General features: G+C 71.1%; 91 protein-coding genes, 4 pseudogenes and 1 riboswitch (2 of these 96 cut by a window edge). Of the genes and pseudogenes, 46 read left to right on the forward strand and 49 right to left on the reverse strand.

Features of this window, described 5'->3' with window-relative positions; genetic code table 11:
- A protein-coding gene (locus ACFT32_RS00825) for an acyl-CoA dehydrogenase family protein (RefSeq protein WP_382484225.1) crosses the window boundary here: on the forward strand, positions 1 to 522 show its 3' portion. It extends 636 nt beyond the left edge of the window; 522 of the gene's 1158 nt are visible here — the last part of the coding sequence; the start codon falls outside the window, past its left edge; it ends in the stop codon at positions 520 to 522.
- Between the two features lie 73 nt (positions 523 to 595).
- Here the strand turns inward: ACFT32_RS00825 and ACFT32_RS00830 are convergent, their stop codons facing one another.
- Genes ACFT32_RS00830 through ACFT32_RS00860 form a run of 7 tightly spaced genes read right to left on the reverse strand, consistent with a single transcriptional unit; the run spans position 596 to position 7552 of the window.
- Complete coding sequence (locus ACFT32_RS00830; RefSeq protein WP_382484228.1) at positions 596 to 1711, reverse strand: acyl-CoA dehydrogenase family protein; 1116 nt, start codon at positions 1709 to 1711, stop codon at positions 596 to 598.
- Positions 1708 to 2955 carry an acyl-CoA dehydrogenase family protein gene (locus tag ACFT32_RS00835; RefSeq protein ID WP_382484230.1) on the reverse strand — a complete coding sequence of 416 codons (1248 nt, stop codon included), beginning with the start codon at positions 2953 to 2955 and terminating at the stop codon, positions 1708 to 1710. Before ACFT32_RS00835 ends, ACFT32_RS00830 begins: the two co-directional genes overlap by 4 nt.
- A 25-nt stretch (positions 2956 to 2980) precedes the next feature.
- A complete protein-coding gene (locus tag ACFT32_RS00840) occupies positions 2981 to 4129 on the reverse strand; it encodes a thiolase family protein (protein WP_382484232.1) in 1149 nt (382 codons plus the stop codon).
- Entirely contained in the window at positions 4126 to 4569 is a 444-nt protein-coding gene (locus ACFT32_RS00845; protein WP_382484234.1) for a Zn-ribbon domain-containing OB-fold protein, read from the reverse strand. The genes ACFT32_RS00840 and ACFT32_RS00845 overlap by 4 nt, the downstream gene beginning before the upstream one ends.
- Before the next feature lies 1 nt (position 4570).
- Entirely contained in the window at positions 4571 to 5482 is a 912-nt protein-coding gene (locus ACFT32_RS00850) for an SDR family oxidoreductase (RefSeq protein ID WP_382484236.1), read from the reverse strand.
- A 34-nt stretch (positions 5483 to 5516) separates the two neighbouring features.
- Positions 5517 to 6227, reverse strand: coding sequence for a hypothetical protein (locus tag ACFT32_RS00855; protein WP_382484237.1), 711 nt, complete (start codon positions 6225 to 6227; stop codon positions 5517 to 5519).
- A complete protein-coding gene (locus ACFT32_RS00860; RefSeq protein ID WP_382484240.1) occupies positions 6227 to 7552 on the reverse strand; it encodes a phenylacetate--CoA ligase family protein in 1326 nt (441 codons plus the stop codon). Before ACFT32_RS00860 ends, ACFT32_RS00855 begins: the two co-directional genes overlap by 1 nt.
- Before the next feature lie 173 nt (positions 7553 to 7725).
- Between ACFT32_RS00860 and ACFT32_RS00865 the strand changes: the two genes are divergently transcribed.
- From ACFT32_RS00865 to ACFT32_RS00890, 6 genes are all read left to right on the forward strand, one after another.
- The gene (locus ACFT32_RS00865) at positions 7726 to 8487 is read left to right on the forward strand and encodes an electron transfer flavoprotein subunit beta/FixA family protein (RefSeq protein ID WP_382484243.1); all 762 of its coding nucleotides are present in this window, start codon (positions 7726 to 7728) and stop codon (positions 8485 to 8487) included.
- A gap of 32 nt (positions 8488 to 8519) precedes the next feature.
- The gene (locus ACFT32_RS00870; RefSeq protein ID WP_382484245.1) at positions 8520 to 9482 is read left to right on the forward strand and encodes an electron transfer flavoprotein subunit alpha/FixB family protein; all 963 of its coding nucleotides are present in this window, start codon (positions 8520 to 8522) and stop codon (positions 9480 to 9482) included.
- A gap of 97 nt (positions 9483 to 9579) precedes the next feature.
- Complete coding sequence (locus ACFT32_RS00875; RefSeq protein ID WP_382484247.1) at positions 9580 to 10659, forward strand: amidohydrolase family protein; 1080 nt, start codon at positions 9580 to 9582, stop codon at positions 10657 to 10659.
- 23 nt (positions 10660 to 10682) lie between these two features.
- Positions 10683 to 13103 (forward strand): GNAT family N-acetyltransferase, encoded by a 2421-nt coding sequence (locus ACFT32_RS00880; RefSeq protein ID WP_382484250.1) that lies wholly within the window; start codon positions 10683 to 10685, stop codon positions 13101 to 13103.
- Entirely contained in the window at positions 13100 to 14074 is a 975-nt protein-coding gene (locus tag ACFT32_RS00885) for an LLM class flavin-dependent oxidoreductase (protein ID WP_382484252.1), read from the forward strand. Before ACFT32_RS00880 ends, ACFT32_RS00885 begins: the two co-directional genes overlap by 4 nt.
- Before the next feature lie 45 nt (positions 14075 to 14119).
- Positions 14120 to 14641 carry a PaaI family thioesterase gene (locus ACFT32_RS00890; protein ID WP_382484254.1) on the forward strand — a complete coding sequence of 174 codons (522 nt, stop codon included), beginning with the start codon at positions 14120 to 14122 and terminating at the stop codon, positions 14639 to 14641.
- On the opposite strand, the gene ACFT32_RS00895 is transcribed toward ACFT32_RS00890, so the two are convergent.
- A complete protein-coding gene (locus tag ACFT32_RS00895; RefSeq protein ID WP_382484257.1) occupies positions 14635 to 15786 on the reverse strand; it encodes an acyl-CoA dehydrogenase family protein in 1152 nt (383 codons plus the stop codon). The two genes, ACFT32_RS00890 and ACFT32_RS00895, sit on opposite strands and share 7 nt — an antisense overlap.
- Positions 15787 to 16409: 623 nt before the next feature.
- Here ACFT32_RS00895 and ACFT32_RS00900 point away from each other — a divergent pair.
- A pseudogene (locus ACFT32_RS00900) lies at positions 16410 to 16651 on the forward strand (short-chain dehydrogenase); the annotation flags it as partial.
- A 77-nt stretch (positions 16652 to 16728) separates the two neighbouring features.
- Here ACFT32_RS00900 and ACFT32_RS00905 read toward each other — a convergent pair.
- Positions 16729 to 17133 carry an STAS domain-containing protein gene (locus ACFT32_RS00905; RefSeq protein ID WP_382484260.1) on the reverse strand — a complete coding sequence of 135 codons (405 nt, stop codon included), beginning with the start codon at positions 17131 to 17133 and terminating at the stop codon, positions 16729 to 16731.
- A gap of 106 nt (positions 17134 to 17239) precedes the next feature.
- On the opposite strand from ACFT32_RS00905, the gene ACFT32_RS00910 reads away from it, so the two are divergent.
- The gene (locus tag ACFT32_RS00910; protein ID WP_382484262.1) at positions 17240 to 17572 is read left to right on the forward strand and encodes a MarR family transcriptional regulator; all 333 of its coding nucleotides are present in this window, start codon (positions 17240 to 17242) and stop codon (positions 17570 to 17572) included.
- An 88-nt stretch (positions 17573 to 17660) separates the two neighbouring features.
- On the opposite strand, the gene ACFT32_RS00915 is transcribed toward ACFT32_RS00910, so the two are convergent.
- The gene (locus tag ACFT32_RS00915; protein WP_382484264.1) at positions 17661 to 18050 is read right to left on the reverse strand and encodes an SDR family oxidoreductase; all 390 of its coding nucleotides are present in this window, start codon (positions 18048 to 18050) and stop codon (positions 17661 to 17663) included.
- A 152-nt stretch (positions 18051 to 18202) separates the two neighbouring features.
- On the opposite strand from ACFT32_RS00915, the pseudogene ACFT32_RS00920 reads away from it, so the two are divergent.
- Positions 18203 to 18686, forward strand: a pseudogene (locus ACFT32_RS00920) (flavodoxin family protein); the annotation flags it as partial.
- A 173-nt stretch (positions 18687 to 18859) separates the two neighbouring features.
- Here ACFT32_RS00920 and ACFT32_RS00925 read toward each other — a convergent pair.
- Positions 18860 to 20074: an esterase/lipase family protein gene (locus ACFT32_RS00925; protein WP_382484265.1), complete on the reverse strand. Its 1215-nt coding sequence runs from the start codon at positions 20072 to 20074 to the stop codon at positions 18860 to 18862.
- A gap of 699 nt (positions 20075 to 20773) precedes the next feature.
- Between ACFT32_RS00925 and ACFT32_RS00930 the strand changes: the two genes are divergently transcribed.
- Positions 20774 to 22537 carry an FAD-dependent oxidoreductase gene (locus ACFT32_RS00930; RefSeq protein WP_382484267.1) on the forward strand — a complete coding sequence of 588 codons (1764 nt, stop codon included), beginning with the start codon at positions 20774 to 20776 and terminating at the stop codon, positions 22535 to 22537.
- A gap of 43 nt (positions 22538 to 22580) precedes the next feature.
- Here ACFT32_RS00930 and ACFT32_RS00935 read toward each other — a convergent pair whose 3' ends face one another.
- The 17 genes and pseudogenes from ACFT32_RS00935 to ACFT32_RS01015 form a co-directional block, all read right to left on the reverse strand.
- Entirely contained in the window at positions 22581 to 23606 is a 1026-nt protein-coding gene (locus ACFT32_RS00935; RefSeq protein ID WP_382484269.1) for a magnesium and cobalt transport protein CorA, read from the reverse strand.
- A gap of 194 nt (positions 23607 to 23800) precedes the next feature.
- Positions 23801 to 24001, reverse strand: a pseudogene (locus tag ACFT32_RS00940) (diaminopimelate decarboxylase); the annotation flags it as partial.
- A gap of 23 nt (positions 24002 to 24024) precedes the next feature.
- On the reverse strand, positions 24025 to 24942 hold the full coding sequence (locus tag ACFT32_RS00945) for an ABC transporter ATP-binding protein (RefSeq protein WP_382484271.1): 918 nt from the start codon (positions 24940 to 24942) through the stop codon (positions 24025 to 24027).
- Positions 24939 to 25913: a FecCD family ABC transporter permease gene (locus tag ACFT32_RS00950; protein ID WP_382486989.1), complete on the reverse strand. Its 975-nt coding sequence runs from the start codon at positions 25911 to 25913 to the stop codon at positions 24939 to 24941. The genes ACFT32_RS00945 and ACFT32_RS00950 overlap by 4 nt, the downstream gene beginning before the upstream one ends.
- A 56-nt stretch (positions 25914 to 25969) precedes the next feature.
- Positions 25970 to 27007: an ABC transporter substrate-binding protein gene (locus ACFT32_RS00955; RefSeq protein ID WP_382484274.1), complete on the reverse strand. Its 1038-nt coding sequence runs from the start codon at positions 27005 to 27007 to the stop codon at positions 25970 to 25972.
- Between the two features lie 91 nt (positions 27008 to 27098).
- Complete coding sequence (locus tag ACFT32_RS00960) at positions 27099 to 31373, reverse strand: amino acid adenylation domain-containing protein (protein WP_382484276.1); 4275 nt, start codon at positions 31371 to 31373, stop codon at positions 27099 to 27101.
- Positions 31370 to 31615: a phosphopantetheine-binding protein gene (locus ACFT32_RS00965; protein WP_382484279.1), complete on the reverse strand. Its 246-nt coding sequence runs from the start codon at positions 31613 to 31615 to the stop codon at positions 31370 to 31372. Before ACFT32_RS00965 ends, ACFT32_RS00960 begins: the two co-directional genes overlap by 4 nt.
- Before the next feature lie 32 nt (positions 31616 to 31647).
- Positions 31648 to 33165 (reverse strand): long-chain-fatty-acid--CoA ligase, encoded by a 1518-nt coding sequence (locus ACFT32_RS00970; protein WP_382484282.1) that lies wholly within the window; start codon positions 33163 to 33165, stop codon positions 31648 to 31650.
- 18 nt (positions 33166 to 33183) lie between these two features.
- Positions 33184 to 33681 (reverse strand): FcoT family thioesterase, encoded by a 498-nt coding sequence (locus ACFT32_RS00975; protein ID WP_382484283.1) that lies wholly within the window; start codon positions 33679 to 33681, stop codon positions 33184 to 33186.
- The gene (locus tag ACFT32_RS00980) at positions 33678 to 34568 is read right to left on the reverse strand and encodes a TauD/TfdA dioxygenase family protein (protein WP_382484285.1); all 891 of its coding nucleotides are present in this window, start codon (positions 34566 to 34568) and stop codon (positions 33678 to 33680) included. The genes ACFT32_RS00975 and ACFT32_RS00980 overlap by 4 nt, the downstream gene beginning before the upstream one ends.
- Positions 34569 to 34591: 23 nt before the next feature.
- Complete coding sequence (locus ACFT32_RS00985) at positions 34592 to 36010, reverse strand: MFS transporter (protein ID WP_382484287.1); 1419 nt, start codon at positions 36008 to 36010, stop codon at positions 34592 to 34594.
- Positions 36007 to 36771: an aspartyl/asparaginyl beta-hydroxylase domain-containing protein gene (locus ACFT32_RS00990; protein WP_382484290.1), complete on the reverse strand. Its 765-nt coding sequence runs from the start codon at positions 36769 to 36771 to the stop codon at positions 36007 to 36009. Before ACFT32_RS00990 ends, ACFT32_RS00985 begins: the two co-directional genes overlap by 4 nt.
- 79 nt (positions 36772 to 36850) lie before the next feature.
- Positions 36851 to 37405, reverse strand: coding sequence for a sigma-70 family RNA polymerase sigma factor (locus ACFT32_RS00995; protein ID WP_382484292.1), 555 nt, complete (start codon positions 37403 to 37405; stop codon positions 36851 to 36853).
- A gap of 106 nt (positions 37406 to 37511) precedes the next feature.
- Positions 37512 to 38201, reverse strand: coding sequence for a hypothetical protein (locus tag ACFT32_RS01000; RefSeq protein ID WP_382484294.1), 690 nt, complete (start codon positions 38199 to 38201; stop codon positions 37512 to 37514).
- A gap of 9 nt (positions 38202 to 38210) precedes the next feature.
- Positions 38211 to 38738: a copper chaperone PCu(A)C gene (locus ACFT32_RS01005; RefSeq protein ID WP_382484296.1), complete on the reverse strand. Its 528-nt coding sequence runs from the start codon at positions 38736 to 38738 to the stop codon at positions 38211 to 38213.
- Positions 38735 to 41011, reverse strand: a complete 2277-nt coding sequence (locus ACFT32_RS01010) for a heavy metal translocating P-type ATPase (protein WP_382484298.1) — start codon at positions 41009 to 41011, stop codon at positions 38735 to 38737. The genes ACFT32_RS01005 and ACFT32_RS01010 overlap by 4 nt, the downstream gene beginning before the upstream one ends.
- Positions 41011 to 41259, reverse strand: coding sequence for a hypothetical protein (locus ACFT32_RS01015; protein ID WP_382486990.1), 249 nt, complete (start codon positions 41257 to 41259; stop codon positions 41011 to 41013). The genes ACFT32_RS01010 and ACFT32_RS01015 overlap by 1 nt, the downstream gene beginning before the upstream one ends.
- A gap of 227 nt (positions 41260 to 41486) precedes the next feature.
- Between ACFT32_RS01015 and ACFT32_RS01020 the strand changes: the two genes are divergently transcribed.
- On the forward strand, positions 41487 to 44480 hold the full coding sequence (locus ACFT32_RS01020) for a LodA/GoxA family CTQ-dependent oxidase (RefSeq protein WP_382484300.1): 2994 nt from the start codon (positions 41487 to 41489) through the stop codon (positions 44478 to 44480).
- The gene (locus ACFT32_RS01025; protein ID WP_382484302.1) at positions 44477 to 45592 is read left to right on the forward strand and encodes an NAD(P)/FAD-dependent oxidoreductase; all 1116 of its coding nucleotides are present in this window, start codon (positions 44477 to 44479) and stop codon (positions 45590 to 45592) included. The genes ACFT32_RS01020 and ACFT32_RS01025 overlap by 4 nt, the downstream gene beginning before the upstream one ends.
- Before the next feature lie 35 nt (positions 45593 to 45627).
- Here ACFT32_RS01025 and ACFT32_RS01030 read toward each other — a convergent pair whose 3' ends face one another.
- Together ACFT32_RS01030 and ACFT32_RS01035 are read right to left on the reverse strand one after the other, a co-directional pair.
- Complete coding sequence (locus ACFT32_RS01030) at positions 45628 to 48090, reverse strand: SpoIIE family protein phosphatase (RefSeq protein ID WP_382484304.1); 2463 nt, start codon at positions 48088 to 48090, stop codon at positions 45628 to 45630.
- 67 nt (positions 48091 to 48157) lie between these two features.
- A complete protein-coding gene (locus tag ACFT32_RS01035) occupies positions 48158 to 52435 on the reverse strand; it encodes a HAMP domain-containing protein (RefSeq protein ID WP_382484305.1) in 4278 nt (1425 codons plus the stop codon).
- A gap of 340 nt (positions 52436 to 52775) precedes the next feature.
- Here ACFT32_RS01035 and ACFT32_RS01040 point away from each other — a divergent pair, with 340 nt between their 5' ends.
- Entirely contained in the window at positions 52776 to 54746 is a 1971-nt protein-coding gene (locus tag ACFT32_RS01040; RefSeq protein ID WP_382484307.1) for a potassium transporter Kup, read from the forward strand.
- A gap of 96 nt (positions 54747 to 54842) precedes the next feature.
- Here the strand turns inward: ACFT32_RS01040 and cobN are convergent, their stop codons facing one another.
- Entirely contained in the window at positions 54843 to 58436 is a 3594-nt protein-coding gene (cobN, locus tag ACFT32_RS01045; protein WP_382484309.1) for a cobaltochelatase subunit CobN, read from the reverse strand.
- A gap of 92 nt (positions 58437 to 58528) precedes the next feature.
- Positions 58529 to 58604: riboswitch (cobalamin riboswitch) on the reverse strand.
- 100 nt (positions 58605 to 58704) lie between these two features.
- On the opposite strand from cobN, the gene cobG reads away from it, so the two are divergent.
- The 3 genes from cobG to ACFT32_RS01060 are packed head-to-tail and all read left to right on the forward strand — an operon-like array spanning position 58705 to position 62163.
- Positions 58705 to 59988: a precorrin-3B synthase gene (gene cobG / locus ACFT32_RS01050; protein ID WP_382486992.1), complete on the forward strand. Its 1284-nt coding sequence runs from the start codon at positions 58705 to 58707 to the stop codon at positions 59986 to 59988.
- Positions 59989 to 60004: 16 nt separating this feature from the next.
- Positions 60005 to 60676, forward strand: a complete 672-nt coding sequence (locus tag ACFT32_RS01055; protein WP_382484311.1) for a precorrin-8X methylmutase — start codon at positions 60005 to 60007, stop codon at positions 60674 to 60676.
- Complete coding sequence (locus tag ACFT32_RS01060) at positions 60673 to 62163, forward strand: precorrin-2 C(20)-methyltransferase (protein WP_382484312.1); 1491 nt, start codon at positions 60673 to 60675, stop codon at positions 62161 to 62163. Before ACFT32_RS01055 ends, ACFT32_RS01060 begins: the two co-directional genes overlap by 4 nt.
- A gap of 22 nt (positions 62164 to 62185) precedes the next feature.
- On the opposite strand, the gene ACFT32_RS01065 is transcribed toward ACFT32_RS01060, so the two are convergent.
- Both ACFT32_RS01065 and ACFT32_RS01070 read right to left on the reverse strand, forming a co-directional pair.
- A complete protein-coding gene (locus ACFT32_RS01065; RefSeq protein WP_382484314.1) occupies positions 62186 to 63343 on the reverse strand; it encodes a HoxN/HupN/NixA family nickel/cobalt transporter in 1158 nt (385 codons plus the stop codon).
- 110 nt (positions 63344 to 63453) lie between these two features.
- Positions 63454 to 64209 (reverse strand): cobalt-precorrin-6A reductase, encoded by a 756-nt coding sequence (locus tag ACFT32_RS01070; protein WP_382484317.1) that lies wholly within the window; start codon positions 64207 to 64209, stop codon positions 63454 to 63456.
- Positions 64210 to 64227: 18 nt separating this feature from the next.
- Here ACFT32_RS01070 and ACFT32_RS01075 point away from each other — a divergent pair, with 18 nt between their 5' ends.
- On the forward strand, positions 64228 to 65346 hold the full coding sequence (locus tag ACFT32_RS01075) for a cobalt-precorrin-5B (C(1))-methyltransferase (RefSeq protein WP_382484320.1): 1119 nt from the start codon (positions 64228 to 64230) through the stop codon (positions 65344 to 65346).
- A 34-nt stretch (positions 65347 to 65380) separates the two neighbouring features.
- On the opposite strand, the gene cobM is transcribed toward ACFT32_RS01075, so the two are convergent.
- The 4 genes and pseudogenes from cobM to ACFT32_RS01095 all read right to left on the reverse strand — a co-directional run.
- On the reverse strand, positions 65381 to 66130 hold the full coding sequence (gene cobM / locus ACFT32_RS01080; protein ID WP_382484323.1) for a precorrin-4 C(11)-methyltransferase: 750 nt from the start codon (positions 66128 to 66130) through the stop codon (positions 65381 to 65383).
- On the reverse strand, positions 66127 to 67398 hold the full coding sequence (cbiE, locus tag ACFT32_RS01085) for a precorrin-6y C5,15-methyltransferase (decarboxylating) subunit CbiE (RefSeq protein ID WP_382484326.1): 1272 nt from the start codon (positions 67396 to 67398) through the stop codon (positions 66127 to 66129). The genes cobM and cbiE overlap by 4 nt, the downstream gene beginning before the upstream one ends.
- 150 nt (positions 67399 to 67548) lie before the next feature.
- Positions 67549 to 68592, reverse strand: a complete 1044-nt coding sequence (locus ACFT32_RS01090) for an enoyl-CoA hydratase/isomerase family protein (protein ID WP_382484329.1) — start codon at positions 68590 to 68592, stop codon at positions 67549 to 67551.
- Positions 68589 to 68714 (reverse strand): annotated as a pseudogene (locus ACFT32_RS01095) (acyl-CoA dehydrogenase); the annotation flags it as partial. The gene ACFT32_RS01090 and the pseudogene ACFT32_RS01095, both read right to left, overlap by 4 nt.
- A 128-nt stretch (positions 68715 to 68842) precedes the next feature.
- On the opposite strand from ACFT32_RS01095, the gene ltnD reads away from it, so the two are divergent.
- The 7 genes from ltnD to ACFT32_RS01130 are packed head-to-tail and all read left to right on the forward strand — an operon-like array spanning position 68843 to position 75730.
- The gene (gene ltnD / locus ACFT32_RS01100) at positions 68843 to 69760 is read left to right on the forward strand and encodes an L-threonate dehydrogenase (RefSeq protein WP_382484332.1); all 918 of its coding nucleotides are present in this window, start codon (positions 68843 to 68845) and stop codon (positions 69758 to 69760) included.
- Between the two features lies 1 nt (position 69761).
- Positions 69762 to 71042, forward strand: coding sequence for a 3-oxo-tetronate kinase (gene otnK / locus ACFT32_RS01105; protein ID WP_382484334.1), 1281 nt, complete (start codon positions 69762 to 69764; stop codon positions 71040 to 71042).
- Entirely contained in the window at positions 71039 to 71737 is a 699-nt protein-coding gene (locus tag ACFT32_RS01110; RefSeq protein ID WP_382484336.1) for an aldolase, read from the forward strand. Before otnK ends, ACFT32_RS01110 begins: the two co-directional genes overlap by 4 nt.
- A gap of 49 nt (positions 71738 to 71786) precedes the next feature.
- The gene (locus ACFT32_RS01115; RefSeq protein WP_382484338.1) at positions 71787 to 73094 is read left to right on the forward strand and encodes an MFS transporter; all 1308 of its coding nucleotides are present in this window, start codon (positions 71787 to 71789) and stop codon (positions 73092 to 73094) included.
- Positions 73095 to 73126: 32 nt separating this feature from the next.
- Entirely contained in the window at positions 73127 to 73930 is an 804-nt protein-coding gene (gene otnI, locus ACFT32_RS01120) for a 2-oxo-tetronate isomerase (protein WP_382484340.1), read from the forward strand.
- On the forward strand, positions 73927 to 74940 hold the full coding sequence (denD, locus tag ACFT32_RS01125) for a D-erythronate dehydrogenase (RefSeq protein ID WP_382484342.1): 1014 nt from the start codon (positions 73927 to 73929) through the stop codon (positions 74938 to 74940). The genes otnI and denD overlap by 4 nt, the downstream gene beginning before the upstream one ends.
- Before the next feature lie 43 nt (positions 74941 to 74983).
- A complete protein-coding gene (locus ACFT32_RS01130; protein ID WP_382484344.1) occupies positions 74984 to 75730 on the forward strand; it encodes a FadR/GntR family transcriptional regulator in 747 nt (248 codons plus the stop codon).
- Positions 75731 to 75788: 58 nt separating this feature from the next.
- Here the strand turns inward: ACFT32_RS01130 and ACFT32_RS01135 are convergent, their stop codons facing one another.
- From ACFT32_RS01135 to ACFT32_RS01145, 3 genes are all read right to left on the reverse strand, one after another.
- Complete coding sequence (locus tag ACFT32_RS01135) at positions 75789 to 76319, reverse strand: cupin domain-containing protein (protein WP_382484346.1); 531 nt, start codon at positions 76317 to 76319, stop codon at positions 75789 to 75791.
- A gap of 63 nt (positions 76320 to 76382) precedes the next feature.
- Positions 76383 to 77444 carry a phosphotransferase family protein gene (locus ACFT32_RS01140; protein ID WP_382484348.1) on the reverse strand — a complete coding sequence of 354 codons (1062 nt, stop codon included), beginning with the start codon at positions 77442 to 77444 and terminating at the stop codon, positions 76383 to 76385.
- Positions 77441 to 78445: a C-terminal binding protein gene (locus ACFT32_RS01145; protein ID WP_382484350.1), complete on the reverse strand. Its 1005-nt coding sequence runs from the start codon at positions 78443 to 78445 to the stop codon at positions 77441 to 77443. Before ACFT32_RS01145 ends, ACFT32_RS01140 begins: the two co-directional genes overlap by 4 nt.
- Positions 78446 to 79030: 585 nt before the next feature.
- On the opposite strand from ACFT32_RS01145, the gene ACFT32_RS01150 reads away from it, so the two are divergent.
- Positions 79031 to 80299, forward strand: a complete 1269-nt coding sequence (locus ACFT32_RS01150) for an MFS transporter (protein WP_382484353.1) — start codon at positions 79031 to 79033, stop codon at positions 80297 to 80299.
- 88 nt (positions 80300 to 80387) lie between these two features.
- Here the strand turns inward: ACFT32_RS01150 and ACFT32_RS01155 are convergent, their stop codons facing one another.
- Positions 80388 to 81212, reverse strand: a complete 825-nt coding sequence (locus ACFT32_RS01155) for a fumarylacetoacetate hydrolase family protein (protein WP_382484356.1) — start codon at positions 81210 to 81212, stop codon at positions 80388 to 80390.
- A 95-nt stretch (positions 81213 to 81307) separates the two neighbouring features.
- Between ACFT32_RS01155 and ACFT32_RS01160 the strand changes: the two genes are divergently transcribed.
- From ACFT32_RS01160 to ACFT32_RS01190, 7 genes are all read left to right on the forward strand, one after another.
- Entirely contained in the window at positions 81308 to 82342 is a 1035-nt protein-coding gene (locus tag ACFT32_RS01160) for a LacI family DNA-binding transcriptional regulator (RefSeq protein WP_382484358.1), read from the forward strand.
- 457 nt (positions 82343 to 82799) lie between these two features.
- Positions 82800 to 84110 (forward strand): phosphopyruvate hydratase, encoded by a 1311-nt coding sequence (gene eno / locus ACFT32_RS01165; RefSeq protein ID WP_382484361.1) that lies wholly within the window; start codon positions 82800 to 82802, stop codon positions 84108 to 84110.
- A 60-nt stretch (positions 84111 to 84170) separates the two neighbouring features.
- Positions 84171 to 85175: a VOC family protein gene (locus tag ACFT32_RS01170; protein ID WP_382484364.1), complete on the forward strand. Its 1005-nt coding sequence runs from the start codon at positions 84171 to 84173 to the stop codon at positions 85173 to 85175.
- 25 nt (positions 85176 to 85200) lie between these two features.
- Positions 85201 to 85755 carry a carboxymuconolactone decarboxylase family protein gene (locus ACFT32_RS01175; protein ID WP_382484365.1) on the forward strand — a complete coding sequence of 185 codons (555 nt, stop codon included), beginning with the start codon at positions 85201 to 85203 and terminating at the stop codon, positions 85753 to 85755.
- A gap of 38 nt (positions 85756 to 85793) precedes the next feature.
- Positions 85794 to 86903 (forward strand): alcohol dehydrogenase catalytic domain-containing protein, encoded by a 1110-nt coding sequence (locus tag ACFT32_RS01180; protein WP_382484367.1) that lies wholly within the window; start codon positions 85794 to 85796, stop codon positions 86901 to 86903.
- Positions 86904 to 86991: 88 nt separating this feature from the next.
- Complete coding sequence (locus tag ACFT32_RS01185) at positions 86992 to 87897, forward strand: LysR substrate-binding domain-containing protein (protein WP_382484369.1); 906 nt, start codon at positions 86992 to 86994, stop codon at positions 87895 to 87897.
- A gap of 160 nt (positions 87898 to 88057) precedes the next feature.
- Positions 88058 to 88924: a 3-hydroxybutyryl-CoA dehydrogenase gene (locus tag ACFT32_RS01190; protein WP_382484372.1), complete on the forward strand. Its 867-nt coding sequence runs from the start codon at positions 88058 to 88060 to the stop codon at positions 88922 to 88924.
- 382 nt (positions 88925 to 89306) lie between these two features.
- Here ACFT32_RS01190 and ACFT32_RS01195 read toward each other — a convergent pair whose 3' ends face one another.
- From ACFT32_RS01195 to ACFT32_RS01205, 3 genes are all read right to left on the reverse strand, one after another.
- On the reverse strand, positions 89307 to 90485 hold the full coding sequence (locus tag ACFT32_RS01195; RefSeq protein ID WP_382484375.1) for an acyl-CoA dehydrogenase family protein: 1179 nt from the start codon (positions 90483 to 90485) through the stop codon (positions 89307 to 89309).
- A 56-nt stretch (positions 90486 to 90541) separates the two neighbouring features.
- Complete coding sequence (locus tag ACFT32_RS01200; RefSeq protein ID WP_382486994.1) at positions 90542 to 91702, reverse strand: CaiB/BaiF CoA transferase family protein; 1161 nt, start codon at positions 91700 to 91702, stop codon at positions 90542 to 90544.
- A gap of 75 nt (positions 91703 to 91777) precedes the next feature.
- On the reverse strand, positions 91778 to 92146 hold the full coding sequence (locus ACFT32_RS01205) for a hypothetical protein (RefSeq protein WP_382484378.1): 369 nt from the start codon (positions 92144 to 92146) through the stop codon (positions 91778 to 91780).
- Between the two features lie 236 nt (positions 92147 to 92382).
- Here ACFT32_RS01205 and ACFT32_RS01210 point away from each other — a divergent pair, with 236 nt between their 5' ends.
- Both ACFT32_RS01210 and ACFT32_RS01215 read left to right on the forward strand, forming a co-directional pair.
- Positions 92383 to 93345 carry an LLM class flavin-dependent oxidoreductase gene (locus tag ACFT32_RS01210; protein WP_382484381.1) on the forward strand — a complete coding sequence of 321 codons (963 nt, stop codon included), beginning with the start codon at positions 92383 to 92385 and terminating at the stop codon, positions 93343 to 93345.
- A gap of 37 nt (positions 93346 to 93382) precedes the next feature.
- The gene (locus ACFT32_RS01215; protein ID WP_382484384.1) at positions 93383 to 94600 is read left to right on the forward strand and encodes an MFS transporter; all 1218 of its coding nucleotides are present in this window, start codon (positions 93383 to 93385) and stop codon (positions 94598 to 94600) included.
- Positions 94601 to 94628: 28 nt separating this feature from the next.
- Here the strand turns inward: ACFT32_RS01215 and ACFT32_RS01220 are convergent, their stop codons facing one another.
- On the reverse strand, positions 94629 to 96518 hold the full coding sequence (locus ACFT32_RS01220) for an ATP-binding cassette domain-containing protein (protein ID WP_382484386.1): 1890 nt from the start codon (positions 96516 to 96518) through the stop codon (positions 94629 to 94631).
- A gap of 255 nt (positions 96519 to 96773) precedes the next feature.
- Positions 96774 to 97520, reverse strand: a complete 747-nt coding sequence (locus tag ACFT32_RS01225; protein WP_382486996.1) for a TSUP family transporter — start codon at positions 97518 to 97520, stop codon at positions 96774 to 96776.
- A gap of 174 nt (positions 97521 to 97694) precedes the next feature.
- On the opposite strand from ACFT32_RS01225, the gene ACFT32_RS01230 reads away from it, so the two are divergent.
- Positions 97695 to 98675, forward strand: a complete 981-nt coding sequence (locus ACFT32_RS01230; protein ID WP_382484388.1) for an ATP-binding cassette domain-containing protein — start codon at positions 97695 to 97697, stop codon at positions 98673 to 98675.
- Positions 98672 to 99463, forward strand: coding sequence for an ABC transporter permease (locus ACFT32_RS01235; RefSeq protein ID WP_382484391.1), 792 nt, complete (start codon positions 98672 to 98674; stop codon positions 99461 to 99463). Before ACFT32_RS01230 ends, ACFT32_RS01235 begins: the two co-directional genes overlap by 4 nt.
- On the opposite strand, the gene ACFT32_RS01240 is transcribed toward ACFT32_RS01235, so the two are convergent.
- Entirely contained in the window at positions 99444 to 102578 is a 3135-nt protein-coding gene (locus ACFT32_RS01240; protein WP_382484392.1) for an ATP-binding protein, read from the reverse strand. The genes ACFT32_RS01235 and ACFT32_RS01240 overlap by 20 nt on opposite strands.
- Positions 102579 to 102821: 243 nt before the next feature.
- Between ACFT32_RS01240 and ACFT32_RS01245 the strand changes: the two genes are divergently transcribed.
- The 9 genes from ACFT32_RS01245 (at position 102822) to ACFT32_RS01285 (ending at position 113477) form a co-directional block, all read left to right on the forward strand.
- The gene (locus tag ACFT32_RS01245; RefSeq protein WP_382484394.1) at positions 102822 to 103928 is read left to right on the forward strand and encodes an NADP-dependent oxidoreductase; all 1107 of its coding nucleotides are present in this window, start codon (positions 102822 to 102824) and stop codon (positions 103926 to 103928) included.
- Positions 103929 to 103946: 18 nt separating this feature from the next.
- Positions 103947 to 105308, forward strand: a complete 1362-nt coding sequence (locus ACFT32_RS01250; protein ID WP_382484396.1) for an FAD-binding protein — start codon at positions 103947 to 103949, stop codon at positions 105306 to 105308.
- 314 nt (positions 105309 to 105622) lie between these two features.
- Positions 105623 to 106687, forward strand: a complete 1065-nt coding sequence (locus ACFT32_RS01255; RefSeq protein WP_382484398.1) for an extracellular solute-binding protein — start codon at positions 105623 to 105625, stop codon at positions 106685 to 106687.
- Between the two features lie 41 nt (positions 106688 to 106728).
- Positions 106729 to 107868 carry an ABC transporter ATP-binding protein gene (locus ACFT32_RS01260; RefSeq protein ID WP_382484400.1) on the forward strand — a complete coding sequence of 380 codons (1140 nt, stop codon included), beginning with the start codon at positions 106729 to 106731 and terminating at the stop codon, positions 107866 to 107868.
- Positions 107869 to 107872: 4 nt separating this feature from the next.
- Positions 107873 to 109609, forward strand: coding sequence for an ABC transporter permease (locus ACFT32_RS01265; protein WP_382484402.1), 1737 nt, complete (start codon positions 107873 to 107875; stop codon positions 109607 to 109609).
- A 14-nt stretch (positions 109610 to 109623) separates the two neighbouring features.
- The gene (locus tag ACFT32_RS01270) at positions 109624 to 110427 is read left to right on the forward strand and encodes an SDR family NAD(P)-dependent oxidoreductase (protein WP_382484404.1); all 804 of its coding nucleotides are present in this window, start codon (positions 109624 to 109626) and stop codon (positions 110425 to 110427) included.
- 37 nt (positions 110428 to 110464) lie between these two features.
- The gene (locus ACFT32_RS01275; RefSeq protein WP_382484407.1) at positions 110465 to 111667 is read left to right on the forward strand and encodes an acyl-CoA dehydrogenase family protein; all 1203 of its coding nucleotides are present in this window, start codon (positions 110465 to 110467) and stop codon (positions 111665 to 111667) included.
- The gene (locus ACFT32_RS01280; protein ID WP_382484408.1) at positions 111664 to 112707 is read left to right on the forward strand and encodes a phosphotransferase family protein; all 1044 of its coding nucleotides are present in this window, start codon (positions 111664 to 111666) and stop codon (positions 112705 to 112707) included. Before ACFT32_RS01275 ends, ACFT32_RS01280 begins: the two co-directional genes overlap by 4 nt.
- Before the next feature lie 44 nt (positions 112708 to 112751).
- On the forward strand, positions 112752 to 113477 hold the full coding sequence (locus ACFT32_RS01285) for an SDR family NAD(P)-dependent oxidoreductase (protein WP_382486998.1): 726 nt from the start codon (positions 112752 to 112754) through the stop codon (positions 113475 to 113477).
- On the opposite strand, the gene ACFT32_RS01290 is transcribed toward ACFT32_RS01285, so the two are convergent.
- Both ACFT32_RS01290 and ACFT32_RS01295 read right to left on the reverse strand, forming a co-directional pair.
- Entirely contained in the window at positions 113447 to 114565 is a 1119-nt protein-coding gene (locus ACFT32_RS01290; protein WP_382484410.1) for an MBL fold metallo-hydrolase, read from the reverse strand. The two genes, ACFT32_RS01285 and ACFT32_RS01290, sit on opposite strands and share 31 nt — an antisense overlap.
- A protein-coding gene (locus ACFT32_RS01295) for a class I adenylate-forming enzyme family protein (RefSeq protein ID WP_382484412.1) crosses the window boundary here: on the reverse strand, positions 114562 to 115343 show its 3' portion. It continues 769 nt past the right edge of the window; 782 of the gene's 1551 nt are visible here — the last part of the coding sequence; the start codon falls outside the window, past its right edge; its stop codon occupies positions 114562 to 114564. Before ACFT32_RS01295 ends, ACFT32_RS01290 begins: the two co-directional genes overlap by 4 nt.

Raw genomic sequence — 115343 nt, forward strand, 5'->3', positions numbered from 1 at the left:
GACGACGTACGCGTACCGGCCGTGGCGCTGGTCGGCGGCGACGACGGCCTCAACCGCGGTTTCGGCACCGCGATGGGCTGCATAGCGCACGGACGGGTGCACATCTCGGCTCTGATGGTCGGTATGGCCGAGCGCCTGGTCGACGAGTCGGTGGCGTACGCGAGCACCCGCAGGCAGTCCGGGAAGCTCATCGGCTCCTTCCAACTGGTCCAGGGCCTGATCGCCGATTCCATGACCGACTACTACGCCGGACGCGCCACCGTCCTGGAGGCCGCCCGGCGCTTCGACTCGGGCGAGGACACGAAGATCGGCCCGTCCTGTACGAAGTACTTCGCCAGCGAGATGGTGTGGCGGGTGGCGGACCGCGCGGTACAGGTCCACGGCGGCGCGGGGTACATGCGCGGCGTCGCCGTCGAGCGCTTCTACCGCGACGCCCGGCTGTTCCGCATCTACGAGGGCACCAGCCAGGTCCAGCAGGTGATCATCGCCAAGGCGTTGCTGGGCGAGGCCGCACGCGGCTGACCGGCGGCAGGCCGGCGGACCGGCAGCATACGAGAAAGCCCCGGAGCGATCCGGGGCCTTCGTCGTACGGCGCTCAGATGCCGAGCCGGTCCAGCAGCCGCTCGTGGTACACCGCCGGCCCTCCGAAGAGCAGTTGCGAGGACTTGGCCCGCCGGAAGTACAGATGTGCCGGATGCTCCCAGGTGAAGCCGATGCCGCCGTGGACCTGGATGTTCTCCATGGCCACGGCCAGATAGGCCCGTGAGCAGCACGCGTGGGCCACGGCGGCGGCGACCGGGAAGTCCGGCGAGTCCTCGGCGGCAAGCCGGCTCGCCTCCCGGGAGGAGGCCTCGGCCAGTTCCACCTGGACGAGCATGTCCGCGCACTTGTGCTTGACCGCCTGGAAGGCACCGATCGGCCGGCCGAACTGGTGACGGACCCGGGCGTAGTCCGCGCTCATCTCCAGGCACCGGCGCGCCCCGCCTGCCTGCTCGGCGGCGAGCGCGACCGAGGCGAGGTCCAGGACCTTCGTCATGATCCGCCCGCCTGCCCCTTCCGGACCGACGAGCGTCGCGGGCACGGCGTCGAACGCCAGCCTGGCCATCGCCCGCGTGGCGTCGAGGGTCTCCATCGACTCGGCGGCCACCCCCGCCGCCCGGCGGTCGACGGCGAAGAGCGTGGGGCCGGCGACGGTACGTGCCATCACGAGGAGCAGATCGGCCGTCGTGCCGTCGATGACGAAGCACTTGCGGCCGCTCAGGGTCCAAGCGCCGTCCCCGTCCGGCACGGCACGCGCGGTGATCAGGGCAGGGTCCCAGAAGCCCTCGTCCTCGGCGACGGCGAGAGTGGCCGTGGTCCGGCCGGCCGCGATACCCGGCAGGTGGCGCGCGCAGGCCTCCTCGTCGCCGGACGCCAGCAGCGCCTGGGCGGCCAGCACGACCGTCGCGAAGAACGGCGCGCACAGCAGGGCACGGCCCATCTCCTCCAGGACGACGCCGAGCTCGACCATGCCGAAGCCGTCGCCGCCGTACTCCTCGGGGAGCGCCAGGCCCGGCAGCCGCAGCTGGTCGGCCGCTTGAGCCCAGACGGCCGTATCGAAGCGTGGCTCGCTCTCCATGTGCTTGCGCACGGCCTCCTCGGGCGACTTGGCCGCCATGAAATCCCGCACGGAAGCCCGCAGTTCCCGCAGCTCGCTCTCGTCGGCGGTCATGGCCGCACCTCCTTGACAGCGGCGGTCACCGGTTCCTTGGGCAGGCCGAGGACGCGTTCCGCGAGGATGTTCTTCATGATCTCCTCGGTCCCGCCGAGGATCCTGAGCGCCGGGGTGGCCAGGAGCAGTTCGGACCAGGCGTACGTGCCCCACTGGCCGGTGTCGGCGATGATCCGGGGTCCCAGCACGTCCGACACGAAGTGCGCGGCGCGGGTGAGGTTCTGTCCGTACATCAGCTTCGAGACGGACATCTCGGGTCCGGGCGCCACCCCGCCGCGCAGCTTGCGCAGGGCGCGGGTGTTGAGGTGTTCGGTGGCCATGGCGTCCACGAGGAGCTCCGCCAGGCGGCCGCGCAGGGCGCGGTCGTCCCAGGTCCAGGTGGCGCGCATCAGCGCCGAGAGACGGTCCGGTGAGAGGGCGGCGGCGACCGGGCCCGCGCCCTCGCTGCCGACGGTGGCGCGCTCGTTCATCAGGGTGGTCAGGGCGACGGTCCAGCCGCCGTCGATCTCGCCGAGGCGGTGGTCGTCGGGGAGACGTACGTCGGTGAGGAAGACCTCGTTGAAATCCGCGCCGCCGGTCATCTGGCGCAGTGGCCTGACCTCGACGCCGGGAGCGTCCATGGGGACCAGGAAGGCCGTGATGCCGCGGTGCTTGGGCGCGTCGGGGTCGGTGCGGGTCAGCGCCAGGCCGAGCCGGCTGTGCTGGGCGACCGAGGTCCACACCTTCTGCCCGTTCAGCACCCAGTCCTCGCCCTCGCGGACGGCCCTGGTCGACACGCTCGCCAGGTCGGACCCGGCACCGGGCTCGCTGAACAGCTGGCAGGCGATGGCGTCCCCGCGGTACATCGCGGGCAGCCAGCGGTCCTTCATGTGCGGCTGGGCGTGGGCGAGGATCGTCGGCCCGATCATGCCGAGGCCCACCACGCCGAGGACGCCGGTGTCGGGCACGTCGTACTCGGACTCGACGGCGTCGTAGAGCAGGTCGTGAACGGGGGTCAGGCCCCGGCCGCCGTACTCGGGCGGGCCCGTGATCCAGCCGAAGCCGTTCTCGTGGCGGATGCGTTGCCACTCTCGCGCCCGCTGTACGTGCTCGTACTCCTCCTCGGGCGGGAGGGAGCTGAAGTATGCCATCGAGTCGTCGCCCTCGCCCCAGATGAAGGCGGTGCGGTCGGGGGCCTTCGCCGCGTGCGCGTCGAGGAAACGGCGGGCCTCGGCGGCGAAGTCCTGCAGGTCGTCGGTTTCCATCGCGTTCGCTCCGCTGTCGGGTCGGTCAGGTCGAGAGGATCGTCACCGCCGACGCGCCCGGCGCGCCGTACAGGTGGGTGTACCCGACGCGGGGTGTGCCGGGGATCTGCCGGCCCCCGGCCGTGCCGCGCAGTTGGAGCACGATCTCGTGGATCTGGCGCAGTCCGGAGGCGCCGATGGGTTCGCCGTTGCCGAGCAGTCCGCCATCGGTGTTGACCGGGAGCCGGCCGCCGATCTCGGTGGTGCCCTCGGCGATGAGACGTTCCTGTTCGCCGTCCTTGCAGAGGCCGTTCTCGGCCATGTGGATGATCTCCGACCCGGCGTCGGTGTCCTGGAGCTGGGCGACGTCGACGTCCTCCGGGCCGATGCCCGCGCTCTCGTAGGCCGCCAGGGCGGCGTCCACGGTCGGGCTCGCCACCGGCTCCCCGGCCGGGAAGGACGGGCTCTGCACCTCGAAGGCGCCGAGCCTGCGGCTGCGCAGGGCGGTGGATCGGATCCGCACGGGCTTTCCGAGGTACTTGTGTGCCTGGTCGGCGCGGCACAGGACCAGAGCGGCGGCACCCTCGTCCGGGCCGCAGTACATGTACTGCCGGAGGGGGTAGTTGAGCACCGGGGACGCGAGGATCTCCTCCGGCGTGAGGGGCGTGCGGCGCCAGGCCTTGTCGTTCCCGGCCGCGTTGCGGAAGTTCTTCGATGCCACGCGGGCGAGCGTCTCGTGGGTGATGCCGTGGTCGTGCATGTAACGGTTGATCTTCATGCCGAAGAAATGGGTGGTGAGAAAGAGCCCGGTCTGCCCGTACCAGGAGGGGATGCCCGCCACTGACGGGTCGGCGGCGAACGCGCCGCGCGGGTGTTTGTCGAGCCCGATCGCGATCGTCAGGTCGTGCTCGCCGGTCTCGATGGCGCGGGCGGCCAGCGCGACGGCCGTGCCGGCCGTGGCACAGCCGTTGAACACCCCGCGCAGCGGCACCCCGGTCAGTCCGAGGCGCCCGACGATCGCGTCCGGGTTGGCGACCTCGTAGCTGCCGATGTAACCACCCTGGATCTGCGGCCAGTTCACGCCCGCGTCCGCGAGGGCCAGCCGGACCGCGTCCGCGCCCATGTCCAGCGCGGGCTTCCCGGGGAACCGGCCGAAGGGGTGGAGCCCCGCACCGATGATGACGGCCTCGGTCATGACCCCTCCTTCTCCATGGGCGTGAACGCGAACGTGACGACCTCGGTGCCGTCGTCCCGCACGGCGTAGGGCACCAGCGTCAGCCGCATGTCCTGCCCGATCCTGAGTTTCTCCGGGTCGGGTTCGGTGAGGCGGGCCTCGACCAGCAGTTCGCCCGGCAACTCGATGTAGCCGACCGTGTAGGGCTCGAACGTGTCGGGACCGTCGTACGGCGGGGACGGCGGGCGGAAGTTCTGGGTCGTGTACGTCCACAGCCTCCCGTGGTCGGCGAGCAGCCGCTCCCGGGACTCCGTGCTCGCGCACCGCACACAGTCCGCGGCGGCGGGGAAGGCGACCAGGCCGCAGGCCGTGCACTCGGAGCCGATCAGCCGGAGGGGTGCGGACGGGTCGGGGGGCCAGGTGAACAGGCCTTCGGCGACCGGCTTCCGGGTGGTCGTCATCTCACGCACCCTTCCGCTCGCCCAGCGCGTCGGCGTTCGGAGCCGCTTTGGCCACCAGGTTGGGGACGACCGAGGACAGCTCCTCCGGTGCCCACCGGGACTCCGCGTTCGCGCCGGGGCCGTTGACCCAGCCCTCCAGGACGGTGATCCGGTTGCCCATGACGCCGAAGACACGGCCGGTGACCTCGCGTGAGGCGGCCGAACCGAGCCAGACCACGAGGGGCGAGATGGCCTCGGGGGTGAGGTCCTGGGCCTCGGCGGCCCGCTTCATCATCTCGATGTCCTCGGTCAGCCGGGTGAGCGCGGTCGGCGCGATGGCGTTCACCGTCACGCCGTAGCGGGCGAGTTCGGCGGCGGCGATGACGGTGAGGCTCGCGATGCCGGCCTTGGCCGAGCCGTAGTTCGACTGGCCGGGGTTGCCGAAGATGCCGGAGGGTGAGGTCGTGTTGATCACCCGGGCGTCGTTGTCGTGACCGGCCTTGGCGCGCTCACGCCAGTACGCTGCGGCGTGGTGGAGGGTGGCGAAGCTGCCCTTGAGGTGGACGGCGAGGACGCTGTCCCAGTCCTGTTCGGTCATCGACACGATCATCCGGTCGCGCAGGATGCCGGCGTTGTTGACCAGGACGTCCAGGCTGCCGTAGGTCTCCACGGCCTGGCGGACGAGGCGGGCGGCGCCGTCCCAGGCGGAGATGTCGTCCGTGCTGGCCACGGCCTGGCCACCGGCCGCGACGATCTCGTCCACCACGGCCTGGGCGGGTCCGGCCGAGGCACCCGCCCCGTCGCGCGCACCGCCCAGGTCGTTGACCACGACCCTCGCCCCGTGCGCGGCGAACGCCAGGGCGTGGGCCCGGCCTATGCCGTTGCCGGCGCCCGTGACGACCACGACCCGGCCGTCGACAACTGCTTCGGACATTCTCAACTCCTCTGTCATGACGATGAATTGACGATCAGTTGGCTTCGGCGAACAGAACCCTCGGGTCCTCGCTTCCACAGGCGCACAGGCCGGTGACGACGGCCCCCGTGATGCCGAGCGGGGTCTCGGCCAGTGGCGAGGTGCGCCCCTCGCCCGCCGCCAGGGTCAGCTGTCCGCCCCGCTCGCCGATCCGCCATTCGGCGGCGTTGATGTGCGCGCCGGTCCGCTCGGGGCACTCCAGCGCGAGGGCCGGTCCCACGGCCGAGATCAGGCAGGCGGAGACGCCCACCGCACGCAGCACCGGGACGGCGGAGGGGCGGGCCAGCACGACCGGTGTCGGCCGGAACATCTCGCCGATGTCGGTCGTACCGGCGAGACCCTCCAGGGTCTGTTCCGACAGTCCGATCACCGCGTGCGGGGTGAGTTCACGGTGGAAGACCGAGGTGCGGCGGTGGTCCCAGCCCATCGCCTCGGCGATGCCGTACGTCACCTTCAGCGTGCGCAGGCCGCCGATCACCGCGTGTCCCCAGAAGCCCTCGAAGCCGGAGGCGGTCAGCAACGCCCGTTGCCCGGCGCCGAGTCCGTGCCGGCGCAGGCGCTCGCTGACCCAATCGGTGTCGCGGGCGAGTTCCGCCAGGGTCAGTTCCATGTCCCGGGTGCCGTCGGCGGTGGGGAAGCGTACGAGGTAGGCGACTTCGGGCCGGTCGAGGGTCCTGGCCCGGGCGAGGCTGTCGGCGCGGGCCATCAGCTCTTCACCACCCGGGGGAACTTGGCGACGCTGGTCATGGTCTTCAACAGGTCCTCCTCGGTACGCAGGTCGAGCACCGGCCGCACCCCGGTCCGCTCGCGCACGGCCTCGCCGAGCCGCCCGGCCAGGGCGTCGAGGTCGTCGGTGAGACGGGGGTCGTAGCCGACCCGCAGCCGCAGTTCGTCCACCTCGCGGCGGTCCCGGACGATCTGGAAGACTCCGGCCACCGTCTCGGGCTGGTCCTCCACGGCCTGCCAGATGTCCCGCAGGACGACCGAACGCCCGTCGACCAGCGTCTCGTCGCCCCGTCGTCCTGCCACCCACATCCGGGCGTGGGTGCGGCCGCAGCCACAGCGGTCGCGGGACATGCGGACGAGGTCCTCGCTGCGGTAGCGGATCAGCGGGGCTGCTCGGTTGTCCAGGTCGGTTGCGACCAGTTCGCCGAGGTCGCTCTCCGGGACGTCGCGCCAGGCGCCCGGTTCGTCGATCTCGACGCACTCGGCGAAGACGGTGTCCTCCCAGAGGTGGAAGCCGTCGTGCTCACCGCACTCCCAGGCGGTGCCGGTGTCGGCGGCGCTGGTGTACTCGTAGATGTCGATGCCCCAGTCGTCCCGGATCCGCTCGCGCATTCTCCGGCTGAGGGGCTGCCCGGCGCAGGAGGCGCCCTTGAGGGAGGAGAAGGCCTCCTTCAGGTCCACCTTCTCGGCGAGGTGCTCCAGCTCCACCATCTGCGGATACATCATCTGCAGGTAGGCCGGCCGGTAGGTGCGCAGGGCTTCGACCACCTCGTGCATCTTCCCGAGCCAGGTGTCCACCTCGATGACCACCGCGCCGAGCGCCTGATAGCCGGGGTCCATGAGGTTGCGGAAGGTGCCGGGCGGGCTGAGGACCCGGTCCCCGGGCCTGAGGCCCAGCTCCCACAGGTCCCGCACCTGCGCCGTGACCAGGGGCGGCGCGTCCTGCCAGATCTCGGCGAAGAACTCCGGGTCGCCGGTGGTGCCCGAACTGGAGGAGACCGAGGTCAGCTCCTCGACCGGGACACAGAGCAGACCTCCGAAGGGATCACCGGTGCGGGCCCGGTAGGCGCGCACCATGTCCTTGGTGATGAACGGCACCCGTGCCCGGAAGTCCTCCAGCGAGCGGATGTCCCGCGGATGGACGCCGTGCTCGTCCCAGAGTTCACGGTAGAAGGCGGAGCCGGTGTAGGCGTATCCCACCAGTTCCAGGATCTTCTCCTCCTGCTGCGCCCGCAGTCGCTCGCGGGGCATGGTCTCCACCTGTGGCTCGAAGTACCTGTCACCGGTGTGCCTGTCACCCACCATGGCGCCTCCTCGCGGCTCAGTGCCCAGATCTTCCAGCTATCAGCGCAATCAGTCAACTAATTCGACGGAATCAGGGCGAGGGCTCGCACTCGCGCCGTGTATATAGTTAACTATTAACACTCATTACACCTTCGGAAGCGCCTGGAGCGTGCACTGTGAAGATCGTTGTCTGCGTGAAGCACGTGCCCGACGCCACTGCGGACCGCACCTTCACCGAGGACGGCACCACGGACCGGGAGTCGGTCGACTCCCTGCTGTCCGAGCTCGACGAGTACGCGGTCGAGCAGGCCCTGCGGATCGCGGAGTCGGGCGTCGACACCGAGATCAGTTACCTCACGGTCGGCCCCGACGACGCCAAGGACGCGCTGCGCAAGGCGCTGGCCATGGGCGGGGACTCGGCGGTCCATGTGAGTGACGACGACATCGAGGGCAGCGACGCCTTCGGCACCTCACTCGCCCTGGCCAGGGCGATCGAACGGCACGGCTTCGATCTCGTCCTGTGCGGGATGGCCTCGACGGACGGCACCATGGGCGTCGTACCGGCGCTGCTGGCCGAGCGGCTCGGCGTCCCCGCCGTCACCCATCTCGATGACCTGGCGGTCGAGGGCGGCACGGTGACCGGCCGCCGCGAGGGCGACGGCGCGACCGTACGGATCACGGGCGCCCTGCCGGCCGTCGTGTCGGTGACCGACCGCTCCGGGGACGCCCGTTACCCCTCCTTCAAGGGGATCATGGCCGCGAAGAAGAAGCCGCTGGAGACCCTGGACCTGGCCGACCTCGGGATCGAGGCCGCGCAGGTGGGTCCGGCCGGCGCGCGGTCGGCGGTGGACACCGCGACCAGGCGCCCGCCGCGCACCAAGGGGGAGATCGTCGCCGACGACGGCAGCGGCGGCACCGTACTGGCCGCGTTCCTCACCACGAAGAAGTTCGTCTGACCTCACCCCCGTCCCGAAGGAGTTGCATCACCGTGGCCGAGATCCTCGTCCTCGTCGACCACACGCACGGCGCCGTACGCAAGCCGACCCTCGAACTGCTCACCCTGGCACGCCGGCTGGGCGAACCCTCGGCCGTGTTCATGGGGCGGGGTGCCGACTCCGCGACCGACGCACTCGGCCGGTACGGCGCACACAAGGTGTACGTCGTGGACGCCCCCGAGGTGGACGAGTACCTCGTCACCCCGGCCGTCGACGCCCTCACCCAGATCGCCGAGCGCACCGGTCCGGCGGCGATTCTGCTGCCTTCCGGGCCGGACGGCAAGGAGACCGCCGCCCGAGTCGCGCTCCGGCTCGGCTCCGGGCTCATCACCGACGCCGTCGACGTCACCGCCGGGGCGGACGGCCCCGTAACCGAGCAGTCGGCGTTCGCGGCGACCTACCAGGTCACCGCGCACATCACCCAGGGCGTGCCCGTCATCACGGTCAAGCCGAACGCCGCCGCCCCCGAGCCCGCCCCCACCGACCCCGTCGTCGAGAAGCAGGACATCGTCTTCGGCCCGGCCTCCGCCGCCGTCAAGGTCCTGTCCCGTGCCCCGCGGGAGCGCGGCGACCGTCCCGAGCTGACCGAGGCCGACATCGTGGTCTCCGGCGGCCGGGGGGTGAACGGCGCCGAGAACTTCGCCGTCATCGAGCGGGTCGCCGACCTTCTGGGCGCGGCCGTCGGGGCGTCCCGTGCCGCCGTGGACGCGGGCTGGTACCCGCACAGTCACCAGGTCGGCCAGACCGGCACCCAGGTCTCCCCGCAGCTCTACCTCGCCGCCGGCATCTCCGGCGCGATCCAGCACCGGGCGGGCATGCAGACGTCCAAGACCATCGTCGCCGTCAACAAGGACGCCGACGCCCCCATCTTCGAGCTCGCCGACCACGGTGTCGTCGGGGACCTCTTCGAGGTGCTGCCGCAGCTGGCGGACGAGATCGAGCGGCGGCGGAGCTGACCTCCCGCACCCGATCTTTCACCCCCGGCCCTTCCCTTCGATCACCCATACAACTAAAATCGCTAACTGATTACATCCATTGACCCGAAGGAGCGTCATGTCGAAGATCTGGGTCAACTCGGGGGACTCGCACGTGATGGAGCCCGCCGACGTGTGGACGGAGCGGCTGTCGGCGCGGCTCGGCGCCCGGGCACCCCGCAGCGAGCGCGGCGAGAAGTACGAGATGCTCTATATCGACGGCGAACGCATCGACCGCCAGCTCGGCGACTTCATGGACGCGATGCGTCCGCCCGGCGCCTGGGATCTGAAGGTCCGGCTCAAGGACCTCGACCAGGAGGGCGTGTGGGGCCAACTGGCCTTTCCCTCCATGGGGTTCTGGCTGGTGTCGATCACCGACCGGGAGCTCGCCCGGGAAACCGTGCGGGCCTGGAACGACTGGGCGCACGAGGAGATCCTCAGCAGGAACAAGCGTGTCATCACCACCGCCTGCGTCTCCACGGCCGACATCGACGACGCGGTCGCCGAGCTGGAGCGGGCGGCCGAGCTGGGTTTCCAGGCGGTCTTCCTGCCGTGCTCGACACGGGAGGGCGAGGAGTACGCCCTCGACCGCTGGGAGCCGCTGTGGACCGCGGCCGAGCGAGCGGGCATGGTGCTCGGCTTCCACATCGGCACGGGCGGACAGAACGTCGTCTTCCGCGGACCCGGCGGCGCGGTAGTCAACTACATGGAGACGACCTACCCGGGCATGCGGGTGGTGTCCCACATGGTCGCGGGCGGCGCCCTCGACCGTCATCCCGACCTGAAGATCCTCATCGCGGAGGGCGGCGCCGGCTGGGTGCCCGCCATCGGCGACCGGATGGACGAGGCGTACCGGCAGCACGGGATGTTCGTCCGGCCCAAGCTGAGCCGGCTGCCCAGCGAGATCATCAGACAGCAGGTGTACGCCTCCTTCCAGCACGACAAGAGCTCCGTGGAGATCGTGGAGTCGACGGGCTACCGCAATGTGATGTGGGGTGACGACTACCCCCATCTGGAAGGCACGTACGGGCACACCCAGTCCACCCTGCACGACCTGTTCGACGCCGTGCCGGACGACATCCGCGAGCGCGTCACCCGCGGCACCTTCAACGAACTCTTCCGCCTGCCCGAGCAGACTCCCCAGGAGGCGGCCGTCTGAGCGGCAGCAGGGCACAACCGACGGTGACCACTCCCCCGTACCCCGAGGACCTGGAACGGCCCGGCCTCGTCAGGACCGGGCGGTCGACGTTCCTCAGGCCCGTCCGGCCCGAGGACGCCGACCGCCTGGTCGACTTCGTCGGCAGCCTGTCCCGCGCCACCCTGGCCTACCGCTCCCTCGGCCCGGTGGTCCGCGCCCGCGACGACGTCATCCGGCGCGGCGCGCACGTGGACTACCTCAACGAGCTGGCCCTCGTCGCCCTGTCCGGCGACGAGATCGCGGGTCTGGTCCGCTACGTCCGCGACCCCGAGGAACCGGAACACGCCGAGGTCACCTTCACCATCCGGGACGACCACCAGAGCGAGGGATTCGGCAGGCTGCTCCTGGAGCACATCGCCGCGGCCGCGCGCGCCCGCGGCATCCGGGTGCTGGAGGCCGATGTCCTCGCCGACAACACCCGGATGATCAACGTGTTCCTCGGCTCCGGCTACCGGATCGAGACCGGCCCGCCCGGCCAGATCATCCACTTCGAGATCGCCATCGACCCGCAGGCGCTGGCCGTGGCGCGGGCCGAGCGCCGCGAGCACACGGCCGTACGACGTTCCCTGCGGCCTCTCCTCGAACCGCGGTCGGTCGCCGTGATCGGCGCCAACCGCGACCCGCTGACGATCGGCCACGAGATCGTGGCCAACCTGCTGCGGGGCGGTTTCGAGGGCAGCGTGTTCCCGGTCAACCCACGGGCCGAGGAGATCGCCGGGGTACGGGCGTACGCCGGGGTGCGCGATCTTCCCGAGGCGCCGGACCTGGCATTGATCGCCGTACGGGCCGAAGCGGTGCCCGAGGTCGTACGGGAGTGCGCGGAGGCCGGGGTCAAGGCGGTGGTCGTCGTCTCGACGGGCTTCGGGGAGACGGGAGCCGACGGACGGGCGACGGAACTCGAACTGGCCCGATTCGCCCGCGCCTCCGGAATGCGCCTGGTGGGCCCGAACTGCATGGGCGTCGTCAACACGACAGCCGCGGCGCGGCTGGCCGCGACCTTCTCGCCCGCCCTGCCGACGCCGGGCCGGGTGGCGATGTCGAGCCAGTCCGGGCCTCTGGGGCTCGCGGTGCTCGACTTCGCCAAGCGGCTACGGCTCGGTTTCTCCGGGTTCGTGTCGGTGGGTCACGCGGTGGACGTGTCCACCAACGACCTGTTGCAGTGGTGGGAAGAGGACCCCGCGACCTCGGTGATCCTGCTGCACGTCGAGACCTTCGGCAATCCCCGCCGGTTCGCCCGCATCGCCCGCCGGATCGCGCCGCGCAAGCCGATCGTCGCCGTGCATCCGGGCCACGCGGACTCGGCGGTGAGTTCGCTGTTCGCCCAGTCCGGCGTGATCCGCACCCGCAGCCTGCAGGAGCTGTTCGACGTCGCCCTGCTGCTCGCCCACCAGCCGCCCCCGCCCGGCGACCGGGTCGCCGTGATCACCAACGCGGGCGGGCCGGCGGCGCTGACGGTCGGCGCGTGCGCGGCGAGCGGGCTGCGCGTACCCGCGCTCGGTGAGCACACGCGGCAGCGGCTCCGTTCGGCACTCGCCCCCCATGCCGACGTCGCCAACCCGATCGATCTGACCCCCACGGCCACGGCCGCCCAGTACCGGCAGGCACTGGACGCTGTCCTGGCCGACGACGGCATCGACGCGGCCGTCGTCCTGTTCATGCCCCCGCTCGCGGACAAGCCCGACGAGGTGGCGTCGGCGATCCTCGACGCCGCGGCGATCCGGCGCGAGAAGCCGGTGGTGGCCAGCTTCCTGGGCGGTGCCGGCGTCGCCGATCTTCTGCACCGGGGTGACCTGGTGGTACCGACGTACACGTTCCCCGAGGCGGCGGCCGCCTCACTCGGGCACGCGGCGGCCTACCAGGCCTGGCGCAGCACCCCCGCGGGCGTCGTCCCGGATCTCGCCGGCGTCGACACCGAGCGTGCCCGCTCGCTGATCGCCGGCCACGCCCCCGGTCCGGTCCCCGGGACAGTCGCCGCCGAACTGCTGGATTCGTACGGAATCACCGTGCGGGCCATCGAACCGGGCCCCGGCCCGGACGCGTTCCTCTCCGTCGACGCCGACCCGGTCTTCGGTCCGGTGATCTCCTTCGGCCTCACCGGGGACTACGCCGACCTCATGGCGGACGTCGCCCACCGCGTCACCCCGCTCAGCGACCGCGATGCCCGCGAGATGGTCCGCTCGCTGCGGGCGGCGCCGCTGCTGGACGGCCGGGCGGGCGGGCCGGGGGCGGATCTGGCGGCCCTGGAGGAGACCGTCCTGCGGATCTCGGCGATGGTCGAGGACCACCCCGAGATCGAGGCGCTGGAACTGCGCCCCGTACGACTGCTGCCGCCCGGGGACGGAGTCGCCGTCGCACACGCGACGATCCGGCTGGCGGACAACACAACAGGAGGCGGTCCGGCATGAAGGTGGGCATCTACTTCGATCTGCGCAACCCCCCGCCGTGGCAGCGGAGTTGGTCGCGTGTGTACGGCTTCGCCCTGGAGATGTGCGAGGAGGCGGACCGGCTGGGCATCGACTCCGTCTGGTTCTCCGAACACCATGGTTTCGAGGACGGATACCTCCCCCAGCCGCTCACCATGGCGGCGGCGGCCGCCGCCCGCACCCGCCGGGCGCGCTTGGGCACGGCCGTGGTTCCGGCGCCGCTGCACGCGGCCCCGGAGATCGCCGAACAGGCCGCGATCGTCGACATCATCAGCGACGGCCGCCTGGACCTCGGGCTCGGCACCGGCTACCGGGTGCCCGAGTACCGGCTGTACGGAGCCGACCTCACCAAGCGTTACTCCACCACTGACCAGCGGGTACGGGACATCCGATCCCTGTGGGCCGAGTCCCTGGTCACCCCCGGACCGGTCCAGGACCCGCTGCCGATCTGGCTCGGCTACCAGGGCCCGCAGGGCGCCAGACGGGCGGGCCGACTCGGTACCGGGCTGTTGTCGCTCAACCCGGCGCTCCTGACGCCGTACCGGGAAGGCCTCGCCGAGAGCGGGCACGACGTGTCGGCGGCCCGGATGCAGGGCTCGTTCACCACGTTCGTCACCGAGGACCCGGAGGGCGACTGGCCGGTGGTCCGCACACATCTCTCGTACCAGTGGGACAGCTACCGCCGTTACATGGTCGAGGGGACCGGCCAGCCGGTCCCCCGCCCCATCGACCCCGAGAAGTGGCGGGAGACGGGGCTGAGCGCGACCGGCGTCGGTCAGTTCCTGTACGGCACCCCGCAGGAGACGGCCGACGCCATCCGGGCGTATGTGGCGGGGTTGCCGGTGGAAGGGGTGTTCCTGTGGGCCTCGCTGGCCGGGATGCCCGAGGACATGGTGGCCCGCCAGGTCCAGCTCATCGCCGGGAAGCTGCGCCCGCTGCTTGCCGATGTCTGACCCTTCGATGCCCGATGCCCGATGCCCGACCAGAGGAGTCACACCATGTCCGCGACGACACCGACGGGGCCTTGGGCCGGGGCGGACTTCCAGGAGCCGCCCCGGACCCCGGGCGGGGTGGCCCTGTGCGGGGCGTGCCGTGCCGCCGGCTCCTGCCGGCTGGGGGTGAAGCGCGAGCGGCTCGACGAGGACGGCGCGGCGCGGTTCGAGCTGACCTGTCCTCGTGATCAGGAGGGCGGGCCCGATGTCGCGCACGGCGGCTGGACCGCTGCCGTACTGGACGACTGTCTCGGCCATCTCCCGCTGCTGCACCGAGTGTTGAGCGTGACCGCGGAACTGACCGTGAGCTTCGTGAAGCCGGTGCCGGTGCAGCGGCCGCTTCAGGTCCGGGCCTGGGTGGAGAAGCGCGAGGGCAGGCGCTGGTACATCGCGGGCGAGATGGTGCTCCTGCCGACGCGTGCCGTCCTGGCCCGGGCCTCCGGGATCTGGGTGACCCGGGACCAGGGCCACTTCGCCCGGCACAAGGAGTGGCTGGCGGGACAGGACGCGGACGGCGGGTCTCAGTAGGATCGGAGGCCCATGCTGCGGGCGATCCCGTTGCGCTGGATCTGGCTGGTCCCTCCGGAGATCGTGGCGACGATCGACTCCCGGTACCTGAAGCTCATGACACTCTCCGTCGAGAAACCGTGCCCCGCGCAGACCTGCATCCCGAGCCGGGCCGCCGCCACGTACGTCTCCGACCCCTTCAGCTTCGCCATCGAGCCCTCCCGCGTGCAGGGCTTCCCCTGCGCCAGCAGCCACGCGGCGCGGTAGGCGAGCAACCGAGCCGAGTCGATCTCGGTCTGCAGGTCGGCCATGGCGTGGGCAAGCGCCTGGAAGTTGCCGATCGGGCGGCCGAAGGCGTGCCGGGTACGGGCGTACTCCAGCATCTCGTCGAGCGTGGCCTGTGCCGCGCCCAGATAGCCGCCGCTGATGATCACCTTCTCCAGCTCGATGTTGGAGAGCATCACCTTCCAGCCCTCGTCGCGCGGGCCGACGAGGTTCTCCTTCGCCACCAGGGCACCGTTGAAGAAGACCTCGTTGGTGCCCAGGATGTGCCGGGCGAGCGTCGGCGTCCGGCGCACCTCGACCCCCTCCGTCGACGGATCGACGAGCAGCAGGCTGATGCCGCCGTGCTTGGGCTCGCGCGGCCCCGTGCGCACATAGGTCGCGATGGTCGTGTCGGGCAGCCCGCCGCCCGTGCACCAGGCCTTCTGGCCGCGTACGAGGAAGTGGGCGCCGTGATCCTCGGCGGTGGTGCGCAGCGCCGCGGCGTCCGATCCGCTGTCGGGCTCACTGAGGCCGACGGCGAGCCGGTGGCGTCCCGTCATCACCTGCTCACGGATGAACGCGCGCTGCGCCTCGTCACCCCATCGGAACACCGTGATCCCGGGGATGAGCACCCCGATGTAGCACATGGCCACATCGAAACTGGCCCGCCCCAACTCCTCAGCGATCAGGACGAGTTCGATCGGCCCGCCGCCGTCACCGCCCTCCTCCTCGCTGAACGGAAGAGAGAACCACCCCAGATCAGCCATGCCACGGAACAGCTCCGGCGGCACGACACCCTCCTCGTCCCACTCCTTGGCCTTTTCGGCCGGGCACACATCGGCGACGAACTGCCGTGCCGTCGCGCGCAACAGATCCTGCTCGTCGGTAAGCCCGAAGTCCACGGCCACTCCTCGCCACGAGTCGGCTATTCATCTAGCTAATTATTCTATGTTAGCTGATAACTGGAGGGGTGGCAGGGGTCAGCCGGCGGCGCAACGGGCCGACCCGGTCGGGCGCACGACGAGCCTCGACCGCCTGCCGCGACCTTCCGCGGAAGCGGAAGCGGGCGATCCTGCTCGCCTCGCCAGTCCGCACGGCACAGCGGACGTCCGCCTCAGCACAGGCCCTTCTCACTGCGGATGCGGGGAGTTCCCTGCGCCGGGCACACGCGTCCCTCAGCGGCTGTTGCGCCGCCGCTCGCTGCCGGCCGCGGCCCCGATGAGCAGCGAGTCGAAGAAGCCGTGTCCGTGGGACAAGTTCTCGACGATCTCCGGCCTCCCCTCGTTCACGCCCTCGGCCACCTCGTTGGCGGCTTCGGCATCTCCTTGCGATCCTCGATCGTCCGGCTCACCGCCTCCCCAGCGAGCCAGCGAGCGGGGCTGGAACGGGCCGCTGGTGCTGTCGGCCGCTGTTGCTGTGTGGCCCCAGTTCGGGAGGCCGCTACACAGGCGAGGCCCCGTGGCTTGGCCAGCCGCTCGGTCCGACAATGCGCGGATCGTTTGGGTGAGGCGCTCGGTACAGGTATCACCCGGCCCTGCGGGAACTGCGCGCCCACATGCCCCCTCCCCTCAGGCGCGTTCACCCCACCGAGGCTGTCGCCGCCCGCCTGGCCCGTGCCGTCGAGCAGCGGCGCACCGCCGTCTGCATCCCCGCACCGCCGTCTACATCCCCTTGGAAGCCGACGACACATTGCACGCCACCGGCCTACTGGGGGCCGGCGGCCGCGCCGACCGCTCCGCTGCGGCGGACCGCCGTGAGCGTCGGTAGTCGTCGCGTGCGGAGCAGCAGACGCCGCAGATCGCAGGAAGTGGCAGGCGTGCCTCTGGCCGTCGGTGCACGGCGGCTCAGGAGGCGGCAGCGTCGTCGACCGTTTCCCGAACCTCCAGGATGCTGTCGACTCCGGTGATCTCACAGAGCCGCTGAAGCTGCGGTGACGGCGCGACCACGCGCAGGGTGCCCGCCCGGTGGGTGAGGATCAGAAGGTTGAGAAGCGTCGAGTCCGCGAAGGTGACGCCGGAAGCGTCCAGGATCACCTTCGGATACTTCCTGGCCGCGGTCTTCAACGCGTCTGCCAAGGGCGTGATCGAGTGCATGTCGTAGGCACCGAGGACGGTGACGACCCAGGCCCCGTGCCATTCGTACTGCCGCACCGCGGGCTCTTGCGAGGCACGCTCGGGGACCTGTTCCGGCAACGGATTCCCGCCGGTGTTGCTCATGAGCGGGGGCATGACGGCCTCGTCCGAGGGCACCGTAGGGCTCCTTCCGTGGCACTCCCTTGCGGGAGCATGTCACTCGTCACCTGAAAAGTATGTCATGTATCTGCGTTCCCGCAATGCTCCCCCTAAGATGCCGAGCATGGTTGGAGTGCCCGAATCACACACCGGATGGACGTTCATCACCAGCCACGCACGCGTGCTGGCAGCCATCGCCGACAATCCGAGCGTCCGAGTCCGTGACATCGCTGCTCACTGCCGGCTCACCGAGCGCGCCGTCGCGCGGATCATCGCCGACCTCGAGCAGGGCGGCTACCTCTCCCACACCCGCGACGGGCGCACGAACACCTACCGCATCGAACCCGACAAGGTACTGCGCCACCCCGCCGAGGCCGGCCTTCCCGTGGCTTCCCTGCTTTCCCTGCTCGTGCAGGACGAGACCGAACGCATCGGCAAGCCGGTCGCTCAGCAGTAGCACGTGGTTGTGTGCACACCGGCAGCGGCGCCGCTGCCCGGGGCCGTCTCCCTGAGCCGGGATCACCGCGTGTCGACGATGCCGCCCGTCACGGCTCCGGCCGCGCGGCGCGTTCCAGGGGAGCCTCGCTGCCGATGTGGGCGAGCCCGTCCGGCGGCATGTGCGGGTCCGCCTTGTTGAGCGGCGTCCAGGTCGGGCCCGGCACGACCACGTTGGCGCGGACGCCTCGCCTGGCCGGGTGTACGGCGGCGGACTTGGTCAGGGTGATCAGCGCGGCCTTGGGCGCCGCGTAGTCGATCATCGACGTACTGCCCTGAGGGCCTCCTCGGTCGCGGTGGCGATGACGGCGTCGCCGGGCAGCAGCAGACAGCGCCGCCGTGCTCTCCACCTCGCTTCGGACCTGTTCCGCGTCGACCTGTTCCTCGGGCAGATGGACGATGGCCACGTCAGCGCCCTCGCGCGCGTACAGCAGCGCCATGACTCGGCCGATTCCGGAGTGGGCTGCTGCTGTTTGTCCGAGTCGTCCACGACGGAGCCGTGCTTCATGGGCCACGCCGTTCTTTCCCGCACCGCGTGCCCGTATCAGCGGCAGAAATGTTCCCCGTTGCCGGGAGCAGGCTCAGCGTGTCCGCCGACCGGGCCGTCGACCTGAACCTCAATCCAGGCGTGGAGACCGACATGGGTGAGGGAGACGACGGGCCGCTTGCACACGACAAGCTGATGGCATCGCAGATCCTGCTCATCGCCCCACCCACCTGGCTCGGCCGCCCTTCCTCGGTCGCCCAGCGTCCTGGAACGCATGGATGCCATGCTGAGCGAGACCGGCGAGGGGAATCGGCCCGTGGCCTACAAGCGCGTTGCCGGGGTCCTGGTCACCGGCAACGAGGACGGCGCCCATCACGTCATCAGCGAGATCAGCGGCGCACCGGGCGACATCGGCTATACGATCCCCGGCCAGGCATGGACCTACTGGCGCTTCGGCCCCGGGCCCGACTACCTCGACGACGACCGCGGCCATGACTGGTCGGCCTCCACCGCCCGCGCGATGGCCTCCAACCTCGTCCACACCGCCCACGCCCTCTCCGACCGGCCCCTGCCCGCGCCGCCCTCTTGAACTGGCCGGGCAACCGATCGACGTCGCGGTGCTCGACGTCTCTCCACCGGGCACCACGAGGAAGCGTGCCGCCGCACGCGAGCCGGCCCGGGAGAGCCGGCGCGCAGAGCGTCTTCCCCAGGGGGTCGGCGCTGCCCGTCGAGCGGACAGCCCGACCCGTGCGCTGCGAAGGATCAGTCAGGCAGCCGGTCCAGCAGCCACTCGCCGAGTTCCTGGGTGATGGCGGTGTGCGCCGTCGTGGCGGAGGAGCAGATGAACTCGTCGAACTCGCTCTCCTCCGGAGGCAGGTCGCCGATGTTCGCGTAGAGGTCCTTCTGCTGGTCGATGTCGCGGATGGCGACCGCGCTGACCGAGGGGACGAAGCAGACGCTCTCGTGCCGCAGATCGACCTCTGCGCCGGCCTTCTTCAGTGTGTCGGCGAGGATGCCGTACGAGCGGAGGGTGCCGCCGGGGGCGCCGTCCAGTTCGGGGAAGTCGTTCGTCGTGATCGTCTTCTCGGCCGGGGGGAACCTCCGCTTCAGCTCGGCGACGATGACGTCCTTGCCCTGTGCCTGGGTGTAGAACGTCGTGCCCGGGTAGATCCGCTCGACCTTCAGCGCGGTCTCGCCGGGCGGGATCGCCAGGCCCGTGCCGTCGCCACGGCCGTTGGCGAGGGCCAGTTTGAGGGGGATGGCCGGCCAGCTGCCGATCCGCGCCAGTTCCTCCAGGAACTGTTCGCGCTCGGGGGCGATGCCGATCTCCCCGGTCTCCGGGTCGTAGTGCCGCCAGAGCATCTGGCGGGCGGCCGGGCTGTTCATCTGCCGGGCGAAGGGGTTCTGGACCGGGATGAAGTGTGCGAACGCCTGGAGGCCGACGGGCACGACGGCGCCGCGGTGCGGGCTGTCGTAGGAGAAGTACAGACGGGTGCGGTGGTCCATCCGCCGCATCTCCATCTTGGCGAGGGCGTAGCGGGTGACCAGGCCGCCCATGCTGAAGCCGCCCACGGTCAGCGGCGCGTCGCCCAGTTGCTCGGCGGAGGTTCGCAGGATGGCGGCCATCGCGGCATCGGCGTTGTCCAGGACCGAGGCGGAGCGCTCGTCGAATCCGAGCAGGATGACGTCGCGGCCCCGGCGGCGCATTTGGCTCAGGAGGGGGTAGTCGCGGTCGAGACCGGCGTACAGCAATTTCAGGTCGCTCTTGCCGAGGTTGAAGCCGTCGGCCATGATCACCGGCCGGGTGATGCCTCGGTTGCCTTCGCCGTAGAAGACATGTGCGAAACCGTTGGGCAGTTCCCACTGTTCGTCGGGTTCCGGCACCGGATACGGCAGCGGGACCGACGGCTCGGCACTCACGGGGGTGGCGAGCGTGAACTCCCCGACGGTCCGCTCGGCCTGCTCCTGCTCGGACAAGGTCGTCTCCTTCCATGCGCGCGCATGGCACAGCAGCCCGCTCCGGAAGCGGACTGAAGGACTGTGAGCGGCGCGAAGACAGACCCATCGTCAGAGGTGCGGTCGCCGACCGGACATGAAATGCCCGGTCCTTCATCCGTACGAAGGGATCGGGGGTGCGTGGCGAATATGCTCGGTGCGCCGCCCGTTCGGCCTACTGGAGAGCGGCGAACGCAGGGTCGGTCTGTCCCGTGCGCGAGAGCGCGGCGTCGTCGAAGAGCGCCGACTGGTGTCGCGTGCGTGGCGGCCGGTGCGCTCATCGTCTGGTGGTGTTCGGGCGCGTCGCGGAGGTCTGTCATGCCCGGAACGTCTGGAGCGGCCGCGATCAGCTGCCAGAGGCATCAGAGCGAGATGTTCCGGACGGCGAGAGCCGTTCCGCCTGCCGCCTCAGTACTGTGACTTCGCCTGACCGCCACCGAGATCGAGATCACCGCAGATCTGGTTCGCGACCTGCTGCGGGAGCAACATCCAGCTCGTCAGGGGTACACATGGCACGGTCGCTGACGATCCGTGGCATCCATGGTGTACGGCCGGGCCCAGATCGAGCAGGCCGTCCGTCGAGTGATGCGGCATCAAGCCAAAGTCACGTCGGCCGTCTTCCGGGATTGGCACCCCGCCCATATCCTCGGGCGCCGATGTTACCGACGGTAAGGGGTGGCGATGAGCGGCACCACGCGAAGAAACTTCCTGGGCACGGCCGCGGCCGCCGGCGGTGGGGTCGCTCTTGCAACCCCCCAGCGGGCTTCGGCCGAGAGCGGTGCGGCAGTGCGGACCGTGGCCGTGCTGGGCGGGGGTGTCGCCGGGCTCACTGCCGCTCACGAACTCGCCGAGCGCGGCTTCCGGGTCACGGTCTACGAACGCAAGGCACTGGGCGGCAAGGCCCGCAGCATGGACGTACCGGACAGCGGCACGGGCGGCCGCAGACCCCTGCCGGGAGAGCACGGCTTCCGCTTCATCCCCGGCATTTATCACAACCTGCCCCACACGATGCGGCGCATCCCGTTCCCCGGCAACCCCAACGGTGTCCACGACAACCTCGTCGCCCCCAAGGAGATGCTGTTCGCCCGGTCGGGCGGCCGTGAGGACATCCGGCTCCCGCTGCCCGGGCATGGCGACGCCCCGGCCGAACTCACCCCCGACGAGATCCGGCGCTCCCTCACCGCGGTGCTGGACACGGCCTTCAATCTCCCCCTCCACGAGGCCCTCTACTTCGCCAACCGCTTCCTGGTCTTCCTCACCAGCTGCGACGAGCGCCGCGACGACGTATGGGAGCGGACGCCGTGGTGGGAGTTCGTACGGGCCGGACAGATGTCCGACGACTACCAGCGGATCCTCGCCGTCGGCATCACCCGCAACATCGTGGCCACCAAGGCGGAGGAGGCCAGCACCCGTACGGTCGGCACCCTGATGGAGGCCTTCGTCTTCAACCTCCTCGGGCGGGGCGCGGACGGACCGCTGGACCGGATCCTCAACGCGCCCACCAACGAGGCCTGGATCGACCCGTGGGTGACGTATCTGAGGTCACTCGGCGTCGAGTTCCGCGTCGGCTGGACCGTACGGGACCTGACCCTGGGCTCGGGTGTGATCACCGGAGCTGTCGTGGAGGACCCGGAAGGCGCGCGCCGGACCGTCACCGCCGACCACTACATTTCGGCGATGCCGGTCGAGCACGCCCGCCGTACCTGGAACTCCGCCGTACGCTCTGCCGACCCCCAACTGGCCGAGTGCGACCGGCTGGAGACGGACTGGATGACGGGCATTCAGTTCTATCTGACCGAACGTACGCCGATCCTGCACGGCCACCTCAACCTCATCGACTCCCCGTGGTCGCTGACCGCGATCGCCCAGGCCCAGCACTGGCCGGGCCACGACTTCCCCGCCGACTTCGGCGACGGCACGGTCGCGGACTGCCTGTCCGTGGACGTCTCCGAGTGGGACCGCCCGGGCATCCTGTACGGCAAGACGGCCAAGCAGTGCACCCGTGCCGAAGTCGCCCGCGAGGTCTGGGCGCAGTTGAAGGCCGCGCTCAACGACAGCGGCCGTACGGTACTGAAGGACTCCGTGCTGCACTCCTGGTTCCTCGATCCGGCCGTGGACGGACTGGGCACCCCGAACCCGGTCAACGAGGAGCAGCTGCTCATCCATCCGGTGGGGACCTTCCATCACCGCCCGCGGTCGGCCACGAAGATCCCCAACCTCTTCCTGGCCGGCGACTTCGTGGCCGTGCCCATCGATCTCGCCACCATGGAGGGCGCCAACTCCTCGGCCCGGCAGGCCGTCAACGCCCTGCTGGAACAGATCGGGTCGACCGCAGAGCGGTGCACCGTGACCCCCTTGTACCGGGCCCCGGAGCTGGAGGGACTCAAGCGGCACGACCGCACTCGCTACCGCCTCCGGCTGCCGAATCTCTTCGACGTCGGCTGAATTCCCTCCGCGTCCCACCGAGGACGTGTCGGAGAGAGTCGTTTCAGAGCCAGCGCTTCTTGCGGAAGACCAGGTAGACGAGGGTGACCAGGGCCGCGGTGGTGATCAGGATCGTCGGGTAGCCGAACAGCCGTCGCAGCTCGGGCATGTGGTCGAAGTTCATGCCGTAGACGGCCGCTATGGCGACGGGGATGGCGATCAGGGCGGCGGCCGCGCTGATGCGGCGCACGTCGTGGTTCTGCTGGACGCTCGTCTGCGCGAGGGCCATGGTCAGGGCGTTGTCGACGAGTTCGGTGAGCACGGTGACCCGTTCCGCGGCCTGGGCTAGGTGGTCGGCGACGTCACGGAAGTACGCGGCCAGCTCCCGGTCGACGCCCGGGACGCGGCGCTCGGCGAGATCGGCCAAGGGCTGGGCGAGCGGCGCGACGGTGCGACGCAGTTCGAGGAGCTCGCGTTTGAGCTGGTAGACGCGGCCGACGTCGTGTCTGGCGTCCGGGGAGAAGGCGTCGAACTCGACCTGGTCGACGTCCCCCTCCAGGGCGGCGACGACGTCGAGGTACTGGTCGACGACCGTGTCCGCGATCGCGTGCAGCACCGCGACCGGGCCGTGGGCCAGACGCCCGGGGTCGGCTTCCAGGCCGGTGCGGACACCGCTCAGATGCCGGGCGGGGTCGTGGCGTACGACGACGATGAAGTCGCGGCCGACGAAGGCCATGATCTCGCCGGTGCCGACGATGTCGGTGGTGGGCGTCAGCTCCTCGTGTTCGAGGTAGACCGCGGTGCGCAGGACGAGGAAGAGGGTGTCGTCGTAGCGCTCCAGCTTGGGTCGCTGGTGGGCGTTGAGGGCGTCCTCGACGGCGAGCGGGTGCAGGCCGAAGGCCCGGGCGACGATCTGGAGCTGGTCGGCGGTCGGGGCGTGCAGGCCGATCCAGACGAATCCGCCGGGGGTGGTGCGGGTGACGTCCATGGCCTCGTCCAAGGGCAGGCGTCCGGGCCTGCGGCGCCCGTACTCGTACAGGGCACAGTCGACGACGGGGATCTCTTGCCGAGGCGTGTCGTGGGCCGTCATGGCTCACCTCCTTGCGGGACGCGGGTGTCGCGCGTGCCGCGATTACCACCTTTGCACGGAAGCGTGAGCAGCGTCCTGCGAAGAGGAGCGGGCGGCGGGGCAGGGCGGTCGCCGGCCCCTCGCGCTGCCGGCTGCTGTGGGCGCTGAATGAGAGCGAGCTGCCGGTCAGCGGGCTGGTCACCTCCGGGCAGGCCCGGGGACACACTCCCGCGCCCGCCGATCAGCCGGGGCGCGTACCGCACCCCGTACTGCGCCGGCCGGGGGTTGTCGATCATGCCACCGTCGACGGCCACGAAGGTGTGGCCGCCGGTGCGCTTGACGGACGGGACGTGGTAAGGCGCGATGCCCGCCGGGGAGGCGATGGCCCGGCCCGGCTCGATGGTGGTGCGGGGATGTGTACCGGGGATCTCCGGTGACGCTATGCCCGGCTCGCGGGGTGCTCCGACCCTTCATGACGGGACGCTGACGGCGACGGCGATGGCGATGGCGATGGCGATCGGGCCGATGCTGACGGATCCCTGACGCCAGGTGCCGGGGCCTGGGAGCACGCCGTTCCGGGCGGGCCGACGGCAAGCGGCTGGGCCGCGTACGTGATGCGGACGACGCCGTCTTCGTGTCGCTCCGTCCTGCCCAGTACGCCGAAGACGCCGCGCAGGACGTCCGGGGTCAGGATCTCCAGTACGGGTCCGGCCGCCACCACCTCGCCCTCGTGGAGGACGACGAGGTGGTCGCAGAGCCGGGCGGCGAGGTCGAGGTCGTGCAGAACCGCCAGGGTGGTGATCCCGGTGCTGCGGATCAGGTCAAGGAGTTCGAAACGGGCGCGGATGTCGAGGTGGTTGGTGAGTTCGTCCAGGACCAGGAGCTGCGGGCGCTGGGCGAGAGCGCGGGCCAGGAGGACGCGTTGGCGTTCGCCGCCGGAGAGGGTGGCGTAGTCGCGGTCCGCGAAGGGGGCGACGCCGCAGCGGTCGACCGCCTCCGCCACGGCCCGGCGGTCCTCGGTGCCGTCCCGGCCCATGAGGCCGTGGTGGGGTGTGCGGCCCAGGGCGACGATCTCGGTCACGGTCAGGCCGGTGGTGGTGCCGGCGTCCTGGAGCACGGCTGCCGTGCGGCGGGCGGCGGTGCGCGCGGACAGCCCCCAGACGTCGTCGTCCCCCACCCTGACCACGCCGTCGGCCGGGCGCAGTGAGCGGTAGACCGTGCGGAGCAGGGTGGACTTGCCGCTGCCGTTGGGCCCCACGAGCCCGACGATGTCGCCCTTGGCTGCCTCCAGGTTCACCTCACGGAGGATCGGTTTGCGGTCCAGGGTGATGTGGAGGTTGTCCACGGTCAGTTTCATACGGTGTCCAAGCCCTTGTCGCGGCGCAGCAGCCAGAGGAAGAACGGGGCTCCGAGCAGGGCGGTGAGGATGCCCAGCGGCAGTTCGTTGGGGCGGTTGACGGTCCGGGAGAGCAGGTCCACGACCACCAGGTAGACGGCTCCGAGGAGTGCGGTCAGGGGCAGCAGCCTGCGGTGGTCGGCGCCCACGGTGAGGCGGACCAGGTGGGGGATCATCAGGCCGACGAAGCCGATGCCGCCGGCGACGGCGATGACGGTTCCGGTGAGCAGCGCGCTGATGACCAGCAGGACGGCGCGCAGCCGGTTGACGTCCACACCGAGCGCGGTGGCGGACTCGTCGCCGGCCAGCAGGGCGTTGAGCCGCCGTCCGAACAGGGTCAGTACGACGGTGCTCGACAGGACCACGACCGTGACGGTGGGCAGTTGGTCCCACTGGGCGCCCGCGACGCTGCCCAGCATCCAGAACATCACCGTCCGCAACTCGGTGGGTGTGGCCAGCAGTTGGACGAAGCTGGTCATCGACAGCAGGACGTAGCCGACCGCGACTCCGGCCAGGACCAGGCGGGTGGGGGCCAGGCGTCCCCGCCGTTGTCCGAGCGCGAAGACCAGGGCCCCGGCCGCCAGGGCTCCGACGAACGCGGCACCCGACACCCCGAGGCCGGCCAGCCCGCCGAGTGCGACGCCGCCGAGGGTGATGACCAGTACGGCCCCGAGCGAGGCGCCGTAGGAGAAGCCCAGGACGATCGGGTCGGCGAGCGGGTTGGCGACCAGGGTCTGGAGGACCGCCCCGGCGATGGCGAGGCCCGCGCCGACCAGGGCGGCCAGGGCGACGCGGGGGGCCCGGAAGCTCCAGACGATCTGGTCCGTCGCCGGGTCGGCGGTGGCTCCCTGCCCGGTGACGTGGTGCAGGAGGATCCGCCACACGTCGGCCACCGGGATGTTGACCGCCCCGATGCTCACCGCCACCACCATGACGGCGACGAGGACGACCAGCAGGACGCCCACGGCGAGGGACAGCCGCAGGCCGTTCAGACCTTGTCGGGGTGCAGCATCCCGGCGATCTTCTCCACGGCCAGGTCGTTGCTCGGGCCGAGGTACATCGAGTCCGACAGCGCCACGTACTTCTTGTTCTTCGCGGCCGGCCACTGGGGGAACTCCTTCAGCAGTTTCTCGGCGTAGGCCGCCGGGTCCGGGTCGTTGTAGCCGATGACGACGAGGGCGTCGACGTCGGTGGCGGCCACCTTCTCCTTGCTCAGATCGGCGAAGGAGGTCTTGGAGGCGTCCTCGAAGGCGTTGGAGCCGCCGGCTCGGGCGAGGATGTCGTTGTAGATGCCCTTGGCGACGACCGAGCTGAAGTCGTTGCCGCCCATCGCCATGTTGGAGAACAGGACCATGACCCTGGGCTTCTTTTCCCCCTTCACCTTGGCGGAGACGGCGGCGATGCTCTTCTCCGAGGCGGCGATCAGCTTCTCGGCCCGGTCGCTCTTGCCGAAGATCTTGCCCATGTCGCGCAGCAGCGTGTAGCTGTCGGCGATGGTCATCTTGGAGGTGTCCTGGTCGCAGCCCTGCGGGGAGACATAGGTGTTGGCTCCGACCTGCCCCAGCTGCTCGCGGGTGGCGAAGCCGTTCTTCTCGTCGAAGCCGTAGGAGGTCGTGGAGAGCACCAGGTCGGGGCGCAGACCGATCATCGCCTCACGCGGAATGTCGTAGGCGTCGTTGAGCTTGACGTCGCCGTTGGGCAGTGCCTTGATCGCCTTGGCGCGGCCGGGGACCTCGGACATGCCGTAGCTCTGCTGATTGGCGACGATCTTGTCGCCGAGGCCCAGGGCGAGCAGGGTGGAGACCTCGGCGACCGAGGCTCCGTTCATGACGACGACGCGGCCGGGCGCCTTGGTGAACTTCTGAGACACCCCGCAGCTGTCGAGGGTCACGGGGTAGCCGGACCGCACGGCGGCCGCATCGCCGTCTGTGGCGCCGTCCTTGTCCGTCGAGGCGTCGGCGCATGCCGTGGTGATGAGGCAGAGGGCACCGGCCAGGGCGACGGCGACCGGCCGTTTCGTCGACATGCTTGCTCCTTGTTGCGGGCTGTTCGTGAGCTGTGGTGGGTTCCGGTGCAGTAGTCGGGGGGCTGAGCCTCGGAGTTCCCGACGAGGTCAACTACTTTGTTGAGAAACGGAGTTGGCCTTGCTTACGGACAGGCGTGGGCAGCGCTCCGGTGTCGACGCAGTGGTCGAGGTAGCGGAAGACGAGGTCCCGGTCGACGGACGCGCAGGTGATGCCGCTGCCGTGCAAACCGTTCACGACGTTGTCCGCGCGGACACGCCCCAGGCGCAGGTCGGGCTCGGTGTCCCAGGAGTCGAAGAAGGCGAGCGTCGTCGCCGCCGCGCCGGACGTACGGGGGAGCTCGGCCCGCCACTGGTCCAGCGGCATGCGCCGCAGGGAGTAGCCGTATTCCTCCAGCCAGTCGTAGACATCGCTCATCCGCACGGGGGCGCTGTGGGCATGGTTGAACACCCTTGCCACCGAATGGGGTTGACCGAGGCAGAGGTGGATCAGGGCCTTCGCGACGTGGTCGACCGGTGTCCAGACCTCCTCCTCGAACAGGTCGGGCACCATGCCCGCCGGAACCCCCGCGCGCAACACGCTCCACAGAAAGTCCCGCTCGTTCACGTAGCCGGTGGCGGACGGGCCGACGACGCGGCCCAGCCGGTGCACGGTGACCGGCAGACCCCGCTCGGCGGCCTGTTCGAGCAAGCGCTCGGCCGCCCACTTGGACTGCTGGTAGCCGTAGCGCAGTCCCGGGTGGGGCGGCAGGAACTCCTCCGGTACTTCGGGGCTGAGGGCGAGGGGCGGGGCGACGGAGAGGGTGGAGATGAAGTGCAGGGGGGCCGACCGTACGGCCGCCATGCGCAACAGGTCCTTCGTGGACTGAGTGTTGGCGGCGCGGAGGGTGGCGTACTCGCGCATGATGCTGACGGTCGCCGCGTTGTGGAGGATCGCCCCGCAGGTGCGGGCGAGTTCGCTGAACGTCTCTTCGTCCACGCCGAGTCGGGGGCGGGCCAGGTCCGCGCACACCGCCGTGATGCGCTTCTTCGCTGTGTCGGGGAGGTGGATTCGGTGGGTCTCCAGGGCCTGGTGAAGGCGGGCGGTGGCCTCGGCGGCGCTCGGGGCGCGGACCGTGCAGACGACCTCCGCGTCGGTGCCGGTGAGGAGTTCGGCCAGCAGATGTACGCCGACGAAGCCGGTGGCGCCGGTGAGCAGGACCCTGTCCGGTGTGCCGTCCGTCCGAGGGCCGTCGCCGGGCCGGATGTCCGGATCGAGGACGGTGTCGGTGAGCAAGGCCGACGGAAGACCTGCGGCGGTTGACCGCCCCTCCTGCCCCTCCAGGTACCGGGCCAGCCCGGCCGGGGTCGGATGCTGGAACAGCCAGGCCACCTTCACCTCCCGGCGCAGTGCGACGCCGAGCCGGTTGGCGACCTGGATGGCTTGGAGCGACTGGGCGCCGAGGTCGAAGACGTCGTCCTGCGCGGACACGGCGGCCACGCCGAGCATGTGCTGCCAGACGGCGGCGATGGTGCGCTCCAGCGAGCTGTGGGCCACCGCCACCGCCACCTTTACCGCCGGCTGCTCGCCGGGCGTGGCAAGCGCCTTCCTGTCGATCTTCCCCGAACTCGTCCGGGGCAGGCGGTCCAGGAACTCGACGGCCGACGGGATCATCGCGGCGGGCAGCACCGCCCGGAGCCGGTCCCGGATCAAGGCCACGGCCGGTGCGGGCCCGTCCGGGACGACGTACGCGCTCAGCCGCCGAGTTCCGTCGCCCAGCACCTGCCCGACGACAACGGCGTCGCGGACTCCCGGATGGGTCACCAGGACACGCTCGACCTCGGCCGGGTGCACCCGGTGTCCGCTGATCTTGAACTCGGCGTCCGCGCGGCCCAGATGGCGCAGCTGCCCGTCGTCGCCGATCCGCACCAGGTCACCGGTGCGGTAGGCGCGGGGTGCCCCGGGGAGTCGGTCGAGCGGGGCGAAATGGGAGGCGTCCGGGGCCGGTTCTCCTCGGTAGCCGAGGGCCAGGTTGTCGCCCAGGAGGTGCAGTTCGCCGTCGACGACCGCGGCCCGAGTGCCGGGCAGCGGCAGCCCGATGGGAACGTCCCCCGGGACGAGCGAGGGGTCGTGCAGGTCGGCGACGGTGGCGACCACCGTGGCCTCCGTCGGGCCGTAGCTGTTCAGCAGCCGGATCGACGTCCCCACGGCCTCGCGCCAGCCGTCGACCCGTGCGGGCAGGGCCGGCTCCCCGCCGATGACGACGGTGCGTACCTCGGCCGGCAGGGTCGCGGCGCCGGTCGAGACGGCGTAGGCCAGTTCGTGCCAGTACGCCGTCGGCAGGTCGAGGAAGCTGATCCGCAGCCGGGCGCAGGCGTCCAGGAACCCGGGGACCGACTCGGTCATGTCGCCGGTGCGGACCACGAGGGTGGCGCCCGCGCAGAGGGTGAGGAAGAGCTCCTCGACGCTGGTGTCGAAGTGGAGCGGGGCGAACTGCAGGACACGGTCTCCGCGGTGGAGGCCGTAGCGGTGGGTGGCGCCGGACACGAAGTGTGCCAGGGCACGGTGGCCGATCTCCACGCCCTTGGGGCGGCCGGTGGAGCCCGAGGTGTGGATGACGTAGGCGAGGCCGTCCAGCGTCGGTGTCGGTGTCGTCGGCGAGGCGGCCGGGGACTCGGGTTCCGGCTGGTCGAGTCGCAGAACCGTCCGGTCCGTGAAATCGCCGGCGTGGGCGCCGGATGTCACCACGAGCGCGGGACGGGCATCGTCCAGCAGCTCGGCCCGTCGCTCCGGGGGTGCCGTCGGATCGAGCGGGCAGTAGGCCGCTCCGGACAGCAGGACACCCAGGACGGCGGTGACGGCCTCGATGCCGCGCGGCAGGGCGACGGCCACCAGGTCACCGCGGCCGACCCCGCGAGCGGACAGGCGGCCGGCGAGCGCGTGTGCCGAGTCGAGGAGTTGCGCGTAGGTGATGCCGCGCCCGTCATGCTCCACGGCGACGGAACCACCGCTCCGGGCCGCGTGGTCGGCGATCAAGGCGAGGACCGGACGCGCCGGGCCGGGCAGCGGTCCTCCGTCCAGGACCTGGACCGCTTCGCGCGCACGCGGCTCCGCGAGCGGCCGGTCGGGGGCGGCGACGGCTTCTTCGAGCAGGGAGAGCAGCCCCTCCTGGAACGTGGTGACGTCCGCCTCGTCGTAGAGGCCGGGGTTGGCGTCCACGGCGATGCGCAGGCATCCGCCCTCGGAGCGGTCGTAGACGTTGACGGACAGGTCGTCGACGGGGCCGGCGGAGACGTTGTGGACCGTGCTGCGGTGTCCGGCGAACCGCAGGTCGTATGCGAAGGGCATGATGTTGACGCCCGGCCCGGACAGCCGGCGCTGTCCGCCGACGAGTCCGAGGTCGCGTCGCAGGTGTTCGTAGCGGTAGCGCTGGTGGGGCAGTCCGGAGCGGAGTCCGGCGGAGACCCGGGCTGCGAGGTCGCGCAGGCTGTCCGAGGGGGTGACGGTGACGCGCAGGGGCAGGATGTTGCGCACCATGCAGGGGACGCGCAGCGAGACGGAGCCGAGCCGTCCCATCGCCGGCAGGCTGAGGACGATCTCCGGGGCTCCGGTCGTGTGGTGCAGGTGGGCCGCGGTGACGGCCAGCAGGATTTCGGACCAGGTGACCTCGAGGTCGCGGGCGACGGCACGCAGGGACCCGGCGTCGAGGTCGGTCACCCGGCGGTGGAAGGTGCGCGCGGGCAGGGCCGTGCGGCCGGCGGGTGTGGCCACGGGCGGCTTGTCCGCGTAGCGGTCCGTCCAGTAGGCGCGGTCCTGGGCGAATCGGGGTGACTCGCGGTACGTCCGCTCCTCGTCCCGTACCGAGGCCAGGGTGCCGAAGCCGCTGTCCTCGACCGGCTCGCCCGCCGCCAGGGCCGTGTAGACCTGTGCGACCCGGCGGGCGACCAGTGACAGGCCGAAGCCGTCGAGGGCGATGTGGTGGACGCGGTGGTACCAGAGGTACTCCTCCTGGTCGATGCGGAGCAGGGCGTGGCCGAAGAGGGGGCCGCGCGTCAGGTCGACGGGACGGGCCATGTCCTGGTCCATCCAGGCCAGCGCCGCCGCGTGCGGGTCGGGTTCGGTGGTGAGGTCCGCCATGTGCGGGCGCCAGCCGGTGGCCGGGGCGTCGATCTGCCAGGGGCGGCCCTGGTCGTCGGCGACGAAGGCGACGTTCAGGGCCTCCGTCTCCGCGACCACGTGGTGCAGCGCCGCGTCGAAGGCGGACGTGTCCATTGGTCCGTGGATGTGCGCGTACTCGGCGGTGTTGTAGGCGGGACTGTCCGCGTCGAGCTGCTGGCCCGTCCAGATGCCTTCCTGGGCGGGCAGCAACGGGTGGTGCACCGCTGTCACGTGGTTCCTCCCCGGGGTACGGAGAGCAGCTGCCACCACTGGGCGAAGGAGGTGCACTCGGCGAGGTCGACGAAGGTCACGTCCACGCCGGTCTCCCGCCACCGTTCGAGGAGGGTGACGACGCGCAGGGAGTCCAGTCCCGCGTGGAAGGGGTTCTCGTCGAGGTCGACTTCGTCGGGCCGCTGGTGCAGGAACTCCGCAAGGTCGGCGCGGAAGCCCTCCAGCGTGAGGGGAGCGGGCATGTCGTTCTCTCTCGATGGGCCGTGGTGGCCGGTCAGTTGACCTTGCGTACGGAGTCGCCCCAGAAGCGGTCGCGCAGTTCCCGGCGCAGGATCTTGCCGCTGGGGTTGCGCGGGACGCTGTCGATGAACTCGTAGCGGGCGGGCAGCTTGAAGCTCGCCAGCCGCGGGACGAGGAGGGCGTGCAGGTCCCGGGGCCTGGGCTGTTGCCCGGTCGTGGGGACGACGAAGGCGTGCACATACTCGCCCCAGCGTTCGTCGGGAGCGCCGACGACGACCGCCTCGGCGACTGAGGGGTGGCTTTCCAGGACGTTCTCGATCTCGGCGGGGTAGACGTTCTCTCCGGCGACGAGGACGGCGTCCTTGATCCGGTCGCGGATGAAGAGGCAGCCGTCCTCGTCGACGTATCCGGCGTCCCCGGTGTGGATCCAGCCGTCGACGAGGGTCTCGGCGGTCTTGTCGGGCAGTCCCCAGTACTCGACCATGTGCGCGGGCGTGGCCAGGCAGACCTCCCCGAGGGCGCCCGGCGGCAGTTCGCGGCCCTCCCCGTCGATCACCTTGGTGCGGACTCCCGGGTAGGGGCGGCCCGCGGCCTGCATGAGGGGGCTGCCGGGGACGTGGGCGGCCGGGGGCAGGCAGACGGCGGTGTTGCCGGTCTCGGTCAGGCCGTAGATCTGGGCGAACTCGCAGTCGAGGACGGCGAGGCTCTCCTCCAGCAGGGCCTCGGAGATCGGGGAGCCGCCGTAGACCGTCTTGCGCAGGGTGGTGAAGTCCTCGGCGCCGACGCCGGGTTCCGTCAGCATCATGCGGAGCATGGCGGGCACGACGCAGGCGGTGGTGATGCGGAGGTCGCGGATCAGGTCGACGGCTTGGCGGGCGGCGAAGGCACGCATCGCGACGACCGTGGTGCCCGCGTTGAAGTTCTGTGTGGCCCACCACAGTCCGCCGATGTGGAATCCGGGGATGCCGATCAGGGCGATGTCGCCGGGCCGCCAGTCGATCCAGTCAAGCCCCTCGCTCGCCAGGGCGTCTCGGATCGCGAAGAAGCTGCGGTGGGCGAGGACGACGCCCTTGGGCAGTCCGGTGGTGCCGCTGGTGTAGAGCTGGGCGACGGGGGTGTCGGGGGTGGCCTCGAACTCCGTGTCATGGTGCGGGTGCGGTGCGCGCCATTCTTCCAAGGAGCCCAGGTGTACGACGGTTTCGGGCTCCGTCCCGACGGCCGCCGCGAACTCCTCCTCCACGAACAGCAGCCGGGTGCCGGAGTCCCGGAGGATGTGGCTGACCTCGGGTGCGGTGAGCCGCCAGTTGACCGGGACGAGGACGGTGCCGCTCTTGGCGCAGCCGAAGAGGATCTCGTAGTAGTGCTCGGACTCCTTGCCGAGGTAGGCGACCCGGTCACCGGGGGTGAGCCCGGCGGCGCGCAGGGCATGGGCGACGCGGTTGCTCTCGCGGTGGAGGCCGGCGTAGGTCAGGCTGCGGCCCTCGCAGAGCACCGCCGGGTGGTCCGGTTGGCGCTCGGCGTGGTGCCGGGTGGTATGGACGAGCGTCATCATGGGCGAATCCTTCGGCTTTCAGGGGACGTTGACGAACGCGAGGGTCGCCTCGCCGTCGCAGCGGCCCGCTGCGGCGTCCCGGTAGCGGAAGGCGGTCTCGGCGTGCAGGAACGGGGTGTCGTCGGCCCGGGTGCGCCGGGTGACGGACCGGAACTCCATCTCCCCGGAGAAGGCACGGGGATCGACCGGGCGCCGGAAACGCGTCGAGAAACGGGCGATGAGAATGTCCGGCAGCTGATGCTTCCAGAAATCGTCCAGCGTCCAGGATTCGAACCCCGTACCGATCCCGTCTTTCACGGACTTGGCGACGAGGTAATACATCATCTGGTTGTAGCAGATGTTCACCTCGACGGAATTCAGGTGTCCGGTGTCGTCGATGTAGCACGACTCGGGTATCTCGAACTCGCAATGGGCAAAAGCCCGGCCGTCCGTTTCCGTCACGACAGCCGAACGCAGGTACTTGCAATGCTCCTTGTACGGCGTCAGCACCTGGGCCAGCAGAGCCTTGTCCGTCATGCCGCCCCCGTCCCGTCGTGGAGCCCGCGCTCGTCGTGCACCGTGACGCGGTGGGAGACGGTCGGCTCGGGTGTGGTCGTGTGCCGGGCGCGGTGGACGAGGCTGCGGTTGTCCCAGACCAGCAGGTCGCCCTTCTCGAAGCCCTGAAGGTGGATGTTCTCGTGCTCGAAGGCCTCGTCGAGCTGACCGGTGGCGTCGAACAGCCGCTTCAGCAGCTCCTCGTCGAGCGGACGGCCGTTCTCGTCCTCGATGGCGACCGTGAAGCCCTCACTGATGTAGAGGACCGTCTCGCCGGTCATGGGGTGGATGAAGGTGGTCGGCTGCCGGACGGCCGGGGTCTTCCGTTCGACCTCGTCGATGATCTCGGAGAGAGGCCGGTAGACGTCATGGGGCCGGATCTTGAAGTACTTGCGCACGGAGTGTCTGCAATATGTTCCGGTGATCTCCTTCTTGAGGTCATCGGGTAGTTTCTCGTACGCCCGGCCCATGTCGATGAAGTACGTGCCGCGGTTCTGCCGCGGAATGACCTGGGGGTGGATGAGGGTGATTCCGAAGGGGGCCGGCATGAACTGATAGTCGGCGTGCCAGAACTTGCCCGTTTTCGGCACGCCGATCTGTTTTCCGTTCTCCGGCACGTTGGAGGAAACGAATATCTCCGGGACCTCCGGATGCCGGTACATCGGCTCGTAGTACGTCTCGGGGCGGCCGAGTCGCTTGCCGAGTTCCAGGAACTCCTCGGGGGTGAGGGCCTGGCCCTTCAGGATCGCGATCTTCTGCGTGTAGACGGCGTTCTTGAGCGCGGCGATGTCGGCGTCCGAGGCGATGGTGTGGTCGAAGCCCTCGACCGTCGCGCCCATCGCGTCGACGGGCTGTTCCTTGATCTCCATGACGGGGGTGTCCTTCCGTGGTTTCAGACGGCTGCGGTGGTGCCGGTGGGCCTGCGGAGAAGCAGCAGCGCGAGCGCACCGCAGCCGATACCGCCCGCGATCACGAAGACAGCGGTGCGGATGCCGTCGAGGAGCCCGGGGCCGGATCCGTTCTGCCCGACTCCCCCGGCGACGGCGACCAGTAAGGCGAGGCCGACCGCGCCGCCCACCTGGAGGGTGGTCGACGCCAGCCCCGAGGCGATGCCCTGGTCTTCGGGGGCCACTCCGGCGGACGCGGTGATCCACATCCCCGTCCACGCGGCCCCCTGACCGAGGCCCAGCAGCACGATCCCCGGCAGCAGCGCGGCATACGAGCCGTCCGAGGCGAGCGCCAGGCCGAGTGCCGCGGCCCCGGCGGCACCCAGCGCCAGGCCGCCCACCAGCATGCGGCGCGTCCCGAAGGCGGACACGGCCCGTTCGCCCGCCTGCGTACCCAGGGCCACCACCACGGCGGGCACGAGGAACGCGAGCCCCGTCGCGATCGCGCTGTAGCCGTGGACGGTCTGGAAGTACAGGGTCAGGAAGTACGGCACCGAGCTGAACGTGGCGCTGAACAGGGCGGTCACCCCCATGGCCGTGAGCAGGCCGGGGTGGGCGAACAGCCTCGCCGGCACGAGCGGGTCACGGGACCTTGTCTCGATGACGGCGAACAGCGTCAGCAGCCCGGCCGAGAGGGCCGCGCTGGTGAGGGCCGTGGGAGTGCCCCAGCCGTCCACGGGGGCCCGCACCAGCAGGAACACCAGGAGTGTGACCCCGCCCGTCGCGGTCAGCGCGCCCGCCGCGTCGAAGTGCCGCGAGCGGTCGAGCGGGCCGTCCCCGGGGAAGAGCGACCACGCGGCGACCGCGAGGACTCCGGCCACGGGCACATTGACGAGGAACACGGCCGGCCAGCCGAACGCCTCCACCAGGAAGCCGCCGAGGAGAGAGCCGAAGCAGAGCCCGCCGGCGCCGGCGGCACTCCACACCGCCAGGGCGCGGTTCCGGTCCGGTCCTTCGTCGTACAGGGTGTTGATCAGGGACAGCGTCGCCGGGAACAGCAGCGAGCCGCCGATCCCCTGGACCGCCCTGACGGCGATCAGGACGCCGGGTGACTCCGAGACTCCGCCCACGAGGGAGGACCCCGCGTACAGCAGAGCCGCCAGGACGAACATCCGGCGTCGGCCGAGCAGATCCGCGGCCCGGCCGCCCAGCAGCAGGAAGCCCCCGGTGGACACGACGTAGGCGCTCACCACCCACTGCAGGTCGTGGCCGGAGAAGCCCAGCCCGGTGCCGATGCGGGGCAGCGCGACGTACACGATGTTGTAGTCGAGCGAGATGACGAGCTGCCCCGACGCCAGCACGAGCAGAGGAAGCCCGAGCGGCTTTCGCGGCGCGGTCCTTCCCGGTTCTGTCGCGGCCGTCATCGGTCACCCCCGCTCTCCCCCATGAGCCTGCGGATCTCGGTGACGAGGGCGACCAGCGCCCGACGCTCCGGAACGGTCGTCTCCGGGTGCCAGAGGTCGATGAGCAGACAGGTCCGGGGCCTGGTGCCGTCGTTACGTGCCGCGTGCTCGAAGGAGTAGTCGAAGAGCAGGCATTTCCCCTCCTCCCAGGAGCGGGTCTCCCCCGCGACCGTGATGCCGCACCCTTCGGGGATGTCCACGGCGAAATGCAGATTGATGCTGAAGTTCCATAGATCGCAGTGGGGTTCGATGGCGGCGCCTGGCAACAGGGTGGAGAAATGGCATTCCAGGAGAGGGCAGATCCTGCCCGTGTCGACAGCGACGTCCTTCAGTACCTGATATGCGGTCGGAACTGTGCCGGCCGATTCTTCGACCAGTCCGCCCTCGCGGTAGAGGTACAGGGCCTGCCAGCTCTCCTGGCGTGTCAGATAGTGCTCGTAGTCGGCGAACGCCTCCCGGCGGGTCTCCCAGGCGCTGAGCAGCTCCTTCTTGATGGTCCGGTGACGGGCCTCCAACTCCCTTACCACGGGCGCTAGTTCGGCGTAGGCGTACGGATCGTGCCAGGGCGTGGGCGAGAGGCCCGGCATGATCCACTTCGCTGCCTTCTGCAGCGGATGCCGTTCGCCCCCGCCCGGCTCCAGCATCTGCTCGACCCGGGTGATCGATTCCGCGCCGAACTCGGCTCTGACGGCGGCGAAGGCATTCTCTATCTCTGGTGTCACGGGGTTCTCCGCGCCCTCGAGCTGTTCTGTCGGGCTGGTAGTCGGTCGGGGGCGGGCTTGCGTTCCACGCTTCTTCGGATCACGTTCCCTCGTCCAGGAGCGCGACGAGGGTCGCCCGGGCCCGTGCCACCCGCGAGCGGATCGTGCCGACGGGGCAGCCGCCGGCTTGCGCGGCGTCTTCGTAGGGCAGCCCTGCGAGTTGGGTGAGGACGAACGCCTCACGGCGCTCGGTCGGCAGCGCGTCCAGCAGGTCGAGCAGGGCCACGCCATCGTCGAAGCCGGGCAGACCGGTCGGCTGGGCGCGTTCGGCCCATGCCGTCCAGTCGTCGACATCGGCCGACTTCGGCCGCGTGGCGGCGTACCGCAGGCTGTCGACGAACGTGCGGCGCGCGATGGACAGCAGCCAGGTGCGCGCCGACGAGCGCCCCTCGAACCGGTGCAGGCTGCCGAGCGCCCGCAGGAACGTGTCCTGCGTCAGGTCGTCGGCCAGCTGGCGGTCGGCGGAGAGGTAGGTGACGTAGCGGACGACGTCCGGATGCAGTGCGCGTACGAAGCGGTCGACGGCGTCGGGGTCGCCGGTCCGGGCGGCGAGAGCCCAGGCCGTGGCACGGTCGTCGCGGACAGGAGTGATCACCTGATGTCCTTCTCAGGGTGATCCGGGACCGGTTCGGCAAGGCGGCACGGGTGAACGTGCCACGGCCGAAGGGCCCCGGGACGGTAGTGGGATGGATCCGGCTGTCTCAGAGGACAGCGGTCCCGGCCGGAGGCCCCCGAGAGGTGATCGTGTACGCGAAGGTGGGACGCGGGAGCCGCTCCGCGCGCTCGCGCGTCGGCCGCAGTCGGGGCCTGCGGGGCGGGACGGGCGGCGACAGCGGCAGCCGCAGCGGGGCGGCCAGCCGGCCCGCGACGGCCCGCAGAAGACGGAACGCGGCCTGCTCGCCGAACGCCAGCCACACACCGGTCAGCAGAGCGGCCAGCAGATGGGCGGCGAGCATGCCGAGCGACGACGTGTCGCCCGTGCCGTGGGCCATGTTGGCCATGTGGGCCATGTGGGCCATATGGCCCAGGTGCTCGGCGTGCGCCGCGTGGCCCATGTCCGTCGAGCCCATGTGCATTGAGCCCATGTGCATCGAGCCCATGTGTGGCGGTGCCCCGGCACCCGTGTGGGAGCCCGCCGCCGACTGGCCCCACGAGAAAGCCGAGTGCAGCGCACCTTGGGCGACGACGACCACGAACACGACCAGCGGGAAGCCCCGTTCACGGCCCGCCAGCGCCCAGCCGACGCCGCTCGTGACGGCGAACCCGGCGGCCAGTGTCCACCACTGCACGGTGGCGCCCGACATCAGCACATGCCCCAGGGCGGCGAGCAGCACGCAGACGGCCGCGAACACCACTGCCCGCACCGTGCGCGCACACCACCCGGCGGTCATGACGGCTGCTCAGCCCCTGTCCTGTCCCGGACGGACCACCACCGCGAGGGTCTTCACAGGCCCGCTGCGTTCGAAGTGCAGCGTGAAGGCGACGAGGTCACCGGTCTGCCGGCCGCCCTTCTTCACCGGCACGATCACGTCGAAGCCCGCCGGTGACATCACGAGGCTCCTCCCGGCCGGGATTCCGACCGAGGACACGGTCCGGTCGGAAGCCGTGTTGGAGCTGGTCATGACGTGGCGGCTCAGGATGGGCCCGCGGCCTGCGGCCCCGGCGGTCGTCACCTTCAGCAGCCGGTCCGGCGCGCCTCCGCTGTTGGTGATGCGGAAGAAGGCCGCCGTGTCCGGGGTGGTACCGGTGGGCGCGAACATCTTGCCGTCGGTGACCGTGATCGAGGCCGGGGTGCCGGCGTTGCCGTAGGCGGTCCAGAGACTCAGCCCGCCGAGGGCGAGCCCGCACGCGGCGACGGGTGGGACCGCGGCGAGCAGGGTGTCGGCGAGCCGGCGGCGGGTCGGGCGCCAGGGGCGCTGTCCGGTCATCGGGTACTCCGGGCGGCGAGGGAGGTTGAGCGCGGGGGCTGCCAGGCGCGCAGCCGCAGGCTGTTGGCGACGACCAGCACCGAGCTGGCCGACATCGCCGCGGCGGCGAGCATCGGATTGAGCAGGCCCGCCATGGCGAGCGGCACGGTGACGACGTTGTAGCCGAAGGCCCACACCAGGTTGGCGCGGATCGTCGCCAGCGTGCGCCGGGCGAGCCGGACCGCGTCCGCCAGGGCCTCGATGTCGCCGCGCACGAGCGTGACGTCGGCGGCGCCGACCGCCACGTCCGTGCCGCCGCCCATGGCGATGCCCAGATCGGCACCCGCCAGCGCGGCCGCGTCGTTCACACCGTCACCGACGACCGCGACCCGGTACCCCTGCTCCTTCAAGTCCCTTACGAGGGCGGCCTTGTCCTCGGGGGTGCGGCGGGCGTGCGCCTCCTCGATGCCGAGTGCCTCTGCGACGGCCCGGGCGGGCGCCTCACGGTCGCCGGTGGCCAGGACGGGCCGTACTCCGAGGCGCCGCAGCCGGTCCACGGCCCGGTAGCTGCCGGGCCGCAGGACGTCCCCGACCTCGATCAGGGCCTCGGCCCTGCCGTCCACGCGGACCACCACGGGCGTACGAGCGGCGGTCTCGGCCCCGGCCAGGGCATCCGCCAGCCCGCGGGGCAAGTCGTCGTCGGGGGCTAGGACTTCGACCAGCCGTCCCTCGACGCGCCCCCGCACTCCGCGCCCGGGCAGCGCGTTGAACTCGCTCACGTCCGGCAGCCTCTGCTCGCCCTGTTCCTTCCGCGCGCAGGCGCGGACGGCACGTCCCAGCGGATGCTCCGAGCCCTGTTCCACCGCCCCCGCCAGCCGCAGTACCGCCGCCCTCCCGAGCCCGTCGGGTACGGCCGTGACCCGGGCGACGGTCATGTGTCCGGTGGTGAGGGTGCCGGTCTTGTCGAGCACGACGGCGTCGAGATGCCGAAGCCCCTCCAGGGCCTGCGGGCCGGTGACCAGAACGCCCAGCTGAGCGCCCCGGCCGGTCGCGGCCATCAGCGCGGTCGGGGTCGCGAGGCCCAGCGCGCACGGACAGGCGACGACCAGGACCGCGACGCACGCGGTGAGCGCGGCCTGCGGATCGGCACCGGCGCCCAGCCAGAATCCGAGCGCGGTGACGGCCAGAGCGAGCACGACCGGCACGAACACCCCGGCCACCGAGTCGGCCAGCCGCTGGGCGCGCGCCTTCCCGGCCTGTGCCTCGGTCACCAGCCGGGTGATCCGGGCGAGCTGTGTGTCGGCTCCGACGGCCGTGGCGCGGACGAGCAGCAGGCCGCCGGCGTTGACGGCTCCGCCCACCACCGCTGATCCCGGTCCGACCTCCACGGGTTCGCTCTCGCCGGTGACCATGGACAGATCCACGGCCGAACTGCCCTCCGTCACCTGCCCGTCGGTGGCGATCCGCTCGCCCGGCCGTACGAGGAAGACCTGCCCGGCCCTCAGCTCCTCGATCGGGACGAGCCGTTCCGAGCCGTCGTCCGTCCGGACGGAGACCTCCTTGGCCGCGAGCCTGGCCAGCGACCGCAGCGCCTCCCCCGTCCCGTGCCGCGCCCGCGCCTCCAGGAACCGCCCGGCGAGCACGAACAGCGGTACGCCCACGGCCGCTTCGAGGTAGATGTGCGCGACGCCGTCCGAGGCGGTGGGCACCAGGGTGAACGGCATCCGCATCCCGGGGTCCCCCGCACCCCCGAGGAACAGCGCGTACGCCGACCAGGCGAAGGACGCCACCACGCCCAGCGACACGAGCGTGTCCATGGTCGCCGCCGAGTGGCGCAGCCCCCGGGCCGCCCGTGCGTGGAAGGGCCAGGCACCCCACACGGCCACGGGCGCGGCGAGTACGAAGCACAGCCACTGCCAGTTGCGGAACTGCAGCACGGGCGCCATGGACAGGACCAGCACGGGCAGCGCGAGCAGGGCGGTGACGACCAGCCGGTGCCGTTCCCGCAGGGTGCCCTCGGCATCCTCGCCGTCATCGTCCGCCCGCTCCTCCGCCTCGGGCGGCTCGGGCAGGGCGGCGGTGTAGCCCGCTTTCTCGACGGTCGCGACGAGTTCCTCCGGACCGATGTCCGCCGGATGGCTCACGCGAGCCGTGCCGGTGGCCAGGTTGACGGTCGCCGTGACCCCGTCCAGCCTGCCGAGCTTCTTCTCGACCCGGGCCACACAGGCCGCGCAGGTCATGCCGCCGACGGTCAGGTCGGTCGTCACCAGAACGGCCCCCGGTTCGGCCCCCATCAGCCGTGTCCCCCCTGCATGCCGTCCATGTCTCCCATCCCCCCGCCACCGCCCGGGTCGCCGCCGTCGCCACTCGTGCTGTCGCCCTGCATCCCGGGTGCGACAGGGCCGGCGGCGACGCCCACGGCGTAGGACACCGCGAAGATCAGCACCAGCAGCAGGAGGAAGCCACAGAGCGCGGGCGGGGGCGCCGCTCTCCGCGAGCCGGTGCCCGCACTGCTCGAAGGGGACTGCCGGGCCTCGTCCATCAACCGCGTCTCCAGGTCATGTCGTACGACGTCGCCGGGATCGCGGCGCACCGGTTCAGTGGTCGGACGGGCCGTCAGCCGAGTTCCGGAGGGCGTATATGGCGCCTGTCACACGCGGCCGGAGCGCTACTCCGAACGAGCGACTTAGGCATATTTTCTCCGGTCTTGTTCCACCTATGAGCAGGGGACGAACGCCGAATCAGCCAGACCAGCGGGAGAACGCGCCCATGACCGGGACAGCCGACGAGCACCAGAACTCCTCTCAGCCCCTGGCCGACTGCGCCGCCGAGCCGGTCGCCGGCATCCTGGCCGAATTCGTGGACAAGCGCATGGGGCAGCGGATCGCCCAGGGCCAGGACCCGGTGCTGCGGCCGGTCTTCGTCAAGTACCACGGCACCGCCCGGGGAGTGCTCACGGTCGCCCCCGATCTGCCGCCGGACCTCTGTATCGGGTTTCTCAAGGCCGCCCGGGAGCAGGAAGGCGGTCTGACCGCCTGGGTCCGTTTCTCCAGCGACATCCTGCCGGACCGTCCGGACTTCCGCCGGACCCTCGGCATGGGCATCAAGCTGTTCGGCGTTCCCGGCCCGAAGCTGCTGGAGGACGAGGGGCAGACGGACACCCAGGATCTCGTCCTGCAGAACCATGACGTGTTCTTCGTCGACACCGCCCGGGACATGTGCGAGTTCCAGCAGGACCCGGTCGCGTACCAGAACGCGCATCCGGAGACCCGCAGCATTCTGCAGGCCATGCGCAAGCCGGAGGAGAGCACGCTGACGGCCAGGTACTGGGGCGTGCTGCCGTACGAGTTCGGGGCCGACCGCCATGTGAAGTACGTGCTCGCGCCGGTCTCCTGCCCGCCCGGTGATCCGCAGGCGGCGCCGCCTGACGAGGACCCCTCCTTCATGCGGGGGGATCTGCGGCACCGGCTGGCCGCGGGCGAGGCCGCCTTCGACCTGCTGGTGCAGTTCCGCACGCACCCGGACTTGATGCCCCTGGACCGCGCCACCGTGCGCTGGGAGGAGTCGCTGAGCGCACCGGTCCGCGTGGCGCGGCTGACCCTGCGTCAGCAGGATGTCCGGGCGCGCGGCCAGGACGCCTACGGCGAGAACCTGGCCTACAACCCCTGGCACTGCCCGGCCGAGCACCGGCCGGTCGGCAGCATGGCCGAGGCCCGCAAGGTCGTGTACCGGGCGTCGGCCGCACGGCGCCGCGACGCCAACGGCATTCCGGTCGCGGAACCGGGCCCCGCACGGCCCCCGTCCGCCGAACCCCAGGGGCGTGACACCCGGATCGTGCGGGCCGCGATCCATCCCGCCATCGGGGTGGCGCGGGTCGGTGACAGCGCGGACGAGTTCTTCCTCGCACCGGAGGTGGACGCCCCTCCCCCGCTGCCCTCCGGCTCGTACAAGGACGCGACCGGCGCCCTGAAGCGGCAGGCGGCGCGCTTCCGTCTCTACGGCTACAACGCCGCCGGGGAGCCGGTCGCCGAGCTGACCGCGGACAACGCGGACATCCGGTGGACCGTGCATGTGGCCAACAAGAAGGCCGCCTGGTACCAGTTCCAGCTGGCCCTGGACATCCCCGAGGCCACGGCCGCGCCCGCCACCACGCCCCGCAACCCCAAGGTGCCGCCCGCCGAGCGCGGCCGGCTGGTGATCGACCCCGGTCCGCGCTCGGTCAGCGGCCGGGACCGCGCGGGCCGGCCCGAGTACCGGTTCGACACGGGCTGCTTCCTCGGCAGGCCCGTCCAGCTGGGCGAGGTCCGCACCGACGGCGCCGGCCGGCTGCTGTTCCTCGGCGGGCACGGCAAGTCGGCCTCGGTGGACCACGCGCAGGCCACGCACTTCGCCAACAACGACGGCTGGCACGACGACGTCTGCGACGGCCCGGTGAGCGCGCGGGTGCGCGTCGACGGCCGTTCCGTTCCCGTCGAACCGGCCTGGGTGGTGGTGGCGCCGCCGAACTTCGCGCCGGAGCTGACGTCCGTGCGCACGATGTACGACCTGCTGCGTGACGTCTTCGTGTCGGCCGGCACCCTGCCACCGCCGGACAAGGTCTCCTTCACCCGTGACGTCCTGCCGGTCCTGCGGCGCCTGTGCGACCTCCAGTGGGTCAATCGGGGCATCGCCACGCTGTTCGGGCACGGCGGGCGGGAGCACTTCCTGGCGCCCGGGCGGCTCGCGCGGCTGGCGGACCCCGGGCCGCGCAACGCGGAGCTGCGGCAGCAGATCTGGGCCACGATGCGGGACCTCGACCGCGACGGGCTCTCGCCCGTGCCCTGGCCGCCGCTCTACGGGGACACGATGAGCGTGCGGCCGGTCTACCCGCGGCAGCATCTGACGCTGACCCCGTTGCAGTACCGTTCGCTGGCCCGGTGGGCCGCGGGGGACTTCGTCGCCGACCACGACCCCGCGGCGGTGCCGCCCGGGAACATCGACGCGGTGCCGCTGAGAGAGCGGCCGGCCATGCTCGACCGCGCGGCCCTGTCGTTCTGTCTGGCCGACGCGTTCCACCCGGGATGCGAACTGTCCTGGCCGATGCGCCACAGCACCCTGTACATGGCACCGTTCCGGGTGCGGCACCGCGATCCCGGCACGCCCGAGTCCGATTACGGCGCGGTGCTGACGCCGCAGACGGCGGTCGGCGCCGGCGGTCCCCTGTACGGGCAGGGCCCGGGTGATCTCACGCGCTGGATGGCGGTGCCCTGGCAGACCGACACCGCCCGCTGCCGCTCCGGCTACTACCTCGGGTACGGCCCGCGCTACGACCCCTATCTGCCCACCTTCTGGCCCGCCCGGGTGCCCAACCACGTCCTCACGGAGCAGGACTACGAGAAAGCGGTCGACCCCGGCAGCCCGGCGGAGGAGCGCCGGACGGCCTTCGAGCGCCGGGCAGTCTGGGACAGATGGCTGCCCCCGGACCGCATCGAGCAGATGAACGCCATGGTCAAGGACTTCGGCAAGCTCGGCCTCGTGGAACGGCGCGCGGGCGCCACGGACGACCCTGAGCTGCCCGCGACGATGTTCGTGGAGTCCGCGGTGAGCTTCCAGCCGGAGCAGCCTCCGCCCGCTCTGCGGAATCTGCGGTGCCTGCATGTGCCGGAGGCGGCGGACTCGGGCGACGGCGTCGTGGCCGCGGCCCTCGCCCAGACGGACGTACCCCAGGAGCAGGTGATGGCGGGCTACTTCGAGAAGGTCGAGCGCTTCCCGGACGAGCGGTGACCTTCGAGGTGGTCGTGGCCGGAGGCGGTCCGGCGGGCGCCGTCGCCGCGCTCGTCCTGGCGCGGGCCGGACGTCGCGTGCTGCTCGTCGACCACAGCGGGGACGGCCCTCGGTCCTCCTTGTCCCGGATCGGCGAGACCCTCCTGCCGGCGGCCAGGCCGCTGCTGCACGATCTGGGACTGTGGGACGAGTTCGCCGCGGGGCCTCATCTGCGATGCGTGGGGACCTACGCCTCCTGGGGTTCGGAGACCCTCCACGGCCGCAGCCACCTCCACGATCCGCACGGGCACGGCTGGCACCTGGACCGGAGCGGGTTCGACGCCTTTCTGCGCGGCGCCGCCGAGTCCTCCGGCGCCGAACTGCGCCGGGCCGAGGTCGTGCCACCGCCCCGTCCCCCGCACGCCGGCGGCCGGGGCGTGCTGCTCCGCGAAGGCGGCGGGCTCGAAGAGGTGCGCTGCGACTGGGTCGTGGACGCCACCGGTCGCCGCGCCGTGATCGGCCGCCGGCGGGGCCGGCGCCGCAAGCAGGACCGGCTCGTCGCCGTGTACGCGCTGTTCGGACGAAGGCTCCCCGCCCGGCGCGCCGAGGACACCGAGCTGCGCACGCTCGTCGAGGCGGTCCCCGGCGGCTGGTGGTACACGGCCAGGGTTCCGGCCGGACGACTGGTCGCGCACCTCACCGACACCGACCTGGCCCACTCCGCCCTGCGCACCGCCGAGGGCTTCCTCGCCTCGATCGGGAACACCCGCCACGTCCGTACCCGCCTGGACGGCTACGACCCGGCCCATGCCCCGGCGCCGCGCTGGACCGCGGCCCACGGGCTGCGTCTGCGCCCGGCGGCGGGCCCCGGATGGATCGCCGCCGGAGACGCCGCCCTCGCCTTCGACCCGCTCTCCTCCCAGGGCATCCTCACCGCGCTGCACACCGGGGCCCGGGCCGGCCGAACCGTCGATCTGTGCCTGTCCGGCGAGACGGGCGCACTCGACGGCTACTCCCGGTTCCTCGACCGGATCACGGACGCCTACGAGCAACATCACGCCGAGACCTACGCCCAGGAGCGACGCTGGCCGGGGCATACGTTCTGGGATCGCCGCGCTCCCGCGACGGCCTGACGCCGCCCGCATGGCTTCGATCTCATGACTTCGATCTACATGACTTCGATGCTGATGATGCAGGTGTCGTCGTCCGTGTCGGATCTGCTGTAGGTGAGCAGATGGTCGAGGCGCTGGTCGAGGGTGGTCTTCTTGGCGCTGGCGGTCACCAGGAGGTGCTTCAGGGACTCCTCCATGGAGCGGTCCCTGCGTTCCACCAGTCCGTCGGTGTACATCAGCAGCGTGTCGCCGATCTCAAGCCGCATCTCGGCTTCCTGGTAGGTGATGTCCGACGCCGCTCCGAGCAGCAGCCCCTTGAGCAGGGGCAGGGTCGTCGCCTCTCCGTCCCGTACGAGAACCGGCGGCAGATGTCCGGCGCGGGCCCAGCGCAGCACCCGGCGGACGGGGTCGTACAGCGCGCAGACGGCGGTCGCCGTCACCGAGTCGGAGAGGTGGTGGGCGACGCTGTTCAGCCAGGACAGCAGCTGGGCCGGGCCCGCTCCGGTGACGGCCAGGCCGCGCAGGGCGTTGCGGAGCACGACCATGCTGGTGGCCGCCTCGATGCCGTGCCCGGCGACGTCCCCGACGCTCAGCAGGATGTGCTTCGAGGGCAGGACCACGGCGTCGTACCAGTCGCCGCCCACGAGGTGATCGGTCTCGGCGGGCCGGTAGCGCACGGCCGTGCGCAGCCCCGGCGCGACCAGGGGTGCCGCCGTGGAGGGCATGATGGCCTGTTGCAGTTGCAGGGCCAGTCGGTTCCGCTCCGCGGACTGCTGTTCGGAGTGGGCGAGTTGGTCGCGGGTGGCCGCGAGGGCGACCTCCGTCCAGTGCTGTGCCGAGACGTCCTGGTAGGCGCCGCGCACGGCGAGCAGGCTGTCGTCGATGTCCATGACGGGTTCGGCGACCACCCTGATGTGGCGGGTCACCCCGTCCGGGCGCAGCAGGCGGAAGGCCTCCGACGCCGGCTTGCGGTGGTGCAGCACGGTCCGCAGGAAGCGGCCGATGGCGACGGCGTCGTCGGGGTGGGCGTGGGCTCGCAGGTCCTCGACGGGTGCGGGCCCGTCGGACTCCGCCCTGCCGTAGAGGGCGAACAGCTGACTGTTCCAGGTGATCTCGCCCGTGACGAAGCTCTCCTCGAAACCGCCGATGCGGCCCAGGCGTTGGGCGTGCTCGAGCAGGTTGGCCAGACGTGCCACCTCGTCCTCGATCCGCCAGATCAGCAGCACGCTGTCGCCGTGCCGGGTCATGCTGACCTCGGCGACGGAGGACAGCGGCACCTGGTCCACGAGCGCGGTGAGTGTCATGTGCCCGGCCCGGAACGGCTCGCCTGTGGCGTAGACCCGTTCCAGGTGGCTGAAGAGGCCGTTCTCGTCGGCCGCCAGGGGATACGCCTCCAGCAGCAGTGCGCCGTCGACGGTGCTGCGGGGGCGCCCCGCGGGGTCGCGGAAGCGGTGGTTGACGTGGTGGATACGGAAGTCGCTGAGATGTCCGGTGTCGTCCACCTGGGGGATGAGCACCAGCGCGGGGTCGTACAGCGAGTCGGCCAGGTCCGTCAGTTCCGACAGGCCGGTCCTGAGCGGGGGGCCGTCGGGGGGCAGGGAAGAGGAGGGAGAGTGGATCTCCAGAGTGTGGGCGCACAGTTCCGCGAGTGCGTCGAACTGCCGGACGACGGCGGGCGGTTGCGCGACCAGCGGGGTGGGCCAGCAGATCTCGAGCACACCGTGGATCCGTCCGCCCACGCCGGTGGGGACGGCGACCCTTCCGCCGTCGGGCTGGTGGGTACGGCCGATGGACGGGGGTCCGGCCGCCAGGGACCGGATCCACTCGGGCCTGCGCTCGGTCAGCGCGGTGCGGGCGACGGTCGCCACGCCCGGCGGCACATAGCGCCAGCGCTCCGCCTCACCCTCGGGAAACCCTGAGCTGCCCGCGAGCGTCAGGGAGCCGTCGGCGCCGGCCGCCCAGATCGCCACACCGGTCGCCCCGAGCGGTTCCAGGGCGTGCTGCAGCAGGGAGTCGGCGACGGCCTGGGTGTCCTCGGCGGCCAGGGCACTGCTCTCCGCCGTGCGCAGCCGTACGGCGGCGGACGGCATGGCGGGCGGGGTGCCACGGACCGCCGTCGCGAAGTCGACCGCGACCTCGGTCAGGCGGTCGCGTGCCGCCTGGTTGATGATGTCGACGGCCAGCTCGAGGGGCGTCATCGCCGACTGTTCGGCGAGTTCGGCCAGTTGCCGGGCCGCTTCGGCGGGACCGCAGTGCAGGCGCTCGACGAGGACGCCCTTGGCGAGATCCATGAGGGCGCGGCCATCGGCCGCGGCGTGCGCCGCCTGTACCTCGTGGCGCAGCCGTTCCACCGTGACGGCCAGCCGGCCGACGGGAGAGGTCAGCGGCCCTCCGGACGGCTCGGCGACCGGTATGGCGTCGCCCTCGGCGGGCTCGGCGGCCGGCGGGCCCGCCGCGGCGCCCTGGCGTCGCGGCTCATCGTCCCGGGAGGGGTCCCCGGACAGATCGGTGTTGCTCACGTGGACGCTTGCTCCTTCTGACCCGCACACCGTGCGGGAGGCGTCGTGATGTCGGTGGGTTTCGGCGTCACGACGACAGCCAGTGCCGCACGCAGGCGATGAGGTGGTTCGCGTCGACGGGCTTCGTCACGTAGTCGCTGGCGCCGGCCGCCAGGCTCTTCTCCCGGTCGCCCGGCATGGCCTTGGCGGTGACGGCGACGATCGGCAGGCCCCGGTACTCGGGCATCTTCCTGATCTCGGCGGTCGCGGCGTACCCGTCCATCTCCGGCATCATCACGTCCATCAGCACGAGCCGGATCTCGGGGTGCGCGGTGAGGATGTCGATGCTCTTGCGGCCGTTCTCCGCGTGCAGCACACGCAGGCCGTGCAGTTCGAGGATCCCGCTGAGGGCGAACAGGTTGCGGGCGTCGTCGTCGACGACGAGCACCGTGTGTCCCGCCAGGGTGACATCGACCTCCGGCGCCGTGCCCAGGCTCTCCTCCATCCGCACCAGCGGCACCACGTCCCCGGGCTGCTCGGCCGACAGGTGCAGGGTGATCCGTTCCTTCAGCTCGTCCAGGCTCGACAGCACCTCCAGGGGGCGGTTGTCCGCCCGGGCCTGCAGGGCGGCCTCCTGAGCCGCGTTCGGACGGTGGTTGTTGTGGACGAGGACCGGAACGGTGGCCAGCGCGGCGTCGCCGTCCACGGCCTCGAGCAGCCGCGGTCCCTCGCCGTCGGGCAGATCCATGCTGAGGACGACACAGTGGCACGGCCCTGCGGCCAGGGCGGAGGCCGCCTCCTGGGCGTCCATGGCGGTGACGATCTCCACGGCGTCGTGCTGGTCCCGTGCGGCACGGCTGTGGTCCAGGTCGGCGACGGCGCTCTCGGCGACCACGGAGAGCAGTCCGCGCACGCGCTCCTCGACGATCAGCAGCCGCCGTGTGTGCGGTACCGGGAGTGCGGGGGCCGTGCCCGGACGCTGCCCCTCGGCCGGCCCGTCGGCGCTGTCCTCGTCCTGCGTGCCGTCCAGCCGGGGTACGGCGGAGAGTTCCTCGAAGTCGGCGCGCGCCACCGGAAGATAGAGCGTGAAGGTGCTGCCCTGTCCCGGATTGCTGTCCACGGTCACCGCGCCGCCCAGCAGATGGGCGATCTCCCGGGTGATGGACAGGCCCAGACCGGTGCCCCCGTATTTGCGGCTCATGGTGCCGTCCGCCTGCTGGAAGGCGCCGAAGATGGTCTCCAGCTGCTGCTCGGGAATGCCGATGCCCGTGTCCTCGACGCGGAAGGCCACCACTGGCCCGCCACGGTGCACGTTCCCGGGTACGTCGTCGTCGGCCGCCGGCTCGATGTGCAGCTCGACGCCGCCTCGCTCGGTGAACTTCACCGCGTTGGACAGCAGATTGCGCAGCACCTGGCGCAACCGCGCGTCGTCGGTGACCAGGTCGGCGGGAGCGCCCGGAGCCCTGGTGAGGGCGAAGGTCAGGCCCTTCTGGGTGGTCATGGGCCGGAACGTGGCCTCGACGTAGTCCAGGAGGCGGCGCAGCGGCACGAGTTCGGGGGCGATGTCCATCTTCCCCGCCTCGACCTTCGACAGGTCGAGGATGTCGTTGATGAGCTGCAGCAGGTCGGAGCCGGCGGAGTGGATGATGCCCGCGTACTCCACCTGCTTCGGCGTCAGGTTCCGGGAGGGGTTCTGGGCCAGCAGCTGGGCGAGGATGAGCAGGCTGTTCAGCGGGGTGCGCAGTTCGTGGCTCATGTTGGCCAGGAACTCCGACTTGTACTTCGAGGCCAGCGACAGTTGCTTGGCCCGGTCCTCCAGCTCCTGGCGGGCCTGCTCGATCTGCAGGTTCTTCGCCTCGATGTCCCGGTTCTGCGTGGCCAGCAGGGTGGCCTTCTCCTCCAGCTCCGCGTTGGACCGCTGCAGCTCGCCCTGGCGGACCTGCAACTCGTCGGAGCGGACGCGCAGTTCCTCGGCCAGCCGCTGGGACTCGCCGAGCAGTTCGTCGGTGCGGGCGTTGGCGAGGATGGTGTTGACGTTGACGCCGATGGTCTCCCGCAGCTGCCCCAGGAAGTCCTGGTGGATCTGGGTGAAACGGGTGACCGAAGCCAGCTCGATGACGCCGAGCACCTGTTCCTCGACGGTGATGGGCAGCACCGTCAGCGAGGTCGGAGTCGTCCTGCCGAGCCCGGACGAGATGGTCACGTAGTCGGCCGGGAGCTCGTCCACGGTGATGGTGCGGCGGCTGCGTGCCGCCTGGCCGATCAGGGTGTGCCCGAGGGGAATGCGCTCGAGGCGGTCGCCGTCGGCCGGATAGCCGTAGGAGCCGATGAGCCGCAGCTCCACGCCCGTACCGGTCTCCTCGGCCAGGTAGAACGCCCCGTACTGCGCGGAGACCAGCGGTGTCAGCTCGTCCATGATGAGCTCGGCGACGACGTCCAGGTCACGGTGGCCCTGCATGAGGGAGGACACCCGGGCCAGGTTGGACTTCAGCCAGTCCTGTTCCTGGTTCGCCTGCGTCGTGTCCCGCAGGGACTCCACCATCGCGTTGATGTTGTCCTTGAGTTCGGCCACCTCGCCTGAGGCGTCCACCGTGATCGACCGGGTGAGGTCGCCCTCGGCGACGGCACTGGCCACCTCGGCGATCGCCCGCACCTGGCGGGTCAGGTTGCCGGCCAGCTCGTTCACGTTCTCGGTGAGCCGCTTCCAGGTGCCCGAGACGCCCTCGACCTCGGCCTGCCCGCCGAGCCTGCCCTCGCTGCCGACCTCCCGCGCCACGCGGGTGACCTCGGCGGCGAACGAAGAGAGCTGGTCGACCATCGTGTTGATCGTGGTCTTGAGTTCCAGGATCTCGCCGCGTGCGTCGACGTCGATCTTCTTGGACAGGTCGCCGTTGGCGACGGCCGTGGTCACCAGCGCGATGTTGCGGACCTGCCCGGTCAGGTTGTTCGCCATCGAGTTGACGTTGTCGGTGAGGTCCTTCCACGTCCCGGCGACGTTGGGGACCTGGGCCTGGCCGCCGAGGCGGCCCTCGGTGCCGACCTCCCGGGCCACGCGGGTCACCTCGTCGGCGAAGGCGGACAGGGTGTCGACCATGGTGTTGATCGTCCCCGCCAGTGCGGCGACCTCGCCCTTGGCCTCCACCGTGATCTTCTGGGACAGGTCGCCGCGGGCCACGGCCGTGGCCACCTGGGCGATGGAGCGGACCTGCCCGGTCAGGTTGGAGGCCATCACGTTGACATTGTCGGTGAGGTCCTTCCAGGTGCCCGACACCCCGCGCACGGTGGCCTGGCCGCCGAGGTTGCCCTCGGTGCCCACCTCACGGGAGACCCTGGTGACCTCGTCGGCGAAGGACGAGAGCTGGTCGACCATCGTGTTGATGGTCTCCTTCAGCTTCAGGATCTCGCCCCGCGCGTCCACACGGATCTTCTGCGACAGATCGCCCTGCGCCACGGCGGTGGTCACCTCGGCGATGGAGCGGACCTGGGCGGTGAGGTTGTCCGCCATGAAGTTCACCGAGTCGGTCAGGTCCCGCCAGGTACCCCGCACACCCTTGACGTCCGCCTGCCCGCCGAGCCGGCCCTCGGTACCCACCTCCCGCGCCACCCGCGTGACCTCGTCCGCGAACGCCGAAAGCTGATCGACCATCGTGTTGATGGTGTTCTTCAACTCCAGGATCTCGCCCCGGGCATCCACGGTGATCTTCTGGGACAGGTCACCCTTGGCGACCGCGGTGGCCACCTGGGCAATGGAACGCACCTGACCGGTCAGGTTCCCGGCCATGAAGTTCACCGAGTCGGTCAGGTCCCGCCAGGTACCCCGCACACCCTTGACGTCCGCCTGCCCGCCGAGCCGGCCCTCGGTACCCACCTCCCGCGCCACCCGCGTGACCTCGTCCGCGAACGCCGAAAGCTGATCGACCATCGTGTTGATGGTGTTCTTCAACTCCAGGATCTCGCCGCGCGCGTCGACGTCGATCTTCTGGGACAGGTCGCCCTTGGCGACGGCGGTGGCCACTTGGGCGATGTCACGCACCTGGGTGGTCAGGTTGCCGGCCATGGCGTTGACCGAGTCGGTCAGGTCGGCCCACGTTCCGGAAACCCCGGGTACCTGGGCCTGACCGCCCAGTGTGCCCTCGGTACCGACCTCGCGTGCCACACGGGTCACCTCGGAGGTGAACAGCGACAACTGGTCGACCATGCCGTTGAACACGGACGCGATCTCGCCGAGCAGGCCGCCGGCCTCCTCCGGCAGCCGGGTGCCGAAGTCGCCGTCGCGCACCGCCGTCAGCCCGGCCAGCAACCGCCGCAGCTCCGGCTCCCCCGGCACTACGCCCGGATCCTGGATCGCGGTCCCCGCCTTGTCCATGCTCTCCCTCTCCCCGAACGCCCCACGGCATTCGCTCCGACATTCAGACCTGCCGTCAACTGTCGGAATTCTCGCCCCCACCGGCTGCTACGAACGCTCTTATCGTATGGCCCGGTCGGCCCCCGGCTTGATTCCGGCAAGTATTGTCACGCGACAACGGCCGAAGGTCGACCGGCAATCCTCTCGGTAATCGACCGAGTTGCAATCACCCGTTCGCATGAGCAACGGAAAGAATCAAATATGGTGTCGACTCGGCGTCTTCGCCGATTCGATTGAGATCGGTATCGTCCGCCCCGACGCCCCGGGTCCAGCCTCAGCGGCCCGCACAAGGAGGAGCACCATGGCCGAGCGCCGGCAGGGACACGCGTCGGACGACGGGTCCGCGTCGCCGGCACCCGAGGCCCGTCGGACGAACGCACACGACACAGTGCGGCTCGCGGTGGTCATCGGTGCTCTCGGCGTGGTCTTCGGCGACATCGGGACCAGCCCGATCTACACCCTCCAGACGGTGTTCAACCCGAGCGACCCGCACCCGGTTCCGGTCAGCACGGACAATGTGTACGGGGTGGTGTCCCTGGTGTTCTGGTCGGTGATGATCATCGTCACGGTCACCTATGTGCTGCTGGCGATGCGCGCCGACAACGACGGCGAGGGCGGCATCATGGCGCTGATCACCCTGCTGCGACGGTGGAGTTCACAGCGTGGGCGCCGGGCCGCCGCGGCACTCGCCGCCCTGGGCATCTTCGGTGCGTCGCTGTTCTTCGGCGACAGCATGATCACACCGGCGATCTCGGTGCTGTCCGCGGTCGAGGGACTCAAGGTCGTCCAGCCGTCGCTGGAGGACGCGGTCGTGCCCATCACCGCGGTGATCATCGTGCTTCTGTTCCTGGTGCAGCGCAGGGGAACCGCGGCGGTGGGCCGGGTGTTCGGCCCGGTCATGATCGCCTGGTTCGTGGCCATCGGCGCGTGCGGTGTCGTCGGCATCGCCGACCACCCGGACATCCTCAGGGCGCTGTCACCGACGTACGCGCTGGGCTTCCTGTTCGGCCACTGGGGCACCGCCTTCTTCGCCCTGGCCGCGATCGTCCTCGCGGTCACCGGCGCCGAGGCGCTCTACGCCGACATGGGGCACTTCGGCCGCCGGGCGATCACCCGGGGCTGGCTGTTCCTCGTCCTGCCCGCCTGTGTTCTGAGCTACCTGGGCCAGGGCGCGCTGATCCTCGACGATCCGGACAACATCAGGAGCCCGTTCTTCCTGCTGGTGCCCGGCTGGGGACGCTGGCCGATGGTCCTGCTCGCCACGGCGGCGACCGTGATCGCCTCCCAGGCGGTGATCACCGGGGCGTACTCGGTCGCCTCCCAGGCGGCCCAACTGGGCTATCTGCCGAGGCTGCGCATCGCACACACCTCCGAATCCACCATCGGCCAGATCTACGTCCCGTGGATCAACTGGCTTCTGATGGTCTCGGTCCTCACCCTGGTCTTCGCCTTCCGCGCCTCCGAGGCGCTGGCCTACGCGTTCGGCATGGCGGTCACGGGCACCATCACCATCACCACCCTGCTGTTCTTCTATGTCGCCCGTGCCAAGTGGGGTACACCCCGGTGGCTGCTCGCCACCGGCGCGGGTGTGCTCCTCTTCGTGGACCTGCTGTTCGTGGCGGCCAACATGACCAAGCTCGTCCACGGCGCGTGGCTGCCGCTGCTGATCGGCCTCACCGCGTTCACCGTCATGACGACCTGGCAACGCGGCCGGGCCCTCGTCACGGCGGAGCGGGCGCGCGAGGAAGGCCCGCTGCCCGAGTTCGTCGAACGCCTCCGCGCGGGGGACGAGCCGACGGTCCGGACGCCGGGCACGGCCGTCTTCCTGAACCGGGGGAAGGAGACCGCGCCCCTGGCGATGGTGGCCAACGTCGAGCACAACCATGTGCGGCACGACCATGTCGTGATCCTGTCCATCAGGACCGAGCCCGTGCCCCGAGTCCAGCCCGACCAGCGGATCGCCGTCGACGACCTCGGGTACGCCGACGACGGGATCATCCACGTCACGGCCCGGTTCGGCTACATGGAGACACCGGACGTGCCCGGCACCCTGGCCCTGCTCGACCCGGCCGACACCGAAGGGCCGCTGGAGCTCGACCAGGCGTCCTACTTCCTGTCGAAGATCGAGCTCCGGCGCGGGAAGGCCTCGACGATGGCGCCCTGGCGCAAGCGGCTGTTCATCGCCACCTCCTACATCACGGCCGACGCCGCCGAATACTTCGGCCTGCCCCGCGAGCGCACGGTCATCATGGGCTCGCAGATCGAGGTGTAGGGCGCCTGCCGCTACAAGGCCGCCTCCGCCACCCGTCGGGTGCGGGACGTCGTCCCGCACCCGATACGCGACCGGCGCAAGCCGGAGCAGGGGCGGTCAGTCGTCGCCCTCGAGGTTCCCTTCCGTCTCCAGGTACACCTGGCGCAGCCCCTCCAGCACCGCCGGGTCGGGCTTCTCCCACATCCCGCGCGACTCGGCCTCCAGCAGCCGCTCGGCGATGCCGTGCAGGGCCCAGGGGTTGGCCTGCTGGAGGAACTCGCGGTTGGTCTCGTCCAGGACGTAGGTCTCGGTGAGCTTGTCGTACATCCAGTCGGCGATCACGCCGGTGGTGGCGTCGTAGCCGAACAGGTAGTCCACCGTGGCGGCGAGTTCGAAGGCGCCCTTGTAGCCGTGGCGGCGCATCGCCTCGATCCACTTGGGGTTGACCACGCGGGCGCGGAAGACGCGCGAGGTCTCCTCCACGAGGGTGCGGGTGCGGACCGTCTCGGGGCGGGTGGAGTCGCCGATGTACGCCTCGGGCGCCGTGCCGCGCAGGGCACGGACCGTGGCGACCATGCCGCCGTGGTACTGGAAGTAGTCGTCGGAGTCGGCGATGTCGTGCTCGCGCGTGTCCGTGTTCTTCGCGGCGACCTCGATGCGCTTGTAGGCCGTCTCCATCTCCTCGCGGGCCGGGCGGCCGTCGAGTTCACGGCCGTAGGCGTAGCCGCCCCAGACCGTGTAGACCTCGGCCAGATCGGCGTCGGTGCGCCAGTCGCGGGAGTCGATGAGCTGGAGCAGACCGGCGCCGTAGGTGCCGGGGCGGGAGCCGAAGATGCGGGTGGTGGCGCGGCGTTCGTCGCCGTGCTCGGCCAAGTCGGCCTCGACGTGGGCCCGTACGTGGTTCATCGAGGCCGGCTCGTCCAGCGACGCCGCCAGGCGTACGGCGTCGTCCAGCAGTCCGATCGTGTGCGGGAAGGCGTCCCGGAAGAAGCCCGAGATCCGCAGGGTGACGTCGATGCGGGGGCGGCCCAGCTCCTCGGCGGGGACGGGCTCCAGCCCGGTCACACGGCGGGAGGCGTCGTCCCAGACCGGGCGGATGCCGAGCAGGGCGAGGGCCTCGGCCACGTCGTCGCCGGCCGTGCGCATGGCGCTCGTGCCCCACAGAGACAGGCCGACGGACGTGGGCCATTCGCCGTTGTCGGTGCGGTAGCGCTCGAGCAGGGAGTCCGCGAGTGCCTGGCCGGTCTCCCAGGCGAGGCGGGAGGGGACTGCCTTGGGGTCGACCGAGTAGAAGTTGCGGCCGGTCGGCAGGACGTTGACCAGTCCGCGCAGCGGGGAGCCCGAGGGGCCCGCCGGGACGAAGCCGCCGGCCAGCGCGTGGACCATGTGGTCGATCTCGGCGGTGGTTCCGGCGAGGCGGGGCACGACCTCGCGGGCCGCGAACTTCAGGATCGCGGCGACCTGTTCGCCGTGCTCGGTGGGGACGGCGGCCGGTTCCCAGCCCGCGTCCTCCATCGCCTGGACCAGCGCGCGGGCCTTCTCCTCCGCGGCGTCGGCGGTCGTCCGGGTGGCGGCGGACTCGTCGAGGCCGAGCGCCTCGCGCAGGCCGGGCAGGGCCGTGGTGCCGCCCCAGATCTGGCGGGCGCGGAGCACGGCGAGGACCAGGTTGACGTGGTCGTCACCGGTGGGCGGGTTGCCGAGGACGTGCAGACCGTCGCGGATCTGGGCGTCCTTGACCTCACAGAGCCAGCCGTCGACGTGGAGCAGGAAGTCGTCGAAGCCGTCGTCGTCGGGGCGGTCGTCCATGCCGAGGTCGTGGTCGAGCTTGGCGGCCTGGATGAGGGTCCAGATCTGGGCACGGATCGCCGGGAGCTTGGCGGGGTCCATGGAGGAGATCTGGGCGTACTCGTCGAGGAGTTGCTCCAGGCGCGCGATGTCGCCGTAGGAGTCGGCGCGGGCCATGGGCGGCACGAGGTGGTCGACGAGGGTGGCGTGGACGCGGCGCTTGGCCTGGGTGCCCTCGCCGGGGTCGTTGACCAGGAACGGGTAGATCAGCGGAAGGTCGCCGAGGGCGGCGTCGGGGCCGCAGGCGGCGGACAGACCGGCGTTCTTGCCGGGCAGCCACTCCAGGTTGCCGTGCTTGCCGAGGTGGATCATCGCGTCGGCGCCGAAACCGCCGTCCTCGGCCCGGGCGGCGATCCAGCGGTAGGCGGCCAGGTAGTGGTGGGACGGCGGGAGGTCCGGGTCGTGGTAGATGGCGATGGGGTTCTCGCCGAAGCCGCGCGGGGGCTGGATGATGATCAGCAGATTGCCGAAGCGGAGGGCCGCGAGGACGATGTCGCCCTCCGGGTTGCGGCTGCGGTCGACGAACATCTCGCCCGGCGCCGGACCCCAGTGCTCCTCCACCGACGTGCGCAGCTCCTCGGGGAGCGTGGCGTACCAGCGGCGGTAGTCGGCCGCCGGGATGCGCACCGGGTTGCGGGCCAGCTGCTCCTCGGTGAGCCACTCCTGGTCGTGGCCGCCCGCCTCGATCAGCGCGCGGATCAGCTCGTCGCCGTCGCCGGAAGCCAGGCCCGGCACCTCGGCGTCCGTGCCGAAGTCGTAGCCCTCCTCGCGCAGGCGCCGCAGCAGGGCCACCGCGCTGGCGGGGGTGTCGAGGCCGACCGCGTTGCCGATGCGGGAGTGCTTGGTCGGGTAGGCGGAGAGGACCAGCGCGAGGCGCTTGTCGGCGGGCCGGATGTGGCGGAGCCGGGCGTGGCGTACGGCGATTCCGGCGACGCGGGCCGCGCGCTCGGGGTCGGCGATGTAGGCCGGGAGGCCGTCCTCGTCGATCTCCTTGAAGGAGAACGGGACGGTGATGAGGCGGCCGTCGAACTCGGGGACGGCGATCTGGCTGGCCGCGTCGAGCGGGGAGACGCCCTCGTCGTTCTCCTCCCAGGCGGCACGGGAACCCGTGAGGCACAGGGCCTGGAGGATCGGGACGTCCAGCTCGGTGAGCGCACCGGCGTCCCAGGACTCGTCGTCACCGCCGGCCGATGCCTGGGCGGGCTTGGTGCCGCCCGCGGCGAGGACCGTGGTGATGATCACGTCGGCGGAACGGAGTTCCTCGATCAGCTCGGGCTCGGGGGCGCGCAGGGAAGCGACGTACAGGGGCAGGGCCCGGCCGCCCCCGTCCTCGATCGCGTCGCACAGGGCGGCGACGAAAGCGGTGTTGCCGCTCATGTGGTGGGCCCGGTAGTAGAGCACGGCGACGGTCGGACCGTCGGCACCGTCGCGGGGCGTGCGCTCCAGCGGTCCCCAGGTGGGTGCCGCCGCCGGTGCCTCGAAGCCGTGGCCGGTCAGCAGGACCGTGTCGGAGAGGAAGCGGGCGAGCTGCTCCAGGTTGGCCGGGCCGCCGTGGGCGAGGTAGGCGTGTGCCTCGGCGGCGATGCCGACGGGGACGGTGGAGGCTTCCATCAGCTGGGCGTCCGGAGCCTGTTCGCCGGTGAGGACGACCACCGGGCGGCCGTCGGCCAGCAGCAGGTCGAGGCCGTCCTGCCAGGCCCGGATGCCGCCGAGGAGGCGTACGACGACCATGTCGGCCCCGTCGAGGAGGCCGGGAAGGTCGTCGAGGGCGAGACGGGAGGGGTTCGCGAAACGGTAGGACACCGGGCCGGCGGCCGCGCGGGCGCTCAGCAGGTCAGTGTCGGACGTCGACAGGAGCAGGATCATGCGGCGTCGGGCCTTCCTCGGGGTGTCCGCGCCCCGGGTGGTGTCGAAATGGGGTCTCCCCTGCTCGGGCGAAGCCGAGAGCCTGGGGAAGGGAGTTCCTGACTCGCCCGGCCGCATGGGCCGGACTCACAGTGGCGGGACCGCGCCGGACTCGCACCGGGCTTCCTCCCCTGTCGCCGTCGTGGCGATGGCGGACCGGATGATCCGCCGCGATCATAGTAAGTGCCAGGGGAAGAGGGCACGGCATACACCAGGTGTGACGGTAGGTATGCTCGCCGCCATGTCCACGGCTGCCCAGCGCTCATCGACCCAGGCCACAGCGGTCCCACGCGACCGCGGTGACGCCTGTCCGGGGACGCTGCGGCTGCACGCGGCGGACGACGGAGCGCTCGCTCGCGTCCGGATTCCCGGTGGTGTGCTGACCGTTGCGCAGGCGCGGACGCTCGTCGACGTGGCCGAACGGCTGGGCGACGGAGACCTGCATCTGACCTCGCGCGGCAACGCGCAACTGCGCGGTCTGCCCGAGGGATGCGCCGGGGAGCTGGCCGAGTTGCTGGACGCGGCCGGGCTGCTGCCCTCGCGTGGGCACGAGCGGGTGCGCAACATCGTGGCCTCGCCGCTGTCCGGTCTCGACGGGCGGGGCGTGCTGGACGTACGCCCCTGGTTGACGGCCCTGGACGCGGCGTTGTGCGCGAGCGAGGCGGCGCGGGCCCTGTCGGGGCGCTTCCTGTTCGCGCTCGACGACGGACGCGGGGACGTGGCCGGACTCGGTGCCGATGTGACGGTACGGGCGACGGCGGACGGCGGCGCGGAACTCGCGCTCGGAGCGGCCGGGGAAGCGCTGCACGTCGGTACCGAGGAAGCGGCCCGGGCCGCGTTGACGGCCGCGGAGGCCTTCCTGGAGGCGGCGCGGACGAGCGGGGACCGCGTCTGGCGCGTGGACGAACTGTCCCTCTCCGGCGACGAGTTGCTCGCCGCGGTCGCTGAGCGGCTGCGGGCCGAGGGTGTCCGGCACGAGCGGCGGAGCCGGGAGACCGGCCGCACGGCCGGTCCGCCCCCGGGAACCCTCGGTACCGGCCTCTCCGTGCACGTTCCCCTGGGACGGCTCTCGGCACGCCAGTGGCGGGAACTGACGTACGTCGCCGCCGGTGAGCTGCGTCTCACCCCCTGGCGCGGTGTGGTTCTTCCCACACACGGAACGGACCCGGACGAATCCCTCGCCCGCCTCACCGCCACCGGCCTGGTCACCGGCCCCGGCTCTCCCTGGCTGCGCGTCGGTGCCTGTATCGGCAGGCCCGGCTGCGCCAAGTCGCGGGCGGACGTACGGACCGACGCGGCCGAGGCCCTCGACGCGATCGAGCCGGGCGGCCTCCCCCTGTACTGGTCCGGGTGCGAACGCCGCTGCGGACACCCCCGGGGCGACCACGTCGACGTGGTCGCCGCTCCGGAGGGCGGCTACCTGCTCTCCACCGCCGTGAGCGGTCAGGAACCCCGGACCGCCTCCGTGGACGACCCCGCCCGACTCCCCGCCGCCCTGGCGGCGATCACCTGATGCCCCCTACGACGACATGACCCTTACGACGACCGAAGGCAGCGAGAAGAACACCGTGACCACGTACGACTACGAGAAGGACGGCCCGGCCATCTACCGCCAGTCCTTCGCCACCATCCGCGCGGAGGCGGACCTCACGGCCCTGCCCGCCGACGTCAGCCAGGTCGCGGTCCGGATGATCCACGCCTGCGGGATGGTCGACCTCGTACGGGACCTGGCCTACTCCCCGGCCGTCGTGGCCCGCGCCCGTGAGGCCCTGCGCGCCGGCGCGCCCATCTTCACCGACGTGCAGATGGTGGCCAGCGGCGTGACGCGCAAGCGGCTGCCCGCGGACAACGACGTGCTGTGCACGCTCTCCGACCCGTCCGTGCCGGAGCTGGCGGCGAAGCTGGGCACCACGCGCAGCGCCGCCGCGATGGAGCTGTGGCGGGACCGGCTGGGCGGCTCGGTGGTCGCCGTCGGCAACGCGCCCACCGCCCTGTTCCGGCTGCTGGAGATGATCGACGAGGGGGCGCCCCGGCCGGCCGCGGTCATCGGTGTCCCGGTCGGTTTCGTCGGGGCCGCCGAGTCCAAGGACGCTCTGGCCGCGCATCCGTCGGGACTGGAGCACTTGGTGGTGCGCGGCCGTCGCGGGGGCAGTGCCATCGCGGCCGCCGCGCTCAACGCGATCGCGAGTGAGGAAGAGTGAGCGGCAAGCTGTACGGGGTGGGGCTCGGCCCCGGTGACCCGTCCCTGATGACCGTACGGGCCGTGGAGGCCATCGCCGAGGCGGACGTGATCGCGTACCACAGTGCGCGGCACGGTCGTTCGATCGCCCGCTCGATCGCGGCGAAGCACATCCGCCCCGCCCACATCGAGGAGCGGCTGGTCTACCCGGTCACGACCGAGACCACCGACCACCCCGGCGGCTACAAGGGCGCGATGGAGGAGTTCTACGCCGAGGCGTCGGCCCGGCTCGCCGCGCACCTGGACGCGGGACGGACGGTCGCGGTCCTCGCCGAGGGCGATCCGCTCTTCTACGGCTCCTACATGCACATGCACAAGCGGCTGGTCGACCGCTACGACACCGAGGTCATCCCCGGCGTCACGTCCGTGTCCGCCGCCGCCGCCCGGCTGGGCACCCCGCTCGCGGAGGGCGAGGAGGTGCTGACCATCCTGCCGGGCACGCTGCCCGAGGAGGAGCTGACCGCACGGCTCGCCGCGACGGACGTCGCCGTGGTGATGAAGCTGGGGCGGACCTTCACCAAGGTGCGCGGCGCGCTGGAGAGTTCGGGGCGGCTCGGCGAGGCCCGCTATGTCGAGCGGGCCACCATGGCCGGGGAGCGGCTCGCCGAACTGGCGGACGTGGACCCGGAGTCGGTGCCGTACTTCTCGGTGGCCGTGCTGCCCAGCCAGGTCGACGCCGAGCGGCCCGAGGCCCGGGAGCGGGGCGAGGTCGTGGTGGTCGGGACCGGCCCGGCCGGTCCGCTGTGGCTGACGCCCGAGACCCGGGGCGCGCTGGCCGCCGCCGACGACCTGGTCGGCTACACGACCTACCTCGACCGGGTGCCGCGGCGCCCCGGGCAGGTCCGGCACGGATCGGACAACCGGGTCGAGTCGGAGCGTGCCGAGTTCGCCCTCGATCTGGCCCGGCGCGGGCGGCGGGTCGCGGTCGTCTCGGGCGGCGACCCGGGCGTCTTCGCCATGGCGACGGCCGTTCTGGAGGTCGCCTCGCAGAAGGAGTACGCGGACGTCGCGGTCCGGGTGCTGCCGGGTGTGACGGCCGCCAACGCGGCGGCGGCCCGCGCGGGCGCCCCGCTCGGGCACGACTACGCCGTCCTCTCGCTGTCCGACCGGCTCAAGCCGTGGGAGGTCATCGCCGAGCGGCTGGGCGCGGCCGCCTCGGCGGACTTGGTGCTGGCGCTGTACAACCCCGGTTCCCGCAGCCGTACCTGGCAGGTGGGCAAGGCCCGTGAGCTGCTGCTGGAGCACCGGGCACCGGACACCCCGGTGGTGGTGGCACGGGACGTGGGCGGGCCCGGTGAGCGGGTCCGTATCGTGCGGCTGGCCGACCTGGACCCGGCCGAGGTCGACATGCGCACGATCCTGCTGGTCGGCTCCTCGCAGACGCAGGCGGTACGGCGCGGGAACGGCGAGGAGATCGTCTGGACCCCTCGGCGGTATCCGGAGGAGTGAGCGTGGGCGGCGGCGCAGCGGGTCAGCCCTCCTCGGCCGGAACAGCGGCCGAGGCAGGGGCCGGGATGGAGCCCGAGGCGGGGGCCGGGGTGGTCTGCGCCAGGCCCGCCGTCCACTTCTCCTCGATGCGGGCGACCTTCCACACCACCAGGGCCACGGCCCAGGTGGCGAAGAACAGCCCGACGATGACGTAGCCGATGACGTTCAGGTCCAGGCCGGACACCCAGTCCCAGAACGGGCCGTGCAGATCCGCCTTCTCCGCGATCAGGCCGAGCAGTTCGACCGTGCCGATGAGGAGGGCGACGGCGACCGACAGGCCGGTGACGGTGAGGTTGTAGTAGACCTTGCGGACCGGCTTGGAGAACGCCCAGCCGTAGGCGAAGTTCATGAACGAGCCGTCGATGGTGTCGAGCAGCGACATGCCGGCGGCGAAGAGGACGGGCAGGCAGAGGATCGCGTACCAGGGCAGCCCGGAGGCCGCGCCGGAGCCGGCGAGCACCAGCAGGGCGATCTCGGTCGCCGTGTCGAATCCCAGGCCGAAGAGCAGGCCCAGGGGGTACATCTGCCACGGCTCGGTGATCGACTTCATCAGCCGGCCGAGGACGCGGTTCATGAAGCCCCGGTTGTCGAGCTGCTCCTCCAGTGCCGCCTCGTCGAAGTGGCCCGAGCGCATCTGCCGGAAGACCTTCCAGATTCCCGCCATGATCACCAGGTTGATGATCGCGATGACGTACAGGAACGTCCCGGATACGGTGGTGCCGATCCAGCCGGCGAGTCCGTGCAGGGTGGAGTCGTCGTTCGCGACCGGTCCGGCCAGTGCCTTCACGCCGAGGGAGAGCAGGAAGGCGAGCACGAAGACGATCGAGGAGTGCCCGAGCGAGAACCAGAAGCCGACCGACAGCGGGCGTTGGCCCTCGCTCATCAGCTTGCGGGTCGTGTTGTCGATGGCGGCGATGTGATCGGCGTCGAAGGCGTGCCGCATGCCCAGGGTGTAGGCCGTGACGCCGATCCCGATGCCGAAGGTCCGCTCGCCCAGGCTGTAGTGCTCCGGGGCGACGATCACCACGAGCGTGAACCAGCCGATGACGTGCAGCGCGAGGATGAACGCGGCCATTCCGCCGAGGCTCGTCCACTCCTTGCGGGTCATCGTGGTGCGGGCGGGTGCGTGAGCGGTGGTCATGGAGGCGTGGGCCTTACGTGTCGGCGATCGACTGTTCTCAGTCGCGCCCTCCAGATTTCTGCGAACTCATTGCAGGTACAAGCCCAGGGCGGCAAAGCCCTCGTCAGGTTTCAGCCAGCAGCCGGGAAAGCGCGCCGGCTTTTGATCCACCGGACCGCTTCTTCCGGCTCCCCCACCACCTCCACCTCTTCGGGAACCGGCGGCCGGCGGACCACGACCACCGGCAGCCCGGCCTCCCGCGCGGCCGTGAGCTTCGGTGCCGTGGCGGCTCCCCCGCTGTCCTTCGTCACGACGACGTCGACGCGATGGCGACGCAGCAGTTCGCGCTCGCCGTCGAGGGTGAAGGGGCCACGGTCGAGCAGCACCTCCATGCGGGGCGGGTGGGGGGCCTCGGGCGCGTCGACGGAACGGACGAGGAACCACAGGTCGTCCAGGGCGGCGAAGGCGGCCAGACCCATGCGTCCGGTGGTGAGGAACACCCGGCGGCCGAGCGCGGGCAACAGCGTCGCGGCCTCCTCCAGGGAGCCGGCCTCGCGCCAGTCGTCACCGGCTACCGGGACCCAGCCGGGGCGCCGCACCGCGAGCAGGGGAACATGGGCGGTGGCGGCGGCACGTGCCGCGTGGAAACTGATCGTCCCGGCGAAAGGGTGGGTGGCGTCGATGAGTGCGTCCACCCGGTGCTCGGCGAGCCACGCGGTCAGCCCCTCCGTGCCGCCGAAGCCGCCGATCCGGACCTCGCCCGGGGGCAGCCGGGGGCCGGCCACCCGCCCGGCGAGGGAGCTGGTCACGGTCAGGCCGGGTGTGTCGTGGAGCAGTTCGGCAAGACGGCGGGCTTCCGTGGTGCCGCCGAGTATCAGTACGCGCATGGGAGTCCAGGTCCGTTCATGAGCAGCGAAGTGAAGGGTGGCCGCAGGGCCCAGCTGGAGCACACCGGCCTGCGGCACGGGTGGACCACCGGCGCCTGTGCGACGGCGGCCACGACGGCCGCGTACACGGCGCTGCTGACCGGGGAGTACCCCGACCCGGTGACGATCACCCTGCCCAAGGGGCAGACCCCGTCGTTCGCGCTGGCGGCCGAGGAGCTGGGCGACGGATACGCGATGGCGGGCGTCGTGAAAGACGCGGGCGACGACCCGGATGTCACGCACGGCGCGCTGGTCCGGGCCACGGTACGGCGGCTGCCCGCCGGGGCCGGCGTGGTCTTCAGGGCGGGGCCCGGGGTCGGGACGATCACCCGCCCCGGCCTGCCGCTGCCCGTCGGCGAGCCTGCCGTGAACCCCGTCCCCCGCCGGATGATGCGCGAGCACGTGGCCGAGGTCGCCGCCCGGCACGGTGGCAGCGGCGACGTCGAGATCACCGTCTCCGTCGACCACGGCGAGGAGATCGCCCGCTCCACCTGGAACCCGCGGCTGGGCATCCTGGGCGGCCTGTCCATCCTCGGCACCACCGGGATCGTGGTGCCGTACTCCTGCTCGGCGTGGATCGACTCCATCCGCCGGGGTGTGGACGTGGCACGGGCCGCGGGCCGTACGCATGTGGCCGGGTGCACCGGTTCGACGTCGGAGAAGACGGTCGTCGCCGAGTACGGGCTGCCCGAGGACGCCCTGCTCGACATGGGCGACTTCGCGGGTGCCGTGCTGAAGTACATCCGCCGCCACCCCGTGGACCGTCTGACGATCTGCGGTGGCTTCGCCAAGCTGTCCAAGTTGGCCGCCGGCCATCTCGACCTGCACTCCGGGCGTTCCCAGGTCGACAAGGCCTTCCTCGCCGAACTGGCCCGGCAGGGCGGCGCGGACGAGGCACTGCGGGCCGAGGTGGCCGAGGCCAACACCGGTCTTGCCGCCCTGCAGTCGTGCATGGCCGCCGGTGTGCCGCTCGGTGACCTGGTCGCCAGGACCGCTCGGGACGAGGCGCTGGCCGTGCTGCGCGGTGCGCCGGTGGCGGTCGACGTGATCTGCGTCGACCGGGCGGGCACGGTGGTGGGGCGCAGCTCGGTGGCCTGAGGGCCCTTGCGCCGCCGGTGCGTTGCCGAGCCGCTCAGCACACGTGACGCTCCCGCTCCGCCGAGTAGAGGTGGCTGTCCCGGAACTCCCGCGCCGCCAACGTCCGCCCGACCATGATCACGGCCGTGCGCAGCACCCCGGCCTCCTTCGTCTTCCCGGCGATCTCGTCGAGGGTGCCGCGGATGATCACCTCGTCCGGGCGGGAGGCGTAGGCGACGACGGCTGCCGGGCAGTCGGCGCCGTAGTGCGGGAGGAGTTCGTCGACCACGCGGTCCACGTAGCCGGCGGCCAGGTGCAGCACGATCAGCGCGCCGCTGCGGCCGAGGGTGGCCAGGTCCTCCCCGTCGGGCATGGCGGTGGCACGCTGGGCGACACGGGTGAGGATCACGGTCTGGCCGACGGTCGGCACGGTCAGCTCCCGTTTCAGGGCCGCCGCCGCGGCGGCGAAGGCCGGGACGCCCGGGACCACCTCGTAGGGCACCCCGGCGGCGTCCAGCCGTCGCATCTGCTCGGCGACCGCGCTGAACACGGACGGGTCCCCGGAGTGCAGCCGCGCGACGTCGTGCCCCTCCTCGTGGGCGCGGACCAGTTCGGCGGTGATCTCGTCCAGGGTGAGCTGCGCGGTGTCCACCAGCCGCGCGTCCGGCGGGCATTCGGCCAGCAGCTCGCGCGGGACCAGGCTGCCCGCGTAGAGGCAGACCCGGCAGGCCCCGAGGGTACGGGCGCCGCGCACGGTGATCAGATCGGCGGCACCGGGTCCGGCGCCGATGAAGTACACGGTCATCTGTTGGCTCCCGAAGGGGTGTCGAGGGTCTTCTGTGCGGCCCACTGGGTCACCGGCATCGCCTGGCGCCACCCGGTGAAGCCGCCCACGGGCACGGCGTGCGCCACCGCGAGCCGCACCAGCTCGCCACCGTGACGGCGGTGGGCGCCGGCGAGGAGCGCCTCCGACTCCAGGGTCACGGTGTTGGCGACCAGCCGTCCACCGGCCGGCAGGGCCTCCCAGCAGGCGTCGAGGAGGCCGGCTGCGGTGAGGCCGCCGCCGACGAACACGGCGTCGGGCGGGGGCAGTTCGGCCAGGGCGGCGGGCGCGGTGCCCGTGACGACCCGCAGGCCGGGCACGCCGAGGCGGTCGGCGTTGCGGGTGATGCGCGCGGCGCGTACCGGGTCCCGCTCGACGGTGATCGCGCGGCACGAGGGGTGGGTGCGCATCCACTCGATGGCGATCGAGCCCGAGCCGCCGCCGATGTCCCACAGCAGTTCCCCCGGGGCGGGGGCGAGGGTGCTGAGCGTGACGGCGCGGACGTGCCGTTTGGTGAGTTGCCCGTCGTGCTCGTACGCCTCGTCCGGGAGGCCGGGCGCCGCGCCGAGGCGCGGGGTGTCCGGGGCGCGGTGGCAGGTGACGGCGACGATGTTGAGGGGGTCGCCGGGTGGCCGAGCGTCCGGCCAGTCGTCCGCGGTGGACTCGGCGGTCGTGCGCTCCCGCGCGCCGCCGAGTTGCTCCAGGACCCGCATACGGCTCGCTCCGAATCCCCGGTCCCGCAGCAGGGCGGCGACCTCGCCGGGCGTGCCGGCGCCCGCGCTGAGGACGAGGATCCGCCGGCCGTCGTGCAGGGCGGCGGCGAGACGGGCGGCGGGCCGGCCGACGAGCGTGACGACCTCGACGTCCTCCAGCGGCCAGCCGAGGCGGGCGGCGGCGTAGGAGACGGAGGAGGGGTGGGGCAGGACGCGCAGGGCGCCCGCTTCCCCCACTTCCTCCGCGAGGGCGCGTCCGATGCCGTAGAACATGGGGTCCCCGCTGGCCAGTACGGCGATCCGGAGGCCGGCGTGTGCCGCGAGCAGGCCGGGGACCGCGGGGCGCAGGGGCGAGGGCCAGGCGATCCGCTCCCCGGCGCAGCGCGCGGGCAGCAGGTCCAGCTGACGCGGGCCGCCGATCAGGACCTCGGCCTCGCTCAGCGCGGCACGAGAGGCGTCGGGCAGGCCCTCCCAGCCGTCGGCCCCGATCCCGACGACGGTCACGGCGGCGGTCGGTGCGGGACGTGCGGGGTTCACTGCGCGGTACCTCGGGATTCGGGGGCAGCTGTCGTGGGGCGACAGAGGGGCACTCTACTGGGCGCCCACCAGCACACCTTTGCTCGGGTACGCGTTTCTCAGGCCCTTATCGCACGCCACTTGCAACAGCCTGCGGCCCGTGTCCGGCCTTCACCCGGATCCGGCGAGGCCGAGTTCGCGCTCGCCGAGGGGTGCGAAGAAGCGCTCCACGTCGGCGTCGCCGACCTCGCCGAGAGTCGCCGGTGACCAGCGGGGGTCGCGGTCCTTGTCGATGACCTGGGCGCGGATCCCCTCGACCAGGTCGGGCGTGCTCAGGGCCGCGCAGGAGACCCGGTACTCCTGTTCCAGCACCCGCTCCAGCGGGCCGAGCCGACGGGCGCGGCGCAGGGCGGTCAGGGTGACCTTGAGCGAGGTGGGCGACTTGGCCAGCAGGGTCTCGGCGGTCTCCTTGGCCGCCGGGTCGCCGTGGGCGAGCAGCCGCTCGACGATCTCCTCGACCGTGCCGGCGGCGAAGCAGGAGTCGATCCACTCCCGCCGCCCGGCCAGTTCCCCTTCCGGGGCCGGCTCCACATGCCGGTCCAGGGCGTCCCGTACGGGCGTGTCGGCGAGGTCGTCGACGAAGCGCCCCAGCGCCTCGGACGGTACGTAGTGGTCGGCGAGGCCGCACAGCAGTGCGTCGCCGGCGCCGATCTGAGCGCCCGTCAGCGCGAGATGGGTGCCGAGTTCGCCCGGGGCGAGGCCGAGCCGGTAGGTGCCGCCGACGTCGGGGACGAAGCCGATGCCGGTCTCGGGCATGGCGATCCTCGACCGCTCGGTGACGATCCGGACGCTGCCGTGCGCGGAGACGCCGACGCCGCCGCCCATGACGATGCCGTCCATGACGGCCACGTAGGGCTTGGGGTAGTGGGCGATGCGGGCGTTGAGGTGGTACTCGTCGCGCCAGAACGCGGCCGAGGCGGTGCCGTCCCCGTCGCGGGCGTCGTCGTGGATGCCGCGGATGTCGCCGCCCGCGCACAGGCCGCGCTCCCCCGCACCGGTGATGACGACGGTCTCGACGGCCGGGTCCCGCTCCCAGTCGGTCAGGGCCTCGTCGATGCGGCGCACCATGGCGTGGGTGAGGGCGTTGAGAGCCTTGGGCCGGTTGAGGACGATGTGGGCGGCCCGGCCCTTCGTACGGAACTGGACGTCGGTCATCCGAGTACCTCCGTCAGGCCTCGGGCCACGATGACGCGCATGATCTCGTTGGTTCCTTCCAGAAGCTGGTGGACTCGCACGTCGATCTTCTCCATGCCCTGCGCGCTGAGGTGAGGCGCCCCCTGCGAAGGGGGTGCGTGACGGACATCACACCGCGCATTTCGTCGTCCTCAGGTCATCATATGACCTGATCTCACGGAGGCCGTTGATGCGACCGGCCTCCGGACGGCACAGCAAGGCGAGGATGGGCATGAGCGACCAGAACAAGCCCGAACGACCGCGCGTGGGCGTGGTGGGTCTAGGAGCCATGGGCCTCGGGATGGCCCGGAGCCTGCGGGCGGCGGGGTACGACGTCGGCGTTCACGATCTGCGTCCGGAGACGGCCGCGGACTTCGCCCGCGACGGCGGGACGGCGTTCGGGACCTGTGGCGAGCTGGCGGCCGCGGTGGACGTCCTGGTCGGAGTGGTGGTGAACGCCGCGCAGGTCGAGACCGTGCTGTTCAGTGCCGGGGGCGCGGCCGGCCGGCTCCGCCCGGGCTCCGTCTTCGTCATGTGCTCCACGGTCGATCCGGGCTGGTCCGCCGCGCTCGAGGGCCGCCTGGCCGAGAAGGGCGTGCTGTACCTGGACGCCCCCATCTCCGGCGGCGCCGCCCGCGCGGCGGCCGGCGAACTCACCATGATGACCTCGGGCTCCACCGAGGCGTACGCCCTCGCCGACCCGGTGCTCGAGGCCATGAGCAGCACCGTCTACCGCCTGGGCGAGCACGCCGGGCTCGGCTCGAAGGTCAAGGTCGTCAACCAGCTGCTCGCGGGCGTGCACATCGCCGCCGCGGCCGAGGCGATGGCACTCGGCATCAAGGCGGGTGTTCCCGCCGAGGCGCTCTACGAGGTCATCACGCACAGCGCCGGCAACTCCTGGATGTTCGAGAACCGCATGGCCCATGTGCTCGACGGTGACTACACACCCCTCTCGGCCGTCGACATCTTCGTCAAGGACCTCGGGCTCGTACTGGACGCCGCCCGGCCGGAACGGTTCCCGCTCCCCCTCGCCGCCACCGCCCACCAGATGTTCCTCCAGGCGTCGGCGTCCGGACTGGGGGCCGAGGACGACAGCGCGGTCATCAAGATCTTCCCGGGCGTCGACCTGCCGAAGCCGGTGGAGGCCTGACATGGGAATCCGTCTCGGATGCATCGCCGACGACTTCACCGGCGCCACGGACCTCGCCAACAACCTGGTGCGCGCCGGCATGCGCGTGGTTCAGCTGATCGACACACCACCGGCCGGCGTCGAGGAGGCGGTGGACGCGGACGCCGTGGTCATCGCCCTCAAGTCGCGGACCGTCCCGGCGGCCGACGCCGTCGAGGCGTCGCTGCGGGCACTGGCCTGGTTGCGGTCCATGGGCGCCGAGCAGATCTACTTCAAGTACTGCTCCACCTTCGACTCGACTCCGGCCGGCAACATCGGGCCGGTGACCGAGGCCCTGATGGACGCCCTGGGCACCGGCTTCACGGTCGCGACGCCGGCGTTCCCCGACAACGGGCGCACGATCTTCAAGGGGCATCTCTTCGTCGGCGACGTGCTGCTCAGCGACAGCGGCATGCGCCACCACCCGCTCACCCCGATGACCGACTCCAATCTGGTCTCCGTCCTCGGCGCGCAGACCGGGCGGGAGGTCGGCCTCGTCGACCACACGGTCGTCGCCGACGGCGTCGAGGCGATCCGGGCCCGCGTCGACGCCCTGCGCACGGACGGTGTCGGGATCGCCATCGTCGACGCCGTCTCGAACGACGACCTGGTGCGCCTGGGCGCGGCGGTCCAGGGGTTCCCGCTGGTGACCGCGGGCTCGGGGCTGGCGATCGGCCTGCCCGCGAACTGGGGGTTCAAGCCGTCCCGCGCCGCCGCGGAACTGCCGCCTCCCGCCGGTCACCGGGCCGTCGTCTCGGGCTCGGTCTCCACGGCCACCAATGGTCAGGTTCTCGAGTACCTGCGCACCGGCCGGCCCGCCTTCAGCGTGGACCCGCTGCGCGTGGCCGCCGGCGAGGACGTGGTCGGGCAGGCTCTGGCCTTCGCCGAGTCGCACCTGGACGACGGCCCTGTGCTCGTCTACTCCACCGAGTCCGCCGACACGGTCCGTACCGTCCAGGGCCGGCTCGGCGCCGCCGAGGCCGGTGAACTCGTGGAGCGGACGCTGGCCCGTATCGCACAGGGGCTCGTGGAACGCGGCGTGCGCCGGCTGGTCGTCGCGGGAGGTGAGACCTCCGGGGCGGTCGTCCAGGCGCTCGGTGTCACCGGACTCCGGATCGGGCCGCAGATCGACCCCGGTGTGCCATGGTGCGCGGCGGCTCTTCCGGGCGGAGACACGCTCCACATCACGCTCAAGTCGGGCAACTTCGGCGGGCCCGACTTCTTCACCCGCTCCTTCGCGCTCCTGGACGAGGAGGCCGTATGAACCCGCAGCCGAGCACCACGGCCGAGACCGCACACGACGAGGCGGTCGACCAGGCCCGCGGCGAGATCGTCCGCGTGGGTACCAGCCTGTTCGCCCGGGGCTACGTCCACGCCAGCGCGGGCAACATCAGCGCCAAGGTCGGCGACCACCATCTGATCACGCCCACCGATGCCGCCCTGGGGTTCCTCGAACCCGGCCGCCTGGCGCTGGTCGACGCCCGGGGCGAGCAGATGGCGGGCGACCGTGCCAGCAAGACCCTGACGCTCCACCGGCGCATCTGTGCCGCCGACCCCACGGCCCGGTTCGTCGTCCACACCCACTCCACGCACCTGGTCGCGCTCACGCTGGCCGGTGTGTGGAGCGCCGAGGACGTGCTTCCGCCCATCACGCCGTACTACGTGATGAAGGTCGGGCATGTCCCGCTCATCCCCTACCACCGGCCCGGCGACCCCCGCGTGGCCGACCTGGTGACCGCCCTCATCGCCGATCGCGCAGCGAGCCGAACGCCCATCAGGGCGGTGCTGCTGGACCGGCTGGGCCCCGTGGTCTGGGGCCCCGACGCGGCCACCGCTCTCGCCGTCCTCGAAGAACTCGAGGAGACGGCACGTCTCTGGCTCCTGACCGACCGTCGCCCCGAGCCGCTCCCCGATCACGCGCTCGATGAACTGAGGTCCACGTTCAACGCCGCGTGGTGACCCGCCTCTCCTCTGCCGGAGAATTCCCCTGAGCCGCTCAAGGATCGCCATGTCCATGCCCATATCGGCGTCCACAGTCCCCGACGCCGCCCGTGAGAACGCCGTCTTCCGCAAGGTCGTACGGCGTATCGTCCCCTTCCTCGTCCTCTGTTACGTCGTCTCCTACCTCGACCGGGTCAACGTCGGCTTCGCGAAGCTCCAGATGTCCGACGACCTCGGGTTCAGCGAGGCGGCGTACGGCCTCGGCGCCGGTCTGTTCTTCATCGGCTACTTCCTCTTCGAGGTGCCGTCGAACCTGATGCTGCAGCGCGTCGGCGCCCGTACCTGGATCGCCCGGATCATGATCAGCTGGGGTCTCGTCTCGGCGTCGTTCGTGTTCGTCAGCAACGAGACGATGTTCTACGTCCTCCGGTTTCTCCTCGGCGCCGCGGAGGCCGGGTTCTACCCGGGGGTGATCCTGTACTGCACGTACTGGTTCCCGTCGCAGCGTCGTGCCCGGGTGATCGCGATGTTCATGTCCGCCATCCCGGTGGCCGGCATCTTCGGCAACCCGCTCTCCGGCTGGATCATGGACCGGTTCCAGGGGGTGAAGGGCTGGCAGGGCTGGCAGTGGATGTTCCTGCTGGAGGCGATACCCGCCGTCCTGATCGGCGTGGCCACCCTGTTCTACCTCGACAACAGCGTGCGCGCCGCGAAGTGGCTCACCGACGAGGAGAAGGACATCGTCGAGCGGGCGATCGCCGAGGACGCCGCACACCAGACCGTGCACGGCCGGGTCTGGGACGCCTTCCGCGAGCCGAGGGTGTGGCTGATGTGCCTCATCTACTTCTGCTTCGTGATGGGTCAGTACGCCCTGACGTTCTGGATGCCGACGTTCATCGAGTCCACCGGCATCGAGGGGAACCTCGCGATCGGGGTGCTCAGCGCCGTGCCGTTCCTGGCCGCACTCGTCACCATGAACGTGCTGGGACGTTCGGCGGACAAGCACCGCGAGCGCCGCTGGCACCTGGTCGTCCCGAGCCTCATGGGCGCCGTCGGCTTCTCGCTGGCGGCCGGCTGGGCCGGGTCCACCGTGCTGTCCCTGGCCGCGCTGTCCTTCGCCGCGGCGGGGGTGCTGACCTGCGCGCCGCTGTTCTGGTCGCTCCCCACCGCGTTCCTCGGGGGCACCGCAGCCGCGGTCGGCCTCGCCGCGATCAACTCGGTGGGCAACCTCGCCGGCTTCGTCAGCCCGTACATGATCGGCGCGCTGAAGGACGCCACCGGCTCGACATCGCTGCCGATGTACGTCCTGGCACTCAGCCTCGTCGTGGGCGCCGCCGCGGTGCTCACCACCGACAAGAAGACCGTCAACCGCTGACCGGCCCCTCCGGTCCCCTCACAGGAGCCAGCATGCCGAGGTTCGCAGCGAACCTGTCCATGATGTATCCCGAGTACGACTTCCTCGACCGCTTCGCCGCGGCCTCGGCGGACGGCTTCACCGCCGTCGAATACCTCTTCCCCTACGCCTACGACAGCACGGAGTTGCGGCGCAGGCTCGACGACCACGGCCTCGGGCAGGTGCTGTTCAACGCGCCTCCCGGGGCGTGGGAGTCCGGAGAACGCGGGATCGCGGCACTGCCCGGCCGCGAGTCGGAGGTCCGCTCCGGTATCGCCCGGGCTCTCGAGTACGCCGCCGCACTCGACTGCCCCCGGCTGCACGTGATGGCCGGTCTCGTACCGCCGGACCTGACTCCGAAGGAGCTGGCCGAGCACCGCGCCACCTACCTGGCCAACCTGGGGTGGGCGGCGGAGCGAGCCGCCGAGTCGGAGGTCGACATCCTGATCGAGCCGATCAACGGCCGCGACATGCCGGGCTACTTCCTGTCGAGGCAGGCGGAGGCCCACGCGGTGGTACGGGAGGTGGGCGCCCCGAATCTCAAGGTGCAACTCGACCTGTACCACTGCCAGATCGTCGAAGGCGATCTCACGACGACGCTGCGGCGCGACCTGCCGACCGGCCGGGTCGGTCATCTGCAGATCGCCGGCGTGCCGGACCGCCATGAGCCGGACAGCGGTGAGCTCGACGTCCGGCATCTGTTCGGCGTCGTCGACGACCTGGGCTTCGACGGGTGGATCGGCTGCGAGTACATCCCCCGGGCCGGCACGAGCGAGGGCCTCGGCTGGCGACACGACTACCGAGGAGACAGCGCATGAGGATCGTCATCACGGGCGGCTTCGGCTTTCTGGGACGCGAGATCGCCGACACCCTGCTGAGGACCCGGACATTCGGTGGTTCGCCGATCGATCAACTGGTGCTCACCGACCGCTTCGTCCCGCCCGGGGCGCCGCAGGCGGCCGATCCCCTGGTGGAGATCGTGCGGGGTGACCTGGTCGAGTGTCTCGACGAGGTGTTCGCTGAGCCGGTGGACGTGCTGATCCACCTCGCCGCGGCCGTCTCCGCCGAGTGCGAGGCCGACTTCGACCTCGGGATGAGCGCCAACCTGGACACCACCCGCGCCCTCCTCGAAGCGGCCCGGGCCCAGTCGGCCTCCGGCGGGCCGACACCGCGACTGGTGTTCTCCAGCAGCGTCGCCGTCTACGGTTCCGACCCGGCACTGCCGCTCCCGCCTGTGGTCAGCGAGTCGACGCTGCCCACTCCCCGGTCGAGCTACGGGATCCAGAAGCTCGTGTGCGAGCAGCTGGTCGCGGACTGCACACGCCGGGGCTTCATCGACGGGCGCGTCGCCCGGCTGATGACCGTGTCCGTACGTCCCGGCAAGCCGAACGCCGCCGCCTCCGGCTTCCTGTCGGGCATCGTCCGCGAGCCACTCGCCGGCCTCCCCGCGATCTGCCCCGTACGCCCCGAGCTGCGGGTGGCCCTGGCGTCACCACGGCGCACGGTCGAGGGGATCCTCCGCATCGCGGAAGCCGAGCGCGGCAGCGGGAGGGGCCGGCTCGACGGCGGACTGCCCGTCAACCTCCCCGCACTCACGGTCTCGGTCGCCGAGATGCTGGCCACGCTGCGACGCGTGGCGGGCGACGCCGCGGCCGATCTGGTGACCATCGCGCCCGACCCCGACGTGGAGGCCGTCGTGGGATCGTGGCCCTCCGTCTTCGACAACACACGCGCCGCCGCGCTCGGGCTGGAGCCCGACCCGAGCTTCGAATCGGTGGTGCGGGACTACCTCGCCGACCACCCCGACGCGGTCCTGGTCAAGGCATAGCGGGAAGCGGAACGACGAGACCCGGACCTATAGACTGAAAACCATGTTTTCTAAGGTGAGCGGTCCCGTCCGGCTCGCGGATCAGGTCGCCGCGACCCTCTCGGAGGAGATCGAGTCGGGGCGGCTGGCCGAGGGCGACCGACTGCCGACAGAGGTCGAGCTGGTCAGGCAGTTGGGCGTCAGCCGCACGGTGGTGCGCGAGGCACTGTCGCGGCTCCGCAACGCGGGCCTGATCGAACCGCGCCAGGGCATCGGCGTGTTCGTCCTGCCGCGGCGCACCCGCCCGCTCGATCTGGAGGCCGCCGACACCAAGGCGAAGGTGCTGCAGATCGTGGAGGTGCGCCGTGCCATGGAGGGTGAGGCGGCCCATCTAGCGGCCACCCGGGCCACGCCCCTGGACCTCGCCCGGATGCGTCAGGCCCTGGACGCGATCGACTCGGCGGTCGCGGCCGGCGGTGACGGCGTGGACGAGGATCTCGCCTTCCACCGGTCCATCGCCGAGTCGACCGGGAACACGGTGCTGGTCTCGACCCTGCGGTACCTGGGCGATGTGTCGCGCAGCGGTATCCGCGTCACGCGTGCGAACGAGGCACGCCGGAACGACTTCATCGAAGCGGTCCGGGCGGAGCACCACGCCATCCTCGCCGCCATCGAGGCGCGTGACGCCGAGGCGGCGCGAACGGCCGCCCGCCTCCACATGAATCACGCCGCCGCCCGCCTCCAGGACGCGGACGACGGATTCTGGACCGACGCCGAGGACATCGAAGTGGATCTCGACGCCGCTCCCTGACGCACCGGTACGGCCGCCGACCGGTCCGTCTCGGTCCGTCTCGGTCCGTCTCGGTCCGTCAGTCGTCGTGTTCCGCACCGATGAGGACGAAGGCCATGGTTGCCGCCAGTCCACTGCGGTTGCGCCAGGCGTGACGGGTGCCGTTCTGGATCACGATGTCCCCGGGCGAGAGCGGCGTGCACCGGCCGTCGTCGAGTTCGAGGACGATCTCGCCCGTCAGCACGATGCCGTAGTCCACGGTCGGAGTGGCGTGCATGCCGTCGGGTTCGATGAGTTCGGCGATGCCGGGCGAGTCGGCCCGCTGCTCCTGGTCGAAGGCCGCCGGGTCGAACGCCGGGTCGGCCAGCGCCGATTCCGGCGGGAAGGTCAGCACGATGAACCGCGTGCCGCCGGGCGCCGGAAGCAGGCTGGTGACCTTGGGAGTGGGGTCCTCCCCGGTCCTGCTGAGCCGCTGACCGGGTTCGGTCGCCCAGGGCAGCCGGGACACCCAGCCCGGCAGACTGGTGAACTCCCGGCTGCGCGGTATCGGGCCGTCGCTGACGACGACCGACCTGCCGTTCTCGTCGTGGCCGGTGACGACTCTGCGCATACGTCTCTCCTTGCTCACGTCCGACGGACCGTCGAGCCCGTCGCCGGACCGTCGCATCCGTTGTCAGTGGGGCCGCGCGCCCGGTTCGGCCTGAGCCGCGAGGGCCGTTTCCCAGGCGGCCACGACGTCCGCGACCGTGGACACGGGCGCCCGCAGAAGCGTCGACGCGACTGTGCGCACGTGCGTCCGATGCCCCTCGTGGGTGAGGTACTCCACGGGGGACTTGCCGTCCACGCGCGCGAGCAGCAGCGCCGGCAGCAGGGTCGCGGCCCGCTGCTGAAGGGCGGCGCGGGGCTCCCAGTCGACGCGCTCGGCGTACTCAGCGGCCAGCGCGCGAGCCGACCGCAGGAGGTCGTCGCGGCGCCCCGGCACCACCAGGCTCTTGAGGAGCAGGTGGTTGACGCAGAAGGCGAGGTCGAAGGCGGGGTCCCCGTACCAGGCGCACTCGGCGTCCAGCAGCACGGGCCCCGACGGGCCGACGAGGATGTTCTTGGGGCTGACGTCTCCGTGCACCAGGACCAGGTGGATGCCGGCGGTACGGTCGGCGAGGCCCCGGAGGACGTCGCCGAGGCCGGGGTGTGCGGCGGCGGTGGCCAGCAGGTACGGCTCGATGCGCAGGGCGTGGAAGTTGTCGTCGGTCGCGAACTCCTCGGCGAGGGCGGCATCGCCCGCGCTCGCCGCGTGCAGGCTGCCGAGCAGTTTCCCGACCGCCGCGGCGGTCGCCACCCGCACCTCGCCGTACAGCAACTGCGCCTTCCACATCGGATACCGCTCGGGGGGCAGGTAGGCCATGGCGAAGAGGCCGGCTCCGGGGTCGTGGGCCAGCAGCTCCGGCACGCTGTCCGGGCGGTGCCGGGACGCGAACCGCATCCACGCCCATTCGCAGGCGTTGCGCGACACCGGTGCCTCCCAGTCGGCCGCGACCTTCAGCCTCGCCAGAGCGCGTTTGACGCAGAGGGAACGTCCCGGCAGGTCCACGCGCCACAGGTCGGACGAGACGCCGCCGGCCATGGGCGTCCAGGTCGCGGTCTCACCGGGCGCGGCGAGGCCCTCGGCTCTCAGGAAGTCCGTCAGCACGGTGTCGGGCACGGGGCCCGGCCCGACCTGTGCGGAAGCCGCGCTCACCGCCGTTCACCCGGACCGGTGGGCAGGCCTTGAGGGGTGTTGCAGGGATGGGCCGGCGCTCGGTCCGCCAGGATCCGCACGACTTCCTCGGCGGCGCGGCGGCGCAGTTCCGTCACCGACGCGTCGGAGGAGAAGGCGACGTGCGGGGTGAGCAGCGCCCCGGGCTGTGCCGACAGTCCCGCTGGGACGTGCGGCTCGGTCTCCAGGACGTCGAACGCGGCACCGTCCAGGTGTCCGCTGTCGAGTGCCTTGATCACCGCGTCCGTGTCGACCAGGCCGCCACGGCTGACGTTGACCAGCAGACCGCCCGGCCGCATCAGGTCCAGCTGTTCGGCTCCGATGACATGGAACGTCTCCGGCGTGAGCGGCAGGTGGAGGATGACCACGTCACTGCGGCGCAGCAGCTCGTCCAGGGCTGCCGTCTCCACACCGGGGACGTCCTTCGGCGGGTGCGGGTCGTGGGCCAGTATCCGGCAGCCGAAGGCGCCGAGCTTGCGTGCCGTGGCGCGTCCGATCCTCCCGTAGCCGACGATTCCGCAGGTCAGCGTGGACAACCGGCGCAGCCGGGCACTCGCGGGGTGCCAGCGGCCCGCGCGGACCTCCCGGTCGAACGCGGCCAGTCCGCGGGTCCAGGCGAGCACCATGCCGACGGCGTGGTCGGAGACCTCCTCCACGCAGTAGTCGGGCACGTTGGTGACCCACACCCCGCGTTCGGTGGCCGTGGACACGGCGATGTTGTCCAGCCCCACGCCGAGCCTGGCGACGACCCGCAGTTCCGGCGCGGTGCCGATCGCGGTGGCGGAGACGGGCGCCCAGCAGGTCAGGATCGCCGCGGGGCGGTGCTCGGCGACCAGCTCCTCGATCACCTCGGCGGAGGCGGGTTCGGCGGGGCCGGTCACCAGGGTGTGGCCCGCCCCCTCGACGACGGACCGCTCGACGGAGTCATCGGGCCAGGCGTGGTCGGTGAGCAGCACGGTGCCGGGGCGGCTCGGTGGGTTCATGGAAGGTCGTCCTCGCAGAGTCGTGCGCGGGTGAGGTGGTGGTCGAGAGGTTCACCGGGCTGGGGTGGGGTGCCGGCGCCCCACGACTTTTGGTCGGTCTCGGGCGCCGCACTTGGGGTCGCGAGATGCCGGGGCACGTCGCATCACTCTGTCATAGCCACGTGATGCTAACGATAGCACTGACCCACTTCCACACGTCAAGAGCGCGAAGAGCGCAGAAAACCGAAGAATTACTGCGTCGACATCTTGACGCACAACGGCCTTGCCTTCATGGTTCTGCCAATGCCGACCGTGTGACCCCATAAGAGTCCGCACGAAGTCCGGCTGTCGAAGACGCCATAGCCACGGATGTCCCGACGGGCGAAATACGGCTGAATTCCGCATGCGGTATCCGACCCGCGCGGCAGCCCATCGCCCCCCCCTTTGCCGCCGGTCGGCAGCGCTCGCCGACGCCGGCCCGACGCAGTCCGTGTCCAGCTCACCGCTTCCCGCCTCACCGCATCCCGTTGTCGCCGCCCGTACGGATCCGTACCGGCGATGCGTCCGCCGCGCCCTGCCGCGGCCCATTCCTCCTCAGGAGCCGCTATGACTCACGCAGCGCAAGCCGACCTCGACGCAGTCCCCGCCGGCAGAACACCGGAAGACAGCCGTCCGCCCCTTTCCCGGACCATGATCGGGGTCGGCTTTCTGCTGATCGTCCTCTCCTACATGGTCAACGCGATGGACCGCCAGGTCTTTCCTCCCCTGCTGCCCGACATCCGTGCGGAGTACGGGTTCTCCCTGGAGCAGGGCGGGCTGCTGGCAACGAACTTCACCCTCGGCATGGCCCTGGCCGGCCTGCCGGCGGGCTACCTCCTGGACCGCTTCCGGCGCAGGACGGTCCTGCTGGCCAGCATCGTGATCTACTCCCTGGGCACGATGGCCACACCGCTGGCGACCGGGTTCGCCGACATGACCCTGTACCGGGTCGTCTCGGGCTTCGGTGAGGGCATGCAGTCCGCTGCCATCTTCGCGGCGATGGGCGCCTTCTTCGCCCACCGGCGCGGCCTCGCCTTCGGCGTCATCGGCGTCGGCTACTCGGTCGGCGTGTTCATCGCCCCGTTGATCGGCGTCGAACTCATGAGCCTGCACGGCACTTGGCACGCACCCTTCTACCTGTTCGGCACGGCCGGGCTGCTGATCGCCGCCGCCTCCCTGTTCCTCGTCAGGACCGGCCTGACCGAGCACTCCGTCGAGCGGGTCGCCTCGACCGGGACCTACGAGTACATGCCGGCCTCCCCCTACAACCGCAACACGATCGCCCTGACCGTCCACTCCGTCGTCAGCGGCGTGGCCGTCTACGGGTTCCTCGGCCTGTATCCGACGTACCTCATCAGCTCGCTGCACTACTCCGCCGAGCAGGCCGCGCTGGCCATGAGCTTCCTCGGCTTCGGGGGCATGACGGCCGTGCTCGGCGGCTGGCTCGGCGACCGCGTGAACCAGCGCAACCTGCTGATCCTCAGCCTGCTGGCCGTCTCGGTCATCAGCATGTCCATCTACGAGTCGCGGGCCGCCGTGGGGCCACAGTGCGCGCTCGCCTTCCTCATGGGCGCCTTCGGACTGGGCTTCGTCTATCCCAACACCAACAGCGCGATGCAGCGGGCCGTGCGCCCGTCGCAGATCGGACGCGCCTCGGGACTCTTCGTCAGCAGCTACTACGGCCCGGCGGCGTTCTCGGGCCTGCTCTTCGCCGCCCTGGTGGAGACCTTCGGGTGGAGCCGGGCGGGGTTGCTCCAGGTCACGCTCCTCCCGTTGGCGGGCGTCGCCGCCCTGGCCTTCGTCCGTCCCGCGCGGTTCAACAACGCGACCCGCTAGCGGCACACCCGCCGGCACCACGAGGGCCTGCCCACCGCCGAGCGGTGGGCAGGCCCTGTCGCGGCCGACGCCGGCGGCCTGCCGTCCGTCAACGGCCCTCGGCCACAACCGGATTGCGCAGGACGCCGATGCCCTCGATCTCGACCTCGACCTCGTCCCCCGGGCGTATCGGACCGACACCGGAAGGTGTGCCGGTCATGATCACGTCTCCTGGCAGCAACGTCAGATAGCGGCTGAGGTAGCTGACGATTCCCGGAACCGGCAGCAGCAGGTCGGCCGTGCTCGCGGACTGTGTGACGGCGCCGTTCACCCGGGTGGTCAGGGAGAGTGCCGAAGGGTCCAGTCCGGTCGCGATGACGGGCCCGAGCGGAGCGAAGGTGTCCTGGCCCTTGCCGATCAGAAGCGTTCCGAACGCGCTCTCCTTGCGCTGGACGACGCGGTCGCTGACGTCATTGCCGCAGGTATAGCCGAGGATGTACTCGTGAGCCTCGGAAGATTTCACATGGCGTGCCTCCTTTCCGATGACGACGACCAACTCGCCTTCGAAATGGATCAGTTCACCATCGGCCGGATACACGATCGCCTCCCCCGGCCCCACCACCGCCGTGCTCGGCTTCATGAAGCACACCGGAACCTCGGGTATCTCGCGGTCGGTCTCGTCGACATGTGAGGCGTAGTTGTAGGCGAACCCGAAAATCCGGGGTCGCTCGACCGGCGGGAGAATGACGGCCTCGGCGGCCTGGTCGATGTCTCCCGTGAGGGAAAGACCGGTGAAGGGATCACCCTCGCATCTGGCGATGGTGACGTCACCGGATTCGAGTTCTCCGTAGTAATGCACGCCGTCGATGGCATACCTGACGATCCGCACGGACACCTCCGCAACTAGGCAGCCGCGGGCGACTGCACGGCCCATCCAGTGATGCTAACGTTAGCACGAGGGCACCACTGCTATCGTTGGCACACGCACAGTGACGACAGCGGGACCAGTCAGCCGAGGGGACTCCTTACGTGATCACGACCAGGGACATCGCCGAGCGCCTCGGAGTCTCCGTGTCGACGGTGGGGCGGGCGCTCGCCGACGATCCGCGCATCAGTGAGGAGACCAAGTTCCGCGTCAGGCAGGCCGCTTCCGACATGGGCTACGTCGGCAACCGCGCGGCCCGGATGATGCGCGGAGCGTCCAGCAACGTGGTGGCGCTGGTGATCCCGGACATCCGCAACAGCTTCTACTCGACCATCGCGCACGAGCTGTCCAAGAACATGGAGGCCGAGGGCTTCCAGCTGATGCTCTCGGAGACCGACGACGACCGGACGGCGGAGCTGCGCCATCTGCGGGAGCTGTCCGCGAACCGTGTGGCCGGCGTCATCATCGTGCCCACCGCCCGCCCGCACAGCGAGTCCGTCAAACTCTTGCGCGCCCTGCCGCACTTGCAGCTCCTGCGCCGCCACCCGTCCCTCGGTTCACAGTGGTTCGGCGTGGACGACCACGAGGCGCTGCGCCGGGCGACGGCCCACCTGGTGGTACAGGGCCATACCCGCATCGCCTACCTGGGCGGTCCGGAAGAGCTGCCCACGGGCGCGGAGCGTCTGCGCGGCTTCCGCAGCGCCCTGCGCGAAGGAGACCTGCCGGACGATGCGGGCCGCGCGGAGCTGGGACCGCCGTCATCGATCGAACACGGCCGCGAGACGGTACGCCGGCTGCTCGGAGGCCCGGACGCGCCCACCGCGCTCGTCCTGGGGTCCATCCAGCTCACCCTCGGCGTCCTCGAGGAACTGTCCCGGCAGGGCGTGAAGGTGCCCGGGGAGCTGTCCGTGGTCGGATTCGGAGACGAGCCCGGATTCTCCTGGTGGGGCCCCGGACTCACCACCACCGGCCTGCCCATCCAGGAGATGGCCACTGGCTGCGCACTGTGGATGATGCGTCGCCTGAAGACCAAGCCGAGCAACGACGGCCCGTACACCTCGGTCTCCCCCGGCTCGCTCGTACTGCGCGGCAGCACGGCACCACCCCCTGGCGGGAAGGCTCCGTCCGGGGCCGCCTGAGTTCGGAGACGGCTCTTCGCCGTCACGCCGCGTCGCGGGCGGGGCCTCGTGACGAAAGACGCCCGGAGCGATCGACTCCGGGCGCCTTCGACGCGCTGGGTGACGGCTCGTTGTGCGAACGATAGCAATTTGGAGCTGCCACCCCAAGGGGAAGGGTAGAGCACCCCCTGCACGTAATTCGGGGCGCCACCCCCTCTTGACAGAACCCTCGACACTGCGCACGATTGCGCTATCGTTAGCACGATCAGAGCCGCAGCGGATGAGCATCCCTCGTCCCCCTGGTCACTCGCGGCCGGGGAGCACCTCTTCGGAGACCGGCCCCTGGCCTCGGACCGCGCCCGTTCTCCTTCGCGTGGACATTCCGTAAGCCTCCGGATGCGGCGCGCCCCTCCCCCGACGGCAGTCACGGGCACCGCTCGGTGCCCCGATCGTCCGATCTTCGAAAGGTTGCACCGCCATGACAGACGCGCGGATCGCCAAGCTCCAGGGCCGCAGGGTGTGGGATTCCCGCGGGCGCCCCACCGTGGAGGTCGAAGCGCGTCTGGCGGACGGCGCGACCGGCCGTGCCATCGCACCGGCAGGCGCCTCGACGGGCCGGGGCGAGGCGCTCGACCTGCGGGACGGCGGCAGCCGCTTCGGCGGCCTCGACGTGCACCGCGCGGTCGGTTCGGTGAACGGCGAGATCGCGCCCGCCCTTCTGGACCACGACGCGGCCGATCAGGAAGCCGTCGACCGGCTGCTGGTGGACCTCGACGGAACCCCCGACCGCGGTCGCCTGGGCGGCAACGCGATCGTCGCCACATCCATGGCGGTGCTGCACGCCGCAGCCGCCTCGGCGGGCCTACCGCTGTGGCGGCACCTGGCGGGCGAACGGCCGGTCCGCATCCCGCTGCCCGAGATCCAGATCTTCGGCGGCGGCGCCCATGCCGACCGCCGCGTCGACGTCCAGGACTTCATGGTGATGTGCCCCGCGGCACGGAGCTTCTCGGAGGCCCTGGACTGGACCGCGGAGATCTACCGGGCGGCCGGAAGCCTCATGCGCGGGGCCGGGAAAGCCCAGGGTGTCGCCGACGAAGGCGGTTACTGGCCCGCCTTCGACTCCAACGAGGAAGCACTCGAGACGCTCACCCGGGCGATCGAGACGGCGGGGTTCGAACCCCTGGCGCAGGTCGGCATCTCGCTGGACGTCGCGGCCTCGCAGTTCGGCAGTGGCGGGCGGTACACGCTGGCTCTGGACGACCGCACGCTGGACACCGCGGCGCTGATCGACATGCTGGGCGACTGGATCGAGCAGTATCCGATCCTGTCCGTCGAGGACCCGGTGGGCGAGGACGACACCGACGGCATGGTGGAGTTCACCCGGCGCCACGGCCACCGCTGCCAGGTGATCGGTGACGACTACCTGGTCACGAACGCCAAGCGGGTGGAGGCGGCGGCCACCAACGGGGCGGCCAACGCCGTCCTCGTCAAGCCGAACCAGGCCGGCACGGTCACGGAGGCGTTCCAGGCGCTGCGCGCCGGAAAGGACGCCGGGTTCGGCACCATCGTCTCGGCCCGGTCCGGTGAGACCGAGGACGTCACCATCGCGCATCTGAGCGTCGGATGGAACGCGGGCCAGCTGAAGGTCGGCTCGTTCACCCGCTCCGAGCGCATGGCCAAGTGGAACGAGGTTCTGCGCATCGAGGAGTCCCTCGGTGAATCCGCGGAATTCAGCGGTTGGTCCGCGTTCACATTCTCCGATTCCGGGCCTTCCACGACCAAGCCGTAAAACCGTCCTGAAGTATTACAGTCATCGAAATGTAGAGCTGATCGGAGCACGGAGACCAGCATGCTGCCACCCGTCAATCTGCGCCCGAGTTTCAACATCACCCGCGCCTCCCATGTGCGTCTCACCGTGGCCGACCTCGCCGAGAGCCGGAGTTTCTACGCGAAGGCCCTCGGGCTCGTCGTCAGCGACGAGGACGAGCGCACCTGCTACCTCCGCGGTCTCGCCGAGGCATGCCACCACAGCCTCGTACTGGAGCTGGACGAGGAGGGGGCCGGCACCTGCCGGAGGATCGGCTTCCGCGTCTTCTTCGACGAGGATCTCGACATCGCCTACGCGTGGTTCCGCGACCGGGGTCTGCCCGCGGAGTGGGTCGACCTCCCCTACCAGGGCCGCACACTGCATGTCGCCGACCCAGTCGGCACGCCGCTCGAACTCTGCGCGCACATGGAGACCCGGCCGAGGCTGCACATCGACTTCGAGCATTACAGGGGAGCCCACGCGCAGCGGCTGGACCACTTCCAGACCTTCGCGCCGAACACCTACGAGCTGACCGCGTTCTACGGCGAGCTCGGATTCCGGAACTCCGAGTACCTGGCACACGGCGACAAGCTGCTCAGCTCGTTCATGTACCGCAAGGGGACCACCCTGGACCTGGCGCTCGTGGAGAACACCGGCCCCGCGCTCCATCACTTCGCCTACACCGTCTCCGAGAGCCGCGACATCTTCACCGCCTGCGACTGGGCGGGCATCCTCGGCTACGGCGAGGGCGTCGAGCGGGGCCCGGGGCGGCACGGTCCGGGCGGGATGCTCTTCACCTACCTCCGTGACCCCGACGGACACCGGGTGGAGGTCTTCAACGCCCACTACCAGACGATCGACACCGAGATCGAGCCCGTGCGCTGGGACGCGGGATCGCTCAGCACGAACGTCCGCTGGGGGTTCCCGGCGCTGGAGAAGTGGTACTTCGAGGCGTCGCCCTTCGCTGGGGTGCGGCAGACGCCGCCCGCCGAGCCCCCGAACCCGATGACGCTCGAGCGGTTCCTGCTCGACCAGTCCCCGCACTGACCTTCCCGTCCCCCGAGGAGACGACATGGCACGAGTCCCCTATCTGCGCCGCGAGGACGCGGACGAGTCGCGGAAGCCCCTGTACGACCGGCTGGAAGCCGAACGCAAGGTACCGACGGCGAACATCTTCCTCGCCCTGACCCATGCGCCGACTCAGCTGGACGCCTTCCTGACCTACGCCAACTCGCTGCGCGCCGCCGGCCTCAGCCCTCGGCTGCGCGAGCTGGCCATTCTGACCGTGGGCCACGCGACCCGGTCCGCGTACGAGGTGGCCCACCACCAGTCGCACGGGCTCAAGGCGGGGCTGTCCGGTGAACAGCTCGCGGCGGTGGCCGACTTCGAGTCGTCCGGCCTGTTCGACGAGACGGAGCGGGCGGTGATGCGGCTCGCCAGGGAGTCCACGCTCCAGGTCGACGTCTCGGAGGAGACCTGGCGCGCCGCGGCCGCTCATCTGACCGACCAGCAGATGGTCGAACTCTCGCTGTCCATCGCCTGGTACAACTCCGGCGTCCGCATCATGGGTCTGCTGGACATCGACCTTGAGGACAATTACCCGAATCCGTTCCCCAGTTCCCAGTAATTCGGCACCGTACGGCCCGTCTTCTCAGGAGTATTTCAATGGCGAAAATGCTCGCCGCACGACTGCACCGGCTCGGTGAGCCGATGAGAGTGGACACGCTCGACGTGCCCACCCCGAGGCCGACCGATGTGCTGGTGCGGGTCAGGGCATGCGGAATCGTGCCGAACATGGCCAACGTGATCAACAATTGGCCCACCTGGTATCCGCACCAGCCGCTGCCCCAGCTGCCCGCGATCTTCGGCCTGGATCCCGCGGGTGTGGTCGAGGCGGTCGGTGAGGCCGTCCTCAACACCAAGCCCGGGGACCGGGTCTATGTGAGTCCGCTGCGGTCCTGCGGCAGCTGTCAGGTGTGCCGCGGCGGCGAGCTCAGCCGGTGCCGCTACTTCACTCTGAACGGCTACTTCAGCACGTCCCGCGACGGCCAGCGGATCTTCGACCTCTACCCGTACGGTGGCTTCGCCGAATACATGACGGCTCCGCAGTACTCGATCGTCAACATCCCCGACACCATGACGTTCGAGCAGGCCGGCAAGCTCGGCTACATCGGCACCTCCTACGGCGCGCTGCGGCACGCCGCGGCAGGTCCCGGGCAGGTCGCGCTGATCGACGGGATCACCGGCACGCTCGGCGTCGCGTCCACCCTGCTCGCGCTGGCCTCGGGTGTCTCCCGGGTCCTCGGCACCGGCCGCAACGAGGAACTCCTCAAGCGGGTCGTGGAGTTGGCTCCGGACCGGATCGAGGTCATGCGGCTGGGCGAGGGCTCCACCGGCGAGTGGGCCAGGTCCCGCACCGGCGGCGAGGGGGCCGACTTTGTCATCAGCGCGCTCGGTGCCAAGGCCCCTGTGGAGACGATGCTCGACTCCATGCAGGGCGTCCGCCGCGGCGGCAGGGTGGTCAACGTCGGCGGTGTGGCCGACCGGCTGCCCGTGGACGTGAAGTGGCTGATGGACGAGCAGGTGCAGCTGATCGGCTCCAACTGGTTCACCACCGCCCAGGGCCAGGAGGTCGCCGACATGGTGGCGACCGGAGCGCTCGACCTGTCGTACCTGATCACCAAGCCCTTCCCGCTGTCCGAGGTCAACGAGGCGATCTCGGGGCGCGCCACGGACTTCGACGGCGGATTCAGCAACTACGTGGTGATCCCCTGAGGCGCCGATCCCCCATACTCACCCCGCGGCGGACCTGTTCTGCCCTGACGCCGCCGCGGGGTGTCCATGCGGGGCGGAGGAGGTACCGGTGGAACTGCGCTGGCTGGAATCGTTCGTCGTCGTCGCGGAGGAACTGCACTTCGCGCGGGCCTCGGACCGGCTGCACCTCGCGCCGTCGGCGCTCAGCGCCCAGATCAGAGCGCTGGAGTCACACCTGGGCGTGCGGCTCATCGACCGCGGACGGCGCACCCGCCCGGCCCTGACCAGCGCCGGGCGGCTCTTCCTCGAGGAAGCCCGGTCGACCCTCGCCCAGGCGGCCCGGGCCAAGGCGGTGGGCCGGCGCGCAGGGCGTGGGGAGCTGGGGCACGCGCAGATCGCCTACGTCGCCTCGGCCGCGTTCTCCGGGGTGCTGACCGACGTACTCACCCGCTGCGCGGCTCCCGGAGCCGAACTTACGCTACAGGTACGCGAGTTGGAGACGCCTGCCCAGCTGGAGGCGCTGGCCTGCGGGGACATCGACGTCGGCTTTCTGCGCTGGCGGCCGGAGTACCCACCCGACGTCACGGCCACCTGCCTCCTCACGGAGCAGGTGGTCCTGGCGCTGCCGGCCGCCGCGCCGTTGGCGGCGTACGACGCGGTACCGGCGGCGAAGCTGCGCGACGAGTGCTTCGTGGCCCCGCACTTCGACGAGGAGTACGGCTGCCGTGACCAGATCCTCGAGGTGGCGGAGCAGGGCGGGTTCGGTCCGCGGTGCGCTCCCCCGGTGCGGGACTACATCGCGGCTCTGACCCTCGTGGGCGGCGGTCTCGCGGTGGCCCTGGTCCCCGATTCGCTGCGCCGTGTGCGGATTCCGGGAGTGGCGTACCGGCCCCTGGCGGACGTGGCGCTGACCACCCGGCTGGTCGGGGCCTACCGCAAGAGGGAGACCTCGCCCGCGGTGCGCGGCGTGATCCGCCGGCTGCGGGAGGCGGCTGCCTCGACGGCCGCGGCCTGAAACGCAGTCCCCCACCCTCGAACCGGCGCACGTTTGTACGTGGATGACGCACTGTTCGAGCAGGTCAGAGGGGGTCTACCCGGCCTACGCTCGACACCGCGGCACACACCGCGGCGGCGTCGAGCGACCGCCCAACGACGGAGGACAGGCGGAGAATGAGATGACAGCGATCAAGCACGTGGGCGTCGTGGGCGCGGGCCAGATGGGCCAGGGCATCACCGAGGTGTGTGCCCGGGCCGGGCTGCACGTCACGTTGTGCGACCTGACCGAGGACAGAGCCCGCGCCGGCCTGGCGGGCGTGGCGGACTCCCTGCTGAAGGCGGAGCAGCGCGGTGCCCTCGCGCCGGAGGACCGCGCACACGCCCTGGCCGGGATCTCGGTCACCGACGACCTCTCCCTCCTGGGCGGTGCGGACCTGGTCATCGAGGCCGCCGTCGAGGACGAGCGGGCGAAGACGGAACTGTTCCGGAGGCTGGGCGAGGTGGTCAGGGACCCGGCGGCCGTCCTGGCCAGCAACACCTCCTCGATCCCCATCGCCCGGCTCGCGGCGGCGGCCGGACGTCCTGGGACGGTGGTCGGCCTGCACTTCTTCAACCCGGTCCCGGTCATGCCCCTGGTCGAGGTCGTCCCCTCACTGCACACCTCGAAGGACACCGAGCTGCGTGTACGTGCCTTCGCGAGCGAGGTGCTGGGCAAGAGGACGATCGTCGCGCAGGACCGCGCCGGTTTCGTGGTCAACTCGCTGCTGGTTCCCTACCTGCTGGCCGCCGTGCGGATGGTCGGCTCCGGTACGGCGACGGCGGAGGACATCGACACCGGGATGACCGCCGGCTGCGCCCACCCGATGGGCCCGCTGCGCCTGGCGGACCTCATCGGACTGGACACGGTGGCGGCGATAGGCGAGGCCCTGTACGAGGAGTACCGGGAACCGCTGTACGCCCCTCCCCCGCTGCTGCGCCGCATGGTCGAGTCGGGTCTGCTGGGCCGCAAGTCGGGGCAGGGTTTCTTCAGCTACCGAGCCGCGTGACAAAGCATCGAAGCATCAGGGGCCGCCTGACGGTCCGGAGTCCGACACGCGAGAAGCTCCCGGCCCCCTCCGTTCATGTGACGGAGGGGGCCGGGAGCTTCCGCCTTCGAGTTCCGGGGGCCTCAACGGCCCGCGTGGCGGGCGGTCATCTCCTGGGCCGGCACGGCCTTGAAGCCGTCCGCTCCTCCGACCCCGCGTCCGCCGGAGACGACGACGTTCGCCTCGGTGAGGGCCGGGCGGTCGCCCCCGGGCGCGGCGCGACGCGTGGTGACACGGGCGGACGCCGCCGGGTCGATCGGTGGCAGAGCGAGCTCACGTTCCCCCGCCCGTACGGGATGCTCCCGCGGTTCGCTCGCGGTCGTCTTCCTTCGTTCCGCGGTGGTCAGCGGAACGCCGGGTAGCCGGTGATCGCCTGACCCACGACGAGCGTGTGCATCTCGCTGGTGCCTTCGTAGGTGAGGACGGACTCGAGGTTGTTGGCGTGGCGCAGCGGCGAGTACTCCAGGGAGATGCCGTTGGCGCCGAGGACGGTGCGGCACTCCCGCGCGATGGCGATGGCTTCCCGGACGTTGTTGAGCTTGCCCACGCTGATCTGCTCCGGCCGGATGCGGCCCTGGTCCTTGAGCCGGCCCAGATGCAGGGCGAGCAGCGCGGCGTTGCCCACGGACACGCTCATGTCGGCGAGCTTCCTCTGGGTGAGCTGGAAGGCGCTGATCGGCTTGTCGAACTGCACCCGGGAGTCGGCGTAGTCGATGGCCGCCTGGATCGAGTCGCGGGCCGCGCCGACCGCGCCGAAGAGGATGCCGAAGCGGGCCTCGTTCAGGCAGGACAGCGGTCCGCGCAGGCCCTCCGCGAGCGGCAGCCGCGCGGAGTCGGGCAGTCGTACGTGGTCGAAGTACAGCTCCGAGGTGATCGAGGCGCGCAGCGACATCTTCTGCTTGATGTCCTGCGTGGTGAAGCCGGGAGTGCCACGCGGTACGAGAAAGCCGCGGACGCCGTCCTCGGTCTGGGCCCAGACGGTGGCCACATCGGCGATGCCGCCGTTGGTGATCCACATCTTGGAGCCGCTCAGGACCCAGTCGTCGCCGTCGCGGACGGCCCGGGTGCGCATGCCGGCCGGGTTGCTGCCGAAGTCGGGCTCGGTGAGGCCGAAGCAGCCGATCGCCTCACCTGCGGCCAGCCGGGGCAGCCACTCCTGCTTCTGCTCCTCCGAACCCCACTTCCAGATGGAGAACATCGACAGCGAGCCCTGCACGGAGACGAAGCTGCGAAAGCCGGAGTCGGCCGCCTCCAGTTCCAGACAGGCCAGGCCGTAGCTGACGGCGTTCGTCCCGGCGCAGCCGTACCCTTCGAGATGCATGCCTAGCACCCCCAACTTGCCCATTTCAGGGGCGAGTTCGCGGGCGAAGTGCGCGTTCTCGAACCACTCGCCGATGTGCGGGCGCACCCGGTCGGCGAGGAACCTGGCGACGGTGGACTGGATCTCCCGTTCCTCGTCGGAGAGGACGGAGGCGATGTCGAGCAGGTCGAGGGGGTCCTTCATCGGCTTGGCGCCGCTCATCGTGTGCTCCTGGTGGTAGCGGTGGTGGGTTAGGGGGTGAGGGGTGGAAGGGATGGTCAGGACGGAGGGAGAAGCTCCGTTGTGTGCTGACCCAGGCTCGGTGGCGGCAGGCGGTACCGAGCGGGTGTGGCGCTCAGCGCGATAGGGCTCGCGACCTGCCGGAAGGGGCCGCCCGCTTCATCGGCGAGTGCGGCCGGAAGGTCGACGATGCCTGGGAGGCCGAGCTCCCGGGCGAAGCCGAATGCCTCGTCGACGGTGTTGACAGGTCCGGCCGGCACCCCTGCGGCCAGCAGGACCGCCGACCAGTGGTCCGCTCCGTCGGCGCCCAGTCGTTCCGTCAGGACGCCCCGCAGTTCGCCGCGGTGGGCGACGCGGTCGCCGTTGGAGCGGAAGCGTTCGTCGAGCGCGAGACCGGGATCTCCTACGACGTCGGCGAGGGCCGCGAACTGTTTGTCGTTGCCCACCGCGATTGCGATCGGGCGATCGGCGGTCGGGAAGGTCTCGTACGGGGCGATGCTCGGGTGCGCGTTGCCCATACGGCCCGGAACCACACCGGCGACCGCGAAAGCCGATGCCTGGTTGACCATGGCCGACAGCAGCGAACTGAGGAGGTTCACCTCCACGTGCTGGCCCTGCCCGGTGGCGTCCCGGTGCCGGAGAGCCGCGAGGATGCCGAGCGAGGCGTGCAGTCCGGTGATCACGTCGACCAGGGCCACGCCCGCCTTCACCGGCTCCCCCGACGCGTCCCCTGTCACGCTCATCAGCCCGCCGACGGCCTGCGCGAGCAGGTCGTAACCGGGGATCGCCGCGCCCGCTCCGCTGCCGAAGCCGCTGATCGAGCAGTAGACCAACCCCGGGTGCCGGGCGAGGAGTTCGCGATGGCCCAGCCCGAGCCGCTCCATCGTGCCGGGCCGGAAGTTCTCCACGACCACGTCGCACTCGGCGACCAGGGACCGCGCCTGTTCGCGGCCGGTCTCCGTGGCCAGGTCCAGAACGACCGATCTCTTGTTCCGGTTCACGCTCAGGAAATAGGTCGACGTACCGTCGTGGTCCGTCGGCGGCTGCCAGGCCCGGGTGTCGTCCCCGATGCCCGGCCGCTCGATCTTGACCACGTCGGCGCCCAGGTCGGCGAGGAGCATGGTGGCGTAGGGCCCCGCGAGAACCCGGGAGAAGTCGGCGACGCGTACCCCGCCCAGTGCGCCCCGTCCGTCCGGCATGTTGTCCTGGGTGCTCACGCACCCTCCTCTCTGATCGTCCCGCTCGCCCGTGGCTCCGCGGGAGTGGTGTACCTGTCACCACCCAGGGCGCACAGGCGATTCCGGGTGGATGAGTGCGACCACGGGCAGGCCCTGGTCGTGAGGAGCGACGGCCCGTACGACCGTCACCCGGGCGCCCACCGCCACGACGACCGGTGCCGTTCCGGTCACCTGGCAGAGCAGCTTGAAGCCCTCGTCCATCGCGACGAACCACGTGTTCTGCTGGACCTGGCCGTTACGGCGGACCACGACTCCGGCACCCGCGCTGCGTTCCCGGCCGAAGGCCATGGCGCCGCACGCACGGCAGTACGAGCGCCGGTAGGCGGGAGTGCCGCACCAGAGGCAGCGCTGGAAGAAGAGACTTTTCCCGAGCCCGGTGTCCTCCCGGGTTTCCGTCTGGAGCATCGCGGCCTCCCGCACGCAATTCGGTGACCGGAAAAAGGTGACCGGAATCCGATGTCCCTTTCACCCTGGCCCTGAGCCGGAGCGCAGGTCAACGACGACCTGGCGCATCTTTGTGCGTGTAAAGCGTTCCGTCCGCGCACCCGGTGTATCCACCAATGACTACGATCGGACTCCCGGCATGTCCCTGGTCGGCCGCTGGACGATGACGACGTGAACCTGCGGAGGATGAGATCACCATGACGAATCGGGACGGCGCGATCGGCGCCCTCTTGCCCCGTGACATTCCGGCGCGGGACATCATCACCTTCGCCCGGCGGGCGGAGGAGCACGGCTTCGACGAGCTGTGGGTGGTGGAGGACCTCGGCTACCGGGGCGGGCTGGTGCAGGCGGCCACCGTCCTCGCCGCCACGACGCGGATCCGCGTCGGCGTCGGGCTGCTGCCGGCCGCCGCCCGCAATGTCGCCTTCGCCGCGATGGAGATCGCGAGTCTCGTCCAACTCCATCCCGATCGCGTGGACATCGCCGTCGGCCACGGCATGCCCTCGTGGATGCGCAGCGTCGGGGCATGGCCCAAGAGCCCCCTCACGCTCCTGAGCGAGTACATCACCGTCCTGAGAGCGGTACTGAGCGGCCGGCCCGTGCACCACGACGGGCAGTACGTCCGCGTCGAAGGCACGCATCTGCACGAGACCGCGACACCGGCCACGGCCCCCGCCGTCCTGGCCGGCGTGCGCGGCCCCAAGTCCCTGGCCGTCTCCGGTGACGTGGCCGACGGCACTCTCCTCGCGGAGCCGGTCACCCCCGCCTATGTGCGCGAGGCCCTCAAGCACATCGCCCCGACCCGCCCGCACCGTCTGGTCGCCTACAACATCGCGGCGGTCGACGAGGACCCCGCCGTCGCGCTGTCAGCGGTCCGCCCCGCACTCGAAGTGGTGGGAGAACCGGACTGGCGGCCCCACATCGCCCCGCTCCCCTTCTACGACGAACTCGTCGCCCTGCGCTCCCGCTGCGACAACCCTCAGGACTTCGCCCGCGCCCTTCCGGACGACTGGGTGGCGCAACTCGCCGTGGCGGGCACGCCGGGGCAGGCCCGGTCCAGGGTGACGGAGTTGTTCGACGCGGGCGTCACCAGCGCCGTCCTCACCCCGGTGGGCGACGACCACCTGGCGTCACTGGATTCGCTCGCGGCGATCCTGTGAGCAGTCCTCCGACACGCGTGAAAGAGCAAGATTCTTGATGGACCCGGCCACCCGCCGCCGCCGAGCGGCGCTGTTCCTCTTCTTCCTCATACCCGGCCTCTCGATCTCCTCGTGGGTGACCCGGACGCCCGACATCCGGGACCAACTCGACGTCTCGACGGCGCAGATGGGCATCGTGCTGTTCGGGCTGTCGGTCGGCTCGATGATCGGCATTCTCAGTTCCGGAACGCTCGTGGCCAGGTTCGGCACCCGGCCCGTCATGGGCGTCGCGACACTGCTGGTCATTCTGAGCATGGCGGTCATAGGCGGCGGGACGATGCTGTCCTCCGCGCCCGCGACCACCGCCGGGCTGTTCCTCTTCGGGGCCGGTATGGGCGGTGGGGAGGTGGCGATCAACATCGACGGCGCCGACGTCGAGCGGATCACGGGGCGGACGGTACTTCCCACACTGCACGGGTTCTTCAGCCTGGGCACGGTCGTGGGGGCCGCGTTCGGCATTCTGTGCACCGCTGTCTCCTGGCCGGTGCAGTGGCACCTGACCGGCATGGCCGTCGTCACGGCGGTCATGTTCGTCCATGCCTTCCGTGCCATTCCCCACGCGGTCGGCAAGACCCGGGCCGACGGCGGCTCGCGGCCTGATGCCGGCGCCGCGCCGACCGAGGTGCGGGTCTGGAAGGACCCGCGGCTGCTGCTGATCGGCGGTGTCATCCTGGCCATGGCGCTGGCCGAGGGTTCCGCCAACGACTGGCTGCCCCTGCTCATGGTCGACGGCCACGGCATGGATCCCGCTCTGGGGTCAGCCGTCTACACGGGCTTCGCCGCCGCCATGACCATCGGCCGTTTCGCCGGCGGACTCCTCATCGACCGGCTCGGCCGCGCCCCCGTCGTCCGGGCCAGCGCCGTCTGCGCGACTCTGGGTATCGCCGTCGTCGTCTTCGCCGACTCGGCCGTCCTCGCGGGGGCCGCCGTTCTCCTCTGGGGTCTGGGAGCCTCGCTCGGTTTCCCGGTCACCCTCTCGGCGGCCGGTGACTCGGGGCCCGACTCGGCCGCGCGCGTCAGCCTTGTGGCGATGATCGGCTACGTCGCGTTCCTCGTCGGGCCCCCGTGTCTCGGTTTCCTCGGCGAGCACTACGGGCTGCGCGTCGCCATGATCGTCGTCCTCGCCTTCACCGCCGTCGCGATCGTCCTCGCTCCCGCCGTCGGCAGGCGCCCCGCCACGGCCTCACCGGCCACCGAGCCGGCCGCAAGGCCGTGAGGGCGTGACGGCGTGACGGCGGAGGGCCTCACCGGTCCTGCGACAGGGAGACGAGTTCCGCGAAGAGGCCTCCGGCGTTCGCCAACTCCTCGTATGTGCCCTGTTCGATGACCCGGCCCTGGTCCATGACGAGGATGCGGTCGGCGAGCCTGGTGTTCTCGAGTTGGTGGGTGACGACGATCGTCATGCGCTCGGCGGCGACACGCTTGATCTCCAGGAAGATGGCGTGCTCGCCGCGGGCGTCCATCTGCGAGGTCGGTTCGTCCAGGATCAGCAGCGGGGTCTGCCGGTAGAGCACGCGGCCGCATGCGAGGCGCTGCCACTGCCCGCCGGACAACTCGGCACCGCCCCACAGCTCTTTGGCGAGAAGGGTGTCGAGTCGCCGGGGCAGTTTCTCGATCGCCTCGCGCATGCCGACGGCGTCGACGACATCCCACACCGGTCCGTCGTCGTGCGTCCGCGGCTGGCCCAGGGTGATGTTCTCGCGGGCGCGCAGGGGCCAGCAGGCGAAGTTCTGGGGGACGAGCGCGGTGCGGTTCCACACGGCGTCGGGATCGGCCTCGGCGAGGTCGATGTCGTCCCACAGCACGCGGCCCTTGTCGGCGAGCAGGATGCCGGTGATGAGTTTCGTCAGGGTCGACTTGCCCGAGCCGTTCTCGCCGACGACGGCCAGGATCTCGCCGCGGCGCAGCGTGAGCGACACTCCCGCGACGGCGGGTTCCTCCTTGCCCGGGTATGTGAACACGACCTCGTCGAGACGGATCCGGTCCACGCGTTCCGGGATGGCCGACTCCCCGCGCCTGGGGGCGCGTTCCTGTGCCATGTCGAGGAAGGAGCGCATGTCGGCGAGGTAGAGCGAGGTGTGGAACAGGGCGGCGCCGTGGATGACGAACTGGGACAGGGCGGCCAGCGTGGTCTGGACGGCGATCACCGCGGTGGCCGCGACGGGCAGGGCGATACGGCCGGAGGCGGCCAGCCAGGCGAGGGCGGACCAGGTGCACAGCAGGAAGGTCCCGCCCAGGGCGCCTGCGCCCAGGGAGATGTGCAGCATGCGCGGCGCGGCGGTCAGGGTGCGCCGGTCGATCCGGTCGGACAGGGCGCGGTACCAGTAGGTGAGGTAGCCGGTCATGCCGTTGGCGCGGACCTCGTCGCCGAAGCGGGAGTAGGTGGCCCACCAGCGCATCATGGAGCGCACGTTGCGGTCGCCGAGGTTGAGGTAGTGGGTCTCGTAGTCGACGCGTGCGGACAGGACAGCTCCGGCGCCGGCCGGGAGGACGGCCAGCAGGAGCAGGGGAAGCAGCAGCGGGTGCAGGGTCGTGACCACGCCGCTCGCGGCGATCATCCGGATCAGGGCGGACATGAAGCGCTGGGCGTCCTGGACCATCAGCCGGGTTCGGGTGACGCCGATCTCGGCGGCCTCCTGCCGGTCGGCGAACCCGTCCTCACCGTAGGCGCTCGACTCCACTCGGCACACGGCGGTCACGAGCGCGATGTCCGCCTCGGTCATCAGCAGCGGGGTGATCCTTCCGTCGGCGTACGAGGACAGGGCACTGCTGACGCGGCCGACGGCGGCGGCCGCCGTCACGACGATCAGGGCGGGCAGCGCCGCGTGCAGGCGTTCGGACACGGTGCCGGTGCCGAGGATGTGGGTCATCGCCAGTGCCGTGAAGGCCAGGACGACGGCGGCCGCGGTGCCGGTGAGCAACTGGCAGGCGAGGAGCAGAACGACGCCGGGCCTGTCGACGGCCCAGGCCATCCGCGCGGTGTGTACGAGCACGGAGGGCAGCCGGCGGCACATCGCGCCGAAACCGGCGTCCGCCAGCGGGTTCTTGCCGAACTTGCCCTCGAAGCTGATGGTCGCCGGCGGTGGAGGGGGCGGCGTCTTCGCGTTGTCGGTCGAGGTGTCGGTCACAGTCACCTGCGTCCCTCCTCAGGGTCGATGCCGCGCCTGGGTGGCTCGGCGGTGCACGGCCTAACGACCCGGCACGGGAATCGAACGCGAGCGATTCCGGACGCGTGCGGACCCGGACACGGCAAGGGCTCGGGTGCGGGAACGCCGCGTTGAAGCCGCCGTCGGGCGGCAGGAGTTGTCCGAAACACCGATGTCTGAAATGCGAGTGACGGATGAGGTTGAAGGATTCCCGCCGCGTGCCTCCGGGGTCCCTTGCGCGGATCAGCGAAGCGCGCTGACCGCGTACAGGGCGCCGAGCGCCGTCGCCAGGGTGCCGAGGACGAGGCGGAGGAGGGGCTCGGGCAGGTGCGGCTGGAGGCGGGCTCCGAGGTAGCCGCCGAGGAGCCCCCCGAGGCCGCAGGACAGGCCGAGGAACCAGTCGGGGGCGATGCTGCCGCTGTGGGCCAGGGACAGCAGGGCGTAGGTGGCGGCGCCGACCACGGATGTGGCGAAGGTGGAGGCGAGGGCGGCCGGGGCGACCTTGGAGACGGGGACACCGCGCCCGACCAGGACGGGGCCGAGGATCGAGCCGCCGCCGATGCCGTAGATACCGCCCACGACGCCGACCGCGAGCGCCAGGCGGGTGACCGTGCGGGGCGCGGGCTCGGGGCGCCGGATCTCCGGGGGTGCGGGGCGCAGGGTCCGGACGATGAGCCAGCCGCCGAGGGGAAGCATCAGCGCGGCGACCAGGAGGCGGAAGACACCCGGCCCTGGAAGGGCGAACACACGGATGACCGCTCCGAGGACGACACCGGGCAGGGTGCCCAGCACCAGGCGGCGGACGAGCGGTCCCGCCAGGGCGCCGTCGCGCCGGTAGCGCAGCAGGGCGCCGGGTCCCGCCACCACGTTGTAGAGCAGGTTCGTGGGAGTGACAGCCGGGTTGGGCACGGCGAAGACGCTGAGCTGCACCGGGAGCAGGAACACCGCCCCGGAGACCCCGACCGGCGCGGTCACCACGGCTATGAGCATCCCGACCGCGAGGCCGGCCGCCCCCAGTTCCCACTCCACCCGATGCCCCCACGCTGCCTGTACCGCTCGGCTTTCCGGCGACAGCGTAGATCGCGGCCTCTGCGCCGCCCGGTTCCAGGGCGCTGAAACCGTCGTGAAACCGCGCTGAATGCGCCCTGCCGCAAGCTCTGCCGCATGACGACAACGACATCGCACTCTCTCGCCATCGCGGCCAAGGGGCTGCGCAAGGCCTACGGGGACAAGACGGTCCTCGACGGCATCGACCTGGAGGTGCCGGCCGGCACGGTCTTCTCCCTGCTCGGTCCGAACGGCGCCGGCAAGACCACCGCCGTCAAGATCCTCTCCACTCTCATCACCGCCGACGCCGGCGAGTTGCACGTCGGCGGCCACAACCTCGCCGCCGACCCGCAAGCCGTGCGGGCCTCGATCGGTGTCACCGGGCAGTTCTCCGCCGTCGACGGGCTGATCACCGGCGAGGAGAACATGCTCCTCATGGCGGACCTGCACCACCTGCCCAGGCAGGAGGGGCGGCGGGTGGCCGCCGAACTGCTGGGACGCTTCGATCTCACCGACGCCGCGAAGAAGCCCGCCTCCACCTACTCCGGCGGCATGAAGCGGCGCCTCGACCTCGCCATGACCCTGGTCGGGAACCCGCGCATCATCTTCCTCGACGAGCCCACCACCGGCCTCGACCCCCGCTCCCGTCACAATATGTGGGGCATAATCCGCGAGCTGGTCTCCGACGGGGCGACCGTCTTCCTCACCACCCAGTACCTGGAAGAGGCCGACGAACTCGCCGACCGCATCGCGGTGTTGCACGACGGCACGATCGCCGCCGAGGGGAGCGCCGAGGAGCTGAAGCGGCTCATCCCCGGCGGGCATGTGCGGCTGCGCTTCACCGACCCGGACGTCTACCGCTCGGCCGCCTCCGCGCTGCGCGAGGTCACCCGCGACGACGAGGCACTGGCACTGCAGATTCCGAGCGACGGCAGCCAGCGCGAGTTGCGCTCCATCCTCGACTGGCTCGACACGGCCGGTGTCGAGGCGGACGAGCTGACCGTGCACACCCCCGACCTCGACGACGTGTTCTTCGCCCTGACCGGCCCCACCACCGTCCCCAGCCAGCCCAGCCAGCCCAAGGAGAACGTCCGATGAGCGCCCTCTCCCTCGCCGTCCGCGACTCGTCCACGATGCTGCGCCGCAACCTGCTCCACGCCCGCCGCTATCCGTCGATGACGCTGAACCTGCTGCTCACGCCGATCATGCTGCTGCTGCTCTTCGTCTACATCTTCGGCGACGTGATGAGCGCGGGCATCGGCGGCAGCGGCGCCGACCGCTCCGACTACATCGCCTACATCGTCCCGGGCCTGCTGATGATGACCATCGGCAGCACCGTGATCGGGGCCGCGATCGCCGTATCCATGGACATGACCGAGGGGCTCATCGCCCGCTTCCGCACGATGGCGATCTACCGGGGCTCCCTGCTCATCGGGCACGTCGTCGGCAGCGTGCTGCAGGTGATGGCCAGCCTGCTCCTCGTCGGCGCCGTCGCCGTGGCCATCGGGTTCCGCTCCACGGACGCCACGCTCCTGGAATGGATCGCGGCCGTGGGCCTGCTCGCCCTGTTCTCCCTCGCCCTCACCTGGATCGCGGTCGGCATGGGCATGGCCAGCCCGAACCCCGAGGCGGCCAGCAACATGGCCATGCCGCTGATCCTTCTCCCGCTGATCTCCAGCGCCTTCATCCCCGCCGACACCATGCCGGGCTGGTTCCAGCCGATCGCCGAGTACCAGCCCTTCACCCCCGCCATCGAAACCCTGCGCGGTCTGCTCCTCGGTACCGAGATCGGCAACAACGGCTGGATCGCCGTCGCCTGGTGCGTCGGCCTGAGCGCGCTCGGCTACCGCTGGTCCACGGCACAGTTCAACCGCGACCCGAAGTAGCGGCAACCGCCATGACCGCGCGGGCCGCATCCCGCAACTCGCTCCGCTCCAGGGCGGCGTACTCCGACACCGCGTCGGCGTAGGCCGCCCCGTCGGCCTTCTCGGCCGCCCGCCGGGCCCGGGCCGCCGACATCGTCGGCTGGTAGTCGCGCAGCACCCGCAGCCGTTCGGCCAGGGCGATCATCCGTACGGCCGAGGCGTCGCCGGTCGCGAGCCCCGCCATGCCGAGGGCGTGCAGCGCCGTCCCGTACCGAAACTCCATGGGCGAGCCGGCCGGACCGTCGAGCATGGTCCGCAGCTCCTGCCGCAGCCGGTCGACCACGTCCGCGACCAGTTCCAGACGGCCGACGTGCGCGTGTGCCGTCACCGCCGCCGACTGGATCTGCAGTACCCACCGGTCGTAGAAGGGATCGCCGCCGTGCACCGGGCCGACCTCGGCCATCCCCTCCACGGCGCTGCGCCACAGACCGAGTCCGACCTCCGTCAGCCCGCGTGCGAGCGCGATCTCGGCGCGCCCGCCGAGGCCGGGGCTGTGGAAGTCGTCCTGCAGCGGGGCGTTGTGGCCCTCCGCTTGCCGCAGCCAGTACTCGGCCTCGTCGGGGTCGCCACGGTGCAGGCAGGCGAGGACGAGGCCACTGCGTACGCCGATGGAGTCGTGTTCGTCACCGAGCCGCGGCAGCGCCTCCAGAGCCGCCTTGAGATGCTCGTACGCGGCCTCGCCCTGCTCCGTCCTCAGGCACAGCTCGCCCAGCCGGGCGTGACCCATGACCTGAAGGAACGGATTGTCGACCGGCGCGAGTACGGCGATGATCCGCCGAGCCGAGGCGTACGCGCGGTCGATGTCGTGCTCGTACTCCCAGACGTAGGTGGCGACGCACTCGGCGATGCCGGCGAGCAGCGGCTGCTCGCTGTCGCAGAGTTCGCGCAGCACCTCGTAGTCGGGCGGCAGCATCTCGGGAACCGAGCCCAGCACGATCGCGATGGCGCGCACCAGGGTGTCCGGCGGGGCCGGGGGCAGCCGCCGGAGGGTGACGAGCTGGCGTACGACGTGCGGGCCGTAGCCCATGAACAGGGTCGCCGTGGACAACACCGCGGCGGCGCGGGCGACTTCGACGTACTCGGGCTCGGGGTGGTAGTGCGACAGGGGCGGACCGGTCTCCGCGGCGAGGGTGGTGAGGCGGGTGAAGTTGGAGCCGGTGGACCACAGGGCGGTGAGGACCGCGGTGAGGGCGGCGATGGTGGGGCCGTCCGTACGGGCCAGGGCGTGCCGCAGCGCCGACACGAGGTTGTCCTGCTCGGCCCTGATCCGCTCCCAGGCGGACAGCGGTCCCGAGCCGAAGAACCAGTCGTGGTGCACGACCCCGAAGTCCCGCGCCCAGGCGAGAAAACGGCCGACGGCCTCCTCGTCCTCGCCCGCCTCCGTGCGCCGGGCCGCGCTGAACTCCCGTACGGTCTCCAGCATCCGGAACCGCACACCCGCCGGGGTGTCGGCGACGGTGAGCAGCGACTGGTCGGCCAGTTGCTCCAGCAGGAACAGCGCGTCGTCGCCCAGCACATGCTCCGCCGCCTCACCGGTGAAGCCGCCCGGGAAGACGGACAGCAGGCGCAGCGCCGCCCTGGCCTGCTCGTCGAGGAGGTTCCAGCTCCAGTCCACGACGGCGTGCAGGGTGCGGTGACGTTCCGGCACGTCCCGCGCCCCGCCGCGCAGCAGCGCGAACCGGTCGCCGAGGCGGCGGGCGATCTCCGGCACCGACAGCACCCGTACCCGCGCCGCCGCCAGTTCCACGGCGAGCGGCAGCCCGTCGAGGTGGCGGCACAGTTCGGCCACCGCGTCCGGCGGCAGCCGCACGCCGGGCCGGGCGGCCCGGGCCCGCTGGGTGAACAGCTCGACCGAGGTGGCGAGTTCCAGCTCCGGCAGCGCGTACACCGCCTCCGACGTCAGACCGAGGGGCGCTCGGCTCGTGGCGAGCACCCTCAGGTCCTTCGACGCGGAGACCAGTGCCCGGACCAGGCCGGCGGCGCCCCGGACGATCTGCTCGCAGTTGTCGAGCACCAGCAGCGCGGGCCCGGGGCCGAGCACGCCGAGGATGCCGGACACGGGATCGTGGCCGCTCATGGCGGCACCGGGCCGCACCTCGCCCGCACCGAGCGCGGAGGCCACCTCCGCGGTCACGTCCGCGTCCGCGGTGACGCCGGCGAGCGGCACGAAATACACCACGCGCTGCTCGGCCCTGCGGCTGACGGCGTGCGCGAGCCGGGTCTTGCCGAGGCCGCCGGGGCCGGCGACGGTGACGGCGCGGGAGGCGCGCAGCAGCCGTTCCACCGCCGCGATGTCCTCGTCCCGGCCGAGGAGCGGGTTCGGCTCGTGCGGCACGCCGTGTCTGACCGCCGGTGGCTCACCGCGCAGCAACTCCCGCTGTACGGCCTTGAGACCGGCGCCGGGATCCGTGCCGAGCTCGTCGCGCAGCTCGCGGCGGTAGGCCTCGTACCGCGTCAGCGCGGCGGACGGGCCGGCCGTCGCGGCCTCGGCACGCAGCAGTTCGGCGAGTACTTCCTCGTCGCGGGGATGCTCCGCGGCGGCCACGGCCAGCGGTCCGGCCGCCTCCGCGTGGCGTCCGAGGCGGGCGAGCGCGAGGGCCCGCGCGCGGACGAGCGCGCCACGGACGGGAGCGCGCTCGACGCGAAGCGCGGCCAAGGGGTCGTCGGTGTCCTCGCCCCCGGCACGGGTGCCCTCCCACAGCGCGAGCCCGGCCTCGGCGGCCGCCAGCGATCCGGCGTGGTCTCCGGCCCTGGCCCGGTCCGCGCCGGCGGCGGCGTGCCGCAGCAGGGCGGCGCTGTCGACCTGGTCATCGGCGAGGGTGAGCCGGTAACCGGTCGGAGTGCCTGCGATGACGTCGGCGCCCAGCTGCCCCCGCGCCCTGGACACGAGGACCTGCAGCGCCTTGCCCGGCCGCTCCGGCAGCTCCTCCGGCCACAGCCCCGCCACGAGCCGGTCGGTGCTGCAGCCGGTGCGCAAGTCGCCCGCGAGCAGCGCCAGGAGGTTGCGGAGCCGGGGCGCGGTGACCTCCTGTCCGCGGTAGGCGACACGCGGCAGCAGGGTCAGGTCGGTGGTCACCCGTGCAGATTAGCCGTGGTCCGGCCACCGGAACTCCCTGCGCGGGCCGGACTCCCGCCGCGCGGAGGGCTGCCGCGCGCTCAGGTGCGCGGGCACGCTCGGCGTCGTCCAGCCGCGTGTAGCACCTGACCCGGCGACCAAATAGAGATGAATTCACTTCAGGTTCATCCCGCGAGCATGCGACCTGCATCCATCGACACAGGAAGTAGACGAGCAAACTCCGCCATGATACAAGTTCAGTTCATGGACCAGATACGCGCCCGAGGCGGGGTGACGATCGGTCGTGAAGTCCGGCCGGTCGCCTACCCCCGCGGCGAGATCCGGGCATCCGACTTCCGCGTCGTCGAAGCCGCGGTGCGGCGGCCGGGGCCGGGCGAGGTGCTGGTCCGGAACACCTGGACGTCCGTCGACGCCGCCCTCCGGCTGCGGCTCAGGAAGACGGCACCACCCGGCTACTTTCCGGCCTTCCCCCTCGAACAGGCCATGGACGGGATCATGACCGTCGGGGAGGTCCTCGAGTCGCGCGCCGCCGGATTCGCCCCCGGCGACACGGTGTCGCACGCCTCCGGCTGGCGCGATTACGCGATCGTCGAGGCGGGGAAGCAGGCGCTCGGCGGTGTCGGCACCCTCACCAAACTCGACGTAGGCATCGCACCGCCCCAGGCACACCTCGGCGTGCTCGGCGCCACCGGCCTCACCGCCTACGCCGGCCTCTTCCATGTGGCGGGGCTGCGCGACGGCGACGTCGTGTGGGTCTCCGCCGCGGCCGGAGCCGTCGGCAGCCTAGTCGCACAGCTGGCGAAGATCCGCGGCCATCGCGTCATCGGCAGCGCCGGTTCCGAGGAGAAGGTGCGCTATCTCCTGGAGGAGCTGGGCCTGGACGCCGCGTTCGACCACCGGAGCGGCAGCCTCCCCGACCTGCTGCGCGCGGCGGCACCGGACGGCGTGGACGTGTACTTCGACAACGTCGGCGGCGACCACCTCCAGGCCGCTCTCGGAGCGCTGCGGAAGTCGGGCCGGGTCGCCGTCTGCGGCATGATCTCGCAGTATGCGGCGGATGAGCCGCCGCACGGCCCCGACAACCTCATGCTGGCCGTGACGAAGAGCCTGACGATCCGCGGCTTCCGCGGCAGCGAACACACTCACGTGCTGCCCGAGATGAGGCGGCAGATGGCCGCGTGGATCGGCGAGGGCCGCCTGCGCCGGCGCGAGACGGTCGTCGACGGGCTGACGCGGGCGCCTGCGGCGCTCGCGGGACTGCTGCGCGGCGACAACACCGGAAAGACGCTCGTACGGATCGACGGCGTGTCCCGGCCCGAGGGCGCCGGGAGTACCGACAGCGTGAACTGACACGAGGACTGGGTGCGAATGCCGGACCACCGAAAGGTCGACCTGCTCGTCATCGGGGCAGGCATGGCCGGACTGACCGCGGGTGCGAGAGCCGTCCGCGAGGGACTGTCCGTCACCGTCGTCGAGATCAGCGGCGACGTAGGCGGATCCGCGCGCTACGCGGGGTACGCCTGGACCGCCCCGAGCCACGAGGTGATGGACCGGCACAACCCGGGCGGAGACGCCTCGCTGAAGCGCGCGCTCGTGGACCGGTTCCAGGAGGGCATCGCGTGGATCCGGAGCACGGGGGTCGAGGCCAAGGACGCCCAGCCCATCCTCGGTTTCGGCCAGGGGCACCAGTTCGACACGAATCACTATGCCGACACCTGCCGCCGCATCATCGTGGAGGCGGGCGGTGAACTGCTGCTCGACACCGACACCGAGCGGCTCGTCCTGGAGAACGGCGCCGTCACCGGAGCGGTACTCGTCACGGGCGAGGGCAAGCGCCGGCAGGTGCGCGCCACCTCGACCCTCCTGGCCACGGGCGGCTTCCAGGGCGACATGGAGCTCCGGAACAAGCTCGTGCATCCTCGCGCCGGCCGGCTGGAACTGCGTTCCAACCCGCACAGCAGGGGAGCCGGCTACCGCCTGGCGACCGCCGCCGGAGCATCGACCGGGCTGCCGGGGGCCGGTTTCTACGGACATCTGATCCCGAGCGGCGTCCCGTTCACGGACCCGTCCGACTTCGTGGATCTGTCGCTGTACTACAGCGAGCACGCGCTGCTGTTCAACGTGGACAACGAGCGGTTCACCGATGAAACGCCCGGGGACCACCTGACGACGATGGCGCTGATGGAGCAACCCGAGAACCGCGGGCTCCTCATCGCCGACGCCCGCGTGTTCCGCGACTGGGTGGTGGGCTCCTACGTGAAGGGGGCCGTGGCCGTGGACAAGTTCGCGCTGGCCGCCCGAAGGGGCGGACGGGTCGGTTTCGCCGAGAACCTCGACGAGCTTGCCTACCTTCCCGAGGAGTGGGGGTACGACGGACCGGCCATCCGCGCGGCCGTCGAGCGGTTCAACGCCCGGACGGCGGCCGGCGAGGAGCCCGTGCCGGGACGCCGGCTCGACCGGGCACCGCTCGACGAACCGCCGTACTACGTCATCGAGGCGGTGCCCGCCCTCACCTTCCCGTTCCACGGGGTTCGCATCGACGACCGGGCGCGGGTGCTGGGAGAGGACGGCGAGCCCGTGGAAGGGCTCCTCGCGGCCGGTTCGGACACCGGGGGCCTGTGGTACCGGGCCTACGCGGGTGGCATCGCGTCGGCTCTCGTGTTCGGACTCACCGCGGCGCACACCGCGACGCTGCGCGCAACTCCCTGGGGACGGAGGGGCCCCGGCTGACGGGGGCGGCAGCCGAGACCGCCGAGAGGCTTGTGCGGAACGGCGGCGTCGCGCATCTTGAGAACGCCGCCGGCACCCGCGGTCCAGCCCGATACTGTCGTCACAGAACTGAAATGAGTTCAACAGAGACCAGAGGCCGGACCTCCGACCGACCCGCCCCGCACATCTACCAGCCGTTCACCAGCTAACAACGGGGGCGGCGACCCGCGAGCCCTCTCCCCGCGCCGCTTGCGCACCCTATTGCCTAACCTAGTTCAGTTTGGTAACTTCCGTGAAATCTTGACGTTCCTCGCCCTGGCCCAAGGGAGCCGAGAATGAGATCAGATCCACGACGGCGTGGGGCTTTGCTCATCCTGCTGACGATCACCTCACTGCTGGCCACCGCATGCGGCGGTGGAAACGACGACAACGCCGAGTCCAAGGTCGTGCCCGCCTCGGCGGGCATGAGCGAACTGGTCGCCGCAGCGAAGAAGGAAGGAAAGGTCACTGTCTACTCGGCCCAGGACCTGACAGCCCTCAACAACCTCGCGAAGGCCTTCGAGGCCAAGTATCCGGGGATCGACGTCAACACGGTCCGGGGCGTCGACGGTGACCTCGGCGTGAAGGTCGAGACCGAGTTCAACACCGGCAAGGGCATCGCCGACATGTACGTCAGCGCGAGCCTGTCCTGGGTGAAACCGCAGGCCGAGGCCAAGCGCTTCCTGGCACCGACCGGCCCCGAACTGACCGGCAAGGGCGACTACGACGCCAAGAAGTACGTCCACGAGGGCAACTACTTCGAGACGAACTCCGCGGTGCTCACGTTCGGCTGGAACACCAAGCTCTACCCCAAGGGACTGACCGACTACACGGGCCTGCTCGACCCGGCGCTCAAGGGCGGAAAGATCGGCGTCATCGAGCCGACGGCACCGTCGATCGTCGACTTCTACCTGTGGCTCGAGGAGAAGTACGGCGCCGGCTTCGTCAAGAAGCTGGCCGCCCAGAAGCCGCGCATCTACCCCAGCTCCCTGCCCATGGGCGAGGCCCTGACGTCCGGTGAGATCGCCGCCGGCAGCTTCGTCGCTCCGATCACGCTCGAGCCCGCCAAGAAGAAGGGCGCGCCCGTCGACTACCGCATGGCGCCGAACGGCGCATGGGGTGCCCGGTACTACGGCATGGTGCTGGAGAGCGCCCCGCACCCCAACGCCGGGCAGCTCTTCGCCGACTTCATGGTGACCGCCGAGGGACAGAAGCTGATCACGCCGTCCGCCGGCTCGGTGCTGCCCAAGATCCCCGGCACGGTGATCACCAACGACAAGGTCCGGGTGCAGGACCCGGCCAAGCTCACGCCGGACGCCGTGGCCGCGTACCAGAAGAAGTGGAAGTCCCTCTTCCAGTAGAAGTCCCGCTGCCCCGTGCGAGCTGATGTAAGGAGTTGTCCGTGTCCCACGTGCGCATCGAGGGTCTGACGAAAAGGTTCGCCGGCAAACCGCCCGCGGTCGCCGTGGACGATCTGTCACTGGAGATCGAACCGGGCGAGTTCATCGTGCTCCTCGGCCCGAGCGGATGTGGGAAGACCACGACCCTGCGCTGTCTGGCCGGTCTGGAGACACCCGACGAGGGACGCATCTCGCTGGGCGACCGGACCGTGCTGGATCTGCGCGACAAGGTCGACCTGCCGCCGAACAAACGGAACATCGGGATGGTGTTCCAGTCGTACGCGCTGTGGCCGCACATGACCGTGCGCCGCAACATCGGCTATCCGCTGCGAACCCGGCGGGTGGCCCGTGAGGAGGCGCGCGGGCGGATCGAGGAGGCGGCGCGGCTCGTCGACTGCGCCGCTCTCCTCGACCGCTACCCGGCACAGCTCAGCGGCGGTCAGCAGCAGCGGGTCGCCCTGGCCCGGGGCCTGGCCGCCCAGCCCGATCTGGTGCTCTTCGACGAGCCGCTGAGCAACCTCGACGCCCGGCTGCGCGACCAGGTCCGCGCCCAGCTGCACGAACTGCACGCGCGGCTGGGCTTCACCGCCGTGTTCGTCACCCACGACCAGAGCGAGGCGCTGGCCCTCGGCGACCGTCTGGCGATCATGAGGGCGGGGCGGATCGAGCAACTCGACACACCGGAGCGGGTCTTCGAGGAACCCGCCACCGAGTACGTCGCCGGCTTCATCGGTATGTCGAACCGCCTCGCGCTGCGGCGCACGGGCGGGGGGTGGACGGCCGCCGACGGCCTCGCCGTGGCGGGCGAGCTTCCGGTGCCCCGCTCGCCCGCGGAGGTCACCGTCCGGCTGCGCCCCGACGACCTCCAGCTCCGCCCGGCCGAGGAGAACCCGCCGGCCCATGGCGTCGGCCTCGTGGCGGAGGTGGTGGACGCACAGTTCGGAGGGCGTCACATGGACGTGGTCGTCACGATCGCGGACAGCCGGCTGCACGCCCGGGCGCCCCTCACCGGCACGCCCTGGGCCCGGGGTCTGACGCGCGGACAGCGGGTGACCGCCTGGTTCGCCAAGGACACGGCCCTCTACTACGACGCCGACGGGGTACGGACAGCCGCGCAAACCCCCGCCACGGTGAGGGCGTGACGCCGTGACCGCACCCGTCGTATCCGCGCCCTCCGCCACCGCGGCCCCGCCGCCCGACCCACCGCGTCCCACCACGCTCTCCTACCTGAAACGCCATCTCCCCCGGCTCGGCGCGCTCGTCTTCCTCGCCGCGATCGGCTATCTGGTGGTCGCACCACTGGTGGGCCTGCAACGGCTGGCGTTCGAGGACAATGCCCGCGGCTACAGCACCGCCTTCGACGACCCGGACATGGCGAAGACGCTGTGGACGACGGCCGCCCTCGCCCTTGGCTCGCTGACCATCGCGCTCGTCCTCGGCACGTTCCTGGCCTGGGCGGCGACCCGGCTCCCGCCCCGCCTGCGGCTGCTGCGCGTCCTGCCCATCCTGCCGATCGTGGTCCCGGCCGTGGCATCGGTGACCGGCTGGGCGTTCCTGTTCTCGCCCCGCCCCGGCTACCTCAACGCCGCACTGCGCCGGCTGCCCTGGTGGAGCCACCTCCAGGAGGGTCCGGTCGACATCTACACAATGCCGTGGATCGTCCTCATCACCGGCTTCGGCCTGACCGCCTTCGTCTATCTGTTCGTCAGCGCCGGCTTCGGCAACATCAACGCCGAGCTGATCGAGGCGGCGCAGGTCAACGGCTCCTCGCCCGCCGGGGTGTTCTTCCGGGTGACGCTGCCGCTGTTGCGCCCGGTGCTGGTGTACGGCGGGTTCGTGGCCCTGTTGCTGGGACTCGGCCAGTTCACGGGACCGCTGCTGCTCGGCAGGAACAACGGCATCGACGTGCTGACCACCGACATGTACGTCGCCGTGTCGCAGAGCCCGGTCGACTACGGCAGGGCCGCCGCGATCGGCTCGCCGCTGCTGCTCTTCGGTATCGCCGTCGTCTTCTTCCAGAAGGTGATCCTCGGCGACCACAGCCGCTTCGTCACGCACGGCGGCAAGGCGTTCCGGTCCGGCGGACGGCCGTCGTGGGTGGCGGTCACCGGCATCGTCCTCTACGGCCTGGTGGCCCTGGCGCTGCCCCTGGGCGCGCTCATCGTCGTGTCGCTGTCCTCCTTCTGGAGCGGCAGGATCCAGCCGAGCGGCTTCACGCTCGACAACTTCCGCCAGGTGTTCCAGGAGTCGGGGATCACCGACGCGATCGTCAACAGCCTCGTCACCTCGGTCATCTCCGTCGCCATCGCGCTCCCGCTCGGTTTCGTCGCCGCCTCGCTGCTGCTCAAGGGGCGGCGCTTCCGTGTCATCCGGGCCGCGGTCGACTTCATCGTGGCGATGCCGCTCGGCATCCCGGCGGTGGTCTTCGGCGCCGGGTTCCTGCTCACGTACAGCCGTGAGCCGTTCATCCTCTACGGCACCCGAACGGTGATCGTCCTCGTCTACGTCACGCTGATGCTGCCCTTCGCCACCCGGATGCAGCTGTCCGGGATGGTGGCGCTCGGTGACACCTACGTGGAGGCTTCGCGGACCAGCGGGGCGGGCGCGCTGCGGACCACCACCGACATCGTGCTGCCGCTGCTGCGTCCCACGATCGCGGGGGCCGCGGCGCTGATGTTCGTGCTGCTGACCCACGAGTTCACGGCCTCGCTGCTGGTCCGGGCGCCCACGACGCAGGTCATGGGCACCATCCTGTTCGACTACTGGTCCAACGGCTCCTATCCGCTGGTCGCGGCGATCGCGCTGGTCATGACGCTGGTGACCTCGGCGGGCGTCTTCGTGGCCATGTCGGTCGCGGGCTCCGACATCTTCGAGAAGCTGTGAACAGGGGCAGGGGCATGGGTTCACTGGACGGCAGGTCGGTGCTCGTGACGGGTGCCGGCCAGGGCATCGGGCAGGCGATCGCCGTGGAGATGGCACGCCGGGGCGCGGCGGCGGTCGCGGTCGCCGACCGGAACGAGGCCACCGCGGCCGGGACAGCCGATCTCGTGCGCACCGCCGGGGCCGAGGCGGAGCCGATCGTCTGCGACCTGCGCGACCGTGACCAGGTCGAGGCCATGGTGGCCCGCGCGGCGGAACGGTTCGGTGGGCTGGACGTCCTGGTCAACAACGCCGGGGTGATCGAGTCGGCGTTCGTGGACCGGCCTCAGGACCGCGCGGTGGACACCCTCCCCGAGGAGGTGTGGGACGCGGTCTACGAGGTCAATCTCAAGGCCGTCTGGCTCACCACGAAGTTCGCCGCGCCCCATCTGCGGCGCTCCACTCGCGGCCCGTCGATCGTCAACACGGCGTCGGTGTCAGGGCTCACGGGCTTCGCCCGGGCCCCGGTCTACGGCACCACCAAAGCGGGCGTCATCCATCTCACCAAGGTCACCGCGGTCGACCTGGCGCCGGTGCGCTGCAACTGCTTCTGCCCCGGTGTCATCGAGACGCCCCTGGCCCGGGACTTCTTCGAGGCGGCCGACGACCGCGACGCCATGGAGCGGGAGCTGACCGCGCCGCAGCTCGTCCGACGGCTCGGCCGGCCGGAGGAGGTGGCGGGGCTCGCCTGCTTCCTGGCCTCCGACGACGCGGCGTTCATCACGGGTGCCTCGTACGTCGTCGACGGCGGCGCGCTCGCGTGGCGCGGGGTCAGGGAGTGACCCGTACACCACCACATACACGATCGAGAGGGGCCGTATGGCCATCGACTTCGATGTCGACCAGGACGTCGCCGACATCGCGCGGCGGACGGCCCGTTTCGTCCGGGACACGGTGCTGCCGGTGGAGGAGCGCTGCCAGGGGGACGTACACGCTGGCCCCGAGCCCCTGCGGCGCGAGCTTCAGAAGGCCGCCCGCGCGGCGGGCGTGTTCGCCCCTCATGTGCCGCGTCGGTGGGGAGGGCTCGGCCTTGATCTGCGGGGTCAGGCGGTCGTCTTCGAGGCCGCGGGCTACTCGCTGCTGGGCCCGCTGGCCCTCAACTGTGCCGCGCCCGACGAGGGCAACACGCATCTGCTCGAAGCGGTCGCCACCGAGGAGCAGAAGGCTCGCTTCCTCGCTCCCCTGGCGGCCGGGGAGTCCCGGTCGTGCTTCGCGATGACGGAGCCCTCCCCCGGCGCCGGCTCCGACCCGCGTGCGCTGGCCACGACGGCGGTCCGGGTCCCGGGCGGATGGCGGATCAGCGGCCGCAAGTGGTTCATCAGCGGAGCGGACGGGGCCGCGTTCACGATCTGCATGGCGCGCACCGGCGGCGCACCCGGCGACCCGGGCGGCGCGACCATGTTCCTGGTCGGAGCCGGCAACCCGGGCATGAAGGTCGTCAGGAACATCGGCACCCTCGACCGTGCCCTGTTCGCCGGTCACAGCGAACTCGCCTTCGAGGACTGCGAGGTGCCGGACGACGCGGTGCTCGGCGAGGTCGACAAGGGATTCGAGTACGCGCAGGTGCGTCTGGGGCCCGCCCGGCTGACCCACTGCATGCGCTGGCTCGGGGTGGCCCGCCGGGCCCAGGACATCGCCCTGGACCGCGCCGCCCGGCGTACGGCGTTCGGCGGGCCCCTGGCCGAACTGGGCATGGTGCAGCAGCAGCTGGCGGACTCGGAGATCGACATCGAGACGAGCCGGGCGGTGCTCTGGCGTGCCTGCTGGGAACTCGACCGGGGCAGGGCCGGCGCCCAGCACACCTCCATCGCGAAGACCTTCGTGTCCGAGGCCGTGGGCCGGGTCGTGGACCGCGCGATGCAGATCTGCGGGGCCCTCGGCATCTCGGAGGACATTCCGCTGGCCGCCCTCTACCGGGAGGTCAGGCCGTTCCGCGTGTACGACGGGCCGTCGGAGACCCACCGGTGGGCCATCGCCAAGCGGGCGGTCCGGGCGGCACGGGAGCGGGAGGGCGTGCGGTGACGGCCAGCGGCGAGGACGCCGTGGCGGGGGTGGATCTTCCCGCGCTGCGGCGTTTCTTCGAGCGCGAGGTCCCGGGGTGTTCCGGACCTCTGGACGTGCGTCCGCTGCTCGGCGGCCGGTCCAATCTCACGTACCTCGTGACCGACGGCACGCACCGCTGGGTGCTGCGCCGGCCGCCGCTGGGCACGCTCACCCCCACCGCGCACGACATGGACCGCGAGTACCGCGTGATGGCCGCGCTCGCCGACACCGGGGTCCCGGTTCCGCGGACCGTGGTCTCCTGCGCCGACGCGTCGGTGATCGGGGCGCCGTTCACCGTCGTCACCTTCGTCGACGGTGATGTGCTGCGGGACGGCGCGCAGGCGGCCGAGCTGTCCGGGTCGGACGCGAGGCGGTGCTCCGAGGCGCTGGTCGACCAGCTGGTCGCGCTGCACTCCCTCGATCCGCACGAGGTCGGGCTGGGCGGGTTCGGGCGCCCGGACGGGTATGTGGAGCGGCAGGTGCGGCGCTGGCGCGGCCAGTGGGACCGGGTCGCCACCCGCGAGCTGCCCGAACTGGACGCGCTGCACGGGAAGCTGGAGCGAGGCCTGCCCGAGCACGATGGCGCCGGGTCGGTGCTGCACGGTGACTACCGGCTGGACAACGTCATCCTGGACGCCGCCGACCCGGGGCGGATCGCCGCGATCGTCGACTGGGAGATGGCCGCGCTGGGCGACCCCCTCGCCGACCTCGGGCTGCTGCTCGTCTACTGGGACCCGGCGTGTGAGGCGGTCCTCGGGGAGGGGCATGTCCCGGCGGCCAACCCGGGCTTTCTCTCCGCGTCCGAGCTGGCGGAACGGTACGCGGTGGGCTCCGGCCGCGATGTCTCCGCACTGCCCTTCCACCGGGCCCTCGGGTATTTCAAGCTGGCGGTCATCGCGGAGGGGATCCATGCCCGCCATCTCGCCGGGCGCACGGTCGGCCCGGGCTTCGGCCGGGTCGGCTCGGCGGTGCCCGCGCTGCTGCGCTCCGGTCTGTCGGTCGATCTGTCGCGTGTCTGAGAAGGGATGTGGGTGGCGTGGTGAGGGAAGCCCGGCTCTCGAAGGTGGCGCTGGTGACCGGTGCCACGGGAGGCATCGGCGAAGCGATCGTGCGACGGCTGGCGGCCGAGGGCGCGACCGTGGTGGTCACCGATCTCGATACGGACCGCTGCGAGAAGCTCGCCGGGGAACTGCCGGGCGCTGCCCTGGGGCTGCGACTGGACGTCAGCGACGAGACGGCCTGGGAGACGGTCGTCGCCGAGGTGACCGAGCGTCTGGGCAGCCTGTCGGTGCTGGTCAACAACGCGGGGATCGCCGCGATGGGCACGGTGGAGACCGAGACCCAGGAGTCCTGGGACCGGGTGATCGGCGTGACGCAGACCGGTGTGTGGCTCGGCATGAAGCACGGCGGCCCGGCCATCGAGCGCTCCGGCGGCGGCTCCGTCGTCAACATCGCCTCGATCTTCGGCACGGTCGGCGGCTTCGGCGCCCAGTTCTCGTACCACGCGGCCAAGGGCGCCGTACGGCTGATGACGAAGAACGCCGCGCTGCACTGGGGCAAGCGCGGTGTGCGGGTCAACTCGCTGCACCCCGGGTTCATCGAGACGCCCCTGTCCCGGGAGCTGTGGCGGGGCACGCCCCGGCTGGCCGCGATGATCGAGGGCACCCCGCTCGGCCGGCTGGGCACGACCGAGGAGGTGGCGGCCGCCGTGGCGTTCCTCGCCTCGGACGACGCGGGCTTCATGACCGGCTCGGAGCTCTATGTCGACGGCGGCTGGACCGCCCGATGAAGCCCGGCCGGCTCCGGCACCGGGACGGATCCCCGCTCGCCGCCGGTGTCGGCGCCGGCCTCGCACCGGGCGTAGCGGTGCACGCCGTCCACGGAGGCGCGGGCGGCACGGCCGCGGGCCACGAGGACGTCCAGATGCGCCGCCGTCTCGTTGACGGCCAGCATCCGGTTGAAGGGGCTCAGATCCTCGAACGGCACCTTCCGCCGGGTCCATCCGAGTTCCTGGGCCACGGCGTGGGCGTCGAGGGTGCGCCCGCCGAGGACCGCGAGGGTCTCGCCGAGCCGGTCGTCGTGGTGGGCCAGCAGCTCCGCGACCCTGCCGTGGACGCTGGGACCGACCGGTCCGTGCGCGGGCAGCAGCGCGGCGTCGGCGAGCGTGGTCATGAGCCGCAGCGATGCGAGGTAGTCGCCCAGCGGCAGTCCGGGGCCGTCGCCCAGTTCGAAGCCGATGGAGGGGGTGATGTGCGGCAGCACGTGGTCCCCGGAGAACAGCAGCCCCCGTGCCTCGTCGAGGTAGACCACATGGCCCCTGGTGTGGCCGGGTGTCGGCACGACGCGCAGGGTCCGGGCCCCGAACCGCAGTTCCTCCGCCTCCAGCCAGCGGTCGGGCGCCTCCCATACGGCGGGGTCGAAGCCGCCGTGGTCCATCGCCTCGATACGGTCGGCCAGTTCTCCGGCGCCCGCCCGGCGCAGCGTCCTGAGCGATCCGACGGGCTGGTCGGTGCGCAGTTCGCCGAGCAGTTCCAGTCCGCGCCGTTCGCCCGAGCCGAGGTAGACGCGGGAGCCGAGCAGGCGGCGCAGTTCCACGGCCTGGGTGTAGTGGTCGCGGTGGATGTGGGTGACGAGGATGTGGCTGATCTCGGCGAGGTCGTGGCCGAGGCCGGCCAGGGCGTCCTCCAGCGCCTTGCGGGACTCGGGGATCGACCACCCGCCGTCGATCAGTACCAGCCCGTCGTCCTCTTCGAGCACGTAGACGTTGACGGCCCGCAGCCCGTCCTCCGGCAGCGGCAGCGGTACGCGGTGCACTCCGGGCCGTACGGTCTGGGCTCCGCCCTGCGCCCACTGTCCACGGTCGAAACGGGTCGTCATACATCTCCCAGCTCAGATGGTTCGGGTCGCGCGCCGGGCGGTCCCGGCACGACGGGAAGCAGCGCGTGCAGTTCACGGGCGAGTTCCCGGGCGCCTCCGCGGTCGAGCTTGCCGACCCTGGTCTGCGGCAACTCGCCGACGGTGAAGGCGAATTCGGGCCACTTGGCCTTGGACAGGCCGGTGCGTTCCAGATGCGCGGTGATCTCGTCGAGGCCGAGGTCACCGCTGCCGTTCTCGGAGACGACGAGCACGGCCGAGCGTTCGCCGAGCAGGGGGTCGGGCACCGGTGCGACGCAGACGCGGGCCACCTTGGGGTGGCTGGCGACGGCGCGTTCGATCTCGGTGATGTCGAGGTTGCGGCCGCCGCGGATGATGACGTCCTTCTCCCTGCCCATGACGGTGACGGTGCCGTCCGGGGCGGTCATCAGCAGGTCGCCGGTGGGGAGGAAGCCGTCCGGGGTGAGAGCCGGCGGCTCCACCTCGCCGTCGCGGGCGTACCCGAGGAAGAGGGAGGGGCCGCGGACCTCGGCACGCCCCGTCTCCCCCACCCCCAGGACGGTCCCGTCGGCCGCGACCGCCCTCAACTCGGTCCCCGGGAAGGGGCGGCCGTCCCGGCCGAGTCTGATCTCCTCGGTGTCGTCAGGGCGCGGTGAGGTGTGCCCGAGGCACTCGGACATGCCGAACACCCGAAGGATACTGGTGCCCAGCGACCGCTCGGCGCGGGCGAGGGCGCCCCGGTCCATGGGGCCGCCGCCCACCGTGATCGCGCGCACTCCGT

The organism is Streptomyces sp. NPDC057002 (genome assembly GCF_042673825.1).
Classification (GTDB): domain Bacteria; phylum Actinomycetota; class Actinomycetes; order Streptomycetales; family Streptomycetaceae; genus Streptomyces.

Bases quoted from the DNA above. Each gene is read 5' to 3' on its own strand.
- ACFT32_RS01250 (WP_382484396.1), top strand. From the start codon at position 103,947: ATGCCGGACCACCGAAAGGTCGACCTGCTCGTCATCGGGGCAGGCATG.
- otnK (WP_382484334.1), top strand. From the start codon at position 69,762: ATGGGAATCCGTCTCGGATGCATCGCCGACGACTTCACCGGCGCCACG.
- ACFT32_RS01225 (WP_382486996.1), bottom strand. From the start codon at position 97,520: ATGCTCATAGCCGTGGTGACCGCGCCGGTCGGGGTCTCCGGGGCGGTG.
- ACFT32_RS00890 (WP_382484254.1), top strand. From the start codon at position 14,120: ATGTCCGCGACGACACCGACGGGGCCTTGGGCCGGGGCGGACTTCCAG.
- ACFT32_RS01175 (WP_382484365.1), top strand. From the start codon at position 85,201: ATGGCACGAGTCCCCTATCTGCGCCGCGAGGACGCGGACGAGTCGCGG.
- ACFT32_RS00835 (WP_382484230.1), bottom strand. From the start codon at position 2,955: ATGGAAACCGACGACCTGCAGGACTTCGCCGCCGAGGCCCGCCGTTTC.
- ACFT32_RS01115 (WP_382484338.1), top strand. From the start codon at position 71,787: ATGTCCATGCCCATATCGGCGTCCACAGTCCCCGACGCCGCCCGTGAG.
- ACFT32_RS01065 (WP_382484314.1), bottom strand. From the start codon at position 63,343: ATGACCACCGCTCACGCACCCGCCCGCACCACGATGACCCGCAAGGAG.
- ACFT32_RS01145 (WP_382484350.1), bottom strand. From the start codon at position 78,445: ATGAACCCACCGAGCCGCCCCGGCACCGTGCTGCTCACCGACCACGCC.
- ACFT32_RS00910 (WP_382484262.1), top strand. From the start codon at position 17,240: ATGGTTGGAGTGCCCGAATCACACACCGGATGGACGTTCATCACCAGC.
- ACFT32_RS00970 (WP_382484282.1), bottom strand. From the start codon at position 33,165: ATGATGACGCTCGTCCATACCACCCGGCACCACGCCGAGCGCCAACCG.
- ACFT32_RS00875 (WP_382484247.1), top strand. From the start codon at position 9,580: ATGTCGAAGATCTGGGTCAACTCGGGGGACTCGCACGTGATGGAGCCC.
- ACFT32_RS01230 (WP_382484388.1), top strand. From the start codon at position 97,695: ATGACGACAACGACATCGCACTCTCTCGCCATCGCGGCCAAGGGGCTG.
- ACFT32_RS00950 (WP_382486989.1), bottom strand. From the start codon at position 25,913: ATGGTGGTGGCGGTGAGCATCGGGGCGGTCAACATCCCGGTGGCCGAC.
- ACFT32_RS00955 (WP_382484274.1), bottom strand. From the start codon at position 27,007: ATGTCGACGAAACGGCCGGTCGCCGTCGCCCTGGCCGGTGCCCTCTGC.
- ACFT32_RS00930 (WP_382484267.1), top strand. From the start codon at position 20,774: ATGAGCGGCACCACGCGAAGAAACTTCCTGGGCACGGCCGCGGCCGCC.
- ACFT32_RS01155 (WP_382484356.1), bottom strand. From the start codon at position 81,212: ATGGGCCGTGCAGTCGCCCGCGGCTGCCTAGTTGCGGAGGTGTCCGTG.
- ACFT32_RS01110 (WP_382484336.1), top strand. From the start codon at position 71,039: ATGAACCCGCAGCCGAGCACCACGGCCGAGACCGCACACGACGAGGCG.
- otnI (WP_382484340.1), top strand. From the start codon at position 73,127: ATGCCGAGGTTCGCAGCGAACCTGTCCATGATGTATCCCGAGTACGAC.
- ACFT32_RS01075 (WP_382484320.1), top strand. From the start codon at position 64,228: ATGAGCAGCGAAGTGAAGGGTGGCCGCAGGGCCCAGCTGGAGCACACC.
- ACFT32_RS01215 (WP_382484384.1), top strand. From the start codon at position 93,383: ATGGACCCGGCCACCCGCCGCCGCCGAGCGGCGCTGTTCCTCTTCTTC.
- ACFT32_RS01180 (WP_382484367.1), top strand. From the start codon at position 85,794: ATGGCGAAAATGCTCGCCGCACGACTGCACCGGCTCGGTGAGCCGATG.
- ACFT32_RS01010 (WP_382484298.1), bottom strand. From the start codon at position 41,011: ATGGGGGCCGAACCGGGGGCCGTTCTGGTGACGACCGACCTGACCGTC.
- ltnD (WP_382484332.1), top strand. From the start codon at position 68,843: ATGAGCGACCAGAACAAGCCCGAACGACCGCGCGTGGGCGTGGTGGGT.
- ACFT32_RS01270 (WP_382484404.1), top strand. From the start codon at position 109,624: ATGGGTTCACTGGACGGCAGGTCGGTGCTCGTGACGGGTGCCGGCCAG.
- ACFT32_RS01255 (WP_382484398.1), top strand. From the start codon at position 105,623: ATGAGATCAGATCCACGACGGCGTGGGGCTTTGCTCATCCTGCTGACG.
- eno (WP_382484361.1), top strand. From the start codon at position 82,800: ATGACAGACGCGCGGATCGCCAAGCTCCAGGGCCGCAGGGTGTGGGAT.
- ACFT32_RS00845 (WP_382484234.1), bottom strand. From the start codon at position 4,569: ATGACGACCACCCGGAAGCCGGTCGCCGAAGGCCTGTTCACCTGGCCC.
- denD (WP_382484342.1), top strand. From the start codon at position 73,927: ATGAGGATCGTCATCACGGGCGGCTTCGGCTTTCTGGGACGCGAGATC.
- ACFT32_RS00965 (WP_382484279.1), bottom strand. From the start codon at position 31,615: ATGCCCGCTCCCCTCACGCTGGAGGGCTTCCGCGCCGACCTTGCGGAG.
- cobN (WP_382484309.1), bottom strand. From the start codon at position 58,436: ATGATCCTGCTCCTGTCGACGTCCGACACTGACCTGCTGAGCGCCCGC.
- ACFT32_RS00915 (WP_382484264.1), bottom strand. From the start codon at position 18,050: ATGGCGCTGCTGTACGCGCGCGAGGGCGCTGACGTGGCCATCGTCCAT.
- ACFT32_RS00945 (WP_382484271.1), bottom strand. From the start codon at position 24,942: ATGAAACTGACCGTGGACAACCTCCACATCACCCTGGACCGCAAACCG.
- ACFT32_RS01170 (WP_382484364.1), top strand. From the start codon at position 84,171: ATGCTGCCACCCGTCAATCTGCGCCCGAGTTTCAACATCACCCGCGCC.
- ACFT32_RS00855 (WP_382484237.1), bottom strand. From the start codon at position 6,227: ATGGCCCGCGCCGACAGCCTCGCCCGGGCCAGGACCCTCGACCGGCCC.
- ACFT32_RS01235 (WP_382484391.1), top strand. From the start codon at position 98,672: ATGAGCGCCCTCTCCCTCGCCGTCCGCGACTCGTCCACGATGCTGCGC.
- ACFT32_RS01005 (WP_382484296.1), bottom strand. From the start codon at position 38,738: ATGACCGGACAGCGCCCCTGGCGCCCGACCCGCCGCCGGCTCGCCGAC.
- ACFT32_RS01000 (WP_382484294.1), bottom strand. From the start codon at position 38,201: ATGACCGCCGGGTGGTGTGCGCGCACGGTGCGGGCAGTGGTGTTCGCG.
- ACFT32_RS00885 (WP_382484252.1), top strand. From the start codon at position 13,100: ATGAAGGTGGGCATCTACTTCGATCTGCGCAACCCCCCGCCGTGGCAG.
- ACFT32_RS00975 (WP_382484283.1), bottom strand. From the start codon at position 33,681: ATGACGGACAAGGCTCTGCTGGCCCAGGTGCTGACGCCGTACAAGGAG.
- ACFT32_RS01210 (WP_382484381.1), top strand. From the start codon at position 92,383: ATGACGAATCGGGACGGCGCGATCGGCGCCCTCTTGCCCCGTGACATT.
- ACFT32_RS01070 (WP_382484317.1), bottom strand. From the start codon at position 64,209: ATGCGCGTACTGATACTCGGCGGCACCACGGAAGCCCGCCGTCTTGCC.
- ACFT32_RS01020 (WP_382484300.1), top strand. From the start codon at position 41,487: ATGACCGGGACAGCCGACGAGCACCAGAACTCCTCTCAGCCCCTGGCC.
- ACFT32_RS01090 (WP_382484329.1), bottom strand. From the start codon at position 68,592: ATGACCGACGTCCAGTTCCGTACGAAGGGCCGGGCCGCCCACATCGTC.
- ACFT32_RS01015 (WP_382486990.1), bottom strand. From the start codon at position 41,259: ATGGACGAGGCCCGGCAGTCCCCTTCGAGCAGTGCGGGCACCGGCTCG.
- cobM (WP_382484323.1), bottom strand. From the start codon at position 66,130: ATGACCGTGTACTTCATCGGCGCCGGACCCGGTGCCGCCGATCTGATC.
- ACFT32_RS01035 (WP_382484305.1), bottom strand. From the start codon at position 52,435: ATGGACAAGGCGGGGACCGCGATCCAGGATCCGGGCGTAGTGCCGGGG.
- ACFT32_RS00840 (WP_382484232.1), bottom strand. From the start codon at position 4,129: ATGACCGAGGCCGTCATCATCGGTGCGGGGCTCCACCCCTTCGGCCGG.
- cobG (WP_382486992.1), top strand. From the start codon at position 58,705: ATGCTCGCCGCCATGTCCACGGCTGCCCAGCGCTCATCGACCCAGGCC.
- ACFT32_RS00860 (WP_382484240.1), bottom strand. From the start codon at position 7,552: ATGGTGGGTGACAGGCACACCGGTGACAGGTACTTCGAGCCACAGGTG.
- ACFT32_RS01055 (WP_382484311.1), top strand. From the start codon at position 60,005: ATGACCCTTACGACGACCGAAGGCAGCGAGAAGAACACCGTGACCACG.
- ACFT32_RS01040 (WP_382484307.1), top strand. From the start codon at position 52,776: ATGGCCGAGCGCCGGCAGGGACACGCGTCGGACGACGGGTCCGCGTCG.
- ACFT32_RS01195 (WP_382484375.1), bottom strand. From the start codon at position 90,485: ATGAGCGGCGCCAAGCCGATGAAGGACCCCCTCGACCTGCTCGACATC.
- ACFT32_RS01290 (WP_382484410.1), bottom strand. From the start codon at position 114,565: ATGACGACCCGTTTCGACCGTGGACAGTGGGCGCAGGGCGGAGCCCAG.
- ACFT32_RS00980 (WP_382484285.1), bottom strand. From the start codon at position 34,568: ATGGAGATCAAGGAACAGCCCGTCGACGCGATGGGCGCGACGGTCGAG.
- ACFT32_RS00830 (WP_382484228.1), bottom strand. From the start codon at position 1,711: ATGACCGCCGACGAGAGCGAGCTGCGGGAACTGCGGGCTTCCGTGCGG.
- ACFT32_RS00850 (WP_382484236.1), bottom strand. From the start codon at position 5,482: ATGTCCGAAGCAGTTGTCGACGGCCGGGTCGTGGTCGTCACGGGCGCC.
- ACFT32_RS00985 (WP_382484287.1), bottom strand. From the start codon at position 36,010: ATGACGGCCGCGACAGAACCGGGAAGGACCGCGCCGCGAAAGCCGCTC.
- ACFT32_RS01135 (WP_382484346.1), bottom strand. From the start codon at position 76,319: ATGCGCAGAGTCGTCACCGGCCACGACGAGAACGGCAGGTCGGTCGTC.
- ACFT32_RS01275 (WP_382484407.1), top strand. From the start codon at position 110,465: ATGGCCATCGACTTCGATGTCGACCAGGACGTCGCCGACATCGCGCGG.
- ACFT32_RS01205 (WP_382484378.1), bottom strand. From the start codon at position 92,146: ATGCTCCAGACGGAAACCCGGGAGGACACCGGGCTCGGGAAAAGTCTC.
- ACFT32_RS01245 (WP_382484394.1), top strand. From the start codon at position 102,822: ATGGACCAGATACGCGCCCGAGGCGGGGTGACGATCGGTCGTGAAGTC.
- ACFT32_RS01150 (WP_382484353.1), top strand. From the start codon at position 79,031: ATGACTCACGCAGCGCAAGCCGACCTCGACGCAGTCCCCGCCGGCAGA.
- ACFT32_RS01130 (WP_382484344.1), top strand. From the start codon at position 74,984: ATGTTTTCTAAGGTGAGCGGTCCCGTCCGGCTCGCGGATCAGGTCGCC.
- ACFT32_RS01190 (WP_382484372.1), top strand. From the start codon at position 88,058: ATGACAGCGATCAAGCACGTGGGCGTCGTGGGCGCGGGCCAGATGGGC.
- ACFT32_RS00935 (WP_382484269.1), bottom strand. From the start codon at position 23,606: ATGACGGCCCACGACACGCCTCGGCAAGAGATCCCCGTCGTCGACTGT.
- ACFT32_RS01200 (WP_382486994.1), bottom strand. From the start codon at position 91,702: ATGCCGGACGGACGGGGCGCACTGGGCGGGGTACGCGTCGCCGACTTC.